Source organism: Reyranella aquatilis (assembly GCF_020880995.1).
Classification (GTDB): domain Bacteria; phylum Pseudomonadota; class Alphaproteobacteria; order Reyranellales; family Reyranellaceae; genus Reyranella; species Reyranella aquatilis.
This window is the reverse complement of record NZ_JAJISD010000004.1, coordinates 1-110619: the sequence shown is the minus strand read 5'-3', so window position 1 is coordinate 110619 and position 110619 is coordinate 1. Positions and strand designations below refer to the sequence as shown.

Here is a 110619-nt window from a genome sequence, read left to right as displayed (position 1 = left end):
CGAGCGCAGCCAGTCAGCCAACGGAACCAAGGTCGATCTCATGGTGCGCGGCAAGCCCGTGGCGGCCGAGATCGTGCCCATGCCTTTCGTCAAGCACGCCTACTACCGCGGATAGGAGATCAAGATGGCCGAGACCAAGTACACCGAAGAACATGAATGGATCCGCGTAGAGGGCGATGTCGGCACGATCGGCATCACGCAGTACGCGCAGGAGCAGCTGGGCGACGTCGTGTTCGTCGACGTGCCGGCCGCCGGCCGCACCGTCGCCAAGGGCGAGGCCTGCGCCGTCGTCGAATCGGTGAAGGCCGCGTCCGACATCTACGCGCCCGCCAGCGGCGAGGTCGTCGAGAGCAATGCCGCGCTGGCCGAAACGCCGGGCGACGTGAACGCCGAGCCGACGGGCAAGGGCTGGTTCTTCAAGCTGAAGCTCGCCGACAAGGGCGAACTCGACGGCCTGATGGACGAGGCGGCCTACGACGCCTTCGTGAAGAGCCTCGGCTAGCCAGTCAAACCTCATCCTGAGGAGTGCCTGCAGGGCACGTCTCGAAGGATGGGCAAGGGACAAGGTGCTCGTTCCCATCCTGCGAGACGCATCGCGCCACGATGCTCCTCAGGATGGGGACACTACTCAAGGAGCAAGAGCCTGATGCGTTATCTCCCCCTCACCGACGCCGACCGCCGCGAGATGCTGAGCGTGATCGGCGCCAAGTCGGTCGACGAGCTGTTCCGGGACGTGCCGGCCTCGGCGCGGCTGGCGGCCAAGGTCGGCGGCCTGCCCGATCACCAGGGCGAACTCGAAGTCGAGCGTGCCTTCCAGGGCTTCGCCGCCAAGAACCTGTCGCCCGCCTCGACGCCATTCTTCATCGGCGCCGGCGCCTACCGCCATCATGTGCCGGCGACCGTCGACTACATGATCCAGCGCGGCGAATTCCTGACCTCGTACACGCCGTATCAGCCGGAAATCACGCAAGGGACTCTGCAGTACCTGTTCGAGTTCCAGACCCAGGTGACCCTGCTCACCGGCATGGATGTCGCGAACGCCTCGATGTACGACGGCTCGACCGGCACCGCCGAGGCGGTGCTGATGGCCAACCGCATCACCCGCCGGCACAAGGCGCTGATCTCGGGCGGCCTGCATCCGCAGTATCGCAGCGTCATCGAAACGACGGCCAAGTGGGAAGGCTTCACCGCCGCCCTGTCGAAGACCGATGCCGAGGGCCTCGAGGACCTGATCGCCGCGGTCGATCGCGACACGTCCTGCGTGGTCGTGCAGAATCCGAGCTTCTTCGGTCATATCCGCGACTTCACCAAGCTCGCCGCGGCCTGCCACGCCGCCGGTGCGCTGCTGATCGTGGTGGTGACGGAAGTGGTTTCGCTGGGCCTGCTGATGCCGCCGGGCGAGATGGGCGCCGACATCGTGGTCTGCGAGGGCCAGTCGATCGGCAACGGGCTGGGCTTCGGCGGTCCTTACGTCGGCCTGTTCGCGACCCGCGACAAGTACATGCGCCAGATGCCGGGCCGCCTCGTCGGCGAGACCGTCGATGCCGACGGCAAGCGCGGCTTCGTGCTCACCCTCTCCACGCGCGAGCAGCACATCCGCCGCGAGAAGGCGACGTCCAACATCTGCACCAACGCCGGGCTCTGCGCCCTGGCCTTCACCGTGCATCTCACCCTGCTGGGCGAAGCCGGCTTCGCGCGCCTGGCCGAACTGAACCACGCCAAGGCCTCGCAGCTCGCCGACAAGCTCGCCGCCGTGCCGGGCGTGAAGCTGCTGAACGACAGCTTCTTCAACGAGTTCACCGTGAAGCTGCCGAAGCCCGCGGCCGAGGTCGTCGAGGCGCTGGCGGCCAAGCGCATCCTGGGCGGGCTTCCTGTGTCGCGCCTGATTCCCAACGATCCCTCGGTCGAGAACCTGCTGCTGCTGGCGGCGACCGAAACGGCCACCGACGCGGGCATGGACCCGCTGGTCGCCGCCCTGAAGGAGGTGCTGTGATGGTACAGTCGCTCGACCGCAGCCAGGGACGCGCCGGCGGCGTCGCCACCGGCTCCGCCAACAATCACGGCACCTACACCGGCAACCGCGCGCTCCAGATCGAGGAACCGCTGATCTTCGAGATGGGCCAGACCGGACGCTGCGGCGTCGACCTGCCCGAACCGCCCAAGGTCAAGGAGCGGCTGAACGGCCTGCGCCGCAAGGGCACGATCGGTCTGCCGGGGCTCGCGGAGCCGCAGGTGGTGCAGCACTACACGCGGCTCAGCCAGAAGAATTACGCCATCGACATGGGCGTCTACCCGTTGGGCTCGTGCACCATGAAGCACAACCCCCGCATCAACGAGAAGGTCGCGCGCCTGCCCGGCATCGGCGATCTCCATCCGCTGCAGCCGGTCTCGACCGTGCAGGGCGCGCTCGAGCTGATCGACAGCCTGGCGCACTGGCTGAAGACCCTCACCGGCATGCCGGCCGTGGCGATGTCGCCGGCCGCCGGCGCACACGGCGAGATGTGCGGCATGATGGCGATCGCCGCAGCCCTCGAGGCCAAGGGCGAGCGCGCCAAGCGCAAGACGGTACTGGCGCCCGAATCGGCGCACGGCACCAACCCCGCGACGGCGGCGGCACTGGGCTTCGTCGTGAAGCCGATCCCGGCCAACGACCGCGGCCGTGTCGATCTCGCCGCGCTGAAGGCGGCGCTGGGCCCCGACGTGGCGGCCATCATGCTGACCAATCCCAACACCTGCGGCCTGTTCGAGAGCGACATCGTCGAGATCTCGAAGGCCGTGCACGAGGCGGGCGCCTACTTCTACTGCGACGGCGCCAACTTCAACGCCATCGTCGGCCGCGTGCGGCCGGGCGACCTCGGCATCGACTGCATGCACATCAACCTGCACAAGACCTTCTCGACGCCGCATGGCGGTGGCGGTCCGGGCGCCGGTCCGGTGGTGCTGTCGGCGCCGCTGGCGCCCTATGCGCCCTATCCGTGGATCGTGAAGGACGGCGACACGTGGCGCGTCGCCGAGGACGGAGCCAAGGTCGAGGGCGCGCCGCTGGGACGGCTCAAGGCCTTCCACGGCCAGATGGGCATGTTCACGCGCGCGCTGGCCTACATCATGAGTCACGGCGCCGATGGGCTGAAGCAGGTCGCCGAGGACGCGGTGCTGAACGCCAACTACGTGATGGCGGCCCTAAAGGATGTGATGAGCCCGGCCTTCGAGGGGCCGTGCATGCACGAGGCGCTGTTCGACGACAGCTTCCTCAAGGATACGGGCGTCAGCACGCTCGACTTCGCCAAGGCGATGATCGACGAGGGCTACCATCCGATGACCATGTACTTCCCGCTGGTGGTGCATGGCGCGATGCTGATCGAGCCGACCGAAACCGTGGCCAAGGAGGACCTCGACCAGTTCATCGGCGCGCTGCGCTCGCTCACCGCGAAGGCCAAGACCGGCACCGCGGCCGAGGACTTCAAGGCCGCGCCGCTCTACGCCCCGCGCCGCCGCCTCGACGAGACGCTGGCCGCCCGCAAGCCGGTCCTGCGCTGGAAGCCCTCGAACAATCCGCCGGGCATTGATCCGCTGAAGCAGGCGGCGGAGTAGTAGGCGCATAGCGCAATCATGATTTCCTCCCCCGCCAGACGGGGGAGGCGGCCCGAAAGGGCCGGAGGGGGAAGGCCAAAGGTCTGAACTCTTCCCGGCCAGCAATCATCACGTTGCCGGCCTCCCCCGTAAGACGCAGGAGGAGAAGAGCTGGTGAGCGTTGCGCTTGCGCAAGCTCGCTCGACTTTTGGACTTGGCGACCAGCCAAAGAAAAAGCCCCCCGCCTTGCGGCGAGGGGCACCAGGTTGCCCGCTCTTTTGTTTTGCGGGCGATCCCTATTTTCTGAAGATCAGTGCAGACGGCGCGGCAGTTCGGTGATGGCCTCGTCGATCATCGCCTGCGTGCGGCCGCCGCCAACCTGCTCCTTGAGCAGGGTGCGGGTGGCGGCGAGCGCCACGTCGACGGCCATGTTGCGCACTTCGCGCGACGCCTGGGCCTCGGCCTGGGCGATGCGGTCCTTGGCCTGCTGCTCGCGGCGGGCGATGAGCGCTTCGCGCTCCTCGGCGGCGTGCTGCGTGAGGCGCTCGGCCTCCCGCCTGGCCTGTTCGACGATCTCCTGGGCGAGCTTGGCCGAATCGGCCAGGCTCTTCTGGGCATCGTCGCGCGCCTTCTGTGCCTCGTTGCGCAGCTTCTCGGCTTCGCCGAGCGTGCGGGCGATCAGGGCGGTGCGGTCGTCGAGGAGCTTGGTCAGCCCCTTGACGATCTGCTTGCCGGCGATCGCCAGGAACAGAAAGAAGGCAACGGCGACCCAGAACGTCGGGTCGGAGAACAAGCCTCCGCCGCCGCCGTGTGCGTCGGCAGCCCATGCGGTACCGATCATGGCTTGCCTGCCTTTGCTGCTTCATCCACGGCACGGGCGACCTGCGCAGGATCTGCCGATCCCACCAGCTTGCCCATCACCGCGGTGGCGATCTCGCTCGACATGGCGCCGAGGCCCGCCAGAGCCTGCGTACGCTGCTCGCCGATTCGCTTCTCGGCGGCGACAATGTCGGCGCCCAACCGGTCGCTGACTTCGTGCATCTTTGCCGAGGTCGCGGCCGCAGCGGCTTCCGATGCGGCCCGGATCAGGCCGGAAGCCTGTCCGCGCGCCTCGGCAAGCGCCTTGTCCTGCTCGACCGCCGCCGCGCGAGCGGCGTCGTTGGCCTTCTGGGCCGCGTCGAGGTCCGCCTGGATCTTGTGCTCGCGGCTTTCGATCGTCTTGCCGATCTTCGGCAGGACGGCCTTGGCCATGAGGAAGTACAGAACGGCAAAGCACACCACCAACCAGAAGATCTGGGTGGGGAACCTCTTGAGGTCGAACTGCGGCATGCCGGCCGCCTGCGCGGCAAACGGCAGCCCGATCAGGGCTGCCGCGGTGACCAGAGTCCGGAGTGCCTGAACGGGCACGATCGAACTCAGGCGAAGAGGGCGATCAGCGCGACGATCAGCGCGAACAGCGCGATGGCCTCGGTGACGGCGAAGCCGATCCAGATGTTGGCGCCGATTTCGGCCTTCGAGGCCGGGTTGCGCGACAGGGCCGTGATGTAGCTCGCCCAGACGTTGCCCACGCCGATGCCGGCGCCGATCATGCCGATGGCGGCGAGGCCTGCACCGATGAACTTGGCGGCTGAAGCGTCCATTTCTATCTCCTGTTTTCTCTTGGCTTTGACGTGATGGATCGATGGGTACGGGCGCGGCGATCAGTGCAGATGCAGCGCGTCGTTCAGGTAAATGCAGCAGAGGATCGTGAAGATGTAGGCCTGCAGCAGCGCGACCAGCAGCTCCAGCGCCGTGATCGCGATCAGGACCACCAGCGGCACGACACCGAAGATGCCGAGCGCCACGACGAAGCCCGCCAGCACCTTCAGCAGCACGTGGCCGACGGTCATGTTGGCGAACAGGCGGACCGACAGGCTGATCGGGCGGCTGAGATAGGAGACCAGCTCGATCGGGATCAGGATCGGCGCAGTGAACAGCGGCGCGCCGTGCGGGAAGAACAGGGAGAAGAAGTGGAGGCCGTGCTTGAACAGGCCGATCAGCGTCACGCCGAGGAACACCACCATCGCCATGAAGAAGGTGACGGCGATCTGGGACGTGAAGGTGTAGCCGTAGGGGAGCATCCCGAGGATGTTGCCGAACAGCGTGAAGATGAAGAGCGAGAAGATGAACGGGAAGAATTTCTTGCCGCCGCTGCCGACATTGTCGCGGATCATGTTGGCGATGAACTCGTAGAAGAGTTCGGCCATCGCCTGGATACGGCCCGGGATCATCGCTCCCTTGCCCGCGCCCGCCATCAGCAGACCCGAGGAGAGCACCACGGCGCCCATCATGAAGACGGCGGAATTGGTGACGGCGATGTGATGGCCGCCGATGGTGAACAGCGGGGCGGTGTAGTCCTGGATAGCAAACTGCTCGAGCGGGCTGGCCACGTTACTCTATCCCCAAATCAGCTCTTCTTTTCATCCTGGGCCGCCTTGCTGCGCCGCTCTTCAGCCTGCGCAACCCGGTAGACGTTCAAGAACGCCGCACAGCACCCCAGTACGAACCCCACGATCAGCAGCCAGGGCTTGGTTCCCAACCACTGATCAGCCATCAGGCCGAGAAAGGCCCCCGCAACGACGCCCGCCACCAGTTCGACCGCGATCCGCATGCCGACGCCCAGCTTTTCGCCTCCGGCGCCACGCGTTGCGGGTCCCGACGACCGTCCTGTTCCCGCCTGGTAGGCCTGCCGGACACCTTTCAGGCGCCGATCCAGCTCATCAGGGGTCGATTTCCGATCGTCCTCAGCCATAACCGGATGCTCCGCTCCGGGCTTTCCATCGCCATCGCATCGACGCGATGCGGTCACAATGAAAAACGCGCCGGAACCTATTGGCAGGCCCGGAGGGAGTCAAGCGGACGCGACGATGTGACAAGGCCTTCAAATACAAGGCGTTGCGCCCTTCTACCGCTTGAGGACAGTGAACCGGGCATCACCGTCGCGCTCGACCTGCGGGACGAGGTCTACCTCCCAGTCGAGGTACTGTCGCATGGCTGCTTCCACGTCCTCCTTGAAGTCGTAGGGGCGGTACCAGACGTCGGTCGGCGGATCTGCCATTCGGACATGCCCGGTTTCGAGGTCGAAACCACCCTCCCGCCACGCCTTCATTCCGCCTGACAGAATATGGACCGGGGTCACGCCGGCTTGTTCGGCAATTTCGAATGCGGCCAAGGCAGCGATCTCGGCATCAGGGGCCACGAGGACGATCCGGGTGCTGCCGGGCTGTTTTCCCAGCATTTCCGGCAGGGTGCGCGCAAGATTGGCGCGGACCGCGAACCAGGCGCCGGGGATGTGTCCGTCGCGATACTTCAGGCTGGTGTCGAGATCGATCACGAGGCTCGTCGCCAGCGACTTTTCGAGTTCGGCCGCCGTTACCGTCGGGACCTGCGGCACGATGAAACCGGCGGGATATCGTGGCTCGGCCGCGGTCGTGAGTTCGGATGCTGCCGGCTTGTGATCGAGCACGTAGGTCTCGTTCCAGCCCATCTGCAGCAGCCAGTGCGCCGTCATGGTGGCGCGCACGCCGTCATTGTCGTGCAGCACGATGGTGGCGTTGCGGGCGCCGACATACTGGTCGGTCGCCTGCACGAGCTGGCCGCCCGCGGCATGGCGGAAGCCCGCGAGATGGCCCTGCGCATATTCGGCGGGATCGCGCACGTCGAGGCGATAGAGCGGTCCGCCCTTCTTCACCAGGGCGTCGAGGCCGGCCTTGTCGATCTTCCGGATGCCCATCCTGGCCGCGATATTCGCGGCGGCGGCCTGAGCGAACCTCGCGGCTTCGGCACCCTGCGGGCCGAAACTCCTCGTCTCGCCGCGGGCAACCTTGAGGCCGGCCAGGTGCCAGCCCATGGTGCCGTTCTTCAGCGCCATCACCTTGTTGGGCAGGCCGGCATTGATCAGCGACTGGGCGCCGATGATCGAGCGCGTGCGGCCGGCGCAGTTGACGACGACCAGCGTCTCCGGCCGGGTCACGAAGTCCTTCACGCGATAGACCAGCTCGGCGCCGGGGCAGTCGACACCGCCGGGGATCGACATGTTGGTGAATTCCGGCAGCGGCCGCGAATCGAGGATCACCATGTCGGCCTTGCTGTCGATCAGCTTCTGCACGTCGGCGGCGTCGATGCGCGGCGTGTCGTTGCCGTGCTCGACGACCTCGCCGAACGCCTTGCTGGGCACGTTGACGCCGGTGAAGACCTCGTAGCCCGCGTCGCGCCATCCTTTAAGGCCGCCGGCCATCACCGCGAGATTGGTGTAGCCGAGGCGGCTGAGGGCCGCGGCGGCGCGGTTGGCGCGCCCCGTCTGCCCTTCCTCGCCGCCGTCCATCAACACGATGCGGATGTGCGGATCGGGCAGCAGGGCGAGCGCCCGCGGCTCGAGGCGGGAGAGGGGGAGCGGGGTGGCGAACAGCGGATGGCCCTGGGTCGAGAACTCGCCTTCCTCGCGCACGTCGAAGAACGCGAAGACCTCGCCGCCCTTCAGCATCTCCTTGACCTGCTGCACGCTGAGCAGCGGCGTCAGGATCTTCGGCTTCGCCATGAAGCGCTTGGCCGCGCCGGTCTTCATGTCGACGGTCAGCCGGTTGGGCAGGTGCTCGAGGCTGAGGCCATAAAAGTGAAGGTGCAGCGCATTGCCCGAATCGACCGGTGTCTCGATATGATGGAAGTCGTCGGGAAGGAAGGTGATCACGTCGCCGCGCTTCAGCGTCTTCTCCTTGGCCGGCGCCTCGCGCAACTGCACGACGTTTTCCTGCGCGCCGTTGTCGAGCCGGTCGTAGACGACGTTGCGCTCGGCGCCGTGGACGCCGGCGATGATCGCCCAGGTCGTGTGGTTGTGCGGCGGCACCTTCTTGCCGGCGCCACCGGCCGAGGCATAGAGCGCGAAGCGATGGTCGGGATCCTCGCTCAGGCGATAGATGCCGCCGTCGGCGCCCAGCGGAAACTCCTCCTGCGGAAAGAGCTCGGCGCGGCGGGCCAGCGACGAGAGAAGTCCACCGATCTTCTCGAGATTGGCGTATGTCACGCCCGACTTCTCGATGGTGCGGGCTTCGTCGATCAGGCGCCGCACGGCCGCGGCACGCTCTTGATGCAGGTTCATTCAGGTCCTCCGTTGCGCGCAGTATAGGCCCACCGGCCCTTGTCGCCCCACTCTTGTCGTGTGGGCCAGAGTCAAACTACGGTGCGCCATGCGAACCACCCTATCCGCCGTCCTGATCGGGGCGGCCGCCCTGATGGCGGCCCAGGCTTCGGCGCAGACCGCCAAGAAGCCGGTCCAGACGCAGGCGACCAACCCCGCGACCACCAAGGCCGCCGTGACCCGGCCGGCAGCGCGACCCGCGGCCCGTCCCGCGCCGCGCGCCGCGGTCTATGTGCCGCCGCCGCCCGTCGTCGAACTCGACGAGAACGCGGTCGTCGCCGGGCTGCCGACCGTCCTCGACAACGAAACCCGCGACCGTTACCGCCGCATCTTCCAGGCGCAGCAGTCGGGAAACTGGGCGCAGGCGGACGAAGACATCCGTCAGCTCCAGGACAAGACGCTGATGGGCTATGTCGGCGCGCAGCGACTGCTCAGTCCGAACAACCAGGCACGCTACGACCAGCTGGCGGCCTGGCTCCAGGAATACAACGACCATCCCGACGCACCCGCGATCTACCGTCTCGCCCTGGCGCGGCGCACGCCCGGCGGCCCGGAACTCACGCCGGCAACCTTCGTCGGCTCCACGCCGGGCTCGCCCAACTTCGCCGCCGCCCGCACCGTGAACGGCGCCGATGCCGGCCGCGCCGCGGAACTGCGATCGCGGCTGCAGAGCATGGCCGACGACGGCGGCTTCAATGCCGCCTTCGTCCTGCTCGACCGCAAGTCTTCGACCGAAATCCTCGGACCGCAGGAGGTCGAGCTGTGGCGCGGCCGCCTGCGCACGCGCCAGCTCGAAGCCGACCCGCAGCGGGGCGTCCAGATTCCCGTCGAGGCCAGCATGCCGCCCGACGCCAACTGGAACGCCGCCATGACGGCATTCACGCGCGGCAACATGGCCGAGGCGGCCCGCCGCTTCGAGCTGGTGGCCGATGCCTCGCCCGACCGTGCCTCGTCGTGGACCCTGGCGGCGGGCTCGTTCTGGGCGGCACGCGCCAACCTGCTGGCCGGCAACCCGCAGAAATACGCGCCCTACCTCAAGCGCGCGGCGTTGCATGGCCGCACCTTCTACGGGCTCGTCGCGCAGAAGGCGCTGGGCATGCAGATCCAGCCCGACTTCGAGGTGCCGGCGCTCGACCGCAAGCGCACCGACATGCTGCGCGACGACCGTGCCGCCCGTCGCGCGCTGGCGCTGCTGCAGCTCGGCGCCACGACGGCGGCGGAGCGCGAACTCTTCGCCGCCTCGATCGACGCCGATCCGCGCTACGTCGAGGCGGTGATGGCGCTGGCGCAGAAGGCACAACTGCCCGCCTTGTCGGTGCGCGTCGGCAACGCCAACTGGGATCAGCGTCACAACATCAAGGGCTACGACGGCGGCATGTATCCGGTCCCGCCGTGGCAACCCTCGAGCGGCCAGAGTGTCGACCGTGCACTGGTCTATGCCTTCATGCGCCAGGAATCGGCGTTCAATCCCAAGGCGCGCTCGGTCGTGGGTGCGATGGGCCTGATGCAGCTGATGCCGGCCACGGCGCGCGCGGTCTCCGCGCGCTATGCGCCGGAGACCGCGGGGGCCAATCCCTGGGATCCGTCGGTAAACATGTCGCTGGGCCAGGCCTACATCTCGATGCTGCTCAACGAGACCGACGGCAATCTCGTGCGCACGACGGCGGGCTACAATGGCGGGCCGGGCAACGTGATGCGCTGGGACAATTCGCTGAACGCCTCGCAGGATCCGCTCCTCTATATCCAGCTGATCCCGCTCCACGAGACGCGCGACTTCGTGCAGCGCGTGCTCACCAACTACTGGATCTACCAGCTTCGACTCGGCCAGCCGACGCCGTCGCTCGACCAGATCGCCTCGCATGACTGGCCCCGCTACATCGCGCAGGACGGAACCCGCTGATCATGTTGCCGCTGGCTGGTGTACGCGTCGTCGAGTTCTGCCAGGTCCTGGCAGGTCCCTATTGTGGAATGCTGCTGGCTGATCTCGGCGCCGAGGTGATCAAGGTCGAGCCGCCCGAGGGCGACATGATGCGCCAGTGGCCGCCGATCACAGAAGGCTCCGAGGGGGGCTACAGCGAGAACTTCGCCTCGATCAACCGCAACAAGCGCTCGGTCGTGCTCGATCTCAAGGACCCGGCGCAGAAGGCGGCGGCGCGCCAGCTGATCCTCACCGCCGATGTGGTGCTGGAGAATAACCGGCCGGGCGTGATGGATCGGCTCGGCCTCGGCTACGAATCCTTCCGTGCCGAGAAGCCCGGCCTCGTCTATTGCTCCATTTCGGCCTTCGGCCAGAGCGGCCCACGCTCGGGCGAGGGCGGCTTCGACGTCACCGTTCAGGCGATGAGCGGCATCATGAGCGTGACCGGCGAGCCCGACGGCGCGCCGGTCAAGTGCGGCGTGCCGGTCTCCGATGTCGGCACCGGGCTCTATGCGGCCCTGACGATCGTGTCCATCCTGCGCCGCGTGGCGGGTGGCGGACCCGGCGCGCATGTCGATGCGTCGATGCTGGGCTGCAGCCTGGGGATGGCCGCGCTCCAGACCAGCGAGTTCTTCGGCACCGGCAACGATCCCAGGAAGCTCGGCTCTGCCCATCCGCGCAACGCGCCCTACCAGGCCTTCAAGGCGGCCGACGGCCATTTCGTCATCGCCGCCGGCAACAACAAGCTGTGGGAAGCCGTGACCCAGGTGGTCGGGCGTCCCGACCTCTTCGCCGATGCGCGCTTTGCCACGACGCAGTCGCGCGCCGCCAACCAGGTCGCCTTGAAGGACCTGCTCGAGGTCGAGTTCGCGAAGCACGGCGTGGATCACTGGCTGGCCGCCTTCGAGAAGGCCGGCGTGCCGCAGGGCCGCATCAACACCTACAGCCAGATCCTGGCCGACCCGCAGGTCGCGCACATGGGCTGGGTCGAGGAAATGGAGCTTCCTTCCGGCGTGAAGACGAAAACCTTCGGGAGCCCGGTCCGGATTTCGGCCACGGACATCTCCAAGCGGCGGGATCCGCCGGCCCTCGGTGCCGACACCGAGGCGATCTTCGGAAACACCTTCCAGCGAAAGGCTGCGGAATGAGCATCGATCGCCTGCGCCGTTTCATCGGCGACATGACCTCTCTCACCGGTGGTGCCTGGCAGGACAAGGACGAGAACGCCGTCGTCGAGGTCGGCGCCAAGCTTCTCGGCGAGCTGGTGAAGCACGACGACTGGCTGCCCGAGCAGGCGGCGAAGGTGCCGCCGCATGGCTATGCGCAGAACCTGCTGTGGTGCGACCCGTTCGAGCGCTTCTGCGTCGTGAGTTTCGTGTGGGCGCCCAGGGCCAACACGCCGGTGCACGATCACGAGATGTGGGGTCTGGTCGGCATGCTGCGCGGTTCGGAAACCTCGCTCAGCTTCACGCGTCATCCCGAGACCGGCGTGCTGGTGCCGGGCGCGCTCAGCAAGCTCGAGCCCGGCGACGTCGAGGTCCTCGTCCCGGCGCCGCGCAATCCCGTGGGCGACATTCACCAGGTGACCAACGCACTGGACGATCGCGGCTCGATCAGCATCCATGTCTACGGCGGTAACATCGGTGCTGTGCGTCGGCACACCTACGACGTGACGACCGGCCAGCCGAACCTCTTCGTGTCGGGCTACACCAACCGCGAGCAGCCCAACATCTGGGATCGTTCGGCCGAGGTGCGCGCGGCCCCGTAGAGGTTCGCGTACCGGCACGCCTCCCTTGACCGATCGCGGGCACGACAAGCACTGTCACCCGATATGAAATCAAGGGAGGAAAACAGCATGAACCGCAGAAGCGTATTGAAGGGTGGGACCGCGCTCGCCGCCATGACCGTGGCCGCGCCGGCGATCGCCCAGTCCAGCAAGTGGCCGGCGCGCGAGATCTCGCTGATCAATCCGAACGCGCCGGGTGCCTCGACCGACCTCACCGCGCGCATCATCGCTCAGGCGCTCGAAAAGCGGCTGAACGCGACGGTCATCGTCAAGAACGTCGTGGGCGGCGCGGGCGCACTCGGGCCGACGACGCTGGCGCAGTCGGCGCCGGACGGCCACACGATGGGATTGGTGGCGATCTCCAGCCATATCGCCGTGCCGAACATGATGAACGTCGCCTACGAGCCGTGGAAGGCGTTCGACATCATCGGCCAGGTCGCGGCCCTGCGATACGGAATCGGCGCGAAGGCCGACGGCCCGATCAAGTCGATCGAGGACCTTGTCAACCAGGGCAAGCAGAAGCAGCTCACCTACAGCTCCAACAACGTCACCAACGTGGTGGCGATGTTCCAGCTCGCCAAACTCAGCGGCGCCAAGCTGCGCTGGGTCGTGTTCCCGGGCGGCGTCGAATCGGTGACGGCTGCGATCGGCGGCCATGTCGATGCGGTCATCCAGACGGTCACCGAGATGCGGCCGCAGATCGAGGCCGGCAAGCTGCGCTTCCTCGCCTCGGCCGCCGAGGCGCGCTGGCCCGACTATCCGGACGTCAAGACGCTGCGCGAGCTGGGCTACAACGCCGTCAGCAACGGACCCTTCGGTTACGCCTTCCCGACCGGAGTCGATCCGGCGATCAAGGAGCGCATGGACAAGGCACTGGCCGACGTCATGAAGGACGAGTCCGTGACCAGCCAGATCACCAAGCTCGGCATCCAGGCGATCTATCGCGACGGCAAGGAATACGGCGCGCTGCTCAAGAAGATCGAGGAGGAGCTGGTGCCGATCCTCAAGGAAACCGGCATGGCCAAGAAGCCGGCATGATGAAGCTGGGCGGCACGCGGATCGCGACGCTCGGCCTTCTGGGCGCCGCGCTCATCGGCCTGTGGAAGGCATTGGAGCTGGAAAGCTGGGGCTTCGACGGTCCCGGCCCCGGCTTCTTCCCGCAGCTCATGGCCGGCATCTGCGTGACGCTCGCCCTGGTCGTCCTGGTCTTTCCGGGCCAGGCCGGCGAGACCGAGGGTGGCGACACCGACGACGTCGAGGCGACGAAGGAGTCGAACCGGACCTTCGCGATCTACATCGCCACCTTCGCGGTGTTCGCGCTGGGCGCGATGTATGCCGGCTTCGTCGTCACCACCATGGCCGTGACGATCGTGATCATGCGCTTCGCCGAACGTCGGTCCTGGTTCGCCTCGATCGGCTACGGCATCGCCTGTGCCGCCGCCGGCCTGGTCTGCTTCGGCTGGCTGCTGCGCGTCGATCTGCCGGAAGGCCCGATCGAGCGCAAATTCTACACCTACGTTCGCTGAGGTTTGACGCATGGAAGCGCTGCTGGGCGGCTTCGCCACCACGCTGACCCTCGACAACCTGTTCTACTGCTTCGTCGGCGCGTTCCTCGGCACCGTCGTCGGCATCCTGCCGGGGCTGGGGCCGCTCACCACCATCGCCATTCTGCTGCCGATCACGTTCAAGATGGACGTGACCTCGGCCATCATCATGCTGTCGGGCATCTACTACGGCGTGGCCTATGGCGGCACCGTGACCTCGGTGCTGATGCGCATCCCGGGCGAGGCCTCGTCGGTCGTGACCTGCCTCGACGGTTACGAGATGGCGCGCAAGGGCCGTGCCGGCGCCGCGCTGGGCATCGCCGGACTGGGCTCGTTCTTCGCCGGCACGGTGGGCGTCATCGGGATCTCTTTCCTGTCACCGCCGCTCGCCGAGCTGGTCATCAAGTTCGGCCCCGCCGAGTATGCGATGCTGATGCTCGCGGGCCTCACCATGGTCACCTACATGTCGAGCGGCTCGCTGCCGCGCGCGCTGCTGATGGCGGCGTTCGGCCTGCTGCTGGGCACGATCGGCAGCGACCCGCTCAACATGACGCCGCGTCTCACCTTCGGCATCCTGGCGCTGGGCGACGGCGTCAATCTCGTCCCGCTGGCAATCGGCCTGTTCGGCCTGTCCGAAGTGCTGTTCATGGCGCGCCAGAAGCCCGACGACATGAAGGTCCTGCCGCCGCCCTCGCACCTGCTGGGCTTCATGCCCTCGCGCGAAGAGGCCAGGCGATCCGTCGGTCCGGTCGTGCGCGGCACATTCATGGGCTTCCTGGTGGGCCTTCTGCCCGGCGGCGGCGCGGTGCTGGCCTCGTTCCTGTCCTACGGCATGGAGCGCAAGCTCTCGAAGCACCCCGAGGAGTTCGGCAAGGGCGCCGTCGAGGGACTGGCCGGGCCGGAATCGGCCAACAATGCCGGCACCGCCGGCGCCTTCGTCCCGCTGCTCTGCATGGGCATCCCCGCCAACGCGGTGACGGCCTTGCTGCTCGGCGCCTTCATCATCCACGGCGTCACGCCGGGGCCGACCATCCTGGAGCGCCAGCCCGAGATCTTCTGGGGCGTCGTGGCCAGCATGTACATCGGCAACGTCATGCTGCTGATCCTGAACCTGCCGCTGATCGGCCTGTTCGTGCGCATCCTCGACATCCCGCGCGCCTATCTCACGCCGATGATCCTCGCGGTCTGCCTCATCGGTGTCTATTCCTCGAACGGCAATCCCGCCGACGTGGTCATCTCGGTGATCTTCGGCTTCGTGGGATACTTCCTGCGCCGCCACGGCTTCGACCTCGGCATCGTCATCCTGGCCTACGTGCTGGGCCCGATCTTCGAGCGTTCGGTGCGCCAGGCGCTGGCGATCTCCGACGGCGATCCGACGATCTTCCTGCACAGCACGATCTCGACCGGTTTTGCGATCGTGGCGGTGCTGCTGCTTCTGGCTGGGCTGTGGCCGAAAAAGAAGAAGGCGGCCGGGTAGGGCCGCCTTCGAATTCATATCTATTCTGCACCGTGCGGGCTCTCGCGCATATGAATGCGCTGCCGCCCGCGCATCCGCACAAACTCTGACGCGCAGCGTCAGTGTTTGTGCGGATGGGGATGCGTCGGGTCGACCCAGTAGACTTCTTCGACCTTCTCGGCCGGGGTGATGTCGATGTTGATCGCGACCGCCTCGTTGTCGGAACGGACCAGCACGCATTCCAGCGGCTCGGTGTCCGAGGCGTTGATCTCCTGGTGCGGCACGTAGGGGGGCACGTAGATGAAGTCGCCGGGGCCTGCTTCGGCCACGAACTGGAGCTGGTCGCCCCAGCGCATGCGGGCGCGACCCTTAACGACGTAGATCACGCTTTCTAGGTGCCCGTGATGATGGGCGCCGGTCTTGGCGTGGGCGTGGATGGTCACCGTGCCGGCCCACAGCTTCTGGGCGCCGACGCGGGCGAAATTGATGGCCGCGGCCCGGTTCATGCCCGGGGTCTGCGCGGTGTTGGTGTCGAGCGATCCGGCGGGGATGACCCGCACGCCGTCATGCTTCCAATCGGTGGGGCCAGTCATGGTGTCTCCAGGCTGTTAACTGTCTGATTCGTTGGGTTGGGAGATCACTAGAACCCCGCCCGGGGGAGTCAATGGAAAGTCGTGATGCTTTCCCTGCGTTCTCGGGAAAAATCCTTTGGCGGCGCGAACGGATTTCGCGGCAGACATCGAACGAGGCCGGGCCCAGGAGTATAGTGGACGCATGAACCGCATCGACGAAACCAAGCAATTCAAGCCGGTGAACATCGCCGTTCTCACGGTTTCCGACACGCGCACGCTTGAGACCGACAAGTCGGGCGACACGCTGGTCGAGCGCATCGCGCGCGACGGCCATGTCCTGGCCGACCGCGCCATCGTCACCGACGACGTCGCGCTGATTCGCGCGCAGGTGCAGAAGTGGATCGACGATCCGCGCATCGAGGTCGTGATCTCGACCGGCGGCACCGGCGTCACCGGCCGCGACGTCACGCCGGAGGCGCTGGAGGCGCTGTTCGAGAAGAAGATCGAGGGGTTCGGCGAGACCTTCCGCTGGATCAGCTTCCAGAAGATCGGCACCTCTACGATGCAGAGCCGCGCCACCGCGGGCGTCGCCAACGCGACCTACATCTTCGCGCTGCCCGGCTCGACCGGCGCCTGCAAGGACGGCTGGGACGACATCCTGCGCCAGCAGCTCGACATCCGTTTCCGCCCCTGCAACTTCGCCGAGCTGATGCCGCGCCTCAACGAAGGCAAGATGCCACGCAGTGGCTGAGCGAGAGCGGGAATGCCTTTGAGAGACATTGCTTCGATCACTCTTGGGAACGGAGACCGAATCGTGATCCTCGATTGGGCCGACCAAACTTCAGCATTCTGCAATTTGCACAGGGTGAATGCTGAGGGGAAAATTCTTTGGAAGGCGACGCCCAAGCATGCACTCGAAGCCGTATGGACCAACTTGTGTGTTGATGATCACGGACGGCTGCACGCTTACAATTTTGCTGGCTACGACGATGTGATTGATTGGGCGAGCGGCCAGATCATCGAGCGAACGTTTACCAAATAGACGGCGCGGGAACGCAGATATAATCCAATCTCGTGAAACGCTCTCATGCAGTGCTGGCGCGATGAACGATGACGTTTTGGCGGCTATCGACAAAGGCGAGCCGTTGCCGGCGACCGGCACGGCACATGGGCATGTAAGGCTGAAGGACGGACGGCTCGCGCGGATCGCTTACGCCTACGAAGATGATCCGACGGCGGCGGCGCGGCTTCATCTGCAGGCCGAAGCGTTCCGTCACCTCGCACCGGCGGGGCGCACGCCGCGACTTGACGAGGTAATCGAGCCACGGCCCGGCCTGCCCGGCGGTGCGCTGATCGTCGATTTCATCGAGGGCCGGGCGCCACAGCTGCCGGGCGAACTCGACGCGATGGCCGACACGCTGGCGCGCCTCCATGTGCTGCCGCTGCCTGCACCAGGCTCGCCGATCCCGTATCAGGACAATCCGTTCCGTACGACGCTCAATGTCGTGGAGGAGGGCGCCCGTCGCTTTCTCGACAAGGGCGTGGCGGATCCCGGCGCCCGTGCCGAGATCGTCGAAGAACTCGAGCTCATGCGCGTAATGGCGAAGACGTTTGCGGAGCGCCCGCAGGCGCTGTCGATCGCGTTGGCCGACACGCATCCCGGCAACTTCATCGTCGATCACGGCGGCCTCGCCTGGTTCGTCGACCTGGAGAAGGTCCATGTTGGATCGGCGGCGATCGACCTCGCGCACGCGACCCTGCCGACCTCGACGGTGTGGCATCCCGATGTCGGCAAGGTTCTCTCCCTCGCCCAGGTCGCGCACTTCTACGAAACTTATCTGGCGCAGATCGGCGAGACGCGCGCCGCCGAGCTGCGGCCTTGGCTGCAGCCGATGCGACGGCTCACGTGGCTGCGCACGATTATGTTCATGGCGCGCTGGAAAGTGCAGACGGAATCGCCGCGCGATCCGTCCGATCCCTCGCAATGGAGCGACGCGGGTCTGGAACCTGCCATGAAGGTCCATCTGCGGGCACGCATCGGCCAGTGCTTCGACCGCGACTCCATCCGCGCCCTTCGCGCCGAGTGGCTATGACGGCCTCGGAGGGTTGATGGTTCCGGCTTCGATCACAGCGCCACTTTCGTCCTCGGTTAGGACTTCGATGGTCGCCAACCGATGGCGGTGCTTATTCAGCCAAGCGCTCGCCTCCTCGAGGAGAACGCTCGAGACGGAGCGCTCTGCCTGATATGCCATGGCAATTTGAACAACATAATGACGAGGCTCTTCTCCTGAGTCGTCTGTCTCCGGGTATAGATGTGCGTAGCCCCGGCGCCGTCCATCTCCGTTGACGGCTATGAGGATCGCCGAATTTCCGGCCGTCGAGGCCCGTTCAACGGTGAGACGGGCTTGCGAGGCGAGCCGCTCATCGCCCGGCGGCGAGAGCCTGGTGATGAAATCGATGTCATCGTGACTCGCAGTCCTGACCTCAATATCTGCCATCTGCTGTCTCTCAAATGGATAGGCTAAGCCCTCATATTAGAGTGTATTAAATACTAGTGATACAACCGATGGTATAAATTTGCCGAGTGGCTATAGCGGCTTCACCATGCGCAGAGTCTCGGTCTGGAAGCCGCGCCGCTCGTAGAACTCCACGGCGTGGCGGTTGTCGGCGAAGACGTCGAGGCAGAGGAAGCGGTAACCCTGGGCGCGTGCCCAGGCTTCGGCCTCCTGCATCATCAGGCGGGCGATACCACGGCCTTCGGCTTCCTCGACGAGCGCCAGCAGCGAGACGTAGCCGCAGGGCTCGTCGGTCACGCCGTCCTTGAACGGGCGCACGTGAATGTAGCCCAGTCGCTTACCGTCGGCCGACCAGGCGACGAGCGTCCGGGCCGCTGGATCGACGTTGGCGAAGGTCGAGGCCATGTACCGGTCCTGGAACCCTTCCATGGCCGCCAAGTCGTGCCAGGCGGGACCCGGCACGCCGGACAGGCGGGGCGAGAGGCTGATCAGGAAGTCGTGGTCCTCGGGACGGGCGGGGCGTAACTCAATGGCATGCATGGCCTCTCTCTACGGATGGCATAGCGGGGAGACAATGAACCGCTAGCGGCAGTGGCTTGACTCGTTCTCGATTTGTTCTAAGAGTCGCGCCATGAAAGAGCCCAGCCCGCCGCTCTATCCGGACGACCAGATCGCCGAGCCGCAGCACAACGGGCGCGGGGCGCTCAGCAACGCGACCAGCCGCTACGACGACGAGAAGCGCATCCGCACCAACGACGGCTGGGACATCGAGGACGAGCTGCCGCCGCTGCGCACGACACTGACGAAGGATGCGACGCGCACCATCATCGCGCGCAACGCCTCGCCCGACGTTCCGTTCGACCGGTCGATCAATCCCTATCGCGGCTGCGAGCATGGCTGCATCTACTGCTTCGCGCGCCCGACCCATGCCTATCTCGGCCTGTCGCCGGGCCTCGATTTCGAGACCAGGATCCTGTTCAAGCCCGAGGCCGCAGCCCTGCTCACGGCCGAGTTGGCGTCGCCCAAGTATCGCTGCGACGTGGTGGCGATGGGCACCAACACCGATCCCTATCAGCCGGTCGAGCGCGACCTCAAGATCACACGCCAGATCCTGCGCGTGCTCAGCGACTTCAACAATCCCGTCGGTATCGTCACCAAGAACCACCTGATCACCCGCGACATCGACATCCTGGGCGACATGGCCAAGCGCAACCTCGCCGAAGTGTTCCTGTCGGTGACGACGCTCGACCGCGACCTCGCGCGCACGATGGAGCCGCGCGCCTCGGCGCCGCATCGCAGGATTGCCGCCATCCGCGAACTCGCGGCGGCCGGCATTCCCGTCGGGGTGATGACGGCGCCCATGATCCCGGGCCTCAACGATCACGAGATGGAAGCGATCCTGGATGCCGCGGCGGCGGCCGGCGCCACGCGCGCGGGCTACACGGCGCTGCGCCTGCCGCTCGAGATCAAGGACCTGTTCGAGGAATGGCTGCGCGCCAATCGGCCCGACCGCGCCGAGCGTGTGCTTTCGCTGGTGCGCCAGATGCGCGGCGGCGCGCTCTACAAGGCGGAGTTCGGCACGCGCATGAAGGGCGAGGGGCCGATCGCGCAGCTTCTGAGCCAGCGTTTCGCGGCGTCGGTCAAACGCCTCGATCTCAACCGTGTGCGCTATCGCCTCGACACGCAGCGCTTCGCCGTTCCCGCCGCCGCCCGCACCGCCCTGGTCGATGCCAGGCGCGACGGGCGGCAGATGAGATTGTTGTAGAGGAGTGAAGTCATGGCCGACGACCTGATCCTGTTCACCAACCCGCAGTCTCGCGGCGCGATGATCCACTGGATGCTGGAGGAGATCGGCTGTCCCTACCGGATCGAGGTGAAGCAGTTCGGGCCCGACATGCAGTCGCCCGAGTATCTCGCCATCAATCCGATGGGCAAGGTGCCGGCGATCCGCCATGGCGACACGGTCGTCACGGAAACCGGTGCCATCCTGTGCTACCTGGCCGACCTCTTTCCCGAAGCGAAGCTCGCGCCGCCGCCCTCCGGGCGCGGCGCCTACTATCGCTGGCTGTTTTTCGTCGCCGGCTGCTGCGAGCCGGCGCTGGGCAACAAGGCGGCCGGCTGGACGCCCGATACGCCCCGACTGCAGGTGCAACTCGGCTACGGCTCCTTCGAGCGCACAATGGAGACCGTGGCCCAACTGGTTGCGGGCCGGCAGACCATCGCCGCCGACCATTTCACCGCGGCCGATCTCTACATGGCGTCGTTCCTGCACTGGGGCATGATGTTCGGCGGCATCGAGAAGCGGCCAGTGTTCGAGGCCTATGCCCAGCGCCATGTCGGACGCCCGGCGGCCCGGCGCGCACAGGAACAGGCGGCGAAGCTCATGGCCGCGCCGACCCAGCCGGGTTGAGGGCGTGTGGGCCGATCAGGTCGCGAGCAGCAGCGTCCGGACCAGCGGCAGGGTGACGAAGGCGAGGATCGTGTCGACCATGATGACGAAGGCCAGCGTCTCCTCGTCGAGCTTGAATTTGCCGGCGATGATGAAGGACAGGAGCTGGCTGGGCATCGCGGCTTCGAGGATGGCGGCGTTGCTGTAGACGCCGCTCACGCCGAACGGTCCCACGGCGAGGGAGACGACGAACGGTGCGAAGGCGAGCTTGATCGCCGACACCGGGATCGCCAGCGCCATGAGCTTCGTCGCCGAGAAGCGCAGCGCCATGCCGAGCGACAGCATCATGATGCCGCTCACCGCCACGGCGAGGATCGAGGCGGTGTCCATGACCATGGCGGGGCAGGGGATGCCCGAGAGTTTCCACAGGATCGCGACCAGCAGCGCCCACAGCGGCGGCAGTTTCAGCGCCTCGTACGCCGTGCGCCGGAAGGTGATGGGCTCCTGGCTGCCATAGGCGATGGCGATCATCGCGCCCAGCGTGAGGTTGAGCGACGACTTGGTGACCTCGAACAGGACCGAAACCTCGGAGACCTGGTCGGCCTGGCCGGGAAAGATGCCGAGCAGCACCGGCAGTCCGAGATAGGTGACGTTGCCGAAGGCGGCGCCCAGCATCATCGCCCCCTTGGTCGGCCCGGGGATCGGCAGGAAGTGGAAGACCAGGAAGCCCACCGCGAGGCAGGCCAGCGTGCCCGTCGCGGCCAGCGCGGGGATCTCGAGGAACAGCCGGCTGATCGTGCCGTCCATCACCGTCCGGAACACGAGGGCGGGCAGGAAGACGTAGAGCACCAGCTTGTTCATCGACTGGCGCGTCTGCTCCATGCCGGGAATGAAGTGGCGGAGCAGGGCGCCCAGAAGGGCAATGGCGGCGAGGGGCAGGAAAGCGGCGATCATCGTTCGCCAAGTCTAGTCGATGAAATTCACCCGGGGCCACAGTTCGCGCCAGCGCTTGGCTTCGACCCGGGCGTCGTATTCGTGGCGCCGTGTGCGCCCGTACGCGGTCGGGCGGCAGCGGAGGTTCAGGAGATCGTCGGTGCCGAGCGGTGCGACGACGGTGAGCGTGTCGTCGGCCTCCAGGCGCACGCCGATACCGGTCACCGTCTCCAGCCAGTAGGTCATCGAGTCCGCCGTGTCGCGATGCGGCGGCACGTTCTTCCAGACATGCATCCGGGCCTGGTTGCGCACCTGCCAAGGCAAGCCGGGCAGCAGCCCGTCGAGGCGTCGCTCGAACGCAGCCTCGCGTTCCGGCGAAACGTCGCCTGCGTCGAAGTAGAGGACGTCGATATCCACAGGCGCCCGCGGCGGGAAGATGCCGTGCAGATGGTCCCACACGCGGTTGCGCACGAATCCTGCGGCAATGCACCAGTCCGGCAGGCCGAGTTCGCGGACCGCACGTAACTGTTTCACAGCTACGGGGTCTTGCGCGATGATGTCGGCGATTGCTGAACTGGGGGACATGGCCGCAGTCTAGACGCGGCCGCAGGGGATATGCCGAGCTTTCGATACGAATTGCGCTGCGAGGGCCGTGTGGCCGGGGTCGATGAAGTCGGGCGCGGACCGCTGGCCGGACCGGTGGTCGCCGCCGTCGCGGTGATCGATCGCGCGCGGGCGGCGCGCAAGCTGCTGCGCATGATCGACGATTCCAAGAAGCTGACGCTGGAGCAGCGCGAGGAGGCCTACGAGGCCATGATCGCGTCCGGCGTGGTGCAGTATGCCGTGGCCGAGGCGAGCGTCGAGGAAATCGACCGCATCAACATCCTGCAGGCGACCTATCTCGCCATGCGCCGGGCCGTGCAGGCGCTGGCCGAGCAGCCGGAGGTCGTCCTGATCGACGGCAACCGCGTGCCGCCGCAACTGGGCTGCCGTGCCGAGACCATCGTCGGCGGCGACGCCCATTCCTATTCGATCGCCGCCGCGTCGATCTTCGCCAAGGTGACCCGCGACCGCTACATGCACGCGCTCGCCCGCACCTATCCGGGCTATGGCTGGGAAACCAATCGCGGCTACGGCAGTCAGGAGCATCTCGAGGCGCTGTCGCTGCTGGGCCCCACGCCGCATCACCGGCGCAGCTTCGCCCCCGTGACCCGGCTGGTCTGAGGTGATGGGACCGCGACCGATACGCCCCCGCATCGACTTGGAGGCAACCATGGCCGTCCCGGCACGAGTCAATTGCCAATGACCGCTGCGCATTCGCCTGCCGAGAAGGGAATGCCGGTACCGGCACGGGATTTCACCGAGCGCCTCGTTCTGCACTATCCGGGTCTTCACCTCATCGGCGCCGTACTGCTCATCACGACCGCCTTGTGGATCGGCGCCAAGATGGAGATGACCGGCGAAGGTCCGTTGTGGCCGTGGCGCGCGCCGGTCCAGCTCACGGCGCTCTGGTCGGTCACGCTCATGGCGTTCACGATCTTTGCGGGGTCGCGCCATCCGGCGATCGAGGTGATGTTCGGCGGGCTCGACCGGGCCATCAAGCTGCACCGCGTGACCGGGCCGCTGGCGCTCGGCCTGCTCGTCCTGCACCTCGCGTTCCTCGTTCCACTTTTCATCGCCGAACAGCAGCCGGTGGCGGCGATCTTCCAGCCCTTTCGGGAGGGATCGCCGCTTCTGTTCACGGTGGCGATCCTGGCGACCTACGGCTTCTTCGCCCTCGGCCTCGCCGCCTATGCGGCGCGCCTTTCCTATGAATGGTGGCGTGCGTTGCACGTCCTGAACGGCGTGCTGTTCGCCGTTGCGATGGGAGTTTCGCTGATCCAGGGATCGGCCGCGGCCTTCGAGCCGCTGCGCCTCTGGCTGGCGGTGCTGACGTTCGTCGGCGTCGGCAGCTACTTCCATCATGTGGTGATGTTCCGCCGCGTCGGTCCGAAGTTCGTCTATCGCGTCTCGCGTGTCGTGCCGCGCGGACCGCACGGCTTCGATCTCGAGATGCTGCCCGCCAGCGAGCGCATGTCGTATGCGCCCGGCAAGTTCGTCTTCCTCACCATCGCCGAGGGAAACCGCTGGTCGCGCGAGATGCATCCCTTCTCGCTGTCCTCGACGCCGGTCACGCGCGAGGCCCGCCTGTCGATCCGCGAAGTCGGCGGCTTCACCAGCCGGCTGCGTCGGCTCGAGCCCGGCCATCCGGTGCAACTCTACGGTCCCTACGGCGGCTTCACGCTGCTCGCGACCGTCGGTTTCGAGCGAATCGTCTGCATCGGCGCCGGCATAGGGATTGCGCCGTTCCTCGGCATGCTGCAGTTCGAGCGCACCGACAACGACCAGCGTCCGATCGCGGTGACCTACGTCGTGCACGATCGTGCGCACGCGGCCTATCACGGAGAGCTGGAAGACGTTGCGCGCGACGTCGAGCGGATCTCCTACCGGCTTTGGGCCACGGCCGAATCGGGCCGCCTCTCCGCGCGCGACCTCCTGGATGGCATCGGCGACCTGAACAAGACCGCCTTCATGATCTGTGGTTCGGCGAGCTTCGCCGAGGAGCTTTCCAGGCAGCTGCGCGAAAGCGGTGTGCCTTGGTCGAGCATCTTTTCGGAAGGCTTCGCCTTTCGGTAAGGCGGGATCCGGCAACGGGAGACGATGCGATGGGATTGGCGTCGATCCGCAATATCGACTACGTGGTGCTGCTCTGCGAGGACATGGAACGCGCGAAGCGCTTCTATCTCGACATGATGAAGTTTCGCATCGAGCGGGAGACGCCGCGATGGATCAGCTTCCATGTAGGCTCGGGCCTGCTCTGCCTGCGACCGCGCAGTCTCGACGGCATCTTCCAGGACGGGCCCGGCGCTCCGGCGGGATCGGCGTCGGTGCAGCTCGCCTTCCGGGTCGCGCCGCCGGAGATCGACGAGATCCAGGCCGAGCTGGCGGCCGCGGGAATCGACCTGATGGGCCCGCCGCGCGATATCCCGGCCTGGGGCCATCGCGCGCTCTTCTTCCGCGACCCCGAAGGCAACGTGATCGAAATCTACGCCGAAGTCTGACGGCCGGAGGAACGCAATGCTCAAGCTCTACTACGCCGCGGGCTCCTGTGCGCTCGCCACCCACATCGTGCTCGAGGAAGCCGGCGCGGACTACTCGACGGCGCGCATCGACTTTGCAAAGGAACAGCAGAAGTCGCCGGAGTTCCTGAAGATCAATCCGAAGGGGCGCGTGCCGGCGCTGGTGACGGACAAAGGCATTCTCACCGAGACGCCGGCGATGCTGGTCTACGTCGCGCAGAGTTTTCCGGCGTCGCGCCTGGCGCCGACCGACGATCCCTTCGCCTTCGCGCAGGTGCAGTCGTTCAATTCCTATCTTTGTTCGCACGTGCACGTGGCGCACGCCCATCGCATGCGTGGTCATCGCTGGGTCGATGCCGACGACGCCCATTCGATCGCCGCCATGCGGCGCAAGGTGCCGGAGACCGTCGGCGGCGCCTTCGAACTGATCGAGCGCGACATGCTGAAGGGGCCTTGGGTGATGGGCGACCAGTACACGATCTGCGACCCCTATCTCTTCACGCTCGCCCAGTGGCTGGAGAAGGACGGCGTCGACCTCGCGCGGATACCGCGGGTGGTCGATCACCGCCGCCGCATGTATGAGCGTAAGAGCGTGAAGAAGGCGATTGCGGAGGAAACCGCTTGAGCGATCCTGGACGGCGCAATTTGCTTTCGCGGATGGTCGCGGCAAGCGTCGTCGTTCTTCCTCTGGCAACAGGCGTCCAAGGGCCGGCAGCGTCGCAGAGCGCTCTAACCGAGGACGAACTCGAACGGATATCCCGCGAGATTGCGATAGAGGCGGTCAAGTTCGCGAGTCTTCGGTGGCCGCCGGGGCAATTTCCATTGCGGGTGGCATTCGCGGCTGGTGAGAACTTGAAGCAGAACACCGATTGCTCCGAAGAATGGCAGCGACAGTTCGAAGAGTACGTGCGGTTCATCAACGCGAAATCGAAGTTGCTTACCCCAACCTCGATAAACGATGCGCTGGACGCCTATGTGTTCTATGGCGCCTTTTCGGAGCTGGAAGTGTTGCCGGTCTTCAAGTTGGAAGAAGCACAGTTTCAGAGTATCGAAAGGATTCAATCCCGAAATCAGGATCGCTTCAGTCGCTCCTTCCAGTTTGGCTACGGTGCGGATGGCTTCATCGAGTTCGGATCGAACTTCAAGGATCTGGGCGCCAATCTCGTAGCCTGCTATCGTAATCCTGCTGAAGCTCTCGCTGATGCACTGTTGCCGTCCTACGTCGGCATCGTATCCGCCCAGGTGTATCGCCGATTTGGTGATCGCGCCGATCCAACTCTTGCTTGGCGCGCCCATCGCCGTCTGCTCTCGGCGATGAGCTGGCTACCCGACAACCCAATGGACACGGCGCAATACAAGCGTGCCCTGATCAGGTCGCTCTCCGACGAGTGATTGCGCTCGCCCCGTTGCTTGCGCGGCGTCGCCGGACGAGAGTTGCGCCGGCCTGCATTCATGCAGGACTGCTTCGATGGGGCCATGCCATGTCCAGACATCTTTCGATCCTGATTTTGGTTTTCGGCCTCATGGCGGCAGAGAGCGCTTTAGTGGTCGCTCAACAGCAGACGCCGCCCACAGCGCGAGAGACGATCGAGAAGGGCAAGGAGGCCGCTGCGGAGCGGGCCCGCGCGCTGGGGCCGGAGCTGAAGGCGCTGCGCGACGAGATGAAGGCGCAGGTGAGCGAAGTGCGGACGCTCATCGACAAGAGGGTCGATGAAGCCGGCGCCAAGGCGCACACCTACATGATCTGGGCGGCCGTTGGCGTCTTCGCGCTGATGGTGCTGGCCTCGGTGCTGGGCGGGGTGATCGTCGCGCTGCTGTTCCGGCGCAACCGCGCCTAACCTGCCAGGATCAGGTCGCTCGCCTTCTCGGCGACCGCTGTCACCGCGGCATTGCACATCGCCGCCGGCAGGCCGGGCAGGACCGAGGCGTCGATGACGCGCAGTCCGGCGATCCCCTTCACGCGCAAGCGCTCGTCGACGACGGCCCCGATGCGGCAGGTGCCGACGGGATGGTGGAAAGAGTCGGTTGCCCGGCGGATGAAGTCGGTGCGGCCGGCTTCGCTCGTCCACGCCGGTCCGGGATAGACCTCCTTTGCGCGCCAGTCGTCGAAGGCTTTCGCGGCGCCGATCTCACGCGCGATCTCGACGCCCTTCGCCAGCACCGCGAGATCCTCGGGCTCGCCCAGATAGTTCGGATCGATGATTGCGGCGGCTCTTGGATCGCTGGAGACGAGCCTGACGCTGCCGCGGCTGCGGGGCTGCAGGTGGCAGGGCACGAGGACATAGGCCGGCGCGGGCAAGGGACCGACGGTGGGCCGCACGAACGGCACCGACAGGCACATCACGAGAATGTCGGGACTCTCGCCGGGCGTGGCGTGCGGCACGTAGAGCAGCGAGTCGCAGTGATTGTAGTGCGAAGCCGGAACCGGGCGACGCGCCTCGTACGCCACGCCGGCCAGCAGCGGATGATCTTCCAGACGGCGGCCGACATCGGGCAGGTCGACGGCGCTCGCAATGCCCATCGCGTGCAACTCTTCGGCCGGGCCGATGCCCGACAGCATCAGCAGGCGCGGCGAGTCGATCGCCCCGGCGCAGAGCAGCACGTCGCCCTCGGGCCGCACGATGCCGCCGGGCAGACGCACGCCGAGGCATCGGCCGCGCTCGACCTCGAAGCCGAGCACCTGCACGCCGGCCAGTAGATCGACCGCTGCCTCTCCAGGACCGTTCGCGAGACTGTCCAGGTAGGCCGTCGCGGCATCGTCCCGCGTGTGCCCCTTGATGCTGAGCTGGTTCCAGCCGACGCCGGTCGTGTGTTCCCCGCCGATGTCGGGCGTGACCGGGAAGCCCGCTTGCTGCGCCGCCGCCATGAAGGCCTCGGCAACCGGCGTGCGGTCCGTGACGTCGGCCAGCGACAGGATGTGCAGCGGGCCATTGCCGCCACGCCAGTCACTGGCGCCGCCCGAGAAGGTTTCGGCACGCCTGAAGTAGGGCAGCAGATCGGCATGGCGCCAGCCGGCCGGCCAGCGGTCGTAGGCCGCCGCGTGGCCGCGCTGGTAGGCCAGCGCATTGATGATGCTCGACCCGCCCACCGCCTTGCCGCGCGGACAGGTGATCGCGCGGCCGCCCAGTCCAGGCTGCGGCGTCGTCACGTACCGCCAGTCCAATGCACTCTCCTGGAGGCTGGGCCAGGCCGGCGGAGTTGCGACGGCCGGCAGGGTGGCCCGCAGGCCGGCCTCGATCACGAGCACGCGCCGCCCGGCGCGTCCCAGCCGGTGCGCGAGCACGCAGCCCGCCGATCCGGCGCCGACGATCACGTGGTCGTAGGCCGCGCGCAGTTGGCTGCGCGACGTCAGCGTGCGCACGCCGACAGTCGCTCTGGCCGGCGTCGAAAGACCCGAAAGCGCGAGACCGCCGGCCATCGCCGCACCGATCGCTGCGCGGCGCTTCAGCCCGCCCTGGCCGTCATCGTCTCCGATCGAGGGTGTCCCGCTCATGCCACCTCGCATGCCTCCCTCCAGTTATAGTGGTCGACTGTGAATTTTGCGACTCGATCTAGTGTCTAAGCATTTGATTCAATTAGATTCTTGACCGTGCAGGGCTGTGGATTCATCTTCCACTGATGCCTGTGGATAATATTGATCGCGTGCTCGTCGGCGACTGCATCGAACTGATGCAGTCCCTGCCCGAGGCCTCTGTCGACATGGTCTTTGCCGACCCGCCCTATAATCTCCAGCTCGGCGGCGACCTGCTGCGTCCCGACAATAGCAAGGTCGATGCGGTCGACGACGACTGGGACAAGTTCGGAGACCCCTCCGAGTCCGTCGGGGCAAGTTTTGCGCTCTATGATAAGTTCACGCGCGCCTGGCTGGCCGCCGCGCGCCGCGCGCTGAAGCCCGAGGGCACGCTCTGGGTGATCGGCAGCTACCACAACATCTTCCGCATCGGCACGGCGCTACAGGACCAGGGCTTCTGGCTGCTGAACGACATCGTGTGGCGCAAGTCGAACCCGATGCCGAATTTCCGCGGCAAGCGCTTCACCAACGCGCACGAGACGCTGATCTGGGCGGCGCGCGACAAGGCGGCCAAGCGCTACACCTTCAACTACGATTCGATGAAGGAGCTGAACGAGGGCACCCAGATGCGTTCCGACTGGCTGCTGCCGCTCTGTACCGGCGGCGAGCGCCTGAAGGGCGAGGACGGCAAGAAGGCGCATCCGACGCAGAAGCCGGAATCGCTCCTGTTCCGTTGCATCATGGCGGCGTCCAATCCGGGCGACGTCATCCTCGATCCGTTCTTCGGCACGGGTACCACGGGCGCCGTGGCACGTCGCCTCGGCCGCCGCTTCATCGGCCTCGAACGCGATCCCGACTATGCCGCCATCGCGCGCAAGCGCATCGCCCAGATCGAACCGCTGGCGGCGGAAGACGTGACGCCCAAGCCCAGCAAGCGCGCCGAGCCGCGCATCCCGTTCGGGGTACTGATCGAAGCGGGTCTGCTGCAGCCCGGCACGGTCCTCTCCGATCAGAGCGGCCGCCTGCATGCGCGCGTTCGCGCCGACGGCACGCTCTCGGCCTCGAACGCGATGGGCGATCATCGCGGCTCGATCCACCAGGTCGGCGCGGCGCTGCAGGGCGCGCCGGCCTGCAACGGCTGGACCTTCTGGCACATCGATGTCGCCGGCTCCCGTCGCCCGATCGATCATCTCCGCCAGCAGGTCCGCTCCGGACTCTAGAACCTCGACGGGTACCTCAAGCCTTCACGGCGTGCTCGATCACCTTGCGCATGACCGTGGGCAGGGCGCGTTCGTCGAGCTTGTTGAGTTCGCACCAGCTCGTGCCGGGCGCCAGCCCGGCCAGGCGTCCCGTCGTCGCGATTGCCCGGGCGACAGTGAGTTCGAGATGGAAGTGCGTGAAGGTGTGACGCACCAGTCCGGTCATCACCGTCCACCGTGCCGGGACGGGCGCTTCGCTCATCGCTGACGATTCGACGAACGGGCCCTCGCGCCACGGGCTCGAGGGCACCTCGTCCATGCCGCCCAGCAGCCCCTTCGCGGGCCGCTTGCGCAACAGCACGGCGCCGTCCTTGCGCAGCAGCACAAAGGCGAGGCCGCGGCGGGTCGGCTTCTCCGCCTTGGGCGCGCGGCGCGGCAACTCCTCCGCGATGCCGAGCTTGCGGCCCTTGCAGTTCTGCATCAGCGGACAGATGACGCAGCGCGGATTGCGCGGGATGCAGACCGTGGCGCCGAGATCCATCATCGCCTGCGCGTAGTCGCCGGCGCGCTGCTGCGGCACCAGTCGTGCGGCGCGGACCTGGATGTCGGGCTTGGCGTCGGGCAGCGGTGTCTCGATGGCATAGAGCCGGGCGATCACCCGCTCGACGTTGCCGTCGACGGCCGAGGCCGGCCGGTCGAAGGCGATGGCCTGGATGGCCGCGGCCGTGTAACGGCCGATGCCGGGCAGGGCGAGGAGGCTCGCTTCGTCTTCGGGAAAGCGGCCGCCGTGCCTGTCGGATACGGCCTGCGCACAGGCATGGAGGTTGCGCGCCCGCGCGTAGTAGCCCAGGCCCGCCCAGGCCGAGAGCACGTCGTCGAGCGGCGCCGCGGCCAGCGCTTCGACGGTCGGCCAACGCTCGACGAAGCGGCGGAAGTATTCGCCCACCGTGGCGACGGTGGTCTGCTGCAGCATGATCTCCGACAGCCAGACACGGTAAGGCGCCGTGCGTTCCCCCGGGGCTGCGCGCCAGGGGAGGGTGCGACGATGTCGATCATACCAGGCGAGCAGGCGGTCGGCGTGAGTCATGGTCAGGTCGGGGGGCGTGGCCTACCATACGGAGCGGCGTTTGAAAGGGTCCATGCGCGAAAACGGCTTCCGTGCGATCGGCGGTCTGGCCCAGAAGCTCACCTCCGGCATCGCCCGCGAGGGCGGCAAGGCCGGCCGTGGCGCTTCCCTCATGCGACTGAAGGCCGACTGGCCGGCGGTCGTTGGGCCGGAACTCGCCCGCACCACGCGGCCCGACGCGATCCTGGCGGGACGCGGCGCGCGCGCCGGCAAGGCGCTGCGGTTGAAGGTCTCGGGCGCCGCAGCCCTCGAAGTCCAGCACAGGAGCGGTCAGATCGTGGAACGGGTGAATGCCTATTTCGGGCACAGGGTGATCGACGACGTGCGCCTGGTGCAGGGCGTGATTTCCGCGCCGCCCCGGGCACCGAAAGTGCCGCGGCCCGATCCGGCCGTGGAGCAGGCGATGGCCCAGCGGGCCGCCAGCGTGAAGGATCCCGACCTGCGCGCGGCGCTGGCGCGGCTGGGCGCCCGCATCGCGACGGACCGGCGCGGTTTCCTGCTGGGCACCCTGGGCGCCGTTGCCACCCTGGGTCTCGGCGATCGGGCACAGGCGCAGCGGCAGTTCCTCGAACCGCTGCCCGGCGATCACGTGCTGGGCAAGCCCGACGCGCCCAACGTGCTGATCGACTATGCCTCCTTCACCTGCCCGCACTGCGCGACTTTCAACGCCGCGGTGATGCCGGCGCTGAAGCGCGACTGGATCGACACCGGCAAGCTGAAGCTGGTCCACCGCCATTTTCCGTCCGACGCCATCGCCACGCGGGCGAGCCTGCTGGCCGAGTGCGCCGGTCCGGAGAAATTCTTCGCCGCCGTCGACACCATCTTCCGGACCCAGGTCCAGTGGATGACCGCGCCCGACCCGGCAGCCGAACTGATGACGGTGCTGGCCGGGCTGGGGGTGGGGGAGGCCGAAGCGCAGGCTTGCCTCGCCAATGACCGGCTTTTGGACAAAGTCATCGCCGACGTGCAGTCCGGGCAGGCGCTGGGGGTCAATTCGACCCCCACCCTGTTCATCAACGAGCAGCCGTACGGCAATCCCGGCGGCATCGATGCAATCGTCGCGATTTTACGCCAGGTGGGCCGGTAAACGTTTGACTCCCCACAGGCGTAATTCCCAAGATGTAGTGGAGAGGGTAAGGGCAAATGCGGAATATCTTGATCGTCGCCGGCGGAGTCGTGGCGGTGGCTGCGATTGCGGCTGGCGTCTATTTCGGCACCCGTCCGCCTGCGGCCGGCCCCGCGCCTGTGGCTGCGGCGTCCGCCCCCAACAAGGCGGCCCTGGAGAGCGTGCAGCCCGGCGACCATGTGCTGGGCGATCCGAAGGCGCCGATCACCGTGATCGAATACGCCTCGCTGACCTGCTCGCACTGTGCGCATTTCCACACCCAGGTGCTGCCCGAGATCAAGAAGAAGTGGATCGACACCGGGAAGGTGAAGCTCGTCTATCGCGACTTCCCGCTGGACCAGGTCGCCGCCAAGGCCGCGCAGATCGCGGAATGCGCCGGCAACGACAAGTATTTCGGCGTGATCGACCTCATCTTCCGCAGCCAGCCGCAATGGGCGGTGACCAGCGACCCGGTGACCGAACTGGCCAAGCCGTTGCGCATCGCCGGCCTCGGCGAGAACGAAATCAAGGCCTGCCTCGCCAACGAGGCGATGAGCAACGCGGTCATCAACGACTACAAGGGCGGCGAGACGATGGGCGTCAACTCGACGCCGACCCTGTTCATAAACGGTCAGCTCTATCGTGGCGCGCGCTCGGTCGACGAACTCGACGGCGTGTTCGCCAAGCTCGCCAAATAGGCACTCAGGCACGTAACCAGACAGGCGTGGTGTAATGGTCCAGTTCGACAAGCTCCGGCTCTCCGGCTTCAAGTCCTTCGTCGATCCGACCGAGCTCTCGATCGAGCCCGGCATGACGGGGATCGTGGGGCCCAATGGCTGCGGCAAGTCGAACCTGGTCGAGGCCCTGAAGTGGGTGATGGGCGAGACCTCGGCCAAGCAGATGCGCGGCAGCGAGATGGAGGACGTCATCTTCGCGGGTTCCGGCCAGCGGCCGGCGCGCAACATCGCCGAGGTGATGCTGTCGCTGGACAACAAGACCCGCACCGCGCCCGCCATGGTGAACGACGCCGACCAGCTCGATGTCGTGCGCCGCATCGAGCGCGGCCACGGCTCGGCCTACTCGGTGAACGGCCGCGAGATCCGCGCGCGCGACGTGCAGACGCTGTTCGCCGACGCCGCGACCGGCTCCCGCTCAACGGCGCTGGTCAGCCAGGGCCGCATCGGAACCCTCATCAACGCCAAGCCGGCCGATCGTCGGTCGGTGATCGACGAGGCGGCCGGCATCACCGGCCTCTATGCCCGGCGTCACGAGGCCGAACTGCGCCTGCGCGCGGCCGAGCAGAACCTCGCCCGCGTGCAGGACGTGCTGGTCGCGCTCGAAGAGCAGCACAAGGGACTGAAGCGCCAGGCCCGCCAGGCCAGCCGTTATCGCAACCTGTCCGACCACATCCGCCGCGCCGAGGCAGCGGTGCTGGCGCTGAAGCTGGCCAACGCCGAGAGCGAACTGGCCCAGTCCGCCGAGCGCCTGAAGGAGGCCGAAGCGCAGGTCGCCGACCTCACGCGCCTGGTCGGCCTCGCCACCACCGCGCAGGCCGAGGCCGCGACGGCGCTGCCGCCGCTGCGCAACGACGAGGCCGCCGCGGCCGCCGCCCTGCAGCGCCTGCGCGTGGCGCACGATGCGTTGACCGCCGAGGCCGAGCGCGTCGCCGCCGCCCAGCTCGAAGCGGAAACCCGCCTGCAGCAGACCGTGCAGGATCTCACTCGCGAGCAGGGCCGGAAGAACGACGCCGAGACCGCCATCGCCGATCTCGAGACCCAGCGCGGCCGGCTCGAAGAGGAGCGTGTGGGCGAGGAGGAGCGGGCCGAAGCCGCCGAGCAGGCGCGCGACGAGGCGCGCAGCGAGACGAATGCCGCCGAGGCCGAGCACGATCAGCTCACCCGCCAGATCGCCGACGACGAGGCGCTGCGCCAAAGCGTGTCGCGCGAGATCGCCGAACTGCAGGACCGGCTGCGCCGACTGTCGGCGCGGCGCGACGAGGTCATGACGCAGCAACGGCAGCTCGAGACCGAACTGTCGAACCTGCCGGCGCTGCCGGACGTCGAGGCCGAACTCGAAGCCGCCCGCGTCGCTCTGGAAGAGACGCGCCTCAACAGTCAGGAAGCCATCGAAGCCGCGCGCGAAGCCGAGCGCTACGAATCGGAGGCGGCCCGCCAGGCCGTTGCCAAGGCCGAAACCGAGCGCCTTGACATGGAGCGCGCCCGCGCCGCCGAACGCGAGGCGGCCGAAGCGAGCCACGCCGCTGCGGTCGAGAGGCTGCAGAAGACCAATGCGCGCCTGACCAAGCTGCGCGCCGAGGAGGCGGGCGTCGCCGCGGCGCTGAAGTCCGCCGCCGATTCGCTGTGGCCGCCGCTGCTCGACGCCCTGTCCGTCGAGCCGGGCTACGAGAAGGCGCTGGGCGCGGCGTTCGGCGACGAACTCGAGGCCTCGTCCGATCGCGGCGCGCCGGTGCACTGGCTGCCGCTCGATGCGCTTGCCGACACGCCCGCGCTGCCCGAGGGCGCGACGCCGCTCGGCGCGCATGTCGGCGCGCTGCCGGAACTGGCCCGTCGGCTGGCTTTCATCGGCATCGTGGCCAACGATGAGACCGGTGTAGCCCTGCAGTCGAGCCTGAAGCCCGGGCAGCAGCTCGTCACCCGTGAAGGCGCCGTCTGGCGTTGGGACGGCTACACGATGCGCGCCGGTGCGCCGTCGACCGCCGCCGTGCGCCTGAGCCAGCGCAACCGCCTGGCCGAGATCCGCTACCAGATCGACGGCATCGTCGCCGAGCAGACGATCGAGCAGGCCCGCGTCGATGCCGAGAAGATCTGGCTCGCGGCGGCACGCGATGCCGAGAAGACCTGCGTCGACCAGGCCCGCGCCTACGAGCGCAGCGTCGCCGAGGCCGCGCGCCGCAAGACCCAGGATGCGGGCGAAGCGACCCGCGCGGCCGAGCGCGCCGCCCAGGCCGCCATCGGTACCGCCGAGCGTCTGGCCACCCAGGCACGCGACCGTCACGTCGAGGTCGCCCGCCGCACCGACCAGCTGCGCACGCGCCTGGCCGGCATCGAGACCGTTGTCGCCGAAGTCATGGGCGACATCGCCGAAGTCGAGATGCGCCGCACCTTCCGCGAGGCGCGCCTGTCGTCGATCTCCGACACCCAGGCCGATCGCGCCGCCGCCGGGGCGCTGCGCGTGCGCATCGCCGAGTTGCGCGCCGCGCTGGTCGAGGCCGAGGGCCAATGCGACCGTCTCGCGCGCGAATCGAAGATGCGGGTCGAGCGTCTGGCGCAGATCGCGCAGGACCATGAAGGCTGGAGCAAGCGCCTCGCCGAGGCCGATGGCCAGATCGTCGAACTCGATGCGCGCCGCGAGCAGACGGCGGAGACGATCGCCGAGCTCGCCGCCAAGCCAGCCGAGATCGAGGAGAAGCGGTTCGTGCTCGGCGAGGAGATCGAGAAGGCCGAGACCAACCGCCAGGAAGCCGCCGACCGGCTGGCGATCGGCGAGACGCGCCTTGCCGAGGCCGACCGAGCGCTGCGGCAGGCCGAGACCGAGATGGGCAACGCGCGCGAGAGCCGCGTCCGCCGCGAGGGGCAGGTCGAGCAGGCGACAAAGGATCGCGAAGCCGTCGTCGAGCGCATCGTCGAGCGGCTGCGCTGCGAGCCCGACGCGGTGCTGGCGCTGGCCGAGGTGCAGTCGATCGAGGAACTGCCGGAACTCGACAAGGCCGAGCACAAGCTCGAGCGGCTGGTGCACGAGCGCGAGACGATGGGCGCCGTGAACCTGCGGGCCGAGGAAGAGGCCAACGAACTCGAGCAGCAGATCACCGGCATGACGACCGAGCGCGACGACCTGGTCGCCGCCATCGGCCGCCTGCGCCAGGGCATCCAGAGCCTCAACCGCGAGGGCCGCGAGCGTTTCCTTGCCGCCTTCGAGCAGGTGAGCGGCCACTTCCAGCAGCTCTTCACCAAGCTGTTCGGTGGCGGCAAGGCCGAACTGCGGCTCACCGAGTCGGAGGATCCGCTGGAGGCCGGCCTCGAGATCCACGCCAGCCCGCCGGGCAAGAAGCTGCAGGTCATGTCGCTGCTCTCGGGCGGCGAGCAGGCCCTGACCGCCCTGTCGCTGCTGTTCGCGGTGTTCATGACCAACCCCGCGCCGATCTGCGTGCTGGACGAGGTCGACGCGCCGCTGGACGACCTGAACGTGGAACGCTTCTGCGGTCTGGTGAACGACATCGCCGGCCGCACCGACACGCGCTTCCTGATCATTACCCATCATCGCGTCACGATGGCGCGCATGGATCGCCTCTACGGCGTCACCATGGCCGAACGCGGCGTTTCCCAACTCGTGTCGGTCAACCTGCAGGAGGCCGACCGGATGGTGGCCTAGCCACCTCCAGACGGGTTCAGACTAAACAAGCAAGACTATCTTCCTCTCAAAAGACTGGGCGCCGGCGGGCCTGAGCCGGCGCCCTTTTCTTTGCCGCCCTTCCTGCGGCGTCCTTCCCAGGACCGCACTTCTCAGGACAGGGGCGGGGCTGTAGTGTCCGGCGCATGCCCGACACGCTCAGCTCCAACGTCACCGATGTCATCGAACTGACGCGCACGCTCGTCCGCTGCGAGAGCGTCACGCCGCGCGAAGCCGGCGCCCTGCAGTTGCTCCAGGGCACCCTGGAACCGCTCGGTTTCACGTGCGAGCGCATGGATTTCACCGAGGCCGGCACCGACGACGTGGCCAACCTCTATGCCCGCATCGGCACCGGCGGGAAGCACTTCTGCTTTGCCGGCCATTCCGACGTCGTGCCGGTGGGCGACCTGTCCTCGTGGACGATCGGCCCGTTCGCCGCCGAACTGTCGGGCGGCTATCTGTTCGGTCGCGGCGCCGCCGACATGAAGGGCGCGATCGCGGCCTTCACCGATGCGGCCGCGCGTTTCCTCGCGAAGCGAGGCCGCAACTTCGGCGGCTCGATCAGCCTGCTGATCACCGGCGACGAGGAAGGTCCCGCGATCAACGGCACGGTGAAGATGCTGCAGCGTCTCGCCGCGCGCGGCGAGACGATCGACGCCTGCGTCGTCGGCGAGCCGACCAGCTCGAAGCGTTTCGGCGACATGATGAAGATCGGCCGTCGCGGCAGCATGAACGTCGACATGGTCGTTCGCGGCGTCCAGGGGCACGTGGCCTATCCCGAGCGACTCGACAATGCCGTGCATCGCCTCGCGGCGATGATCGAGGCGCTGGTGCGCGAGCCGATCGACAAGGGCAGCACGCACTTCCAGCCGACCTCGCTGCAGTTCACCACCGTCGACGTCGGCAATCCCGCGACCAACATCGCGCCCGGTGTCGCCAAGGCGCGCTTCAATACCCGCTTCAACGATCTCTGGACGTCGAAGACCCTGCTCGCGCACCTGCAGGAACGCATCGAGCGGGTGAACGAAGCGCTCGGCGGCAACGGCACCGTCGATTACAACGTCCAGGTTTCCGGCGAATCCTTCTACACGCCGCCGGGCCCGCTCAGCGATCTGGTCGCGGGGGCGATCCGCGACGTCGCGGGCGTGGAGGTCGAGCTGTCGACGACCGGTGGAACCTCGGATGCACGCTTCATCCGCAGCTACTGCCCGGTGCTGGAATTCGGGCTCGTCGGGGAAAGCATGCACAAGGTCGACGAGAAGAGCGCCGTCGAGGACCTCAAGAAACTGGCACGCGTCTACGAAACGGTGCTCGACCGTTACTTCGCGGCCTGAGGCCCGAGCGTGCTCAACGCCGTTGAAATCGCCCGGGGCATGCAGGGTGCGATCGGGCTCCTGAAGCGCGACCCCGCGGCGCCCGGCTGCTTCGACAATACGCTGGAAGCCTGCGTGCGCTCGTTCCAGGTGATGATCCTGGTGGCGCCGCTGCACATCACCTTGATGCTGATCCGCTACACCAGTGTCTCGGCGACCGCCGACGAGTTCGAAATCGTCCTGGTCGAGGCGCTGCGCTACGTCGTCGACTGGCTGCTGTTCCCCGTCCTCTTCTACGAGATCGCCCGGCGGCGGAATTGGCTTGCTTTGTTTCCCCGCTACGTCTCTGCGCTCAACTGGGTCAACCTGCCGGCGATGATCGTGGCGGTGTTCGGAGTGGTCCTCGCCACCCTGTTGCCCGCGGTGCTGGGAGAACTGATCCGGTTCGGCCTGCAGGGGCTTTTCTTCTACTGGTTCCTGGTGACGACGCGGACGGCATTGGGCGCGAGCTGGCCGATCGCCTTTCTCCTGCTGATCGTCAACTGGGTGCCGTCGCTCTTCCTCTCACTGATCGTCGATCGCTTCCTCGGCGTCAGCCTTGCCGTCGGCGCCTAGCTCGTAGCGCACTTCCATCAGGCAGAGGCCGTGCGGCGGCGCCGTCGGTCCGGCGCGGGCGCGGTCGCGCGCGGCCAGCGCGGCCTCGACGTCGCCGCGCGTCCACTGTTGGCGCCCGACGAGATGCAATGTACCCACGATGATGCGCACCTGGTTGTGCAGGAAGGAGCGCGAGCCGACGTCGACGTGAATCTCCTCGCCGTGACGCGTCACCTGCAGCAGGTCGAGCGTCTTCAGCGCCGAGGGCGACTGGCACGAGGTCGAGCGGAAGCTGTTGAAGTCGTGGCGTCCCACCAGCACGCTCGCGGCGTCCGCCATCAGGTCGACGTCGAGCGATCCCGGCACGTGCCAGAGCTGGCCGCGGTCGAGGGCGGGTGGGGCACGACGGTTGATGATGCGGTAACGGTAGCGCCGCCACGTCGCCGAGAAGCGCGCGTGGAAACCCGGCGGCGCCGGCTCTGCCACGAGAACGGAAACCGGCAGCGGCTTGAGGTGAAAATTGATGGCGGAGCGGATGGTTTCGACCGGCCGCTCGCTGGAGAGGTCGAGATGCACGACCTGGCCGCGCGCGTGAACGCCGGTATCGGTGCGGCCGGCGGCCTGCACTGGCGGGCGTTCACCGGTGAACGCGAAGACCGCTTCTTCGAGCGCGGCTTGGACGGACGGACCGTTGGGCTGGCGCTGCCATCCCACGAAGGGCTCGCCGTCATACTCGATCGTGAGCTTGTAGCGCGGCACGGCGTCAGGTCGGCAGCGACAGGGCGGCAGGAGAGGGAAGCACCGTCCCGCTGGCCAGCGCGAAGCCGCGCAGGAAGGCATCCGCCGATTGCGCCGACTTGCCCGGTCGCTGCAGCCTGAGCAGCTTCAGGCCGCCGACGCCGCAGGCCACGACCGGAAAGCCGTCGCGGGCGATCGTCACGCTTCCGGGCGGGCCGCCTGCCAGGGTGAGCGCCGCTTCCAGCAGCTTGATGCGCTCCACGCCGCCGTCTTTCGGCGCATCGAACGATGTGCCAGGCCAGGGATGGAAGCCACGCACCTTGCGCTCCAGTTCGGCGGCGGGCCGGCGCCAGTCGAGCACGCCTTCCTCCTTGCCGAGCTTGTGGGCGTAGGTGACGCCCTCCGTCGGCTGGTCGACCGGCTCGATGCTCCGTCGCATCAATCCATCGAGCGTCGAGACGATGAGCTGTGCGCCGAGGTCGGCCAGCCGGTCGTGCACCGTCTGCGCGGTATCGGCCGCCGAAATCGGCGTGCTTTCGGCCAGCAGCATCGGGCCGGTATCGAGGCCTTCGTCCATGCGCATCGTGGTGACGCCGGTTTCGGCATCGCCGGCCAGGATCGCGCGATGGATTGGCGCCGCGCCGCGCCAGCGCGGCAGCAGCGAGCCGTGGATGTTGAGGCAGCCCAGGACCGGCGCCTCGAGGAAGCTCCTGGGCAGGATGTGACCGTAGGACACGACCACGGCGGCATCGAGATCGAGCGCCTTGAAGGCCTCCGCCGCCTCGTCCGTCTTCAGGGTGCGGGGCGTGCGAACCGGCAGGCCGAGCTCCTCGGCGAGTTCGTGCACCGGCGTCTTGCGCTCCTGCTGGCCGCGACCCGCCGGTTTCGGGGCTCGCGTATAGACGCAGGCGACGTCGTGACCGGCTTCGACCAGGGCGCGGAGCGCGGGTACGGCGAAGGCGGAAGTGCCGAGGAACGCAATCTTCATCGCCGCACCTTATAGGCAGCCGGGCGCCGGTGAGCTAGGTATGCCGCCGCAATGGAGAGCAGTACCCCCTCGACCGGCAAGGGCCCGATGGCCAACCTTGCCGCGCGCCGTGCCGCCGGCGAAATCCACGCCGATCCCGTGCAGGAAAAGGTCGTCGCCCGGCTGCAGGCGATCCACGATCAGCTTTCCGCGATGGCGGCCGCGCCGCCGGAGAAGAAGGGCTTTCTCGCGCGGCTCGGGCTCGGTCACGTGCCGAAGCCGCCGGAGGGCCCGCATGGCCTCTACATCTGGGGCTCGGTGGGCCGCGGCAAGTCCATGCTCATGGACCTGTTCTTTGCCGACGCTCCGGTCGCGAAGAAGCGCCGCGTGCACTTCCACGAATTCATGCTCGAGGTTCAGGCGCGCCTGCACCGCCGCCGCGAGGAGCTGGCGGCGAAGGGCGCGCCGCCGGAATCCGACACGATCGTGCCTATCGCGAAGGAGATCGCGGCCGAGACGCGGCTGCTCTGCTTCGACGAGTTCCAGGTCACCAACATCGCCGATGCGATGATTCTCGGTCGGTTGTTCGAGACGCTGTTCGAGGAGGGCATCACCGTGATCGCCACCTCCAACCGCGCGCCCGACGATCTCTACCGGAACGGCCTGCAGCGCGACCGCTTCCTGCCCTTCATCGAACTGGTGAAGCAGCGGCTCGAGGTGCTGGAACTCGGCGGTTCGCAGGACTACCGGATGGGCCGGCTGCGCGAACTGGATCTCTATCTCACGCCGCTTGGCGCTTGGGCCACGAAGAAGCTCGACGAGGCGTTTCGCGCGCTCAGCAACGGCTCCAGCGGCGAGCCGCGCGTGCTTCGCACGCAGGGGCGCGACGTCGACGTGCCGCGCGCCGCGCCGGGCGTCGCCATGGCGCATTTCATAGACTGGTGCGCCAAGCCGATGGGCGCCGCTGACTTCCTCTGTATCGCCGACAATTTTCATACGGTCATCGTGGCCGAGATTCCGAAGATGGGGCCCGACAGTCGAGACAAGGCGGTCCGCTTCGTGACGATGATCGATACCTTCTATGAGAAGAAGGTGAAGTTCATCTGCTCGGCGGCCGCGAACCCGGGCAATCTCTATCCCGAGGGCGACGGCTCGTTCGAGTTCCAGCGCACCGTCTCGCGGCTGATGGAAATGCAGAGCCCGGAGTATCTCAACCTGGAGCATATCGCCTAATTGTGATTGTGGGCCGGTCGGCCTGCAGAATAGGCTCTGCGACGTTTTTCAGAAGCAGGAGGCAACACATGGACGGTGATCGCATGATTTCCCTGACCGAAGGCGGTCTGTCGCGGCGCGGTGCGCTCAAGGCGACGGCGACTGGCGCCGCGCTGGGCACCACTTTTGCCCTGTCGGTCCAGCCGGTCCAGGCGCAGACCATGATCACGACTCCCGCCGACGGCCTCACCGCGGGCACGGTCAAGGTGAAGACCGGCGACGGCAAGGAGATGGACGCCTATCGCGCCATGCCGGCGACGGGCCAGGGCTTTGCCACCATCGTTGTCGTGCAGGAGATCTTCGGCGTGCATGCGCACATCGCCGACCTCTGCCGCCGCTTTGCCAAGGTGGGCTACTATGCCATCGCGCCCGAGCTCTACTTCCGCCAGGGCGATCCCAAGACCCTGACCGACGTGCAGGCGCTGCTGCGCGAGATCGTGGCCAAGGTGCCGGACGAGCAGGTCATGGGCGACATCGACGCGACGGTCGCGTTCGCCAAGGGCGAGGGGAAGGCGGACACCGCCAAGCTCGGCATCACCGGCTTCTGCTGGGGCGGCCGCATCGTCTGGCTCTATGCCGCCCATAGCTCGGCCCTCAAGGCAGGCGTGGCCTGGTACGGCCGCGTGGTCGGCGATTCGACCCCGCTCACGCCGAAGCATCCGGTCGATATCGCCAAGGACCTCAAGGCGCCGGTGCTCGGCTTGTACGGCGGCGCCGACACCGGCATCCCGAACGACACCGTGGACCGGATGCGCGCAGCGCTGAAGGCCGGCAGCCCGGCCGCCCAGAAGTCGCAGATCGACACCTATCCCGACACGCCGCATGCCTTCAACGCGGACTATCGCCCGTCCTATCGCAAGGAGCAGGCGGAGGATGCGTGGAAGAAGGCGCTTGCGTGGTTCAAAGCCAACGGTGTCTGATCGGTCGATGACCGAAACCACCGAGATCAAGACCCGATCGGGCCTGACATTCACCGCTGATGTCGAGGGTCCGGTCGGGGGGCCGCTCGTGCTGCTGCTGCACGGGTTTCCCGAATCGAGGCACAGCTGGCGTGCTGCCCTGCCGGCGCTGGCGGCGGCGGGCTATCGCGCCGTCGCTCCCGACCAGCGCGGTTACTCGCCGGGCGCGCGGCCGGACCCAACGGATCTTTCGAACTACGCCTTCGACCGGCTGATCGGCGACGTGATCGAGATCGCGGCGGTGGCCGGCTACGAGGGCAAGCGCTTCCACCAGGTCGGCCACGACTGGGGCGGGCAGGTCTCGTGGGGCGTCGCCGGAGCCCATCCCGAACGGCTCGCTTCGCTCACGATCCTGTCGCGGCCGCACCCGCAATCCTTCCGTGCCGCGCTGCTGAAGGAAGACGGCGACCAGAAGCATCGCTCGCGCCACCATCGCGCGTTCCTCGAACCGGAAACCGGCAAGCTGCTGCTGGCCGACAATGCCAAGCGCCTGCGCGACGGGCTGTTCGGGCAGGGTGTGCCGTCGCAGGCGCTGGAGGACCATCTGTCGGTGCTGGGCAATCCCGAAGCGCTCGAAGCAGCGCTCGCCTGGTATCGCTCCAACAAGGGGCTGGCCGCCGATATCGGGACCATCGCCGTGCCGACGCTCTATATCTGGGGCGACGCCGATGCGACGGTCGGACCCGACGCGGCCTACGGAACGGCGGACTTCGTGAAGCCGTCCTTCGCGATGGAAGTACTGCCGGGCGTCGGCCACTTCGTGATGGACCAGGCGCCGGCCCGGGCGACCGAACTCCTGTTGGCGCACCTGGCGAAACACCCCGTCTGAACCCGTCTGTCTTGCTGCCCCGGGCGAATCGCGCTACCACGCGGCGCCTTTAAGAACGGGAGTTTTTCGCATGGCTCGCAAGAAGATCGCGCTGATCGGCGCCGGACAGATTGGCGGCACGCTCGCGCTGCTCGCCGGCCAGAAGGAACTGGGCGACATCGTCCTCTTCGACATTCCCGCCGCCGAAGGCACCGCCAAGGGCAAGGCGCTCGACATCGCCCAGCTGAGCCCGGTGGAAGGCTTCGACGCCCGCTACAGCGGCTCGTCGGACTACAAGGACATCGAAGGCGCCGACGTCGTCATCGTCACCGCCGGCGTTCCGCGCAAGCCCGGCATGACCCGCGACGACCTGGTCGGCATCAACGCCAAGGTCATCGATTCGGTCGGCAAGGGCATCAAGCAGCATGCCCCCAACGCCTTCGTCATCGTCATCACCAACCCGCTCGATGCGATGGTCGGCCTGATGCAGGAAGTCACCGGCTTCGCGCCGGAAAAGGTCGTCGGCATGGCCGGCGTACTCGACAGCGCCCGCTTCCGCCTGTTCCTGGCCGAGGAGTTCAACGTCTCGGTCGAGGACGTGACGGCCTTCGTGCTGGGCGGCCACGGCGACACGATGGTGCCGCTGCTTCGCTATTCGACGGTCGGCGGCATTTCGCTACACGATCTGGTCGACATGGGCTGGACCACCAAGGAGCGTCTCGAGGCGATCGTCCAGCGCACCCGCGACGGCGGCGCCGAGATCGTGGCCCATCTCAAGACCGGCTCGGCCTTCTACGCCCCCGCCGCGTCGGCCATCGCCATGGCCGAGTCCTACCTCCGGGACAAGAAGCGCGTGATCCCCTGCGCCGCCAAGCTGAACGGCGAATACGGCGTGAAGGGTCTCTACATCGGCGTGCCGGTCGTGATCGGCTCCAAGGGTGTGGAGCGCATCGTCGAAGTCGAGTTCAACGCCGAGGAAAAGGCGATGTTCGACAAGTCGGTCGCCGCGGTGCAGTCGCTGATCGACGCCACCAACAAGATCGTTGGCCGTTGAGAAAGTAGGGGCTTTCGACTTTCGTCGAACGACCCGGAACGTTCATCGATCCATCGTTGCCAAGGGCCTGTGGCGCTCATAAAGTGCCGCATCCCTTGGTCAGTTGCGTTTAAAAACTGAGGGGCCGCGGTTCACACGCCGTCCCAACGATAGGACCCCATGAATATCCACGAGTATCAGGCCAAGGCGCTCCTGGCCAAATTCGCCATCCCCCTGCTGAAGGGCGGTGTCGCCTACACCAAAGACGAGGCGATGGACGTCGCCCGGAAGCTGGGTGGACCGGTCACGGTCGTGAAGGCGCAAATTCATGCCGGCGGACGCGGCAAGGGCCACTTCAAGAACGATCCGCAAGGCAAGGGCGGCGTCCGCATCTCCAAGTCGGCCGAGGACGTCGGCGCGCAGGCCGCGGCGATGCTGGGCCAGGATCTCGTCACCAAGCAGACGGGTCCGGCGGGCCGCACCGTGAAGCGCCTCTACATCGAGGACGGCTGCGACATCAAACGCGAGCTGTACCTGTCGATGCTGGTGGATCGCGCCGTCGGCCGCATCGCGGTCGTCGCCTCGACCGAGGGCGGCATGGACATCGAGACCGTGGCGCACGAGACGCCCGAGAAGATCATCACCCAGGCGATCGATCCGGCGGCCGGCTACCAGGCCTATCAGGGCCGCAAGATCGCGTTCGCGCTCGGCCTCAGCGGCAAGCAGGTCGGCGCCTTCACGACGCTGCTGGGCAATCTCTACCGAGCCTATGTCGATCTCGACGCCTCGCTTATCGAAATCAACCCGCTGGTCGTGACCGGCGCGGGCGACATCGTGGCCCTCGATGCCAAGATGAACTTCGACGACAACGCCCTCTACCGTCACAAGGACGTCGAGGAACTGCGCGACGTCGATGAAGAGGATCCGGCCGAGACCGAGGCCGCCAAGTACGCGCTGAACTACGTCAAGCTCGACGGCCAGATCGGGTGCATGGTGAACGGCGCGGGCCTCGCGATGGCCACCATGGACATCATCAAGCTCTACGGCTCGGAGCCCGCCAACTTCCTCGACGTGGGCGGCGGCGCCACCAAGGAGCGCGTCACGGCCGCGTTCAAGATCATCCTCAAGGATCCCAACGTCGAGGGCATCCTGGTCAACATCTTCGGCGGCATCATGCGCTGCGACGTGATCGCCGAGGGCGTCGTGGCCGCGGCGCGCGAGGTCAACCTGCACGTCCCGCTGGTGGTCCGGCTGGAAGGCACGAACGTAGACCTCGGCAAGAAGATCCTCAAGGAATCGGGCCTCAAGATCACTTCGGCGGAGAACCTCGCGGACGCCGCCGAAAAGATCGTCAAGGCCGTGAAGGAGAGCAACTGATGGCCGTCCTGGTCGACAAGAACACCAAGGTCATCTGCCAGGGCATCACCGGCTCGCAGGGCACCTTCCATTCCGAGCAGGCGATTGCCTACGGCACCAAGATGGTGGGCGGCGTGACTCCGGGCAAAGGCGGCAGCAAGCATCTCGACCTGCCGGTGTTCGACACCGTGGCCGAGGCCGTCGAGAAGACCGGCTGCAACGCGTCGGTGATCTACGTTCCGCCGCCCTTCGCCGCCGACTCGATCCTCGAGGCGATCGACGCGGAAATCCCCCTGATCGTCTGCATCACCGAGGGAATCCCGGTGGTCGACATGGTCAAGGTGAAGCGCGCGCTCACCGCGTCGAAGTCGCGGCTGATCGGCCCGAACTGCCCCGGCGTCATCACGCCTGGCGAGTGCAAGATCGGCATCATGCCGGGCCACATCCACAAGCGCGGCAAGATCGGCATCGTCTCGCGCTCCGGCACGCTCACCTACGAAGCGGTGGCGCAGACCACGGCGGCCGGCCTCGGCCAGACGACCTGCATCGGCATCGGTGGCGACCCGGTGAACGGCACCAACTTCATCGAGTGCCTCGACATGTTCATCCGCGATCCCGAGACCGAGGGCATCGTGATGATCGGCGAAATCGGCGGCGACGCCGAGGTCAAGGGCGCCGAGTTCCTGAAGGCGTCCGGCACGAAGAAGCCGGTGGTCGGCTTCATCGCCGGTCGCACGGCGCCTCCGGGCCGCCGCATGGGGCACGCCGGAGCGGTCATCTCGGGCGGCAACGATACGGCCGAGTTCAAGGTCGCGGCCATGCGCGCGGCCGGCATCAGGGTTGCGGAGTCTCCCGCGGCTTTGGGCGAGGAAATGCTTAAGGCCATGAAGGGCTGACAGGCGATACGGGCCGCCGAGCCTCTGCCAGGCGGCAATTGGATACGGGCCAGGGAGTAAGGGCCATGAGAGCAGAACAGACGTCGTTCCTGTTCGGCGCGAACGCGCCTTTCATCGAGGAACTCTACGCGCGGTTCCTCGCCGACCCGTCGTCGGTCGATGCCGAGTGGCAGACCTTCTTCGGCGCCCTGGCCGAGCAGAAGGGCGATGTGCTCGCCGAGGTGCGCGGTGCCTCCTGGGCGCCCAACGGAACGCGGGTGATCGGCGCGATCGATCCCGACGCCGTCCCGGCCGCCGCCAACCGCAACGTCAAGGGCGGCAAGGAAGCCGCCGCGGCCGCGCCGGCGATCGCGGGCAAGGCCGACGCCGAGATCCGCGCCGCGGCGCAGGATACCGCGCGGGCGCTGATGCTGATCCGCGCCTACCGGATCCGCGGCCATCTCGAGGCCGACCTCGATCCGCTGGGCCTCGTGCGCCAGGCGCCGCACCGCGAGCTCGATCCCGCGACCTACGGCTTCACGGAAGCCGACTGGGACCGCCCCATCCTGATCTTCGGCTCGCTGGCGCTGGGCGAATCCGCGACGCTGCGCCAGATCATGGAGCGCCTGCGCAAGACCTATTGCGGCAAGATCGGCGTCGAATTCATGCACATCTCCGATCCCGACCAGAAGGCGTGGATCCAGGAGCGCATCGAGCATATCGAGAACCACACCGAGTTCACCGTCACCGGCCGCAAGATGATCCTCGAGCGGGTCGGCGAGGCCGAGGGCCTCGAACGCTACCTGCACGTGAAGTTCGTCGGCACCAAGCGCTTCGGCCTCGACGGTGGCGAATCGCTGATCCCCGGCATCGAGCAGATCCTGAAGCGCGGCGGCCAGCTCGGCGTGAAGGAAGTGATGCTGGGCATGCCGCACCGCGGCCGTCTCAACACGCTCGTGCACGTGATGCACAAGAGCTACACGGCGCTGTTCTCGGAGTTCCAGGGCCGCTCCTCGCAGCCCGAGGAAATGCGCGGCTCGGGCGACGTGAAGTATCACCTGGGCGCCTCGGCCGACCGCGAGTTCGACGGCAACGTGATCCATCTCTCGCTGTCGCCCAATCCCTCGCATCTCGAGGCGGTCAACCCGGTGATCCTGGGCAAGGCGCGCGCCAAGGAAGACCAGCGCGGCGACACCGACCGCAGCCAGGTCATGTGCATCCTGATGCACGGCGACGCCGCCTTCGCGGGCCAGGGCCTCGTGGCCGAGAGCCTCGATCTCTCCGACCTCGCGGGCTACCGCATCGGTGGAACGATCCACTTCATCGTGAACAACCAGATCGGCTTCACGACACTGCCGACCGAATCGCGCTCCGGCCCCTACTGCACGGAAGTCGCCAAGATTGTGCAGGCTCCGATCCTGCACGTGAACGGCGACGATCCCGAGGCGGTGGTCCACGTCGCGCGCATTGCGACCGAGTTCCGCCAGCACTTCAAGCGCGACATCGTCATCGACATGTTCTGCTACCGCCGGCACGGTCACAACGAAGGTGACGAGCCGATGTTCACCCAGCCGCTGATGTACAAGGAGATCGGCGCGCATCGGTCGGTGAAGGAGATCTACGCGGCTGCCCTCGAGGCCGAGGGCGTGGTCACGGCCGACGAGGTCGCGGCCATGGACAATGCGCTGCGCGAGAAGCTCGACAAGGCGCTGGAAGCAGCCAGCAACTACAAGCCCAACAAGGCCGACTGGCTCGAGGGCAAGTGGGCGGGCTTCACGGTCGCGCCGGGCGAGGAGGACCGCAAGGGCGTCACCGCCGTCGATCTCGATCTGCTGAAGAATGTCGGTCGGGCAATCAGCGAGCCGCCGAAGGACTTTGAGCTCAACCGCAAGATCGCGCGCCAGCTCCAGGAGAAGCGCAAGACGATCGACACGGGCGAGAACATCGACTGGGCGACCGGCGAGGCGCTGGCCTTCGGCACGCTGCTGGCGGAAGGCACGCCGGTGCGCCTGAGCGGCCAGGATTCCGGCCGCGGCACCTTCTCGCAGCGCCATTCGGTGCTGGTCGACCAGGTGACCGAAGCCAAGTACGTGCCGCTCAATCACGTGGCCGAGGGCCAGGCCCGCTACGAGGTGATCGACAGCCCGCTGAACGAGGCGGGCGTGCTGGGCTTCGAGTACGGCTACTCGCTGGCCGAGCCCAATGCGCTGGTCCTCTGGGAAGCCCAGTTCGGCGACTTCGCCAACGGCGCGCAGGTCATCATCGACCAGTTCATCTGCTCGGGCGAGAGCAAGTGGCTGCGTATGTCGGGCCTCGTGATGCTGCTGCCGCACGGCTACGAGGGGCAGGGCCCCGAGCACAGCTCCGCGCGCCTCGAGCGGTACCTGCAGCTCTCCGCCGAGGACAACTGGCAGGTCATCAATCCGACGACGCCGGCCAACTACTTCCATGCGCTGCGCCGGCAGATGCGCCGGACCTTCCGCAAGCCGCTGGTGGTGATGACGCCGAAGTCGCTGCTGCGCCACAAGGATTGCGTCTCGTCGCTGGCCGACTTCGGACCGGGCAGCTCGTTCCGCCGCATTCTCATCGAGACCGACCAGCTCGTGGATGGCGACAAGGTGCGCCGCGTTATCCTGTGCTCGGGCAAGGTCTACTTCGACCTCGTCGCCGAGCGCCGCAAGCGCAAGATCGACGACATCGCCATCATGCGCATCGAGCAGCTCTATCCGTTCCCGTTCACGCGGCTCGGGGTGCGCCTCGCGCAATACCCCAATGCCGAGGTCGTGTGGTGCCAGGAGGAGCCCGAGAACATGGGCGCCTGGCACTTCGTCGATCGCCGCATCGAGCGCGCGCTGGCCAGCATCGATGCAAAGGCAAGGCGGCCGCTCTACGTCGGCCGTCCCGAGGCTGCGTCGCCCGCCACCGGGTCGGCGCGTAACCATCTCAAGGAACAGGCCGATCTGGTCGACCGCGCTCTCACGATCGGTTGAGCGCGGGTAGAAAAGAGGAAGTGTAGTCATGGCCGTCGAGATCAAGGTTCCGGCTCTGGGCGAATCGGTCACCGAAGCGACTGTCGCCAAGTGGCTGGTGAAGGCGGGCGATGCGGTCGCCGTCGATCAGCCCTTGTGCGAGCTCGAGACCGACAAGGTGACCGTCGAGGTGAACGCGTCGGTCGCCGGTGCCGTTACCGAACTCGCCGTGCAGGAGGGTGCCTCCGTGCAGGTGGGCGGCGTCCTCTGTCACATCGAGGCGGGAGCCGCCGGCGCCGCCGCGCCGAAGGCTGCCGCACCGGCGGCGCCGAAGCCCGCGCCGGCACCCGCTGTCGCTGCGGCGCCGGCTCCTGCCGCCACCCCCGTGGGCGCCAATCTCGCGGCCTCCGGTCCCGCCGTCCGCAAGCTGGCGGACGAGAAGGGCGTGTCCGCCGCCGCCATCCAGCCGACTGGCAAGGACGGGCGCGCGACCAAGGAAGACGTGCTGGCGGCAATCTCGTCGATTCCGGCCGCCGCCGCACCGGCTGCGAAGCCGGCTGTACCGTCTGGGCCGCGCGCCAAGGCCGACCGCGAGGAGCGGGTGAAGATGACGCGGCTGCGCCGCACCATCGCCAACCGCCTCAAGGACGCGCAGAACACCGCCGCCATGCTCACCACCTTCAACGAGGTGGACATGACCAACGTGATGGCGCTGCGCGACCGGCTGAAGGACGATTTCGAGAAGAAGCACGGCGCACGGTTGGGCTTCATGTCCTTCTTCGTGAAGGCTTGCATCGCGGGGCTGAAGGAACTCCCCGCGGTCAATGCCGAGATCGAAGGCGAGGAGATCGTCTACAAGAATTACTACGATATCGGCGTCGCCGTCGGCTCGCCGCAGGGACTGGTCGTGCCGGTGCTGCGTGACGCCGACATGCTGGACTTTGCGGGCATTGAAAAGGGCATCGGGGATCTCGGCCGCAAGGCGCGCGACGGAAAGCTGTCGATCGGCGACCTGACCGGCGGCACCTTCACCATCTCCAACGGCGGTGTCTACGGCTCGCTCATGTCGACGCCGATCCTGAATCCGCCGCAGTCGGGCATCCTCGGCATGCACAAGATCCAGCAGCGCCCGATGGTGGTCGGCGGCGAGATCAAGGCCCGACCGATGATGTATCTCGCTCTGTCGTACGACCACCGGATCATCGACGGCCGCGAGGCGGTCCTCTTCCTGGTCAAGGTCAAGGAGTGCATCGAGGATCCCGAGCGGCTGCTGCTCGGCGTCTAGGACGCAAGTCGATTGCCTCGCTCCCGGTGTCATCCCGAGCAGAGCGAGGGACCCTTAGTCGGGCGCCGCGAAAGGTCCCTCGCTGCGCTCGGGATGACATCGAGAGCGGACCGGCCGGTGCAATGACATGGCAAACGAATCCTTCGATCTGATCGTGATCGGCGCCGGTCCCGGCGGCTATGTCGCCGCGATCCGCGCGTCGCAGCTCGGCCTCAAGGTCGCGGTCGTCGAGAAGCGCGCGACGCTGGGCGGCACCTGCCTCAACGTCGGCTGCATTCCCTCGAAGGCGCTGCTGCAGTCCTCTCACCTGTTCGAGGAAGCGGGCCACGATCTCGCGGTGCACGGCATCGTCGTGGAGCCGCCGAAGCTCGACTTCGCCCAGCTGATGAAGCGCAAGGGCGAGGTCGTCGAGGCCACGACCAAGGGCATCGCCTTCCTGTTCAAGAAGAACAAGATCGCTTCGTACACCGGTGCCGGCCGAATCGAGGCGCCGGGCTCCGTCGCCGTCGTTGGCGACGACGGGGCGGTCAAGGATACGCTGGCCGCGAAGAGCATCCTGATCGCCACCGGCTCGGAAGTGACGCCGCTTCCCGGCGTGACGATCGACGAAAAGAAGATCGTCTCCTCGACCGGAGCGCTGGAACTCTCCCAGGTGCCGAAGCGCCTCGTGGTGGTCGGCGCCGGCATCATCGGCCTCGAGCTGGGCTCGGTGTGGCGCCGCCTCGGCGCCGACGTGACGGTGGTGGAGTTCCTCGACCGCATCACGCCGGGCGTGGACGACGAGGTCACCAAGTTCTTCCAGCGCGCGCTCGCCAAGCAGGGGCTGAAGTTCAAGCTGGGCGCCAAGGTCACCAAGGCCGATGCCTCCGGCGCGGGCGTGACGCTGACGGTCGAGCCCGCGAAGGGCGGTGCAGCCGAGACCCTCGAGGCCGACATCGTGCTGGTTTCGATCGGTCGCCGTCCCTTCGTGCAGGGCCTCGGCCTCGACAAGGTCGGCGTCAAGATGACCGAGCGCGGCCGCATCGCCGTCGACGCGCACTTCCAGACCTCGGTGCCCGGCATCTATGCCATCGGCGACGTGATCGACGGGCCGATGCTCGCACACAAGGCGAGCGAGGACGGCGTCGCCTGCGTCGAGACGATCGCCGGCCAGAAGGGCCACGTGAACTGGGATCTCGTACCCTCGATCATCTACACGCAGCCCGAGGTGGCCTGGGTCGGCAAGACCGAGGAACAACTGAAGGCGGCCGGCGTTGCCTACAAGGTCGGCAAGTACCCGTTCACCGCCGACCCGCGCAGCCGCGCGAACGGCGCCACGGAGGGGTTCGTGAAGGTTCTGGCCGACAAGGCGAGCGACAAGGTGTTGGGCGTCCACATCTTCGGCGCCGAGGCCGGCACGATGATCGCCGAAGCCGCGGTCGCGATGGAATACTCCGCGTCGGCCGAGGACATCGGCCGGATCTGCCACGCCCATCCCACGGTCAACGAGGCGATGAAGGAAGCCGCGCTCGCCGCCTGGGACAAGCCCATCCACCTCTAGGCCCGCCATGCGCCAGCCGCTGATGGCGCTCGCGATCATGGCCTGTCTGGTCATGTCTGTGGTCGGCGGCTTCATTCCGATCCTGCAGGGCTGGATCTTCTTCGTGATCGCCCTCTATCTGCTGGCGACGGAATTCGAGACCGGCCGCAAGTGGGTGACATCTGCGCGGCGACGCTGGCCCACGCTCGACAAGTGGATCGTGAAGGCGCGCGACCACAAATGGGCGCCGCGTCACCTCAAGGAATTCGAGGACATGACGGATCCGTCGAAGTAGCGGTCAGCTCTTGCCCTCGAAGCCGCGATAGACCGCTTCGGCGATCGGCAGAAGTTCCTCTCGGCTGGCCGGCGCCGTCACCGCAAAACCGAATCCCTGGTCGATCCAGGCGAAGGTCGAGGCGTCGCCTTCCTTCTGGAAGCGGAACGCCGTCTCGGATCCTTCCGAGGCCCGCACGTAAATCGTGAGCCGTTTGCCGCTGGCATCGTCGTACATCAGCTGCGCTGCCGCGCCGTCGCCCCCCGGCAGCAAGCGCCCGCCCATCAGCCGATAGCCGAACGGCGAGAGGTCCGGAGCGGCGAGCTTCCGGCCCAGGCGCTTCGACAGCCACTGCAGCAGGTGCGCTTCCTGTTGCGCGCTCACCTCGACGGGATGGGCGACTTCGACCACAAAGGTCCGGTAGGCCGCTTTCGCCCCCTGCGCGACGCTGGCTGCCGGCGCTATCGGCTGCGGGCCGGGCGCAATCCCATTGGCGAACCACCCGGCGGTGGCACCGGCCACGAACAGCACGATCGCTGCCGCGGCGGAGGTCCACCCGCGCCTCCAGGAAGTGCGCCGCGCCGCCCGCAGGTTGGCGATGCGCAGGCGTGCTGGGACCGGTTCGGCGAACTTGGCATCGAGACGACTACGCAGCATGGCGCGTTGACGCCGCTCCGTGCCCATGCGCTCGGCAAGATCGGGATACGCGGCCAGGTGCGCCTCGACGGCCGCGCGGCGGTCGCCGTCGAGGCGATCGTCGACAAAGGCCTGCAGTTCGTTCTCGTCGATGGGAGAACCGCTCCCTGGCGTATCCGGGCCCGTCATTTCACTCTCCGCAGGAGCGTCGTTCGCCCCGTCTCAAGCAGTGCGCGCAGCTTCTGCCGGCCGCGCGCCAGCCGCGACATCACCGTGCCTACCGGCACGCCCATGACCTTCGCGGCATCGTCGTAGGAAAGATCCTCCACGCCAACCAGCAGCAGCAGCGACTTCTGCTCCTCCGGCAGCTGGTCGAGAGTCGTCAGGATGTCCCGCACCTCGAGGCCTGCATCCTGCTGCGCGCCGGTCGCCGGCATCGTCGCGTCGTCGAGTTCGACGAGGACCCCGCGCCGCCGCCCCTGGCGCAGCGCCGAGACGTACAGGTTGCGCTGGATTGCGAAGAGCCAGGCGCGAAGGTCGCCGTCGTGCCGCCGCAGCGACCAGCGCGACAGCGCGCGCTCCAGCGTGTCCTGGACCAGGTCGTCGGCCGCATCGTGGTCGCGCAGCAGCGCGTAGGCGTAGCGGCGCAACGCGGGGATCAGCGGTTCGAGCAGGGATTCCGCATCGGCCATGGGGCTACTCTAGAGGACAGGCGGTGCCGGCCGAACCGCGGCCGGCACCATTCCCTCGATACTTGCCGGTCGCCTTACTTGGCGATGTGCCAGGCGCCGTTCAGGAACCCGTCGCCGGTCGTGTCGCCGACCTTGGTGTCCTTGGCGAAGGCATAGAGCGGCTTGCCCTTGTAGGCCCACTGCTTCAGCCCGTCGTCACGCGTGATGATGGACCAGTCGCCCGATGCCTTCGCGCCGTCGGCGACGAGGGCCGGCGGCCAATTGGTGGCGCACGGGCCGTTGCACACCGACTTACCCGGCGTGGCGTCCTTGTCGAACGTGTAGAGCGTCATGCCGCTCGCGGTGACGAGCATGCCGTTCTTCATGGCCGGCGGGGTGGCAGAGGCGGGTTCGGCGGCGAACGCGCTCCCGGCCGCGAGGAGGACCAGCGCGGCGGCGGTGGCAAGGATCGATTTCAGCATTCTGTGACTCCCATGCAGCAGTTGGTCTGCAGAGGGGAGACGCCGGGAAGAGGCCGTTTATTCCAGGCGGCGGCACTTTTCTTTTGGGGGTCAGCCGTTGCCGGTGAGGCGGATGACGAGATCGACCATCCAGTTGACCGGCTCGCCCAGAATCCAGCCGATGACGTTGAGATCGGCGCCGAACTGCCGGCCGATCAGCGGCAGCAGGAAGATCAGGCCGAGCAGGATCGGCATGCCGTAGGGTTCGAGCCGGGCGAGCGGCAGCGCGAGGGCGTTGGGCAGCAGGCCGACCGCGACCCTGCCGCCATCGAGCGGCGGCAGCGGCACCATGTTGAAGACGGCGAGCAGGACGTTGATCAGGATCGCATTCTCGATGTTGAGGATCGTCCAGTTTGCCGCGGGCAGCGGCAGCAGGACGGCGAGGTGCGCCAGCAGTCCCGCGGCCACGGCCATCGCGATGTTCGTGGCCGGCCCGGCGGCGGCGACCCACACCATGTCGCGCTTGGGATTGTTCAGCGCCCGGAAGTTCACGGGCACCGGCTTGGCATAGCCGAACAGGAAGGGCGCGCGCAGGAAGATCAGCAGGCCCGGGAGGATGATCGTGCCGAACGGATCGATGTGCTTGAAGGGATTGAGGGTCACGCGGCCCTGTTGCCAGGCGGTGCGGTCGCCGAAGCGCAGGGCGACGAAGCCGTGCGCGGCCTCGTGCAGCGTGATCGCGAGGATCGCCGGTATGACCCAGGTGGAGATCGTGTAGATCGTGTCGCTCACGTGCAATCCACCTGTTGTCTCTGTCTTTGCATGGTTTACCGTTCGGCCGATGCATCATCGGTGGACGAACAGGCGCGGGCAAGGCGAAGCCGCCGGAACGAGATCGTGGCCGGTGTGCCTGGCCTTTTTGCTTGCCTTGTCGTGCGCGTTGCCCGCGACAGCCCAGCAGAATGTCCGCGTTCCGGTGGAGCAGGGCGGCCGCACGATCCAGCTTTCCGCGCAGCTTTTTCGTCCCGCCCAGCCGACCGGTCCGGTGCCGGCGGTCGCGCTGTTCCATGGCTGCGGCGGGCCCGGCCAGAACACGGCGCGCATGGCCGGGCTGCTCGCCTTCTGGGGGTATGCCGCGCTGGTGGTCGACAGTTTCTCGGCACGTGGCCTCAAGGATGTCTGCGGCCGCAACTGGCCGACGCAGGCCGCCGCCGAGGCGCGCGCCGGCGACATCGACGCCGCCCTCGCCTGGCTCGCGCAGCAGCCGGGCATCGATGCGCGGCGGCTCGCCTATATGGGCTATTCCTACGGCGGCGGGGTCGCGCTGCTGCGCGCCCTCTCGGGCAATCCCGATAACCGGTCGCCACCCGTCGCGCGCGCTGTCGTGCTGGTCTATCCCGACTGCGCGCTGGCCGATCCGCTGGGCCAGCGCCTCACGGTGCGTCAGCCGACCCTGCTCGCAATGGGCGCGCTCGACGACTGGACGCCGGTCTCGCAGTGCCGTGCCCTCCTGGAGCGGGTGGTGCGCGGGCAGGAGCTGGTCGAAACAAAGGTTTATCCGGGGGCGCATCACAGTTTCGATGCGCTCGGCCTGCCGGTGCGCTATCTCGACGGGGTTGGCAATCGCAGCAAGCCCGGCGGTTGCTGTGGCGCGCACTATGGCGCCCACGAGCCCGCCTGGAAGCAGTTCGTGGTCGATGTACGAGCGTTCCTCGACAAGGCACTGAAGCTGTAACGCGGGCCGGCGGGAGCTCTATGCGTTCGACGGCGTGGATTGGCGGGCTGGCAGCCCTGGTCCTTCCCCTCGCGGAAGCGGACGCGCAGGATTCTGCGGGCACCGACGGCGTGCGCCATGTCGGCAAGGTACACAACCGGATGCGGGCGGCCGAGGCGCGCGAACGGTACTTCCTCGACCAGGAGATCGACGACGCTTCGCGACGCTACGCGCTGGCGAAGAAGGAAATCCAGAAATCGACCGGCATCTTCTATTCGATGACCTCTTCGGTCGTGAGCCAGTGGGGTACGCCGGGCAGCGAGTACGGGGCGGTCCAGGCCCAGTTCTCGCCGGCCCTGAACTGGAAGATGTTCAACGATTCCGGTATCGGTGCGGGGTCCTTCCAGTTCGCCTATCTCGCGACCCAGTACTGGTCGGGCCAGACCGGACAGAGCCTGCAGGACCGGCTCTTCCTCAACAGCCCGGTCAACGACTATCCCGTCAACCAGCTCACCTTCGCGCAGGTGAGCTACACGCACGACTTTCCCGGTCATTTCGTGTCGCTGACCCTGGGGCAGTTTCCTTTCTCCAACTTCGATACCAACGCCTACTCCAACAACGAGCAGGTCAATTTCATCGGCTATTCACTTGCACAGAACGGCAGCCAGAACTACTCGCAGGGCAGTCTCGGCGCCTATGTTCAGGTCAATCCGATGAAGGAGCTGACCTTCATCGCCGGTTTCCAGGACGCCAACAACGTCGCGGCGTCGAACTACATCCAGTTCAACACAGCGTTTCAGGGCCAGTATTCCTGGTTCCTCTACGGCGGCGTGTCGGCTGACCTCGGCAGGCTGGGGCAGGGCATCTATTCGCTTCTCTACTACAATCTGCCGAGTGTCTCGATGCAGCCGCAGGCGAGTTCGGGCCTCTCGTTCAACGCCTCGCAGACATTCGGCAAGCACTGGGGCCTGTTCCTGCGTGCCAACACCGCGTGGAATTCGAGCTGGTACATCCAGTCGTCGATCGCCGGCGGCGCGGTCTACAACGATCCGCTGGGTCGCGCGCCACGCGACCAGATCGGGCTTGGCGTCGCCTGGAACGCCACGAACCAGAACCTGTATTCCGGGACCCCGGTGCGGCCCAGCGAGACGATGGTCGAGCTCTACTGGTCGTGGTCGGTGAGACACCTGTTGATCACGCCCGACCTGCAGCTTTATTTCCAGCCGGCGCTGGCGCCTACGCAGCAGATGGCAGCGGTTTTCTCGCTGCGTCTCACAGTGCTGTTCTGACGTCTTGCCCGCAAGCGTGTTCGAGAGGGAGAGCCTGTCCGTGACCGATACGATCGAGCCTTCCCAGCGCACGCACGGGCGGATGAGCATGTGGAGCGTCTCGGCGCTCGGCATCGGTTCCATGGTCGGTGCCGGCATCTTCGCGCTGCTGGGCCAGGCCGCCCTGATGACCGGCAGCGACGTCTATCTCTCCTTCGCCGTCGGCGGCGTCATCGCGCTGCTGTCGGGCTACTCCTATGCCCGGCTCGCCGCCCGCTTCCCGAGTTCGGGCGGCATCATGGACTATTTCGACCGGGCCTTTCCGTCGAAGACCGTGGCGGGCGGGCTGTCGGTCCTCTATCTGGTGACGCAGATCGTCAACATCGCGATGGTCTCCAAGACCTTCGGCGCCTATGCCGACCGGCTGCTGTTGGGCGACGTGTCGGCGGCCTATGTGGCCAACATTTTCGCGTCGGCGGTCGTGATCGTCCTCTTCATCGTCAACATGGCGGGGTCCGGCGTGGTCGGGCGCGTCGAGGAGCTGCTGGTCGGGATCAAGCTGGTCATCCTGACGGGGCTGTTGGTGGCCGGTGGGGCGAGCATCGATCCCGCGATGCTGGCGAAGGGACCGAACGTCGGGCCCGGCATATTGCTCGCCAGTGTCGGCCTCACCTTCTTCGCCTATGGCGGCTACGGCATGATGACCAATGCGTCGGGCCACGTCGCCGATCCCGCAAAGACCATCCCGCGCGCCATCTTCCTCGCGATCGGCGTCGTGATCGTCCTCTATATCGGCCTGTCGGTGGTCGTGATGGGCAACATCTCGCCCGACGAGCTGGCGCGCTTCGCGACCACGGCCGTGGCGCAGGCCGCCAAGCCCGTCCTCGGTCAGGCCGGCTTCGTCGTCGTGTCGATCGGCGCGCTGTTCGCGACCGCTTCTTCGATCAATGCGAGCTTCTTCTGCGCTCTCGAAGTCTCGCGCGGCCTCGCCGGCAAGGGACAGCTTCCCGCCGTGTTCGAGCGGGCCGCCTGGGGGCAGGGCACACGCGGGCTGGTGTGGTCGGCCGGCGCCGTTCTGGTGATGGTCAACCTTCTCGATCTCGGCGCCATCGCCCAGGTCGCGGGTGCCACGATCCTGATCTGCTATCTCGGCGTCTTCGCCGCGCACTGGCGGCTGCATGGAGAAGCGGGGGGATGGCGTCTCCCGATCGTCGTCGGTGCGGCGCTGATGGCCGTGGTGCTCGTGGCGTTCGCGGTCAGTCTCTGGTCGACGCAGCCCTCGGTCATCTGGCTCACCGGGCTGGCCGTCGCCGGCAGCCTGGGCGTCGAATGGCTCATTCAACGTCGCCGCCGCTCGTCCTGATACCCCGGGCGAAGTAGACATTCCGGCCGGCAGGGAGGCTCTGATGACCAGGACGATCTGGCATTGCCACATCGCGGTGTCGTTCGACGGCAAGATCGCGCGGCCCGACGGTTCGTTCGACTGGCTGATGGACTATCCGCCGCAGGAATTCGGCATCGACGCGTTCCTCGCGGAGGTCGACGCCATCGTGATGGGGCGTGCCACCTATGGCGGTGGGCAAGCTCGATGTCCTCGAAATGGCGCTGCGGCCGCTGGTGCTGGGCGACGGCATCCCGCTGTTCCCCGAGGGCACACCGGGCCTCGGGCTGCGGCTGGTCAAATGCGAGCCCCGGTCGGGCGGGGCGCTGCACCTCGTCTACCAGGCCGCCTGATCAGCAGGCTCTTCTCCTCCCCGGCACACGGGAGCTTCGCGTCAATCCCGCGGGTTGCGGAAGACGACGCAGGCGCCCCCCTTGGCCTTCAGCTTCGCGCATAGGGCGTCGGCCTCCGCCCGGGTGTTTGCCGAGACCCGCACGGCATAGGTGGGCAAATCGGCGCGGCGCGAATTCAGGACCAGCGGCAGCCTGTCGTCGAGCACGGGTTCGTACTTGCGCCGAAGCCGCTCGTAGTGGGCAAGCACGCGGCCTTCGGACCAGTTGCCGGCAAGCTGGACGCCCCACGGTCCCCAGGCCGGGTCCGACGTGAGCAGGGGGCGGCGGCGTGGCGTGTCGATCATGTTCCTGGCGAGTTCGACGCAGCGTTCGCCGGTCTGTGTCGCGGTGGACTGCAACTGCGGCATCGGCTGGGCGGTCCAGGCTTCGACGCTGTAACCGGTGACGATGCGGACATAGGCCTGCGTCTCGCCGGGCAGGATGCCGCGGCCGCTGCGCCAGGCCTCGACCTGGCCGGGACCGGCATTGTAGGCGGCTGCGGCCAGGCCGAGATTGCCGCGGAAGGTCGTGCGCAGCTCGCGCAGGTAGCTCGCCGACTCGCGCAACGCCTGCAGCGGTTCGAAGGCGTTCGTGAGGCCGCGCATCGCGGCGGTCCCCGGCATGAATTGCGCGATTCCCTGCGCGCCTGCCGAGCTGACGGCCGAGGGATTGAAGCGGCTCTCCTGCCAGATCAGGCGCGTGAAGAACTCTTCCGGCAGCCCGTTGTCGGCCGCCGCCTGGGCCAGCGTGCTGCAGATGTCGGCGACGGAAGGGCGCCGGTCATTCGCCGGTTCGGCGCGCACCTGTAGCAGCGGTGCCGAGGCAATGGCGAGCGATACCACGGCCAGCAGCGACAGCAGCAGAGATCGCGGAATGAGCAGCGCGTGATCCATTGGCGGAAATGGTATCATCGCCGACCGAATCCACGCACCGCATCGGACTCCTTTTCATGATCCGCAAGGCAACGCTTGCCGACCGCCCCCGAATCTCCGAAGTGCGCCTCGCCGTGCGGGAAAACCAGCTCAGTGCGTCCTCGGCGGGCAAGGTCGAGACCACCGCCGACTGGATCTTCGCAAACGCTACCTTCTGGGTATGGGAAGAGGCCGGGGTCATCCAGGGCTTCTCGGTCGCCGATCCGCGCGACGGCACGATCTTCGGCCTGTTCATCCATCCCGACTACGAAGGGCGCGGTCTCGCCCGCGCGCTGCTGCCGCTGGCCTGCGAGGATCTGAAAGCCGCAGGCTTCGCGGTGGCGACGCTGACGACGGGTCCCGGCACGCGCGCCGAACGCTTCTATCGCACCAACGGCTGGGAAGAGATCGGCCGCCAGAACGACGGCGAGATCATTTTCCGGAAGGCGCTGTAACGGCGCGCTTCAGGGCGGCCCGTGCGAGGAGCCGCGTCGAATCGAGCGTCGGCAGAGGCGAGTTGCCGTCATTCATGATGAGAGGGATCTCCGTGCAACCCAGGATGACCGCATCGCAGCCTTCTGCCTTCATGCGATTCATCACGCGTTGGTAGGCCGCCACGGCCTCGGCGGTGAACACGCCCTGTACCAGCTCGCCCATGATGATGCGGTTGGTCTCGTCGCGCTCGGCTTCCGTCGGTCGCAACCAGGCAAGACCCTGCGCCTCGATCTTCTCGGGGTAGACCTCGCTGTCGATCAGCCAACGCGTGCCGGTGATGCCGAGCTTCCTGTAGCCGCGCGCCGCGGCTTCGGCGGCCACCACCTCGGCGATGTGCAGCCAGGGCAGCGGCGAGCGTGGCAGCACATGCACCATGGCCTGGTGGATCGTGTTGTCGGGACAGATCAGGAAGTCCGCGCCGGCCTTCGCGAGCTTGTCGGCCGAGGACAGCATCAGTTCGGCCACGCCTGTCCGGTCGCCGCGATCGAGGCAAACGACATAGTCGGCCAGCGAGTGGGTGTGCATCGAGACTTCGGGATGGGCATGCGGGCCCATCAGGCCCGAGCCCTCGACGCAGATGGTCTTGTAGCAGAGCGCCGCGCCCTCGGCGGAGCATGCGACGATTCCGATGTGTTGCGTCATGGTCAGCCCTTGGCGCGCGGATGGGCGGCGCGATAGACGGCGGCGAGACGGGCGGCATCGACGTCGGTGTAGCGCTGAGTCGTCGACAGCGACGCGTGGCCCAGGAGTTCCTGGATGGTGCGCAGGTCGCCGCCCGCGCCCAGCAGATGGGTGGCGAAGGAATGACGCAGCGCGTGCGGCGTCACGCTTTCGGCGAGGCCGAGATCGCGCCGGATCTCGCGCACCCGCTTCTGCACGATGGCGGGATCGAGCGCACCGCCGCGCGCGCCGATGAAGACGCGATCCGAAGGCTTGGCCGCCGCGAGCCACGGGCAGGCGTCGCGATAGGCCTTCAGCGCCTGCAGCGCCTGCGGCAGCAATGGCACCAGCCGGGTCTTGTTGCCCTTGCCGGTGACGGCGAGCGTGTCGCGGCCGCTCTTCAGCAGGTCGTCGACTTCGGCCTTCGTCAGAGACAGCGCCTCACCGATGCGCAGGCCCGCGCCGTAGAGCAGGACCAGCACGGCGGCGTCGCGCAGGTCGATCCAGGGCGCCCGTTCCTGGTCGGACTGCGCTTCAAGCACGTCCTCCATGTCGCGTTCGCTCAGCGCCTTCGGCACGGCGCGCGGCAGCTTGGGCGTCTGGATGGTGGCGATGCTCGCATTGTGCGCGAGGCCGTTCTTGTCGAGGAAGCGGAAGAACGATCGCACCGAGGAGAAGGCACGCGCCGTCGAGGTGCGCGCCATGCCCTGCCGGGAGCGCTCGGCCAGCCAGGCGCGGAACTCGGCGGGCTTCAGGCGGGCCAGTGCCTCGAGCGTGGGCGTTTCGCCGAGATAGCCCGTCATGAAGCCGAGGAAGGTGGCGACGTCGTGCTCGTAGGCGGTGAGCGTGTGGACGGCGAGCCGGCGTTCGGTCTTCAGCCAGTCGCGCCACGCCTCCAGTGCGCCGGCGACGGTCAAGGCGATGTCACTCGGGCAGGTCGAGCCAGGCGCGGATCGTGTTCTCCAGCACCTTCGACAGGAAGAACAGCAGCTCGGTCGCCATCTCCGGCCCGAAGGCCTCGGGATCGCGCGCGCCGAAGCACATGACGCCGTCGGGCGAACCCGACGAGACCTGCAGGCGCATCAGCACGTCGGATTTCACGAAGCGCGCCACGTCACCGAAGAAGGCTTCCTCGCCCACGATGTTGGAGCGCAGGCGGGCATGCTTGTCGGGGCCGATGGCGGCATCGATGGCGCCGGGCGCCAGCACGTAGACGCCGCGCACCGGCACGCGCTTGGGCGCATCGGCATTGGCCTCGATCGCCATGGTGATGAAGTCGACGTCGAGCAGCTCGGGCAGCTCGTGGGTGACGACGTGGATCATCTTCTCGAAGGTCGTCGCCTGGATGATGCTGATGACCGCCGCCTGGATGCGGTTCTGGACGATCTGGTTCTGCTTGGAATTGGCGATGATCTCGGTGCGCTCGACCTTGAGCTTCTCGATCTCGCCGCGCAGGCGCTTCAGGATCGCCTGCTGCATGTCGATCACGCCCGGCCCCTGCACGCGCGGCGTGATGCCCATCTCCGCGGCCAGTTCGCCGTTCTTGTCGAAGAAGTCGGGATGGGCCTTGAGATAGGCCACGACGTCGTCGGCGGTGATCAGCTTCACCTGCCGGCCGGAGCCGTCGGGCGCTGGGATCGTACCGTCATTGGCCATGTGCCCGTCCGCGAGTCAGAGGATCGACTGGCCGGTCTTGGCCCAATCTTCGAGGAAGGCCTTCAGACCGTTGTCGGTCAGGGTGTGCTTGAAGAGCTGGCGCAGCACGTTGGGCGGCAGCGTGCCGACATGGGCGCCGAGCTTGGCGGCGGCGATCACGTGCTGGGTATGGCGGATCGAGGCGACCAACACCTCGGTCTTGAAGTGCGGATACTGGCGATAGATCGTCATGATCTCGCCGATGAGATGCATGCCGTCCTGGCCGATATCGTCGAGGCGGCCGACGAAGGGCGAGACGAAGGTCGCGCCGGCCTTGGCCGCCAGCAGCGCCTGCGCCGCCGAGAAGCAAAGCGTGACGTTGACCATCGTGCCTTCGGACGTCAACACCTTGCAGGTCTTGAGACCGTCCGGCGTCAGCGGCACCTTCACGGTGACGTTCTTGGCGAGCTTGGCGAGTTTGCGGCCTTCCTCGAGCATCGTCTTGTGATCGGTCGCGACCGTTTCGGCGCTGACCGGGCCCGGTACGATGGCGCAGATCTCCTTGATGACGTCGAGCATCTGCCGGCCCGACTTGGCGATCAGCGAGGGGTTGGTCGTCACCCCGTCGAGCAGGCCGGAGGCCGCCAGATCCTTGATATCGGCGACATCGGCGGTATCGACGAAGAACTTCATATAAAATACCCCAATGGCCAGTGGTTCGGACTCGCCTGTTGCCACAATTTCTAGCGATTCCCCCTCGGAGCCACAAGCCAAGGGGGACGCGCCGTCGCGTCTCGAACCGGTGGAAAACACGATCAAGGTCCTGCTGCCGCTGCCGCTTGGCGATGCCTACGACTATCGCGTGCCCGACGGCATGGCCGTCGCGCCGGGGCATTTCGTCGTGGTCCCGCTCGGCAAGCGCGAAACGGTCGGCGTGATCTGGGGCGCCGGCACGGGCGATGTCGCGCCGGAGAAGCTGCGCGACGTGATCGCGGTCTTGCCGGCGCTGCCGATGGCCGACGCGATGCGCCGTTTCATCGACTGGGTCTCCGCCTACACGCTGATGCCTGCAGGCGCCGTGCTGCGTATGGCGATGAGCGTGCCTTCAGCCCTCGAGGCGCCCAAGACCGAACTCGTCTATCGCCCCGCCGAGCCGACCGGCGATACCGCGCTCAAGTTGACCTCGGCACGCCGTCGTGTGCTGGACCAATTGAAGGACGGGCCCGCAATGTCCGCTGCCGAACTGGCCCATCTCGCCGGCGTCGGCGCGTCGGTCGTGAAGGGCATGGTGTCGGCCGGGCTGCTCGCGGCCGAGGAACGCATCGTGCGACGATCGTTTCCGCGGCCCGATGGGCTACATGACGGGCCGACCCTGTCGCCGGCCCAGAAGATCGCCGCCGACGGGCTGGTGGAGAAGGTGAAGGCGCACGCCTTCTCGGCAACGCTCCTCGATGGCGTGCCGGGTGCGGGCAAGACGGAGGTCTATTTCGAGGCGGTCGCCGCCTGTATCGCGGCCGGCCGGCAGGTGCTGGTTCTGCTGCCGGAGATCGCGCTCACGGCGCAGTGGCTCAAGCGCTTCGAGGATCGCTTTGGTGCTCCGCCGTCGCCGTGGCATTCCGGCCTCACCAGCCTGGAGCGTCGCGAGACGTGGCGTGCCATCGCGGAGGGACGGGTCGGCGTCGTGGTCGGCGCGCGCTCCGCGCTGTTCCTGCCCTTCGCCGATCTCGGCCTCATCGTCGTCGACGAGGAGCACGACAGTTCCTTCAAGCAGGACGAGGGCGTCGTCTACAACGCACGCGACATGGCGGTGGTGCGAGCCCGCCTCGCCTCCGCTCCGATCGTGCTGGCGTCCGCGACGCCTTCGCTCGAGAGCGTCGTCAACGTGAAGGCAGGACGCTACGGCGAGGTGCGTCTTCCGGGTCGGCACGGCGGCCATCAACTCGCAACCCTGTCGGCGGTCGATCTGCGACGCGAGGCGCCGCCGCGCGGTCGCTGGCTGTCGCCGCCGGTCGTCGAGGCGATGAAGAAGACGCTGGCGGCAGGCGAGCAGACGCTGCTCTATCTCAATCGCCGCGGCTATGCGCCAATCACGCTCTGTCGCGCCTGCGGCTCGGGGCTGGAATGCCCGCAATGTTCGGCCTGGCTGGTCGAGCATCGCTTTCGCCGCACGCTGGTCTGCCACCATTGCGGCTACTCCGAGCCGCCGGCGCAGAACTGCCGTCACTGCGGCGCCGTCGATCAGTTCGTCGCCTGCGGCCCGGGCGTCGAGCGGCTGGCGGAGGAGGCGCTGGAACTCTTCCCCGAGGCCCGGCTGGAGCTCTTCACATCCGACAGCCTGGTGAACCGCGAGGAAGCGTCGGCTGCCGTCGAACGCATGGAGAGGGGCGAGATCGACATCCTGATCGGCACGCAGATGGCCGCGAAGGGCCACCATTTCCCCAACCTGACCCTGGTGGCGGTGATCGATGCGGATCTCGGCCTGAACGGCGGCGACCTGCGGGCGGCGGAGCGGACATTCCAGCTCCTCTATCAGGTGGCGGGGCGCGCCGGCCGCGACGGCCGGCCGGGCCGGGCGCTGATCCAGACCCATAATCCCGACCATCCGGTGATGCAGGCGCTGGTGTCGGGCGATCGCGACCGCTTCGTCGACGTGGAGCTGCACGGCCGGTCGGAGGCCGGCATGCCGCCCTATGGACGCCTGGCGTCCCTGATCGTTTCCGGTCCTGATCCCGCCGCTGTGGACAATGTCTGCGCTGCTTTGGCGCGCCAGGCTCCCCAGCAGGCAGGTGTGACGATCCTGGGGCCCTCCGTCGCACCGATGGCCCTGCTGCGCGGCCGGCACCGGCGGCGGTTCCTGCTGAAGGCCGGCCGGGAAATCGCCGTGCAGCCCTTGCTTCATGCCTGGCTGGAGAAGATCGGCCTGCCCGGATCGGTCCGCCTGCAGGTGGACGTCGACCCCTATTCGTTCCTCTGAGAGTCCCCCCGCGCCGAAAAACCGCTGTAGAACAGCGCTTTGTCGGCGTTGCGCCGGGAAATGCAGCATGGTAGCAACGCGCGCTTTTCCGGGGTGGGGCGGCAAGCGACGCGGGGCGTTCTGCTAGAGAAAAGCGTGTTATTTCAATGGCTTGCCGGCCGCGTTCCGTGGCAGGGGAGAGGCTCTCGACGTGACCACCGCAACCACCGGCGTTGCCGGACGCTACGCAAGCGCCCTTTTTGAGCTCGCCGACAGCTCGAAGGCTCTCGACCAGGTCGCGCAGGATCTCACCACTTTCCGCAATCTCGTCGCGGAGAGCGCCGACCTCGCCCGCCTGATCGCGAGCCCCGTCATCGGTCGCGCGCTGCAGGGCAAGGCCCTGCTGGCCGTGCTCGACGCCGCCGGTATTTCCGGTTTGACCCGCAATTTCGTCGGGACCGTGGCGGCGAACGGCCGTGCGCGCGACCTGCCGGCGATGGCTTCGGCCTTCCTCGCCGAACTGGCCCGTCGCCGCGGCGAAACCACCGCGACGGTCACCTCCGCCGTTCCCCTGTCCCCCGCCCAGCTCCAGCAGCTCAGCGACGCGCTGCGTTCCGTGCTGGGCAGCAACAAGGTTTCCATCGACGCGCGCGTCGAACCCGACATTCTCGGCGGTCTCGTCGTCAAGGTCGGTTCGCGCCTGTTCGATTCGTCTGTCCGCAGCAAGTTGCAGCGCCTGCAGCTTGCCATGAAGGGAGTTGCCTAAATGGATATCCGTGCCGCCGAAATCTCGGCCATTCTGAAGCAGCAGATCGCCAACTTCGGCACCGAGGCCGAAGTGGCCGAGGTCGGCCAGGTCCTCTCCGTCGGTGACGGTATCGCGCGCGTCTACGGCCTCGACAGCGTCAAGGCCGGCGAGATGGTCGAGTTCCCGGGCGGCATCAAGGGCATGGCGCTCAACCTCGAGAGCGACAATGTCGGCGTCGTGATCTTCGGCGAAGACCGCACCATCCGCGAAGGCGACACGGTCAAGCGTACCGGCGCCATCGTCGACGTCCCGGTTGGCAAGGGGCTGCTCGGACGCGTGGTCGACGGCCTCGGCAACCCGATCGACGGCAAGGGCCCGATCCAGTCGACCGAGCGCCGCCTCGTCGAGGTCAAGGCGCCCGGCATCATTCCGCGCAAGTCGGTGAACGAGCCGATGCAGACGGGCCTCAAGGCGATCGACTCGCTGGTCCCGGTCGGCCGCGGTCAGCGCGAACTGATCATCGGTGACCGCCAGACCGGCAAGACCGCCGTCGCGATCGACACCTTCCTGAACCAGAAGGGCATCAACAAGGGCACCGACGAGAGCCGTAAGCTCTATTGCGTCTACGTCGCCATCGGCCAGAAGCGCTCGACCGTCGCCCAGATCGTGAAGACGCTCGAGGACAACGGCGCGCTGGAATATTCCATCGTCGTCGCCGCCACCGCGTCCGATCCGGCCCCCATGCAGTTCCTCGCGCCGTACACCGGCTGCGCCATGGGCGAGTACTTCCGCGACAACGGCATGCATGCCGTGATCGTGTACGACGACCTTTCCAAGCAGGCCGTCGCCTACCGCCAGATGTCGCTGCTGCTGCGCCGCCCGCCGGGCCGCGAAGCCTATCCCGGCGACGTGTTCTATCTCCACTCGCGCCTGCTCGAGCGCGCCGCCAAGCTGAACGAAAAGAACGGCTCGGGCTCGCTGACGGCGCTGCCGGTCATCGAGACGCAGGCCGGCGACGTGTCCGCCTACATTCCGACCAACGTCATCTCGATCACCGACGGCCAGATCTTCCTCGAGACCGAGCTCTTCTATCAGGGCATCCGTCCGGCGATTAACGTCGGTCTGTCGGTCAGCCGCGTCGGCTCGGCCGCGCAGATCAAGGCGATGAAGCAGGTGGCCGGCACCATCAAGCTGGAGCTCGCGCAGTATCGCGAGATGGCCGCCTTCGCGCAGTTCGCCTCCGACCTCGACGCCTCGACCCAGCGCCTGCTGGCCCGTGGCCAGCGCCTGACCGAGCTGCTGAAGCAGGGCCAGTTCGCGCCGATGCCGGTCGAGGAGCAGGTCGTGTCGCTCTACGCCGGCACCCGCGGCTTCCTCGACTCGCTGCCGGTCAACAAGGTCAACGACTTCGAGCACCAGATGCTCGACGCCGTCCGAGCCGAGGGCTCGATCCTGGCCTCGATCCGCGAGAAGCGCGAGATCGTCAAGGAGACCGACGACAAGCTGAAGGCGTTCCTCGGCGATTTCGTCAAGAAGTTCGCCTAGGTCCGCAGGTCTAGATGCCCAGTCTCAAGACCTACCGGCTGCGAATCCGAAGCGTCCAGTCGACGCAGAAGATCACGAAGGCCATGAAGATGGTGGCCGCCGCCAAGCTGCGGCGCGCCCAGGAACAGGCCACGGCGGCTCGCCCCTACGCGGAAGCCATGGACAAGATCCTGGCCTCGCTGGGCGCGAGCTTCCAGGGCGCGACCGGTGGTCCGCGTCTGCTGGCCGGCACGGGATCCGATCAGGTCCACCTGGTCATCGTCGCGACCGGCGACCGCGGTCTCTGCGGCGGCTTCAACAGCACCATCGTCCGCGAGGCGCGCCGCCAGATTCGCGCCCTGCTGGCCGAGGGCAAAACGGTCAAGATCTTCTGCGTCGGCCGCAAGGGCCGCGACCAGCTGCGTCGCGACTACAGCGCGCTGATCGTCGAGACGATCACCGATCTCGGCCGCCCGCGCCTGTCCTTCGGCGATGCCCAGAAGGTCGCCGCGCGCGTCATGGAAATGTACGACGCCGGTGAGTTCGACGTCGCCAAGGTGATCTTCAACCAGTTCAAGTCGGCGATGACGCAGGTCGTCACCGTGCAGCAGCTGATCCCGCCGCCGATGCCGGAAGCTTCCGCTGCGCCCGCCGCTGCCGGGGGCGCGATCTACGAGTTCGAGCCGGACGAGGGCGAGATCCTCGCAGACCTGCTGCCGCGCAACCTCACCGTCCAGATCTTCCGCGTCCTGCTGGAGAATGCGGCGAGCTTCTACGGCTCGCAGATGACGGCCATGGACAACGCCTCGCGCAACGCGGGCGACGTGATCAAGAAGCTGACGCTGCAGATGAACCGCTCGCGCCAGGCGTCGATCACCAAGGAACTCATCGAGATCATCTCGGGCGCCGAGGCCATCTAGGCCGGCTGCCAGGCAATCGAAGGAAAGGGATCCGTAATGGCTACCAACAACATCGGCACGATCACCCAGATCACGGGCGCGGTCGTCGACGTTCGCTTCGAAGGCGAACTGCCGAACATCCTGAACGCGCTGCACGTGAACGCCGACGGCCGCCTGATCGTGCTGGAAGTCGCGCAGCATCTCGGCGAGTCCGAGGTCCGCACGATCGCGATGGACACGACCGACGGTCTGGTCCGCGGCGAGAAGGCGGTCGACACCGGCGCCCCGATCGCCATGCCGGTAGGCCCCGAGACGCTGGGCCGCATCCTGAACGTCATCGGCGAGCCGGTCGACGAGCGCGGTCCGGTCGGCAACAAGCTGACCCTGCCGATCCATCGCAGCGCTCCGGAATTCGTCGAGCAGTCGACGGAAGCGCAGATCCTGGTCACGGGCATCAAGGTCATCGACCTGCTCGCGCCGTACGCCAAAGGCGGCAAGATCGGCCTGTTCGGCGGCGCCGGCGTCGGCAAGACGGTGACGATCATGGAGCTGATCAACAACGTCGCGAAGGCCCACGGCGGCGTGTCGGTCTTCGCCGGCGTCGGCGAGCGTACCCGCGAAGGCAACGACCTCTATCACGAGATGATCGAGGGCGGCGTCATCAAGCTCGACGGTCCGGGCTCGAAGGTGGCGCTGGTGTACGGCCAGATGAACGAGCCGCCGGGCGCCCGCGCCCGCGTCGCACTGTCGGGCCTCACGGTCGCCGAGTACTTCCGCGACGCCGAGGGCCAGGACGTGCTGTTCTTCGTCGACAACATCTTCCGCTTTACGCAGGCCGGCTCGGAAGTGTCGGCGCTGCTGGGCCGCATCCCGTCGGCGGTGGGTTACCAGCCCACCCTGTCGACCGACATGGGCGCCCTGCAGGAGCGCATCACCTCGACCAAGAAGGGTTCGATCACCTCGGTGCAGGCCATCTACGTGCCCGCCGACGACTTGACCGACCCGGCGCCGGCGACCTCGTTCGCCCACTTGGACGCCACGACCGTGCTGAGCCGCTCGATCGCCGAGCAGGCGATCTTCCCCGCCGTCGACCCGCTCGACTCGACCTCGCGCATGCTCGACCCGCGTGTCGTCGGCGACGAGCACTACACCGTCGCCCGTTCGGTGCAGCGCGTGCTGCAGCAGTACAAGTCGCTGCAGGACATCATCGCCATTCTGGGCATGGACGAGCTGTCGGAAGAGGACAAGCTGGTCGTGAGCCGCGCCCGCAAGATCCAGCGCTTCCTCAGCCAGCCGTTCCACGTCGCCGAGGTGTTCACGGGCACGCCGGGCGTGTTCGTGAAGCTCGAGGATACGATCAAGGCATTCAAGGCGATCGTCGCCGGTGAGTATGACGACCTGCCGGAGCCGGCCTTCTATATGGTCGGCACGATCGAAGAGGCCGTCGCCAAGGCCAAGAAGCTCGCGGCCGAGGCGGCCTAAGCAGATGGCCAAGGTCTCCTTCCGTCTGGTGATGCCCGAGCGCGAGTTGCTCGCGACCGAGGCCGACATGGTCGTCGTCCCGGGCAGCGAAGGCGACTTCGGCGTCCTGCCGGGCCACGCCCCGCTGGTCTCGACCGTCCGTCCGGGCGTGCTCGAGGTCTACCAGGGCAGCAAGGTCCAGCAGCGCTTCCTCGTGGCCGGCGGCTTCGCCGAGGTCACGCCGGAGCGTTGCACGGTACTCGCCGACGAGGCGGTGCCCTTCGAGCAGGTCACGGTCGCCCAGCTCGATGACCGCGAGCGTAACGCCCGCAACGACATCAGCGACGCCGCCACGCCCGCCGAGAAGGCCGCCGCGGAGAAGAACCTGGGCATCGTCCAGGATCTGAAGCGCGCCCAGGCCTTCTACGCCAGCCGCTGATTTCAGCACTACTGCGCATTTTCCGTCGAAAAGTGCACCGGTCTGCCATTGAAAGGCAGGCCGGACGTGGCTTTATTACGCTGGCAAGACAACGCACCGAGGGTGCTCGTTCATGGGTAACTGGACACTCGAGACGATCGCCTGGGATCGCTTCGATGCGTCGAAGGTCGATCCGGAGATCCTCCGCAACATCAAGGCGGCGGCTCTGGTGGAACGGAACGGCGGCGACTACGGCATCTATCTCGGCCGCGTGTTCGCCGGTGATGCGCTGTTCATGGACGCCGTAGACCATTGGGTCGTCGAGGAGGTCCAGCACGGGCTGGCGCTCGGCCGCTGGGCCCAGCTGGCCGACCCGTCCTGGGATTTCGACGCCGCCTTCGAGCGCTTCCGTACCGGCTACAAGCTGCCCCTTCACGTGACCGAATCGGTGCGCGGCAGCCAGGCCGGCGAAATGATCGCGCGCTGCATCGTCGAGACCGGCACGAGTTCCTACTACAGCGCCCTCAAGGACGCGACCGAGGAGCCCGTGCTGAAGCAGATCTGCCAGAAGATCGCCGCCGACGAGTTCCGGCACTACAAGCTGTTCTACGAGCACCTCAACCGTTGCCTGAGGCGCGACCGCCTGAACCGCTGGGCACGCCTGCGAATCGGCTGGGGCCGCCTCGCCGAGAGCGAGGACGATGAGCTCGCCTACGCCTACTTCGCCGCGAATGCGCCGGTCGATGCGGTCTACGACCGCAAGCGCAACATGCAGGCCTATGCCCGCCGGGCCTATCCGCTCTATCGCCAGGCCCACGTCCAGCGGGCCATCGCGATGGTGCTGAAAGCCGTCGGCCTCGAGCCGCAGGGCCGGCTCAACAACCTGATGACGCGCGCCGGCCTCTGGTTCCTGCGCCGCCACGCCGCCAAGCTCGCCGCGCAGGGCGCCTAAGGCACCGTGGCTTCATGGGAGCGCGTAATTCCAGCGGCGCTCCGATCCTGCTGATCGATGACATTTGCCCGCCACCGGAGTGGTGCGCTCCGTTTACCGGCAGCTCGCGCAGGCTCGATCAGGAAATCAGGTCGGCGAATTCCTCGAACACGGCTTCGTAGACGGCGCGCTTGAAGGGCACGATCACGGACGAGAGTTCGCCGGGAGCGATCCAGCGCCAGTCGACGAATTCCTGGTCGTGCGCATGGATGTCGATGTCGGCGTCCGTTCCGGTGAAGGCCAGCGCGAACCACTTCTGGGCCTGCCCGCGCCAGCGGCCCTTCCAGTAGGGCGGCCGCCGATCCTCCGGCACCTCGTAGGCGATCCACTTGGCGCTCTCGCGCAGCAGCAGGGCCTTTGCGGTGCCGACTTCCTCCCGCAGCTCCCGGCAGGCGGCCTCGACCGGAGTCTCGCCCTTGTCGATACCGCCCTGGGGCATCTGCCAGGCATCCGGCTGGTTGGCGCGGCAACCGACGAAGACCCGCCGGTCCGGCGCGATCAGCATCATGCCGACGTTTCGGCGATATTCCTCGGGGCGGCCGGTCATCATCATGGTCTTCATGGGCGGAGCTGGGCGGGCTGGGCGCGCATCCGGTTCAGGCAGGCATCGCGGCATTCGAAATGTCCGATGATGGGCACCATCGACACATCGGTGCGCGCCTCCTGGCCTTTGTACCAGCCGCGCAGCGACACGATGGCTTCCTCGTCCGGCTGGGCGACGCCGAACGCATGGCGCGGCGCGCGGTCGGGAGCCGACTCCGCGACCCAGGCCGCCAGCCGGTCGAGATTGCCGACCACGCCGTCGCCCGCCAGCTTGTAGTCGAGCACGTCGGTGCTGCGCGCGTAGCCCACGCCCAGCTCTTCGGTGAGCCGCTGGATCGAGGCCGGGCCCGCCGTCGGGTTGATCTCGATCAGCGCGAGCCCGCGATCGGCGATCTCCTTCACCAGCGGGCGCAGCACCCCTTCGCCGAGCGCCGGTCGGGCGGGCGCGGCGATGACGAGTCCCACATAGCCCTCGCCGCGCGCCAGGATGGCCCTCAGCCGCTTCAGGTTTTCCGCCGCGTCGGCGGCGGCCTCGATCGGGCGCAGGCCGCGCTCGCCGACGGCCGGGTCGTCCATCGGCAGCATGAGATAGGTCTCGTGTCCGAAGGCGCGAGCCTGCTGCAGCCAGCGCGGCAGATCGGGCGTGCCGGGCAGGAACGCCAGGCTGACTTCCGGCGGAAGCTCCTCGATCGCCTTGCGCATGGCGGGCTCGTTCAGGCCGACATTGATCATCAGCAGGCCAAGCCGGGCCGGTGCGCCGGCTGACGGGTCGAAGCGCCGCGCATGGGCGATCCAGGGCATCCAGCCCGACGGCGAGATACGCGGCAGTCGCAGCCCGTCGGCGGTGATCTCGATCATCGCGGCCACTTCCTCGGACGGCAGCTTGCGGAAGCCGAGGGATGGCGGAGGCCGCGGCGGCAGCGACAGGGCCTGCACGGGCGCCGGTTCGGTCGGTACGGCGGCGGCCGACGCGGAACTCACGGGCGATGTGGTCGCCGCGCCGTTGGTCGCGCGCGGCGCCTGGCCGTCCACCAGGTCTCCCAGGACGACGCCGGCGGAACCGGCGATCAGCGCGAACACGAAAAGGTAAGCGGCGACCAGGCCCCTGGGGGTCGGTCGCCGCTGTGCCGTCACGTCGCCGCTTCGGCCCGTACTGGCCAAGGCGTCAGTCCCGCAAGGCCCTTCAGTTGGCCTTGCCGCTGTAGAGCGAGATGCCGCGGATCAGGTCGGCCGCACGCAACAGCTGGTAGTCGGCGGCCTGCTCCTTCGGCGGCTCGTCCGGATCGCCCGACGGCGTCGCCTGCGGGGCCGTCTGGCCGGCGGCCTTGTCGTCGGTCTTGTCGCCCGGCTTGGCGGCTTCCGGCTTAGCCGGCGGCGTCGGCGCGGCGGGCTTGTCGTTCGGGTTGGTGATCGAGCGGCGCAGGTTCTCCTCGCGGAAACTCGAACGCTGCTGGATGTTCTCGATCTTCGCGGGCTCGACCTCGATGTCCGGCTTGATGCCTTCCTTCTGGATCGAGCGGCCCGAGGGCGTGAAGTAAAGCGCGGTGGTCAGGCGGATGGCTCCGCCGCCGGTCACCTGCATGATGGTCTGGACCGAGCCCTTGCCGAACGAGCGCGTGCCGAGCACGATCGCGCGGCGGTGATCCTGCAGCGCGCCGGCCACGATCTCAGAGGCCGAGGCCGAGCCGCCGTTCATCAGGATGACGATCGGCAGGCCGTTGGCGACGTCGCCCGGCTTGGCGTTCCAGCGCTGGACCTCGTCGTTCTTGCGTGCCTTCACCGAGACGATCTCGCCCTTGTCGAGGAAGGCGTCGGACATCGCGATCGCCTGGTCGAGCAGGCCGCCCGGGTTGTTGCGCAGGTCGATGATGTAGCCCTTGAGCTTGTTGCCGGCCTCCTTCTTGAGCTTCTCGACCGCGTCGAGCACGCCGGGCGTGGTCTGCTCGGTGAAGGAGGTGACGCGGATATAGCCGATGTCGCCGCCCTCGAGGCGGAACTTCACCGGCTTCACCTTGATCGTCTCGCGGGTCAGCGAAACATCGAACGGATCCTTGCTGCCGCGGCGGATCGAGACCTTGATCGGCGTGCCGACCTTGCCTCGCATCTTCTCGACGGCTTCCTGCAGGGTCAGGCCCTGCACCGGCTCGCCGTCCAGCGCGAAGATCAGGTCGCCGGGCTGGATGCCGGCGCGCGAGGCGGGCGTGTCGTCGATCGGCGACACGACCTTGATGACGCCGTTGTCCATCGTGACCTCGATGCCGAGGCCGCCGAACTCACCCTTCGTCTGGACCTGCATGTCCTTGTACGACTTCGGGTTCATGTAGCTCGAATGCGGGTCGAGGGCGCTCAGCATGCCGTTGATGGCATTCTCGATGAGCTGCTTCTCTTCCACCGGCTCGACATAGTCCCGGCGGATGCGCTCCAGCACGTCGCCGAACAGGTTGAGCTGCTGATAGAGCTCGCTCTTGTCGCCGCCGGCGGCCTTCGGGTCCGCTGCTTTGTTCTGCGCAAGGGCGGGAGTGGCCAGGAAAGCCACGGCCGTGGCGAGTGAAGCTAAGCGCAGAAAGGTCATTTGGGTGCCTTCAGGAGGGACGTCGTCGGCGGTTCTGGCAGCCGGCGATCCGGTGATTCAGCGTTGGAGTGAGGATACAGGGGCGTCTTTGGCAGGATCAAGGCGTCGGGCTCCGGCGCCCCTTCACAAATCAGGCAGAGGCTGCGGCAGCCGGGCGCGGGGGTAGCAGCACGGCCGGCCGCGACGCAGTCGAGAGCATCGACCTGCCGGTCATTTCCGCGGGCTGCGGAATGTCCATCAGGGCGAGCAGGGTCGGCGCCACGTCGGCCAGCTTGCCGTCGGTCAGCGAATGCACCGCCGCCGGCGCGTTGAACAGCAATGCCGGGACGCGATTCAACGTGTGCTGGGTGTGCTTCTGGTGCGACTGCTCGTCGAACATCTGCTCCGCATTGCCGTGATCGGCCGTGACGAGCATCGAGCCGCCCGCCGCCTGGATGGCCTGCATCAACCGGCCGAGACAGGCGTCGACCGCCTCGACGGCGCGGGTGGCGGCGCCGAGATCGCCGGTATGGCCGACCATGTCGGTATTCGCATAGTTCACGACGATAAGGTCGAACTTGCCGGAGCCGATCGCCTCGACCAGCCTGTCGGTCACCTCGGGCGCGCTCATCTCCGGCTTGAGATCGTAGGTCTTCACCTTGGGCGAGGGCACGAGGATGCGTTCCTCGCCCTCGAACACACGCTCCTCGCCGCCGTTGAAGAAGAACGTGACGTGCGCGTACTTCTCCGTCTCGGCGATGCGCAGTTGCTTCAGTCCGGCCTTCGACACGGTCTCGCCGAGCCCCATCCTGATGACCTCCGGCGGGAAGAGCGTCTTCAGGAAGGGATTGAGCGCCGCCGAATAGTCGACCATGCCGACCTTCGTCGCGAAGTGGACGACCCGGTTGCGATTGAAACCGTCGAAGCGCGGATCGAGCAGCGCCGTCAGGATCTGTCGCGCGCGGTCGGAGCGGTAGTTGAACATCAGGAGGCCGTCGCCATCCTTCATGCCGGCATAGCCGTCGATCACGGTCGGCAGCACGAACTCGTCGTCGAGGTTTGCGGCATAACCCTTGTCCACGGCTTGCCGGGCCGTCGCCGCATGCTCGCCCTTTGCATCGACCATGGCGTCATAGGCCAGGGTCACCCGCTCCCAGCGCTTGTCGCGGTCCATCGGATAGAAGCGGCCGGACACGGTGGCAAAGCGGATCGGCAGGCCGGGCTTCAGACCCGCCTGGATATGATCGAGGCATTCCAGGGCGCTGCGCGGCGGCATGTCCCGCCCGTCCAGGAAGGCGTGGATCCAGACCGGCACGCCGTGCCCGCCGAAGAGGTTGGCGAGGAAGACCAGATGGTCCTGGTGGGCATGCACGCCGCCCGGCGAGGCCAGCCCCATCAGGTGGAGCGCCGCACCGTTCTTCTTCAGCGTGGCGATCGTCTCGGCGAGGATCGGGTTGGTCGCCAGCGAGCCGTCCTCGATCGCATTGTCGATGCGCGGCAGGTCGGGCACCGCGACGCGACCGGCGCCGAGGTTCATGTGGCCGACCTCGGAGTTGCCCATCTGGCCCTTGGGCAGGCCGACGAAGGTTTCCGAAGCATCGACCAGTCCCTGGGGGCAGGTCGCGACCAACCGGTCGAAGTTCGGCGTGCGGGCGCGCAGGATCGCGTTGTTGGAGCGATCGGGACGATATCCCCAGCCGTCGAGAATGCAGAGCAGGACGGGACGCGACGTCTTGGCGGCCATCACGAGGCCTTCCGCGGCATCGGCTCGGCGCGTTCGACGGCGTTGAACTTGTTGGGGCAGCTCAGTTCACGCGGATCAGTGTTGGGATTCTGGTCCGGCACCTCGATGGCGCAGAACACGAACTCGCCGCGCGGCTCGCCGTCGATGCTCACATCGTAGGTGTAGGTGCCCGGCGGATCGCCCGGGATGATGCACCAGGAGCGCTGCAGCACGCCGTCCTGCACCGTCTCGAGCATGCGGGTGGTGGCCTTGGTCTTGTCGGCGCTGACTTCGGTCTCGGGGCCGGCGATCACCTGCTCGGCCGGTTGCGAGGTGGTGAGGACCTCGCGCAGCGACACGACGCGGTTGGGGCCGCCGAGATACATGCGCCAGCCGAAGCAGGCGCGATGGAACAGCAGCGGGATGGCGTTCGTCTCGTAGTGGCGCTGCTTGCCGTCCTCGCCCGTGATCGACACGTACGGGATGCTGCGCACCGGCTTTGTAAGCGGCCTTTCGACGGGCTTTGCCGGGGCCGGCGACTGGGCCAGGACGGCGCCGGGAACGGCGGCCAGGAGGAGGGCGGAGGAGGTGGCCGCGAGCCACCGGGCAATTGCGTGCATGACCACCAATGTAGCCCCGGTTTTTCGTCAGAACAGAGGCAAAATCGACGATTTCACGCCCGGTGATAGGGATGTCCGGCGAGAAGCTGCTGCGCCCGGTAGATCTGCTCGGCCAGCATGCCTCGGGCCAGCAGGTGGGGCCAGGTCATGGCCCCAAATGACAGGACGAGACTGGCTTTCTTGAGCAGGGAATCGGTGTGTCCGTCGGCGCCGCCGATGAGGAAGGCCACGTCCGACACGGAACTGTCACGCCAGCCGCCGAGCCGGGCGGCGAAGCCCTCGCTGTCCAGCACCTTGCCGCGGCGGTCGAGCATGACCAGCGTCGCGCCGGCCGGCGCCGCCTCCAGCAGCAGTTCACCTTCGCGCTGCATCAGCTGAGGGGCGGGGAGCTTCCGCTTCTCCTCGATCTCGCGCAGCGTGAGCGGCCAGCGGATGCGGCCGGCATAGTGTTCGTACAGGTCGCGCTCGGGGCCGCGCGTGGCGCGGCCGATGGCGGCGATGGTGATCTTCAAGCCACGCTCAGGAGGCGCGCTTGCGCCGCGCCGGGGACTTGCTCGCCGTCTTCGGGGCCGCCCGCTTGGCGGCCGCCTTCTTGACCGGCTTGTCGGCGGCCTCGTTCTCCAGCGCCCACATCTTCTCGAGCGCATAGAAGGCCCGTGGCTCGGGGCGGAAGACGTGCACGACCACGTCGCCGGCATCGACCAGCACCCAGTCGCCGGTCTGCTTGCCCTCGACCGGCGTGTAGCCGTGGCCGGTCTGCTTCAGCTTGTCGGCGAGATGCTCGGCGATGGCGACGACCTGCCGGTTCGAGCGGCCGGAGGCGATCACCATGTAGTCGGCGAAGGCCGACTTGCCCTTCAGGTCGATGACGACGACGTCCTCGGCCTTGTTGTCGTCCAGGGACTCGCGCACCAGTTTCAGGAGCGCGTCGGAGGCTTTGCTTCGGTCGGGAAGCTGGCGGGTCTGGTCGGGGATGGTCTTTCCTTTCGCTCTGGTCCGGGGCGGGCGCACGGCGCGGATCGCCGTGGCCGAATGGGTATCCAGCCTGCTCGGGATAAAGCACCAGGCCGGCGGCTCGCAAGTGGCGAGCTGGCGGGCTCGGGCGGCGTGCAGCCGGAAACGCTCGAAGGTACGGGGCGCCGGGGCAGCCAGGGCGGCATAGCCCCAGCCCGGGCGGGCGAAGGCGGCGATGGGAATGCTGCCGAACAGGTCGCGCCAGCCGGCCCAGTCGACCAGCTGGGGCAGGATGTCGGCGCCCATCAGCCACACGAACCGGGCGTGGCGGTAGACCCGCTTCATCGCCCGCACCGTGTCGAGCGTGTAGCGGGTGCCGAGCACCAGCTCGGGCGCCTCGACGCGGATGCGCGGGTGGCGGGCGACCTGTCGGGCGCGGGCCACGCGGGTGGGCAGCGGCTCCATGCCGTCGCCGCTCTTCAAAGGGTTCTGCGGCGAGACCAGCCACCAGACCTCGTCGAGGCCGAGGCGCTTCATCGCCTCCAGGCTGATGTGACGATGGCCGGCATGGGCGGGGTTGAACGAGCCGCCGAGCAGGCCGATCCGCCGCGTCGTGGCGCGCGACACGCCCGGCATGGGGTGCAAGCTCACGGCGATACGCTCACGGGCGCAGCGTACCCTTGCCGCGCACGATGTTCTTGTAGGTCGTGAGCTCGACCAGCCCGACCGGCCCGCGCGCATGCATGCGGTTGGTCGAAATGCCGATCTCGGCGCCCAGGCCGAACTCGCCGCCGTCGGCGAACTGGGTGCTGGCATTGTGCATCACGATGGCGCTGTCGACCTCGCCCAGGAAGCGCTGCGCCGTGGCCTCGTTGTCGGTGACGATCGATTCGGTGTGCTGGCTGCCGTAGCGCGCGATGTGCGCAATGGCGCCGTCGACTCCGTCGACGGTGGCGACCGAGATGATCGGCTCGAGATATTCCGTTCGCCAGTCCTTCTCGGTGGCGGCCAGCACCTTCGGATCGCGCTTCTGCACCTCGGCGTCGCCGCGCACCTCGCAGCCCAGCTCGTGCAGCTTCTCGAGCACCGGCTTCAGATGCGTGTCGAGTGCGGCGCGATCGATCAGCAAGGTCTCGGCGGCGCCGCAGACGCTGACGCGGCGCATCTTGGCGTTGGCCACGAGGTCGCGCGCCATGGCGACGTTGGCGTCGCGGTCGACATAGACGTGGCAGATGCCGTCGTAGTGGCGCAGCACCGGCACGCGGCTTTCCTGGGTCACGCGGTCGATCAGCGAGCGCCCGCCGCGCGGCACGATCAGGTCGAGCCAGTCCATGGCGCGCAGCATTTCACCTACGGCGGCGCGATCCGTCGTCGGGACGAGGGCCACGCAATCCTCCGGCAAGCCGGCGCCGGCCAGCGCGCGGCGCAGCAGTTCGACGATGGTGCGCGAGGAATGGAAGCTGTCGGAGCCGCCGCGCAGCACCACGACGTTGCCTGACTTGATGCAGAGCGCGCCGGCGTCGGCGGTGACGTTGGGGCGGGCTTCATAGATCACGCCGATGATGCCGATGGGCACACGCACGCGACTGAGGGCGAGGCCGTTGGGCCGATGCCATTCCTCGATGATCGTACCGACCGGATCGGGCAGGGCGGCGATGTCGTCCAGCCCCTTGGCCATCGCCTCGACACGCGCATCGTTCAGCAGCAGCCGGTCCTGCAGCGCCGTCGTCATGCCGGCGGCCTGGGCCGCCGCGATGTCGCGCGCATTGGCGGCGAGGATCGCGGCCTTCTCGGCGCGGATCAGGCGCGCCGCCTCCCAGAGCGCCTTGTTCTTGGCGTCGGTCGGCGCATTGCGCAGCGCGGCGGCGGCCGCCTTGGCGCGGCGGCCGAGTTCGGCCACCAGGGCCGCGGCATCTTCCGCGGCGGGTTTGGTCTGAACGTTCATGGGACGCTCCGTCTCGTCACTCGACCACGAGGTCGTCGCGATGGACGATCTCGTCTCGGCCGCGGAAACCCAGCAGCCGTTCGATCTCGGCGCTCTTGCGGCCGGCGATGCGGCGCGCATCCTCGGCGGCATAGGCGACCAGGCCGCGCGCCAGCACGCGGCCGCCGCGATCCTTCACGTCGACCACGTCGCCGCGGCGGAACTCGCCCGAGACCGCCGTCACACCGGCCGGCAGCAGGCTCTTGCCGGTCGACAGGGCGCGCACGGCGCCGTCGTCGACGACCAGCGTGCCGGACGGCTTGAGCGAGCCCTTGATCCACTTCTTGCGGGCCGACAGAGGCGAGGCCTCGGGCAGGAACCAGCTGCAGCGCGCGGTGCCGTCGATCAGCGCGCCCAGCGCGCCGACCTTGCGTCCGTCGGCGATCGCCATGCGGCAGCCGGCGGCCATCGCGATGCGGCCAGCCATCAGCTTGGTCACCATGCCGCCGTTCGACATCTCCGACGCCGCGACGCCCGCCATCGCCTCGATCTCGGGCGTGATTTCGCGGATCTCGGGGATGAACGTGGCGGAGGCGTCGCTGCGCGGGTCGCCGGTGTAGAGACCGTCGATGTCGGACAGCAGCACCAGCGTGTCGGCCGAGATCATCTCGGCGACGCGCGCGCCCAGGCGATCGTTGTCGCCGAAGCGGATCTCGTCGGTCGCGACCGTGTCGTTCTCGTTGATCACCGGTATGGCGCCGAGGCCCAGCAGCGTCGCCATCGTCTGGCGCGCGTTGAGATAGCGCCGGCGCTCCTCCGAATCGTTCAGGGTCAGCAGGATCTGCGCGACGGTGATGCCGTGCCGCGCCAGCGCTTCCTGGTAGGCCTGCGCGAGCTGGATCTGGCCGGTCGCGGCGGCGGCCTGGCTCTCTTCGAGGCGCAGCGGGCCGGCCGGAAGCCTGAGGTGCGTGCGGCCGAGGCGAATGGCGCCGGACGACACCAGCACGACCTCGCAGCCACCCTTGTGCAGGCGCGCGACGTCGTTGGTCAGGGCCTCCAGCCAGTCCCGCCGGACCTCGCCCTTCGTCTCATCCACGAGGATGGAGGAGCCGATCTTGACGACCAGCCGACGAGCGCCCGCGAGGGGTGTCATGCCGCTTCCCGGGAAGGCGCGCGCTGCTTCTCGACCAGCTTCATCAGCTCGTGCAGCAGGGGCTGCACGCCCTGGCGGGAGACTGCGGAGATGACATGCACGGTCTTGCGGCTGGTCCTGGCGAGCGCGGCGCGCTTGGCCTCGATGTCTTCCGGCGTCATGGCGTCGGTCTTGTTGAGCGCGAGGATTTCCTTCTTGCGCGCAAGATTGCCGCCATAGGCCTTCAGCTCGCGGCGCACCGTGCGATAGGCATCGACCACGTCGTCCTGCGTGCCGTCGACCAGGTGGAGCAGCGCGCGGCAGCGCTCGACATGGCCGAGGAAGCGCGTGCCGAGGCCGGCGCCTTCATGGGCGCCCTCTATGAGGCCGGGGATGTCGGCCATCACGAACTCGCGCGCGTCGGACCCGTCGCCCACCTTCACCACGCCGAGGCCGGGATGCAGGGTCGTGAAGGGATAGTCGGCGATCTTGGGACGCGCGTTGGTGTTGGTCGAGAGGAAGGTCGATTTGCCGGCGTTGGGCAGCCCGACCAGGCCGATGTCGGCGATCAGCTTGAGACGCAGCCAGAGCGCGAGCTCCTCGCCGGGCCAGCCCGGATCGGCGCGACGCGGCGCGCGGTTGGTCGAGGTCTTGTAGTGCAGGTTGCCGTAGCCGCCGTCGCCGCCCTTTGCGATGATCACACGCTGGCCGATCTCGGTCATGTCGAACAGCAGCGTCTCGTTGTCCTCGGCGAAAATCTGTGTGCCGCGCGGCAGGCGCAGCACGATGTCCTTGCCCTTGCCGCCGGTGCGCTGGCTGCCCATGCCGTGATGGCCGGTCTCGGCCTTGAAATGCTGGGCATAGCGATAGTCGATCAGCGTGTTGAGGCCGTCGACGCATTCGGCGATCACGTCGCCGCCCCGTCCGCCGTCGCCGCCGTCCGGTCCGCCGAACTCGATGAACTTCTCGCGGCGAAAGCCCGCGCAGCCCGCGCCGCCGTTGCCGGAGCGGACGTAGATCTTGGCCTGGTCGAGGAACTTCATGGGATGGGGTCCAGAAACGAAAAGGGGGAACGGCGAGCCGCTCCCCCTTCTCAATCCGATGGGATGGGAACGGCTATTCGGCGGCCAGTGCCGGCGCCGGGAGAACGTTCACTTCGACCTTGCCGCCCGAACGTGTGCGGAAGGACACGACACCGTCCGCCATGGCGAACAGCGTGTGGTCGCGGCCGACGCCGACGTTCTCGCCCGGGTTCATCTTGGTGCCGCGCTGGCGGACCAGGATGTTGCCCGACACGACCTTCTGGCCGCCGAAGCGCTTCACGCCGAGGCGCTTGCCGTCGGAATCGCGGCCGTTACGCGAGGAGCCGCCTGCTTTCTTATGTGCCATCGTACTACTCCGGTCGCTCTGCTCAGGCGACGATCTGTTCGATCTTGACCACCGTCAGGTCCTGACGGTGACCGTTCTTGCGCCGCGAATTCTGGCGACGGCGCTTCTTGAAGATGATCACGTGCTCGCCGCGGGCCTGCTTGACGATCGAGCCCACCACCTTGGCGCCGGCCACGGTCGGCGCACCGACCTTGTCGCCGACCATCAGCACGTCGGTGAATTCGACCTTCGCGCCGGCCTCGCCGTCGATCTTCTCGACCGTGAGCTGGTCGTCGGCGGCGACCGTGTATTGCTTTCCACCCGTGCGGATAACGGCGATCATGATGACACCCGGCTTGAGGTTCCCCGGCCTGAAAACGCCGAAAAACACGAAAGAACGCGGCGGAACCGCGGGGCCCGCCGAAGAAGCGCGGAATATACGCATGCCCGCTCGCGAGTCAACGCCGCAGACGGGGTGGGCGGAGGCCGTCTTCCGAACGCAGTTGCGGCCGAAAAGACAGTCTTTTCAAGGCCCTGGCGCCTGGCCGGGCCATTGCGGCCGGTGGCCCATTCCGTTCGAGGGCCCGGTTTGCGCCGCGTCAGCGGCGGAATTGACGCCCTCGCCAACCATTCGGCCGCCCCGATGCCGGAAGCTGTTGCTCCCCCAAGGAGGCCCGCCTATAAACCCGCGCCCGGAGAGGTGCCAGAGTGGTCGATCGGGACGGTCTCGAAAACCGTTGTGCGTGCAAGCGTACCGTGGGTTCGAATCCCACCCTCTCCGCCATTTCCCGCTTCGGCCGAAAATCCCCTGTTTCACTGGACACCGTGAAAGATCGATAGCGGACGAAGAGTCGCCGCCGTAGTCGGCCTGGATGACCCAGCGTCCATGGCAGTGACTTTGGCTGTGATCATGAGCGTCGGTTTTTCGTCTATGCTCCCTAGAGAGCAGATGTGGCGAGGGCGGGGCATGGCGCGAGGGGCAAAGACCAAGCGAAAGGGTGCCGGTCGCAAGGCCAAGATTGCCGGCGTTCTGCCGGACTCGGATTCCGACCTGGCCGCGCTGTTGATGCCGGTCGCGCGGATGATGAATGATGATTCCGGCGACGAAGCTCTCGAACTCGCGCAGGAAAAGGCCTTCGATGCCATGGAGGCGCCGCGGTCTCGAGAGAGGATCGCGCTGGCACGGGAAGCGCTGGCGCTGTCCCCGCTCTGCGGCGACGCCTATCTCGTCCTTGCACGGGAAACCGCCGATGCGAACGAGGCGCTCGAACTCCACCGGCGAGCCGTCGCTGTCGGCGCGGAAGCGTTGGGCGACGCCGTTTTCCGGGACGACGCCGGTTCGTTCTGGGGGTTGCTCGAAACCCGGCCTTATATGCGCGCGCGTCACGAGCTGGCCCTGGCCCTCTGGCGCCTCGGTCATCGCGAAGAAGCTGTCGCGCATTACCGTGAGATGCTGCGCCTCAATCCCAACGACAACCAGGGCATCCGCTACCTGTTGATCGATGCCTTGCTCGAACTTGGCCATGAGGCAGACGCCGACGCGCTCCTGGATCGCTACGAGGAGGATGACTCGGCTCATTGGATCTGGTCGGCAGCCCTTCTCGCGTTTCGACGCACCGGGAACAGCGCAGCCGCGCGGAAAGCGCTGGCCAAGGCCGTTGAGGCCAACCGTCACGTGGCGGCTTATCTCCTGGAGGAAAAGCCAATTCCGGCGACACTACCCGGTTTCATCGGCGTGGGCGACGAGAGCGAGGCCGTCTCTTATGCCCACTATGCTGCGGGTGCCTGGGCCGCGGCGCCGGGTGCGACGCGCTGGATGGCGGACGCACTGGCGATCGCCACCCGGGAGAACGACGATACCCGGCACACCGATGCCGACTACGAACCGGATATCGATCGCGTCGACGAAGCCGTTCTCGCCCTGCTCGTGCATGGACTGCATGACGAGAGGCGCGCCTGGAAGACGTTCGATTGGGAGGCGCTCGACCGGCTGCATGCCAAAGGTCTGATATCCAACCCGGCGAGCCGCGCGAAATCGGTCGTCTTCACCGAAGAGGGCCTCGAGGCGGCACTGCGATCACACCGCATTCTATTCGCAAGGACGCCGCCGAAATCAGGTTAGCGCTACGACCGAAACACCGCGCCGTGCGGGACGCATCTGCTCAACTCTTCGCGTCGTAGGCGCAGCGAAGCCCGATATAGACCGCATTGAAGCCGCCGGGTGCCTTCCTCAATTGAAGAAGAGCGCGATCCCCGGGAAGGCGATGATCAGCAACAGCACGGCGAACATGATCAGCGTAAAGGGCTGCGTCCCGGCGAAGATGTCCCAGAGCGTGATGCGGGCGTCATTGAGCGTACTTTTCACGACATAGACCGAGATGCCGAATGGCGGTGTCAGGAGGCCGATCTCGACGGCGACGACGGTGATGACGCCGAACCACACCAGGTCGATGCCGAGCGTCTTGGCCACCGGCAGCATCAGCGGCAGCACGATCAGCATAATCGATGCCGAGTCGATGATGCAGCCGAGGAACAGCACGATCGCGATGAAGACGGCCAGGAACCCCGCGACGCCGAAGCCCAGTCCCGCCATCCATTCGACGATGAACTGCGGCAGGCCGGACAGGGTCAGCATCCGGCTGTAGAGGTTGGCGGCGATGATCAGGAACAGCACCGAGACGGTGATGCGGCCGGTTTCGACCAGCACCTTCCAGAAGATCGAGGGCGTGAGGCGCCGCTTGGCGAGCGCCAGGGCCAGGGCCCCCAACGCGCCCACCGCTCCGGCGTCGGTCGCGGTGAAGATGCCGCCGTAGATGCCCCCCAGGACGACGAAGATCAGCAGGACGACCGGCGCCACTTTGAAGGCCGCCTCGCTCAAGCCCATGCCCGGCACGTTCACGGCGGCGGTGCCGCCCACGTAGCCCGGAAACAGCCACGCCATGGCGACGATCGCGATGGAGAAGGCGACGGCGAGCAGGAGGCCCGGCATGACGCCAGCGAGAAACATGGCGCCGACCGACTGCTCCGAAAGGAACGCATAGAGAATCATCAGCAGACTGGGCGGGATCAGCATTCCCAGCACCGACGAGCCTGCGACGACGCCGGTGGCAAAGCGCGGCGTGAAGCCGAAGCGCAGCATCTCCGGCACGGCGACCTTGGTGAAGACCGCGGCCGAGGCGATCGAGATGCCGGTGATGGCGGCGAACACGGCGTTCGCCATCACCGTCGCCACGCCCAGCCCGCCGCGGATGCGGCGAAGCATGCTGTTGGCGACCTCGAAAATGTCCTTGCCCAGGTCGGCCGTCGCCACCAGCAGGCCCATCAGGACGAACAGCGGCACCACGCCGAACTCGTGGCTGGCGATCGAATCGCTGGTCGCCTGCGCCATCAGGGCCAGCGCCACGTCGATGCTGTCGCGCATCAGCCAGACGCCGACGAAGGACAGCAGCAGCAGGGAGATGGCGACATGCAACCCGGCGATGATCAGAACGACCATCAGGGCGAGCGAGGCGATGCCGATGCCGAGCGCTGTCATGGCGTACCCCGAAGCGCCCGGCGGAAATCGGCAAGGGCGAGGCAGATGTAGGTCAGGCAGGTGAAGGCCGAGCCGACGACGGTGATCAGGCGGATCGGCCACGTCGGCGCGGTGAAGTCGCCGAGCGAGCCGACATAATCGCCGATCTCCCAGGCCGACCTGAGTTCGGGCGTCACCGCCATGACGACGATTGCCATGATTGCCGCGCCGATGACATGGAACAGGCCCTGGATCGCGTCGGCCAGGCGCGGCGCGCGGGCCACGACGACGTCGATCAGCAACTCGGCCCGTACGAACCGGCCGGCCCACAGCGTATTGGGAAGCTGCATGAAGACGATGCCGACGATCGCCAGCGACACCAGTTCGGTGGTGCCGCGCAGCGGGCTGTTGAACACGGAGCGGCCGACGATGTCGACGTTGATCAGCACCAGCAGCCCGAAGATGCCCACCGTGCCCAGCGCGTTCATGACGCCGGTAATCTGGTCCAGGCGAAACGGCTGGGGCCGGCCGTAGGAATCGGCCTTTCCGGCGCTGTCTACGCCGGCTTCCAGTTCCACGGCCTCAGGCCTTCCAGTCCCGCACCGGTTTGACGCCTGCGGCCTTCAACCCCTCGACATAGGCGTTGACCAGCGGGCGTGCGGATTTCACGCCCTGCTTCTCGAGCTGGCTTGCCCAGGCATCCGGCAGGTTGGGCAGCATTGCCGCCCACTTCGCCCGCTCGGCTTCCGGCAGGGTCGTGACGTTGGCGCCGGCGGCCCGCAGGTTCTTCACCGCTTCCTCCGCAAGAGCCGTCTGTGTCTTCGCGAACTCGGCGTCGTAGGCTTTGCCCGCCTTGCGCACGGCCTCCTGCGCGACCGGCGGAAGCTTCTGGAAGCTGCGAAGGTTGAAGGCGAGCGACCCGGTGTACTGGGCGCCGAGATTGCAGAGGGTGATGTGCGGCGCGACCTCATGGAGCTTGGCCGACCAGACCGGCGACATCGACACGATCGCGCCCTGCGCGACACCGGTCTGGATGCCGTTGTAGTAAGTGTTGAGATTGCCGGCGACGGCGACCGCCCCGGTGCCCTGCAGCCAGTTTGCGATCGGGCCCGGTACGAAGATCTTCTTGCCCGCGAGGTCGGCGGCGGAATTCACCGGAAAGTTCGTGATGAGCTGGTAGCCATCGATGGCGACGATACCCAGCACCATCATGTTGTTCTTCGACCAGGCGTCGTTCATCTCGGTGAACTGCCCGTTCAGCTTCTGGACGATGGCGCTGACGGTGGCGATGTCCGGCGAGCCGAACGGTACCTGCAGCGTCACCTGCTGCAGCGGAAACTTGGCGGCTTCGAAGATCTGCGACACGAGGCCTGCATCGGACACGGAGGTCTTCAGCGCATCGCTCTCGGCGCCGAGCTTCGCGACGGTGCCGCCATAGGCCTTGGTCCATTCGATCTTCACCGGCGAGCCGGCGGCGGCGAGCTCCCGGTCGATCGTGCCGAGGAACGTCTCGTCGAGCACCTTGACCCAATTGAACACCGGCGGATGGCCGCAGGTGATCGTGAACTTCAGAATCTGCTGCGCCCGCGCAGCGTTGGTGCCGCCAAGTGAGATGAGCCCGGCTGCAGCCGATGCGCCGATGAACTGCCTGCGATCCATGGTGTCTCCGCCCCTTCGTCTTTTATTGACCGCAGGCTATGCGACGATGTGAGGCGGGATCAAGCCACGCTGTTGGCATGGCAGACCTGAATTGATTCCGCCAAGGGGCGGGTCGGGGCCCATGCGGCCCCTACGGTTTTGCGGCGTGCGGTCGAGCGCTGCAATCTGGCCTCGGCAGCGCAGTCATCGGGTGAATGTCGGTCATGGAAGGGCGCAAGCAATGCTGAAAGTCGCCCCGCCGCACCAGTTGGCCATCACCGCCGCCTGTGTCGCCCTCAACCTGGCCGTCGGCATGATCGCCAATCTGCTCTCGCTGCCACTGTCTTTGGATACGATTGGCAGTCTGACCGGAGCGGCACTCCTCCCTCCCGGGCTTGCCATCGCGGTCGGCGCCATCACGGCCGCTCTCGGTTGGGCGGTCATCGGTCCGGTGTATCCGATTTACATCGGCACTCAGATTTCAGTTGTGATTACCGCCCTCGTGCTCATGCGACTGATCGGCTTCGATCGACTGTGGAAAGCCGTCATCCTCGGAGCGTCAGTCGCGGTAGTGGCAGCAGTGGTTTCTGCACCGGTGACGGACTGGGTGTCGGGAGGCGTAACCGTGCGGGCAACGACGACCATCACAATCGGTGGATTGCCGATTGGGCTCGCCGACAAGCTGGTCGTCGCGCTCATTGCCTGGGCTCTCGTCCGGAGGCGGTTACGCGGCGGCGCGTAGCGCGGCAGCGTCGCCCCGAATCTCCAGTTGCGAGGCCCTCAGCCGCTAGCAGCGTGATCGTGGAAGGCTGCTGCGGCTGATGCCCCGTCCTCGTCGAGCGCGTTAGCCGCGGTGCAAGGCGCAGATCTTGTTGCCGTATGGATCACGCAGGTAGGCCAGATAGAGTCTGGCCGCTCCACCCTCGCGCCAGCCGGGCGGGTCTTCGATGGACTTGCCACCGTTCGCCACGCCGGCATCGTGGAAGGCCTTCACTTTTTCGGGGCTGTCGCAGGCGAATCCGATCGTGCCGCCGTTGGCATGAGTCGCCGCCTTTCCGTCGATCGGCTTGCTGATCCCGAGGATACCGGCCGGAGTACGATAGAAGACCCTGCCCTTGGGGTCGGCCTTGCCCTCTGGCACACCGATGGCGCCGAGCACGGCATCATAGAACTTTTTCGAAACGGCAACGTCGTCCGCGCCGACGAAGATATGCGAGAACATTCCCAAACCTCTTTCTCATCCGATCGGCAATCACTCCGATCAACCAACACACCGCTCCAGACTAGCTCAAATCCATCGTCGATGAACGAAACTTGCGGCCATTGGGGAAGAATGGAAGCCGATGAAGACGTCTATCGTCCAGCCGTATCCACACGAGTTTTGGCGAGCAAGCACGCAGCAAAACGCAACTGCCGAGGCCCATACCACGGAAATGCCTTGTATCGCCTCCGCCTGCGTTGGCCCGGCACTCGCGCGTCCATCCAGAATCGCTTCCATCGTCGCCGGAGCGAGCTCAGTCAGCCGGAGCCCGCGTGAGAGGTGGGATGGTTGATCCTCTTGGCCTTGGCGATCTCCCCGATATTCGCGTGCCGAGCCGTTTCCAGCATCCGCTGCCAGCAGAATGCACCGGCGATGGCCTTGACCAGCGTGCTGGCTGTGTCGGATGCCCCCGGCGGTACGCGCGCGACTTCAAGAGGGAAAGCCAGCTTGCGCTTGCCGCGCTTGCTGACCGGAAGGCCATGTAGATGGTCACAACGCTGGCGAGACGCTCATAGGCTCGTGCGCGATCAGCCGCCATCGTCGTGACAATCGAGGCAGCCGACATCCGGGGCGGCCGTTTCGACGTAGAAACGGTATTCGCGGAGCCAGACATGTCACGGTTACCCTTCCTCGCCAGCGTTCTCCTTCTGTCGATGGGGGGCGGTCAGGCCCATGGGCAGCCACCGCCCGCGACAGAGTCCGCCACTGCGCGCGCCCGCTGCGCGCAATTGGTCGAATACTGGGATCGCTACAACGCCGGCAAGGGCGAGGGTGGCGGCAGCATGGACATGCCGCGCAAGTCCGCCATCTCCGACTGCGCGGCAGGCCGGACCGAAGCGGGCATCCGCACGATGGAGGAACTCCTGCGCCGCAACGGCTATGCGGTGCCGCCTCCATGAGCGACGCATGATCCGGCGTCGCGCCGCCAACCGCTCTCTCCTTTTTCTGTCGGGTGCGCTCGTGGCGCCCCTCCCTGTGGCCTGGAGCCAGACCCCAGCCTTGCCTTCCCCGATTATCGACGATCTCTCCGATCCTGCCGGCCTGTCGGCGCTGGGCACACGCTGGCAGCTGGTCACCGACCAGGTGATGGGCGGCGTGTCACGGGGCACGCTGACCCGGGAGACGGTGGCGGGACGTCCGGCCCTGGTGATGGGCGGCGACGTGCGGCTGGAGAACAACGGCGGCTTCATCCAGATGGCACTCGATCTCGCCCGTCCGCAGGTATCGGGCAGCGGCACGCTCGATGCTCGGCGCTGGCAGGGGCTCGAGATCGACGCTTGTGGCCCGCGGCAGTCCTACAGCCTGCACCTGCGCACCACCGACCTCGACCGGCCATGGCAGTCCTACCGGCGGGAGTTTTCGGTGCAGCCCGAGTGGCAGAGCCTGCGGCTGGCGTTCGCGGACTTCGTGCCCCATCGCACCGGGGTGTCGCTCAATCTGGAGCACCTGCGCCGGCTGGGAATCGTAGCCATCGGACGTGCCTTCACCGCTAACCTCGCTCTGGGCGGGGTCCGCTTCTACGGCTGAGCGCTACGGCCAGTTCCAGCGTCCAGCCGCGCGCTCAATGACGGCCTATCCTTGGTGTCGTAGGCGATAAGTTGCGCTTCCCAAGATAACGAGGTGTGCGGCCTCGCAACTGCACCGGCGATCCATGGTTTTGCCGGTTCGTGGCAGCACCGTCCGGGTGGGGACGATCCAAAATGGCCACGCCTCCTAGCCCGACACCCCCGCTGACGGCCGTGCCGGTTCGCAAAACAAATTGCCGCGTAGGTGCTGTATAATCTTGCTTCAAACTTTCTACCCTGCTAACTTTTTGCACTCAGATTCTCGTAGGTCGCCGTGACAGCCAAGTTTCCCCGGATCGCTCTGTCACTTCTGCTGGTTTCACAATCATTAAATGTTGAAACCGCCGATGCCCAGAGTCTGCCTCCGGGGGCGCAGCCGACCACTGCGGTTGCTCCGGGGCAGGAGATGCGCGCGGCATACCAGGCCTCTTTCCAGGAAACGCTCCGCAAGCCTGCGGATCCCGCCACGCTCATGGCCTTTGCCGAAATCGCCATCAAGATCGGCGATCTGGAAGGGGCAATCTCGGCGCTCGACCGCCTGCTGCTTATCGACGGCGATCAGCCTGAAATAAAGCTCGAGCTCGGCGTCCTCTATTTCCGGCTTGGTTCTTTCGAAGCGGCACGGACGTATCTGGGCGAAGTGCGTTTCTCAAAGCGCGCCTCACCGGTCCTCAAGGCGCGCGCGGAAGAATTCCTGAAGGCCGCCAAGCGCTCCTGAGGCCAGGCAACGCAATTCGAAAAGGCGGGAGGCCGACGTTGGAGGGCCTTCAACGAAACGAGACAGGCGACGGACCCGGGTCCGCCGATTGAGGGGCTAACATGCGAAGCTTCGGCTTCCGACTCCTTGCGGTCATGGCGATCGGCCTCCAGTGGGCGGCACCGTCATGGGCACGCGTTGGCGTAACCTCGGTCGTCGACGGCCAGCCCAAGGGGCTGCCCCCTCAGGGCGTCGAGCGCATCCTCAGCGTCGGCAACGACATGGAGCCCAACGAGCGGGTCACCACTGGCGCAAACGACAAGGCCTACATCGTCTTCCTGGATGGGACGTCGCTCACCGTCGGGCCGAACAGCGTGCTGACCATCGACAAGTTCGTGTACGATCCGCAACGCAAGACCGGAGAACTCGTCCTGTCTGCGTCTCGGGGCGTATTCCGCGTGGTCGGCGGCGCGATCAGCAAGAATTCAGAAATCAATGTCAAAACGCCGTCGGCGACCATGGGCATTCGCGGCGGCATTGCAACCGTTGCAGTGGCAGCCAGCGGCGCGACGACCGCCAATTTTCTGTTCGGTGGCTCGTTGACGGTGACCAGTCAGGGCGTGACGCAAACGACGACGCAGCCGGGCTCACAGATTCGAGCACCGGTGGGTGCGCCGCCTACGCCGCCGGCACCGATTCCCGCCGGCAGCCTGGGCACCAGCAACAATTCATTCCAGAGTGCCGGCACGCCCGGCGGCGGAGGCGGCCTGCCGTCAGTCACCGCCATCGGCGTCGCCATCGCCAACTCGGCTTTGAGCCGCTTCAATTCGGCGATGGCGCCGGCAGCGGCGCTCGCCGCCGTCCCCGCCACCCAGCAGGCGCAAATGAACGTTGCGAGCGTGACACCGGCCGTCCCCGGCTCGCAGATGGCGAGCGCTGTTCCGCAACAGGGATCCACCCCCCTGATGGCTGTCGGCCCGGCGCAGGGCGCCGGGGTCTTGCAGGAGGCGGGTCCGGCTCAGGGCGCTGGACCCTTGCAGTCCGCCGGCCCGTTGCAGTCGGCCGGACCGTTGCAATCCGCGGGGCCATTGCAGTCCGCCGGACCGTTGCAGTCCGCCGGGCCCTTGCAGTCTACCGGCCCTCTGCAGGCTTCCGGCCTATCGCAGTCTGTCGGTCCCATACAGTCTGTCGATTCATTGCAGGCTATGGCGCCATCGACAGCATTCGAACCACAGACCAACCTAGCGGCCTTGGGCGTCGCGACAGGACCGGCCACTGGATTGCCGCTCGTGGCTGGAATCCCAGCCCCCACCACCGCAGTGCTCGGCAACATTCAGACGCTCAACCAGTTGATCGCACAGCTCCTCGGCGGATCCAACGTGCCGAGCCCGGAAGTCCTCACGTTTCTCATCAATGCCGCGGCAGCTCAGTCTCCGCCCGGTACAACGCCAGCCACTTCTCCGCTCGCGCCTGCCCCCACGGCGGTTCCGACGACACCGCCGATCTCAGTGCCCGCGTTCGTGCCGCCGACCGGCGTGCTGCCGCCGCCGATCTATGAAACGACAAATCAATCACAGACCAGCCCGAACTAGCTGACCACGTGCGGGACCCATCTGCTCAACTCTTCGCGTCGTAGGCGCAGCGGAAGCCGATATAGACCGCGTAGAAGCCGGAGGGCTTCCATTGGGCGCCGTCGGTGCGGGCCTGCTCCGGCCCGTACCACCAGGATCCGCCGGCGGTGAGCGCGTCGTCGCCGCGCCGGTCGGCGATCCACTCCCAGACGTTGGCGCCCATGTCGTAGAGCCCGTTGACGCCGCGCCGGGTGGTTGCGACCGCTACGTGCGCCCGGCGGTTGTTGTTCATGCCGTCGGGGGCGTCGCCCACCGGGTAGGGATAGGTCTTCCCGCGGACGTAGCCATCGGTCGGCTGCTCGCGCTGCTCGGTGTAGGCGGCCTTTCGCCACTCGGCGATCGTCGGCAGGCGGCCGCCGACATGCCGGCAGAAGGCATCGGCCTCGGCCCAGGTGACGTGCACGGCGGGCTCCGAGTCCTGCCCGGGCTGGCCCTGCGGGCGCTCGTAGGTCCAGCCCTGCCGCCGTGTCCACCCGCCGGTGTATTCGAAACCGCCGCCTTCGCGCTCGGCGGCCGTCCGCAACGAGGTGGCGCGCGCGAAGTCGCGGAACTGCCCGATCGTCACCTCGGTCGCGTCGATCCTGAAGTCGCCGATGCGCACCGGCTCCGGCGGTTGGGCGAGAGAGGGGGCGGCGCCGGCGATTATGGCGGCGAGGGCGGCGGTGAGAATCTTGAGTCGCGAAAGGGTCATGGCGTCTGCGTCCTGCATATGGCGTGCCGCATGTCCTTTTGAAGGAGCGTCGGTCTCCCACGAGCGGCGGAAGGCCGGTGCCTCCCGCGCCGGCCGGGCTTTTCTTCTGCCGGCGTCGGGGAAGGGGGTGTAACGCGGGATGCAGCCTCGGGCGACCGTACCCGTTGAAGCTCATGGCCGACCGAACCCCGCCTCGCGACGATACCCCGGAGACCGGGACCGCCCGTCCGGAAGCGCCGCGTGCGGACGGCGCCGCCTCCGACACATCGAAGCCTGTCGAGCGCATACAGAAATTGCGGTTGGGCGTGCGTGCGGTGTGGTGGAGCGCGGTCGTTCTCACTCTGGTATTCGCCGGCCTCGCCCTGTGGATGGGGATCGGCCGCCGCGATCCGGTTGCGTTCCTCTTCGCCGTTCTGGCGGTCTGCTGCGCCGGGGCGGGATACGGGACGCTTCTCGCGGTCCGCCGCCCCTCGGCGCCGTGACCGCCGCCCCCGCCCAAACCCAGGAGGATTCATGAGCGCCAGTCCGAAGAAGCCCGACCCGAACGAAGTTTCGGCCAGCTACAGCGCCACAGGGCAGGCGAAGGACGCCCGCCGCGAGGAGAAGCGGAGGAAGGGCGTTTACGGGGCCGACGCGGAAAACGGGCCGGGCTACGAGCGCGAGGACGAGGGGGGCGGCCGTTACGGATTGGAACGCACCGTCGACAGGTCAGCGGAAGACGAGGGCAGTTCCGAGGTCCGCCCGCCCGCCGCGGAGCGCCCCGGGCGCAAGGCGTGACGGCAGGCCATGCCGGCACCCGGAGTTTTTGCTACAAGCCGGTATGGGCCAGCCAATCTCCGAAAACAGGAAAGCACAGCTGCTGCAGCGCGCGGAAGCGCGGTTGAACTTCGCCCGGAACCTCCCTGTCGAGGATCCGACCCGCGAGGCGAAGGTGAAGATGGCGGAGCGGGCGTTGCAGACCGCGCTCGCCTCGAAGACCGTGCCGGACCGCAAGCCGCCGAAGAAGAAGCGGCCGCGATGAGGCGCTTCGCGGCAGGCGGCCGGGCGCCTTCAAATCGGCACGTTTTCGATATTGAGTCTGCGGTATAGTTCCCGGGCGCCGCTGAGCGACGGATACCCCGCCGCCGCAGCCGGTGCATGAGATTGGTGCCCCCTTCTGGTGAGGGAATGTCGATGCTGAAAAAAGTCGCCGTGGCCGCCCTGGTCGCTCTTCTTCCTGCGCTGCCCGCTTCGGCCGAGCCGGCCGTGTGGACCTGGACGGGCTACGGGCTGAACGTCCCGGGCAGCGGCAAGTGCCCGACCTACAAGATGGTGATCAAGGTCACCGTCGTCGGCACCAGCGTGGATGGCTGGTTCCAGCAGGAAGGCCGCCCCGAGCGCGGCTTCAAGGCGACGCTGGGGCCTGACATGAAGTTCAAGACGACCACCATCGTGGGCGGCGGCAACAAGATGGACGTGGTGGGCTCGGTCAAGCCGGGCGACGCCAAGATCATGCTCGACGGCTACTGCCTGTTCGAGGGCCCGCTCAAGCCGCAGTGACGGGCCGCCCGATCCTTCCTTCCGCCAGGGTTCCGGATCGCTAGCCGGCGATCCAGAACGTGTCGGGCTCGTAGAGCCCGATATATCCGCCCGGATCCCAGGCCCAGTAGCCCTTCTCGGGCACGTTCCGCACCTTCTTGCCGACCGTGACCGGCTGGCGCACCTCGTTGACGGTGCCGATCGAAAAGACCTCGTCGGCATTCACCGTCAGGATTTCTTCCCAGGCCTTGCGGCGCCCGGCGCTGTCGACCGCCTGCTCCCACTGCTGCAGCAGTTCGAGCAGCTTCTTGCCGACCTCCATGTCGCAGGGCTCGCCCTGCTTGCCCTTGGATTCGACGTAAAGGCCCCATTTCGGCCATTGCAGGCCGCCCTGCATAACCGGCGTGAACTCGCGCGGGCTGGTGTCGGGAGTCGGCGCCGCCGTGGTCACACCGGCATAGGCGGTCATGATCGCCTCGCCCGACGTGGTACGCAGGCGGAAATTGTCAGTCGTCTGCGGCTTCAGCAGCGCCTTGATGCCGATCTTCTTCCACTGGTCGATGACCAAGGTCATGTTGTCGACCTCGTCGGCCTTCTCGCTGGAGTGCTCGACCACGAACATTGCCGGCTGGCCGTTGGGCAGCAGGCGGATGCCGTCGCTGCCCTTCTTTGTGAGTCCGATCTCGTCCAGCAGCTTGTTGGCTGCCTTGACGTCCTGAGTCGCCCACTTGGTCGCGTACTCCGGCTTGAACAGCGGCGAGCGCGGCATGATCGTGTTGGCCGACGGCTTGGCGAGGCCGCTGTAGACGACGTCGCTCAGCTCGTCGCGATTGATCGCCAGCGACAGCGCGCGGCGGAAGCGGACGTCCCGGTTGAGCTTGCGCCAGGTCTCGTCGTTGGCGTTCATGTTGGGATAGAAGGCGACTTCGGAGCCCGATCCCTTCTCCCAGAGCAGCGCCTTGATGCCCGAGGTCTTCGCGGCGTCGCGCAGGAAGGTGTAGTCGCGCAGGCCGAGATAGCGCGGCTGCAGGTCCGATTCGCCGAGGCCCGCCTTTGCGGGAATCAGGTTGGCGGCGACCACCGTCATGATCACGTCGTTGATGTAGGGCAGCTGCTTGCCCTTGGCATCGATGCGGTGGAAGTAGGGGTTGCGCACGAAGACGAAGCGCTGCGCCGGCGGGACGGTCGTCAGGACCCACGGGTTCAGCGTCGGCAGGTCGACGTTGCTGTTGCCGTACATCGCGTCCTGGCGCTTGAACACGTTGGACCAGCGGCTGCCCTTGTAGCGCTTGAGGATCTCCTCCTCGTCCGTGTACTTGCCATGCAGCGTCTTCAGGTAGTGGGCCGGGCGGAACAGGAAGAGCGGTGCGGCGCGCGCCTGGCTCTCGATGAAGTCGGGGTTGGGCTTGTCCCAGGTGTAGCGGATCGTCAGCTCGTCGAGGATCTCGACCTTGGGCGGCTTGCCCTCGACCAGCAATTCGACCGACGGCCCGTTCGGCGACAGGTCCTTGTTGTTGGCGATGTCTTCCCAGAAGAAGCGGAAGTCCTCGGTCGTGAACGGATGGCCGTCCGACCATTTGTGGCCGGCGCGCAGCTTCAGGGTGAACTCGCGGCCCTCCTTGACCTCGTAGCTTTCGAGGATGTCGGGATGCAGCTTGAACTTGTCGTCGTACACGATCAGGCGCGTGTAGCTGTAGATCGTCATCAGGCGGGTGTCGCGCGTGGCCGCGACCAGCATGTTGAGCTGGCCGCCATGCCGGCCCGGACCGTCGCTGCCCGAGAAGCTCTCGATGACGCGGGGCTTCTGCGGCAGTCGCTTTTCGATCGGCGGCAGGGCGCCCGACTTCACCTTGTCGAGCAGACCCGGCGTCTCCTGCAAGGCAGGCGGCGGATTTGCGGCAAACACGGGCCTCGCCACCAGTCCCATCAACAGCGCCTGCGTCAGAACACGTCTCTTCATCGCTAGCCTCACTGTTTGTCTTGCCGGGGGTCCCGGGTCGCCCTGATCCTGGCGCCAGTATGATGCAGAACTAAGGCAAAAATCGCGGATTTTCTGCAGCCTCACCGCTGGACGAAAAGGACGCAGCGGCCGCCTCCCGGTCCTGACGCACGGAATTCCGCCGTCAGGCCAGCCTTGAGCGGTAACCCGATCCCGGCCTAGCATCGAACAAACAGGGAGTGGGGAGGAGATGGCGCGCCAGCAACGGACGCAGGTCGGCATTGTTGGCGCGGGGCCGGCCGGTCTCCTGCTCGCCCGGCTGCTGAAGACCTACGGGATCGACAGCGTGATCCTCGAAGCCCGCTCCCGGGCCTATGTCGAAGCCCGCGTGCGCGCGGGCGTGCTCGAACAGGGAACGGTGGGGCTGCTCGAGCAGGCCGGTGTCGCCGAACGATTGCATCGCGAGGGGCTGGTGCATGAAGGCGTCGAACTGGCCGTCGACGGCCGGCGCTTCCGCATCGATCTCGCGGGCCTCTCGGGCAAGGCCGTCACCGTCTATGGCCAGAGCGAGGTCACGCGCGACCTGATCGCCGCGCGTCTCGCCGGCGACGGGCCGATCGTGTGGGAGGCGGCCGACGTCGAACTGCACGATCTCGAAAGCGATCGCCCGCGACTACGCTACAGCCTGGACGGCGTGGAGCATGAGCTCGCCTGCGACTTCATCGCCGGATGCGACGGCTTCCACGGCGCCAGCCGGGCGTCGATCCCTCCGGCTGCCGGCCGCTCTTTCGAACGCGCCTATCCGTTCGGCTGGCTGGGCATCCTGGCCGACGTGCCGCCCTGTTCGGATGAGTTGATCTATGCCAGCCACCCGCGCGGCTTCGCCCTGGCCTCGATGCGCTCGCGCACGCGCAGCCGCTATTACATCCAGTGCAGCCTCGACGAGAAGATCGAGGAATGGCCCGACGACCGCATCTGGGACGAACTGAAGAAGCGGTTCGGCCCCGAGGTTGCCCCCCACATCACGACCGGGCCGGCGCTGGAGAAGAGCATCACCGCGCTGCACAGTTTCGTTTTCCTGCCGATGCAGCACGGCCGGTTGTTCCTCGCGGGCGACGCTGCCCACATCGTGCCGCCGACCGGGGCCAAGGGCCTTAACCTCGCGGCCTCCGACATCCACTACCTGTCGCGGGCGCTGGAAGCGCACTACCGTCGCAACGACCCAACGCTCCTCGCCGCCTATGGCGAGACCGCGGCGGCTCGCGTCTGGAAGGCCGAGCGCTTCTCGTGGTGGCTCACCCTGGCGATGCACAAGCTCCATCCCGAGCACAGTTTCGAGGCCGGGATGCAACGCGCGGAGATCGACTATCTCGCCTCCTCGCGCGCCGCGCAGACGGTGTTCGCCGAAAATTACGTCGGACTGCCGTTCTGAGCCGGGAGTGGTTCCTATGGTCTCTCCGCGCGCTGCCAGCGTCATCGCAGGATACGGTTGAAGTGAATATCCCATGAATTCCGCGGCACGCCGCTTCCTGACACTCGACGGGACGCGCGGCATCGCGGCCATTTGCGTGATGCTCTTTCACTTCACGGCGAGCGGTCTGGCGTCGACGACGCTGTTTCCGAACGCGGTCGTCGCCGTCGACTATTTCTTCTGCCTGAGCGGCTTCATCCTGTCCTTCACGTACGAGCAGCGGCTGCGGGATGGCATGACGGTGGGCGCCTTCATGACACGCCGCCTGGTTCGTCTCTATCCGATGTATCTGCTCGGCCTCGGGCTCGGACTGGCGGCGGAACTCGCGACACCGAGCCTGCCCGGGGAATGGCGCCGCCTCGTCATGGCCACCGCGATGGCGCTGGTCTTCCTGCCGGCGTTCGCGCCGTTCGCCGTGCGCACGGGAACGCTCACGATCCACGACTTCATGTTTCCGCTCAACCCGCCCGCCTGGTCGCTGTTCTTCGAACTGGTTGCGAACTGGATCTACGGCATAGCGCGCCCTTCCACCCGGACCATCCTGGTGGCCATGGTGCTCTCCTTCGCCTGCTTCGCGCAGAGCGTGCAGTTCCACATCGTGCCACCGGGCTTCGGCCTGGGCACGTTCGGCGGTGGACTGGCGCGCGCCCTGTTCTTCTTCCTGGGCGGCGTGCTGGTGTTCCGTCTCTGGCAGCGCTTGCCACCGCGTCTGCCCGCTTTCTCGTCGATCCTGGCCTGCCTGATTTTCGTGGGGCTCTGCATGCTGCCCTACGGCAGGGCAACCTACCTCGGGTCGGCACTCTTGGTCCCGATCCTGGTGTGGGCGTCGACCGTCGAACCGGCAACGCGCCTCGAACAGCGCGCCTATGCCTGGCTCGGCGAAGTCTCATATCCCGTCTATGCGCTCCATGCGCCGCTGGTCATCTTCCTGCAACCGGCGACCGTCACACCGGGCACTCCCGCCTTTTCGCTGCCCTTCGTACTGGCCATGGCCGGCAGCGTCGTCATTGCCGCGTTCATCCTGTCGCGCCTCTGGGACATTCCGGTGCGCCGTGCGCTGGCCCGCCCGGCCGAACGTCTCCAGGCGAGGCTGGCGGGCCTTCCACCGAAGCCCTGAAGCGATCGCCCGGACTTCTCCCGGCAGTTGCGCAAACCTATAGTCGCGGCATGCAATCAGCTCCCGGCAAGCGCCCCCTCTCGCCCGCGGCCGAACGGGTGGGCGCGATCGCGCTGGTCGTCGTTTCCATCCTTATCGCGCTCGTCGGGCTGGAGCTGGTCACGCGCTTCAATCGCGGAAGCGAATGGCTGCTGCGATGGCCTAACTTCGTGCTGGCCTCGCAGGCCCGCTTCGAGGGCGAGCTGGGGCGCCAGTTCGCCTTCGATCCGCGTCTGGGCTTCGTCTCGCGGCCGGACTTCAAGTCACCGGAAGCCAATCACGATGCGCGCGGCTTCCGCGTCACGCCGGACGGCTCCGGTATGGCGGCTGGGGCGCCGGTGCTGGCCACCGGCGATTCCTTCACCTATGGCGCCGAGATCGCCGACGACGGGAGCTGGCCCGCGCTCCTGCAGGCCGATCTCGGGCGGAAGGTGTTGAACGCCGGCGTGGTCGGCTTTGGCCTCGACCAGATCGTCCTCTACACCGAACAGCTCGTGGCGCGGGACAGGCCCGGCCTCCTGGTCGTCGGTTTCATCGCCGACGATCTGCGGCGCAGCGAGTATCGTCGCCTGTGGGGGAAGGAGAAGCCGTACTTCGACCTGGTGGACGGCAAGCCCGTGCTGCGCAACGTGCCGGTCCCGCCCGACGCCACGATACCCTGGCACCTGCGTCTCCTGCGCGATGTGTTCGGCTGGTCCGCGCTGCTCGAGACGATCATGCGGCGGGTGGGCGATCCCTACGAATGGCAGGCGGCGGGCGTTCGCATCCTGCCGCGCGGGACGGGCGAGCAACTCGCCTGCCCGCTGATGGAGCGGCTGGCGGCGCTCGGCGTTCCGACCCTGATCGTCGGCCTATACGCGCCGCCGGTCTGGAACCTCGACCCGCGCCCGCCCTGGATCGTCGACGAGATCCGCCAGACCCGAGCGGTCCTCGCCTGCGCCGCCAAGGCCGGCATGGGCACGCTAGACACCTACGAAACGGTCGACCGGGCCGCGCAGGATCCCGGCAAGAAGGCGATCTTCTTCAACTTCCACATGTCGGCGGAGGGCAACCGTCGGATCGCGGCGGCCATCGCCGATGCGATCAGGGCCGGCGCGGCCAGGCGCGCGGTCCCCTAGTCATTTCCGCCAGCGCGACACCAGGATCTGCGCACCCACGGCGATGGCGACATAGGCGGCCACGCACAGGGCGAGCAGGACGATGTCGAGGAGGGAAGGGGACTGCAGGAACGCCATGAGTCGGTCGCCCATCAGCGAGACCACGATCAGGCCCGGCAGCATGCCGACCAGCGTTCCAATGATGAAATCGGGGAAGCGGATGCCGCTCGCACCGAGGGCGAGGTTGGTGAGGGTCCCCGGGGCGGCCGGCACGATCCGCAACCCCACGACGACCAGTACCCCGTGTTCCTTCGCCGCCCGCAGGACGGGCTGCACCCGGGGACCGAAGTTGCGGGCCACCGCGTCCTTGCCGAGCAATGCGCCGATAAAGTAGGGCGCCCATCCGCTGAAGAACACGCCGACGGCCGAATAGGCGAAGCCGGTCCAGCCGCCGAAGACGGTGGCGGTCGCCAGCACGACCCCATGGATCGGGAAGACAACGAGGCCGGCGACGATGAAGGCGGCAACGACCACGGCCGGCGCCCACGGATGGCCGCGGGTCGCGGCGAGCCACGCTCCGATCTTCTCGGGCGTTACGATGCCCAGCGATCCGACGGTCCACCAGGCTGCGGCGATGCCGACGACGGCAAACAGCAGGGCTGCAACGGCGAGCAGGAAGCGAAGTCGCATCGGCAGGGCTCGGAGCAGGCGGGCTATGGCTGGGAGCCGAAGACGAAGCGCTTGTCGAGCCGGTACTTTGCCCAGTAGCCGATCGCGAGGCCGATCACGCCGCCGACGTACCGCATGGTCGTCGTGTGGAACGTGTACCAGAAGGCCAGTTCGACCGCCCAGAAGATGGCCGTCGTCGCGACCCCCATGGCGGCGTACAGCAGGAACGTCATGAAGTCGTGGGCGGGGGAGGCCGGCCGGTAGGCGAAGATCAGGCGCTTGTCCCAGGTGTACTTGATCAGGAGGCCTACGGCGGTGCCGACGATCATGGAATAGTAGAGGCCGGTGCCCCCCAGCAGACGCCAGACGACTTCCTGGCTCGCAACGTTTCCAAGCGTTGCAACCAGCGCCCCCGCCAAATATATGACAACAATATTCATCGACGTGGCCAATATATCAGGTCACGGGTTCGAGGGGGAATTACGTGGAGCCGTATCCGCAGGGTCCTCTGCGTCAGCCCCGCACGAAGCGGCCGGCGCCCCGCGCCGTCGACAGGATCCTGGTCGCATTCCTTCTTGCGCTGATCGGTGCCTGCCTCCTGTTCAAGGTCGCCGAAAGCGCCAATCGCCTCCTGTCGACGGACCTCGTCGCGGTCGCGTTCGCCGAGGGCGGCGACGATGCCTATTACTATCTGACCATCGCGCGCAACGCCGCCCGCGGCGCCGGCATCACGATCGACGGCGTCGAATGGACGTCGGGCATCCAGCCGCTCTGGGCGCTTCTCTGCGCCATCGCCTATCTCGCCGGTTCCGACCGCGCGGCCTTCGCGATCCTCTATCTCGCCAGCTATGCCTTCTGGATCGGCGGCGCCTTGCTGCTCGTGCTGTTCGTGCAGCGCGCGACGCGGCTGCCGTTCCCCATCCTGGCCATACCGCTGGTCGCGGGCCTCTTCCTCTGGGACCGCCAGCTGAACGAACTCTATGTGAACGGCATGGAGAGCGGGCTCTACCTTTCCGCACTGCTTCTCTTCCTGGTGGTCGCGCAGCGCAGTGCCGGAATGACGGTGCGCACGCCAAGCCTGAGGCGCGCCGCCGCGATGGGCGTGAGCGCAGGCATCCTGATGCTCGCGCGCAACGATGGCGTCTTCGTCTGCGCGTTCGTCATGCTGGCCCTGCTGGTCGCGGACCGCTCGCGGGCCCGTTTCTTCGAACTGGTCGTCGCCGGCCTGATTGCCTGTGTGCTGGTCCTCCCGTGGATCGCCTACTGCTATTGGGTGGCGGGACTGTTCGTGCCCCAGAGCGGCGTGGCGACCTCGTCGGCGCTGCGTCCCTTCAGTCATCCGGCCGATACGATCCGTGCCTTCATCGTGTCCTTCGTGCCGCTGCTGTTCGTGCGCCTGCGGGGAATCCTCACCGAGCCGCCGATCGTCGGCGGCTTGGTGGCGGCGGTCCTGACGGTCGGTCTGGCGATCGCCGTGTTCCGCCCGCGGTCCACGCTGGCGGATGCCCCGACACGCCTCGTGCTGCTGGCGCTCGCGGCATCGAACGTCGTGCTGCTCGCCTACTATCCGCTGGTCAGCTCCGCGGTCCAGTTCTACGAGCGCTACTTCGGCCCGGTGAAGCTGCTGATCGTCATCCTGCTGTCGCTGGTGATCGTCGCCGCGGCGCGGCGCTTCGAGTCGTCGAGGGTGTTCGCCGCCGCGGCATCGGCGGTTCTGCTCGCCGCCATCCTGTCGAACGTCTACTGGATCGCCGAGCCCTGGGGAGTGGCCTACCGGGGCTATTTCGGCTCCTCCGCCTACGCGCTCGCCCGGTCGCCGTTCATGTCGGACGGATCACGGATCGGCATGATGGAGTCGGGACGCTTCGGCTTCATGCTGCCGGACCGCGTCGTCAACCTCGACGGCAAGATGCGGGTTCCCGCCCTGCGCGCGCTGCAACAGGGCAAGCTCGGCGAAGAGATCACACGCGGCAATTTTGACTACATCCTGCTGAACATCTTCGACGAGGCCTTCTTCGACGAGCGTGCTCCGGGCTGGCGCCAGCGCTATGTCCCGGCCGGCAAGCTCGGGACGCTCGCCGTATTCAAGCGCAAGCCGCAATAGGCTATTGCGGCCAGCCGAGTTCGATCTCCACGACGACCGGCTTCACCTGTCGCACGGCGCTGTCGGTCGACAGGAACTCGACGTCGCCGTTCACCTTGTCGAGCGCATCGCCGGGCGCGTCCTTCGCCGGGTCGAAGCGCAGCGAGAGGTTGCAGCCTCCGACCGGCTTGTCGAGGCGCCCGCCGTCCCAGCTGTTGCTGTAGCCGCCCAGGTCCCAGCCGAAGCCCGTCAGCGTGAAGGGCTTGCCGTTCATCGTCTCGATCTCCGCAAGCGTGGCGCCGTTGGCGACCGGCTTGTCGAGGCCCGTGACGGCGACCGGCCAGGTCGAGCCGTTGCGGATGATCACGACATTGGGGCGTGCGTAGGCGTCGTGCCACAGGATGTCGATGCGCTTCTCCGGATCCTTCGCAAAGATGACGGTACCGGGCTCCGTATTGCCCTCCCCGACGGGAATGTTCGCACGTTCGACGTTCTCGGCGCCGAAGAACCGGGCGAGGGTGCGTTCGTCGGCGTTGCGGGCAAAGGGGCCGGTGCAGTCGAGGACCGGCGGGATCTGGCCCTGGGCGACCGTGGGGTTCGCAATGACGATGCAGATCAGGCAGGCAAGGCGTGATGGGAACATTTCGCTTTCGAACCGCTCTGGCGGTGGGTACTGCCGGAGCGCCATATTGGGGGTGCCGCCAGGAGGCAGCCGAATGACCGAGGATATCGTCTTTTATCATAACCCGCGGTCGTGGGCCCAAATGGTCCGCGAAGATCATGCAGCTCGGCTGAACGCCGCCCGTTGACGCGCGCGACGATGCCGGCCGATACCTCCAACCGTCGACTCGCGACCATCCTGTTCGCCGATGTCGTCGGCTACAGCCGCATGATGCGTGCCGACGAGGAACGCACACTCGTCGACCTCCGTGCGCATCTGGCCGAACTGGTGGCGCCCGTGATCGAGCGTTTTCACGGCCGTATCGTGAAAACGGTGGGTGACGGCGTGATGGTCGAATTCGGCAGCGCTGTCGAGGCGGTCCGCTCTGCCGTCGAGCTGCAGCGAGGGATGACGGAGCGTAACGCGGGGGTGCCGGCCGATCGGCGACAGACCTTTCGCATAGGCTTGCATCTGGGGGACGTCATCGCCTCCGACGGGGATGTGTTCGGCGACACGGTCAATGTCGCTGCCCGCCTGCAGGGTGTGGCCGAGCCGGGCGCCATCGTTCTGTCGGTCGCCGTCTACGAGCAGGTGCGCGACAAGCTCGACCTGCCGTTCCGCGACCTCGGCAATCGCTCGGTGAAGAACATCGACCGACCGGTCCGCATTTATGCGCTCGATCCCTCGGCGCTGGCGGAAGGCGTGGCGGTCCCGGCGGTTCAGGGAAGACGACACAGGCGGTTAACGGCCGCCATTGCGGCTGTCGTGGCGGTCGCTCTCGCGGGCGCCGGGGCCTTCGCGGTCTACTCCGATCGTATTGTCCTGCCGGCGCAAGAGGGGCCGCCGGCCGCGCGCGTGCCGGCCGAGGCAGGCCTCTCGGTGGCCGTGCTGGTCTTCGCCAATCAGAGTGGCGATCCCGGCCAGGATTATTTCTCCGATGGGCTGACCGAGGACATCACGCGCGCGCTCGGCCGGTTCAAGCAACTCACCGTGCTGTCCTACGGGGCGGTGCTGCCTTTTCGCGGCCGGAATCTGCCGCTGCAGGATATCGGGCGCGCCCTCAACGCCCGATACATCGTCGGCGGGACGGTCCGCCGCATGGGCCCGCGGGTGCGGGTTACCACCCAGCTCAGCGACGCCATGAGCGGCACGCAGCTATGGTCCGAGCAGTACGACGACGATCTGGGCGACATTTTCGCCGTCCAGGAGCGCATCGCGCGCCGGATCGCCGGCACGCTCGCGACCAACCTCCAGCAGATCGCCCTGCGGCAAAGCCTGCGCAAGCCCCCCGACGATCTCGATGCCTACGACATGCTCTTGCGGGGCCGCGCAATGGCGACGGAGGCGACCCGGTCCGGCAACCGCGCGGCGCGCGAGATGCTGGAGAAGGCGATGCTGATGGCGCCCAACTATGCGGACGCCTATGCCGAACTGGCTGAAAAGTATTTCGAGCGCGCCACCTTCGGCTGGTCCGAGTTCGCGCGGCAGGACATTGACACCGCAATCCGCTACGCGCAGAAGGCGATCACCCTCGACGACGAAAGCGTGCTGGCGCACGGCGTGCTCGCCCGCGCCTATGCCGCCACCCAGAAATACGATCTCGCGCTCGCCGAATCGGAGCGCGCGCTCGACATCAATCCCAGCGATGCCGACGTTCTCATGGCGCGCGCCGCGGTCCTGTTGTGGACGGGCCGCCTCGAGGAGTCGATCGCGACGGCGGAAGCCGCCCTTCGTCTCAATCCCAATGTCGGTCCCGAGGCCGCTCTCAACCTCGGCATCGCCTATCTGCTGAGCCGCCGCTACGCCGATGCGGTGCGGCTGCTCGAGGCCGTCCGTGCCCGCTTTCCCGCCTATCCGTTGCTCGACCTGCCGCTGGCAGGCGCGTACGCCGAAATGGGCCGCAACACGGAGGCCAGCGAGGCCTTGGCGGAAGGGCTGCGCAAGAACCCGCATCTCGACGCCGCGAGCTTCGGTACCCGGTTTCAGGATCCGGTGCTGCAGCGCCGGGTGGAAGACAGCCTGCGCAAGGCTGGACTGAACTGAAGCGCGCCTGTGCTACTGGCTCGGCGCGTCCTTCAGCGTCCGCCAGTTGCTGTCTGCGCGTGAAGCATTCGCCTCGGTGTCCTGGCGGAAGCGCTCCGAGCCGGCGGCACTGGCGAAAACGTAGAGGCGGCCGCTTGAGATCGTCCAGATGGTCGGGTCCGACTCGCGACGATTGCCATTCGCCATGTTCATCGCGCACTGACCGCCGAACTGCGGCGCGTACCTGTCGGGATCCGCCCTGAACATCTCGCGATGCCGGGCACTGGCGAAGCGGTAGCGCACACCGTCCCAGAGCAGTTCATACGTGGCGACGCCCGGCGTCGCCGCGCCCAGGGTAAAGTATGCCACCGGGTCATACCCCTTCAGGCCAAGACGCTCGGCAGGCGCCGGGATCGATTGCGCGAACGCCGGAATAGCCCGGGCCGAGCTGCCGACGATGGCGATCGAGGCCACCCCCCACAGGAACGCGCGACGCGAAGACATGCTCACTCTCCCAAACAGGCCGGCCGTTCGGCGCATTCGCCGGGCCGGGAGATCGCGAAGTGAGCCTCAATTAGGGCCGGATGGGGGCGTCCTGTAAACGGTCGTTCAATGCAGATCAGAGCCGCCTAGACCGGCACGGAAGCCGCCAGGTCGCCACGCCCACGCTCCAGCATGCGGTGCGCGATCTCGGTCTCGCCCAGGACGATGAGATTGGCGCCGAGCTTGTCGAAATGCTCGACCGTCGCGCTCGAATGAGCCCGGGCCAGAATGTCGAGCTTCGGATTCACAGCGCGTGCCTGCTGGATGAGCTGGCCCGCCTCGAAGGCCTCGGGGATGGTGACGTAGAGGCGACGGGCGCCGGCGAGGTTGATGGCGGCGATCAGCGCGGGTTCGGCCGCGTTGCCCGAGAACACTTCCGCCCCGTCCTTGCGCGCCCGCTCGACGCCCGCGTCGCTCGCCTCCACGACGATCAGGTTGCCGCCGTCGGCCTTCAGGCCGGCGCCGACCATCGCGCCGACGCGGCCGTAGCCGATGACGATGTCGTGGCCGGTGAGGGTCGTCGGCGTGAGATCGGTCGTGGGCTCGTCGGGCTTGTCGGCCGGCGCGCTCTCCTTGTGGCCGCCCAGGCGCTCCAGCAGAGCGAAGACGAAAGGGTTCACCATGATCGACACGATGGCGCCGGCCAGGATGAGGTCGCGCGCTTCCTTAGGCACCATGTTCAGGGTGATGCCGATGCCGATCAGGATGAAGGAGAACTCGCCGATCTGGGCCAGGCTCGCCGAGACGGTGAAGGCGGTCGAGCGGCTGTGGCCGAAGGCGCGGACGATCAGGTAGGCAGCCACCGACTTGCCGACGACGATGATCGCGATGGTGGCGATCACCGCCAGCGGCGCGTCCACGAACACGCTCGGATTGAGCAGCATGCCCACCGAGACGAAGAACAGCACCGCGAAGGCGTCGCGCAGCGGGATGGCTTCTTCCGCGGCGCGCTGGCTGAGGTCGCTCTCGCCCAGCACCATGCCGGCGAAGAAGGCGCCGAGCGCGAAGGAGACGTCGAAGAAGTAGTGCGCGCCGTAGGCGACGCCGAGCGCCACGGCATAGACGGCCAGCCGGAACAGTTCGCGCGAGCCGGTATGGGCGGTGTGGTGCATCAGCCAGGGGATGAGGCGCCTCCCGACGATCAGCATGATCGCCACGAAGATCGAGACCTTGGCCAGAACGATGAGCAGCGAGAAGAGGATGCGGGTGGCCGGCACGCCGTTGTCCGCCGTCGCCAGCGCCAGCGCCGGCAACAGGACCAGCGCCAGGACCATGGCAAGATCCTCGACGACCAGCCAGCCGACCGCGATGCGGCCGCGGTGGGTTTCGAGGATGTGCCGGTCCTGCAGGGCGCGGATGAGGACGACGGTGCTTGCGACCGAGAGGGCGAGGCCGAAGACGAAGCCGGCCAGCGGCGGCCAGCCCAGCGCCCAGGACAGGCCCGCCCCCATTGCGGTGGCGACGGCGATCTGCCCGACGGCGCCGGGGATGGCGATTTTCGCGACCGAGAGCAGGTCCTTCAGCGAGAAGTGCAGGCCGACGCCGAACATCAGCAGGATGACGCCGATCTCGGCGAGTTCGGTGGCCAGCGCCGGATCGGCCGTGAAGCCCGGTGTGTAGGGGCCGACCAGGACGCCGGCGAGGAGGTATCCGACCAGCGGCTGAATGCGCAGCCGCTGCGCGATCAGACCGAATATGAAGGCGAGCATCAGACCCGCAGCAATGGTGGCGATGAGCGGGGTGTGCTGCTCCGGCATCCGGCGTTTCTCTCCGCGAGTGATTGGGCCCACTCCGATGTGGCGTTCGGCGGCGGAAATTGCAATCTGTCTGAAGCGGATTGGAGGAAACGAAATGACGGTATCGCGACGTACACTGCTGGGTACGGGCCTGGCGCTGACGGCAACGGCCGCTGCGGGCGCGCCGGGGTGGGCGCAGAATTTTCCGACCAAGCCCATTCGCTGGATCGCGCCCTTCGCGGCCGGCGGCAATTACGACCTGACGTCCCGGCTGGTCGGCGAGGCGATGTCGCGCAACCTCGGCCAGCAGGTGATCGTCGACAACCGGCCGGGCGCCGGCGGCCTGGTGGGTGCCGAGGCCGCGGCGAGTGCGCCGGCCGACGGCTACACCGTGGTCATGGGCAGCTTCAGCGTTCTGTTCGTCTCGCCTTACCTCGCGGGCAAGCCGTCGCTGGTGCCGCAGTTCGCGCCGATCAGTCTGCTGTCGACCGTGCCGATGATCCTCGTCGGCAAGCCCGACGGCCGCTTCGCCGACATCCGCGCGGTGCTGGCCGAGGCGAAGGCCAAGCCGGGTACGGTGAGCATCGGCCATGCCGGAAACGGCACCACCAACCACATCGCCATCCTGCGCCTCGAGGTGAACGAGAGCGTGAAGTTCAACATCATCCCGTACAAGGGCTCGGGCCCCGGCCTCAACGATCTGATGGCCGGCCAGATCGACCTCTACATGGACCAGCTCACGACCTCGCTGCCGCAGATCAGGGCGGGCAAGCTGAAAGGCATGCTGGCGATGAGTCCGGAGCGGGTCGCACAGTTGCCCGACATGCCCTCGCTCACCGACATCGGCAGCAAGCCGTTCGACGGCGGCACCACCGCCGGCCTGCTGGCGCGCGTCGAGACGCCCCGGCCGATCCTGGCCACGCTCAACGGCAGCGTGGTGACGGCGCTGAAGGAGCCCGCGGTCGCGACCAAGCTCGCCGAGTTGGGTGCCGTGCCGCGGCCCTCGACCATGGAAGAGTTCGCAGCCTACATGAAGGACCAGGAGGTCGGCGTTAGCGCACTTGTGAAGTCGGGTTTGTTGAAACCCGAGTGAGCGGGTGTCATGTCGGACGCCATGACAAACATCCTCCGGACGATTGCGCTGGTCGTGGCTCTGGCCATCACCGGTTCCGTGGCGGGTTGCGCGAATTCTGGCATCCCCCAGGATGGGCGATATCAGACACACGGTACCGGCTGGGATAACTGGCGGGGCTGACAAAAACAAAGGGGGGAACATGAAACTCGACAGACGCGGCCTGCTGGGCGTCGGCGTCGCAGGCCTCGCGATGGCAGGCCTCGCACGACACGCTGCGGCGCAGTCGTTCCCCTCCCGACAGATCCGCTGGGTCATCCCCTTTGCGCCCGGCGGAAACTACGACGTCACTGCCCGCATCGTCTCCGATCCGATGGGCCGCCATCTCGGCCAAGGCATCCTGATCGACAACAAGCCGGGCGCCGGCGGCGTGGTAGGGCTCGAAGCCGCGCTCAACACGCCGCCCGACGGCTATACGATCTCGATGGCCAGCTTCACCGTCGCGTACGTCGCGCCGTTGTTCGCCGGCAAGCAGCCGCTGCTGCCGCAGATGGCGCCGGTCAGCATCCTGACGACCGTGCCCACGCTCGTGGTCACGCGAGCCGACAGCCGCTTCCGCGACATGAAGAGTGCGCTGGCGGAGGTCCGCGCCAAGCCCGGCACCGTCACGATCGGTCATGCCGGCAACGGCACCACCAACCATGTCGGCATCCTGCGCCTGCAGCTGAACGAGGACCTGAAGTTCAACATCATCCCCTATCGCGGCGCCGGCCCTGGCATCGCGGACCTGCTGGCGGGCAATCTCGACCTGTTCACCGATCAGCTCACCAGTTCCATGCCGCACATCCAGTCCGGCAAGCTCAGGCCGCTCGCGACCCTCAGCCTCGAACGCGTGCCCGATCTGCCCAACGTGCCGACCATGGGCGACATCGGCCTCAAGCCGTTCGACGGGAACACGACGGCCGGGGTGTTCACCCGTCCCGATACACCCAAGCCCATCATCGCGCGCCTGAACGAGGGCGTGGTCGCTGGCCTCAAGGACGAGGCGGCCAACAGGAAACTGCGCGAGCTGGGCGCCATCGTGCGCCCCTCGACACCCGAGGAATTCACCGCAGCCCTCAAGGCCGACGAGGCCAATGTGTCCGAACTGCTGAAGCTGGGTTTGCTCAAGCCTGAATAGGCTTCAGTGTCTTTCACCTCGTGTTTACCCACCCAACCTCATCCTGAGCGACCGTCGTGAGGGTCAAGCGTTTGCCCATGGCTTTTTGTCCCTGAGGATTGCGTTGAGGATGGTCACGAGCTTGCGCATGCAGGCGACGATGGCGACCTTTGCGGG

112 protein-coding genes, 1 tRNA gene and 1 pseudogene (1 of these 114 only partly in view) are annotated in these 110619 nt (G+C 67.1%); 67 read left to right on the top strand and 47 right to left on the bottom strand.

Annotation, left to right across the window (positions count from 1 at the left end; translation table 11 throughout):
- The 4 genes from gcvT to gcvPB all read left to right on the top strand — a co-directional run.
- A protein-coding gene (gene gcvT, locus LJ725_RS10970) for a glycine cleavage system aminomethyltransferase GcvT (protein WP_230550696.1) crosses the window boundary here: on the top strand, positions 1-115 show its 3' portion. 1007 nt of this gene lie to the left of the window's left edge; 115 of the gene's 1122 nt are visible here — the last part of the coding sequence; its start codon lies off the left edge, out of view; it ends in the stop codon at positions 113-115.
- Between the two features lie 9 nt (positions 116-124).
- On the top strand, positions 125-502 hold the full coding sequence (gene gcvH, locus LJ725_RS10965; RefSeq protein WP_230550695.1) for a glycine cleavage system protein GcvH: 378 nt from the start codon (positions 125-127) through the stop codon (positions 500-502).
- A gap of 144 nt (positions 503-646) precedes the next feature.
- Positions 647-1993: an aminomethyl-transferring glycine dehydrogenase subunit GcvPA gene (gcvPA, locus tag LJ725_RS10960; RefSeq protein WP_230550694.1), complete on the top strand. Its 1347-nt coding sequence runs from the start codon at positions 647-649 to the stop codon at positions 1991-1993.
- Positions 1993-3591, top strand: a complete 1599-nt coding sequence (gene gcvPB / locus LJ725_RS10955) for an aminomethyl-transferring glycine dehydrogenase subunit GcvPB (protein ID WP_230550693.1) — start codon at positions 1993-1995, stop codon at positions 3589-3591. Before gcvPA ends, gcvPB begins: the two co-directional genes overlap by 1 nt.
- A gap of 289 nt (positions 3592-3880) precedes the next feature.
- On the opposite strand, the gene LJ725_RS10950 is transcribed toward gcvPB, so the two are convergent.
- The 6 genes from LJ725_RS10950 to LJ725_RS10925 form a co-directional block, all read right to left on the bottom strand.
- Positions 3881-4411 carry a F0F1 ATP synthase subunit B family protein gene (locus LJ725_RS10950; protein WP_230550692.1) on the bottom strand — a complete coding sequence of 177 codons (531 nt, stop codon included), beginning with the start codon at positions 4409-4411 and terminating at the stop codon, positions 3881-3883.
- Positions 4408-4977 (bottom strand): F0F1 ATP synthase subunit B family protein, encoded by a 570-nt coding sequence (locus LJ725_RS10945; protein WP_230550691.1) that lies wholly within the window; start codon positions 4975-4977, stop codon positions 4408-4410. Before LJ725_RS10945 ends, LJ725_RS10950 begins: the two co-directional genes overlap by 4 nt.
- Before the next feature lie 8 nt (positions 4978-4985).
- Positions 4986-5210 carry a F0F1 ATP synthase subunit C gene (locus LJ725_RS10940; protein WP_020698011.1) on the bottom strand — a complete coding sequence of 75 codons (225 nt, stop codon included), beginning with the start codon at positions 5208-5210 and terminating at the stop codon, positions 4986-4988.
- Between the two features lie 60 nt (positions 5211-5270).
- Positions 5271-5999, bottom strand: coding sequence for a F0F1 ATP synthase subunit A (locus LJ725_RS10935; RefSeq protein WP_230550690.1), 729 nt, complete (start codon positions 5997-5999; stop codon positions 5271-5273).
- A 17-nt stretch (positions 6000-6016) separates the two neighbouring features.
- Positions 6017-6361 (bottom strand): AtpZ/AtpI family protein, encoded by a 345-nt coding sequence (locus LJ725_RS10930; RefSeq protein ID WP_230550689.1) that lies wholly within the window; start codon positions 6359-6361, stop codon positions 6017-6019.
- 153 nt (positions 6362-6514) lie between these two features.
- Positions 6515-8704, bottom strand: coding sequence for a rhodanese-like domain-containing protein (locus LJ725_RS10925; protein WP_230550688.1), 2190 nt, complete (start codon positions 8702-8704; stop codon positions 6515-6517).
- A gap of 88 nt (positions 8705-8792) precedes the next feature.
- Here LJ725_RS10925 and LJ725_RS10920 point away from each other — a divergent pair, with 88 nt between their 5' ends.
- The 6 genes from LJ725_RS10920 to LJ725_RS10895 all read left to right on the top strand — a co-directional run bounded on the left by LJ725_RS10920 (position 8793) and on the right by LJ725_RS10895 (position 15468).
- Positions 8793-10643 (top strand): transglycosylase SLT domain-containing protein, encoded by a 1851-nt coding sequence (locus LJ725_RS10920; RefSeq protein ID WP_230550687.1) that lies wholly within the window; start codon positions 8793-8795, stop codon positions 10641-10643.
- A 2-nt stretch (positions 10644-10645) separates the two neighbouring features.
- A complete protein-coding gene (locus LJ725_RS10915; protein WP_230550686.1) occupies positions 10646-11809 on the top strand; it encodes a CaiB/BaiF CoA transferase family protein in 1164 nt (387 codons plus the stop codon).
- A complete protein-coding gene (locus tag LJ725_RS10910; RefSeq protein ID WP_230550685.1) occupies positions 11806-12429 on the top strand; it encodes a cysteine dioxygenase family protein in 624 nt (207 codons plus the stop codon). The genes LJ725_RS10915 and LJ725_RS10910 overlap by 4 nt, the downstream gene beginning before the upstream one ends.
- Positions 12430-12516: 87 nt before the next feature.
- Positions 12517-13485 (top strand): Bug family tripartite tricarboxylate transporter substrate binding protein, encoded by a 969-nt coding sequence (locus LJ725_RS10905; RefSeq protein WP_230550684.1) that lies wholly within the window; start codon positions 12517-12519, stop codon positions 13483-13485.
- Positions 13482-13973 (top strand): tripartite tricarboxylate transporter TctB family protein, encoded by a 492-nt coding sequence (locus tag LJ725_RS10900; protein ID WP_230550683.1) that lies wholly within the window; start codon positions 13482-13484, stop codon positions 13971-13973. Before LJ725_RS10905 ends, LJ725_RS10900 begins: the two co-directional genes overlap by 4 nt.
- 10 nt (positions 13974-13983) lie before the next feature.
- Complete coding sequence (locus LJ725_RS10895; protein WP_230550682.1) at positions 13984-15468, top strand: tripartite tricarboxylate transporter permease; 1485 nt, start codon at positions 13984-13986, stop codon at positions 15466-15468.
- A 98-nt stretch (positions 15469-15566) separates the two neighbouring features.
- On the opposite strand, the gene LJ725_RS10890 is transcribed toward LJ725_RS10895, so the two are convergent.
- On the bottom strand, positions 15567-16040 hold the full coding sequence (locus LJ725_RS10890; protein WP_230550681.1) for a cupin domain-containing protein: 474 nt from the start codon (positions 16038-16040) through the stop codon (positions 15567-15569).
- Positions 16041-16221: 181 nt separating this feature from the next.
- Here LJ725_RS10890 and moaB point away from each other — a divergent pair, with 181 nt between their 5' ends.
- From moaB to LJ725_RS10875, 3 genes are all read left to right on the top strand, one after another.
- A complete protein-coding gene (moaB, locus tag LJ725_RS10885; protein WP_230550680.1) occupies positions 16222-16770 on the top strand; it encodes a molybdenum cofactor biosynthesis protein B in 549 nt (182 codons plus the stop codon).
- A 63-nt stretch (positions 16771-16833) separates the two neighbouring features.
- A complete protein-coding gene (locus LJ725_RS10880) occupies positions 16834-17061 on the top strand; it encodes a hypothetical protein (RefSeq protein WP_230550679.1) in 228 nt (75 codons plus the stop codon).
- Positions 17062-17122: 61 nt separating this feature from the next.
- Entirely contained in the window at positions 17123-18112 is a 990-nt protein-coding gene (locus LJ725_RS10875) for a phosphotransferase (RefSeq protein WP_230550678.1), read from the top strand.
- Here LJ725_RS10875 and LJ725_RS10870 read toward each other — a convergent pair.
- Together LJ725_RS10870 and LJ725_RS10865 are read right to left on the bottom strand one after the other, a co-directional pair.
- The gene (locus LJ725_RS10870) at positions 18107-18517 is read right to left on the bottom strand and encodes a hypothetical protein (RefSeq protein ID WP_230550677.1); all 411 of its coding nucleotides are present in this window, start codon (positions 18515-18517) and stop codon (positions 18107-18109) included. The genes LJ725_RS10875 and LJ725_RS10870 overlap by 6 nt on opposite strands.
- Before the next feature lie 90 nt (positions 18518-18607).
- On the bottom strand, positions 18608-19075 hold the full coding sequence (locus LJ725_RS10865) for a GNAT family N-acetyltransferase (RefSeq protein WP_230550676.1): 468 nt from the start codon (positions 19073-19075) through the stop codon (positions 18608-18610).
- Positions 19076-19166: 91 nt separating this feature from the next.
- On the opposite strand from LJ725_RS10865, the gene LJ725_RS10860 reads away from it, so the two are divergent.
- Together LJ725_RS10860 and LJ725_RS10855 are read left to right on the top strand one after the other, a co-directional pair.
- Positions 19167-20300, top strand: coding sequence for a PA0069 family radical SAM protein (locus LJ725_RS10860; protein ID WP_230550675.1), 1134 nt, complete (start codon positions 19167-19169; stop codon positions 20298-20300).
- A gap of 12 nt (positions 20301-20312) precedes the next feature.
- Positions 20313-20945, top strand: coding sequence for a glutathione S-transferase family protein (locus tag LJ725_RS10855; protein WP_230550674.1), 633 nt, complete (start codon positions 20313-20315; stop codon positions 20943-20945).
- Between the two features lie 15 nt (positions 20946-20960).
- Here LJ725_RS10855 and LJ725_RS10850 read toward each other — a convergent pair whose 3' ends face one another.
- Positions 20961-21878: an AEC family transporter gene (locus tag LJ725_RS10850; RefSeq protein WP_230550673.1), complete on the bottom strand. Its 918-nt coding sequence runs from the start codon at positions 21876-21878 to the stop codon at positions 20961-20963.
- 12 nt (positions 21879-21890) lie between these two features.
- Entirely contained in the window at positions 21891-22391 is a 501-nt protein-coding gene (locus LJ725_RS10845) for a nucleotidyltransferase family protein (RefSeq protein ID WP_230550672.1), read from the bottom strand.
- A gap of 81 nt (positions 22392-22472) precedes the next feature.
- On the opposite strand from LJ725_RS10845, the gene LJ725_RS10840 reads away from it, so the two are divergent.
- The 6 genes from LJ725_RS10840 (at position 22473) to LJ725_RS10815 (ending at position 26814) form a co-directional block, all read left to right on the top strand.
- Complete coding sequence (locus tag LJ725_RS10840; RefSeq protein WP_230550671.1) at positions 22473-23081, top strand: ribonuclease HII; 609 nt, start codon at positions 22473-22475, stop codon at positions 23079-23081.
- A 78-nt stretch (positions 23082-23159) separates the two neighbouring features.
- Complete coding sequence (locus LJ725_RS10835) at positions 23160-24533, top strand: ferredoxin reductase family protein (RefSeq protein WP_230550670.1); 1374 nt, start codon at positions 23160-23162, stop codon at positions 24531-24533.
- 29 nt (positions 24534-24562) lie between these two features.
- Positions 24563-24958, top strand: a complete 396-nt coding sequence (locus LJ725_RS10830) for a VOC family protein (protein ID WP_230550669.1) — start codon at positions 24563-24565, stop codon at positions 24956-24958.
- A 16-nt stretch (positions 24959-24974) separates the two neighbouring features.
- Positions 24975-25601, top strand: a complete 627-nt coding sequence (locus LJ725_RS10825) for a glutathione S-transferase family protein (protein WP_230550668.1) — start codon at positions 24975-24977, stop codon at positions 25599-25601.
- On the top strand, positions 25598-26368 hold the full coding sequence (locus LJ725_RS10820; RefSeq protein WP_230550667.1) for a hypothetical protein: 771 nt from the start codon (positions 25598-25600) through the stop codon (positions 26366-26368). Before LJ725_RS10825 ends, LJ725_RS10820 begins: the two co-directional genes overlap by 4 nt.
- 89 nt (positions 26369-26457) lie before the next feature.
- Complete coding sequence (locus LJ725_RS10815; protein WP_230550666.1) at positions 26458-26814, top strand: hypothetical protein; 357 nt, start codon at positions 26458-26460, stop codon at positions 26812-26814.
- Here the strand turns inward: LJ725_RS10815 and LJ725_RS10810 are convergent.
- On the bottom strand, positions 26811-28469 hold the full coding sequence (locus tag LJ725_RS10810; protein WP_230550665.1) for a GMC family oxidoreductase: 1659 nt from the start codon (positions 28467-28469) through the stop codon (positions 26811-26813). The genes LJ725_RS10815 and LJ725_RS10810 overlap by 4 nt on opposite strands.
- Positions 28470-28594: 125 nt before the next feature.
- On the opposite strand from LJ725_RS10810, the gene LJ725_RS10805 reads away from it, so the two are divergent.
- Positions 28595-29707, top strand: a complete 1113-nt coding sequence (locus tag LJ725_RS10805) for a site-specific DNA-methyltransferase (RefSeq protein WP_230550664.1) — start codon at positions 28595-28597, stop codon at positions 29705-29707.
- 16 nt (positions 29708-29723) lie between these two features.
- Here the strand turns inward: LJ725_RS10805 and mutY are convergent, their stop codons facing one another.
- The gene (gene mutY, locus LJ725_RS10800; RefSeq protein WP_230550663.1) at positions 29724-30773 is read right to left on the bottom strand and encodes an A/G-specific adenine glycosylase; all 1050 of its coding nucleotides are present in this window, start codon (positions 30771-30773) and stop codon (positions 29724-29726) included.
- Between the two features lie 52 nt (positions 30774-30825).
- On the opposite strand from mutY, the gene LJ725_RS10795 reads away from it, so the two are divergent.
- The 5 genes from LJ725_RS10795 to LJ725_RS10775 all read left to right on the top strand — a co-directional run bounded on the left by LJ725_RS10795 (position 30826) and on the right by LJ725_RS10775 (position 38252).
- On the top strand, positions 30826-31899 hold the full coding sequence (locus LJ725_RS10795; RefSeq protein ID WP_230550662.1) for a DciA family protein: 1074 nt from the start codon (positions 30826-30828) through the stop codon (positions 31897-31899).
- Between the two features lie 56 nt (positions 31900-31955).
- Positions 31956-32615, top strand: coding sequence for a DsbA family protein (locus tag LJ725_RS10790; RefSeq protein ID WP_230550661.1), 660 nt, complete (start codon positions 31956-31958; stop codon positions 32613-32615).
- Positions 32616-32649: 34 nt separating this feature from the next.
- Entirely contained in the window at positions 32650-36306 is a 3657-nt protein-coding gene (locus LJ725_RS10785; protein ID WP_230550660.1) for an AAA family ATPase, read from the top strand.
- A 164-nt stretch (positions 36307-36470) separates the two neighbouring features.
- Positions 36471-37658 carry a succinyl-diaminopimelate desuccinylase gene (gene dapE, locus LJ725_RS10780; protein WP_230550659.1) on the top strand — a complete coding sequence of 396 codons (1188 nt, stop codon included), beginning with the start codon at positions 36471-36473 and terminating at the stop codon, positions 37656-37658.
- 9 nt (positions 37659-37667) lie between these two features.
- Complete coding sequence (locus LJ725_RS10775) at positions 37668-38252, top strand: hypothetical protein (protein WP_230550658.1); 585 nt, start codon at positions 37668-37670, stop codon at positions 38250-38252.
- Here the strand turns inward: LJ725_RS10775 and truA are convergent.
- Both truA and fmt read right to left on the bottom strand, forming a co-directional pair.
- A complete protein-coding gene (truA, locus tag LJ725_RS10770; RefSeq protein ID WP_230550657.1) occupies positions 38202-38990 on the bottom strand; it encodes a tRNA pseudouridine(38-40) synthase TruA in 789 nt (262 codons plus the stop codon). The two genes, LJ725_RS10775 and truA, sit on opposite strands and share 51 nt — an antisense overlap.
- A 4-nt stretch (positions 38991-38994) precedes the next feature.
- A complete protein-coding gene (gene fmt, locus LJ725_RS10765) occupies positions 38995-39957 on the bottom strand; it encodes a methionyl-tRNA formyltransferase (protein ID WP_230550656.1) in 963 nt (320 codons plus the stop codon).
- Positions 39958-40008: 51 nt separating this feature from the next.
- On the opposite strand from fmt, the gene zapE reads away from it, so the two are divergent.
- The 10 genes from zapE to LJ725_RS10715 all read left to right on the top strand — a co-directional run bounded on the left by zapE (position 40009) and on the right by LJ725_RS10715 (position 52307).
- Positions 40009-41169, top strand: coding sequence for a cell division protein ZapE (gene zapE / locus LJ725_RS10760; protein ID WP_230550655.1), 1161 nt, complete (start codon positions 40009-40011; stop codon positions 41167-41169).
- Positions 41170-41237: 68 nt separating this feature from the next.
- The gene (locus tag LJ725_RS10755; protein WP_230550654.1) at positions 41238-42128 is read left to right on the top strand and encodes a dienelactone hydrolase family protein; all 891 of its coding nucleotides are present in this window, start codon (positions 41238-41240) and stop codon (positions 42126-42128) included.
- A gap of 7 nt (positions 42129-42135) precedes the next feature.
- Entirely contained in the window at positions 42136-42996 is an 861-nt protein-coding gene (locus LJ725_RS10750) for an alpha/beta fold hydrolase (RefSeq protein WP_230550653.1), read from the top strand.
- 70 nt (positions 42997-43066) lie between these two features.
- Complete coding sequence (mdh, locus tag LJ725_RS10745; protein ID WP_230550652.1) at positions 43067-44029, top strand: malate dehydrogenase; 963 nt, start codon at positions 43067-43069, stop codon at positions 44027-44029.
- 159 nt (positions 44030-44188) lie between these two features.
- Positions 44189-45385 (top strand): ADP-forming succinate--CoA ligase subunit beta, encoded by a 1197-nt coding sequence (gene sucC, locus LJ725_RS10740; protein ID WP_230550651.1) that lies wholly within the window; start codon positions 44189-44191, stop codon positions 45383-45385.
- Entirely contained in the window at positions 45385-46260 is an 876-nt protein-coding gene (gene sucD / locus LJ725_RS10735; RefSeq protein ID WP_230550650.1) for a succinate--CoA ligase subunit alpha, read from the top strand. The genes sucC and sucD overlap by 1 nt, the downstream gene beginning before the upstream one ends.
- A gap of 65 nt (positions 46261-46325) precedes the next feature.
- Positions 46326-49229: a 2-oxoglutarate dehydrogenase E1 component gene (locus LJ725_RS10730; RefSeq protein WP_230550649.1), complete on the top strand. Its 2904-nt coding sequence runs from the start codon at positions 46326-46328 to the stop codon at positions 49227-49229.
- A gap of 28 nt (positions 49230-49257) precedes the next feature.
- Entirely contained in the window at positions 49258-50493 is a 1236-nt protein-coding gene (odhB, locus tag LJ725_RS10725; protein WP_230550648.1) for a 2-oxoglutarate dehydrogenase complex dihydrolipoyllysine-residue succinyltransferase, read from the top strand.
- Between the two features lie 127 nt (positions 50494-50620).
- Positions 50621-52033: a dihydrolipoyl dehydrogenase gene (gene lpdA, locus LJ725_RS10720; RefSeq protein ID WP_230550647.1), complete on the top strand. Its 1413-nt coding sequence runs from the start codon at positions 50621-50623 to the stop codon at positions 52031-52033.
- A 7-nt stretch (positions 52034-52040) separates the two neighbouring features.
- Complete coding sequence (locus tag LJ725_RS10715; RefSeq protein WP_230550646.1) at positions 52041-52307, top strand: hypothetical protein; 267 nt, start codon at positions 52041-52043, stop codon at positions 52305-52307.
- Positions 52308-52310: 3 nt separating this feature from the next.
- Here the strand turns inward: LJ725_RS10715 and LJ725_RS10710 are convergent, their stop codons facing one another.
- From LJ725_RS10710 to LJ725_RS10695, 4 genes are all read right to left on the bottom strand, one after another.
- Positions 52311-53111: an anti-sigma factor family protein gene (locus LJ725_RS10710; protein ID WP_230550645.1), complete on the bottom strand. Its 801-nt coding sequence runs from the start codon at positions 53109-53111 to the stop codon at positions 52311-52313.
- On the bottom strand, positions 53108-53614 hold the full coding sequence (locus LJ725_RS10705) for an RNA polymerase sigma factor (protein ID WP_230550644.1): 507 nt from the start codon (positions 53612-53614) through the stop codon (positions 53108-53110). Before LJ725_RS10705 ends, LJ725_RS10710 begins: the two co-directional genes overlap by 4 nt.
- Before the next feature lie 74 nt (positions 53615-53688).
- Positions 53689-54075, bottom strand: a complete 387-nt coding sequence (locus tag LJ725_RS10700) for a COG4315 family predicted lipoprotein (protein WP_230550643.1) — start codon at positions 54073-54075, stop codon at positions 53689-53691.
- A gap of 90 nt (positions 54076-54165) precedes the next feature.
- Complete coding sequence (locus tag LJ725_RS10695; RefSeq protein ID WP_230550642.1) at positions 54166-54846, bottom strand: site-2 protease family protein; 681 nt, start codon at positions 54844-54846, stop codon at positions 54166-54168.
- 148 nt (positions 54847-54994) lie between these two features.
- On the opposite strand from LJ725_RS10695, the gene LJ725_RS10690 reads away from it, so the two are divergent.
- The 4 genes from LJ725_RS10690 (at position 54995) to LJ725_RS10675 (ending at position 58770) form a co-directional block, all read left to right on the top strand.
- On the top strand, positions 54995-55789 hold the full coding sequence (locus LJ725_RS10690) for a dienelactone hydrolase family protein (RefSeq protein WP_230550641.1): 795 nt from the start codon (positions 54995-54997) through the stop codon (positions 55787-55789).
- A 20-nt stretch (positions 55790-55809) separates the two neighbouring features.
- A complete protein-coding gene (locus LJ725_RS10685) occupies positions 55810-57057 on the top strand; it encodes a carbohydrate porin (RefSeq protein ID WP_230550640.1) in 1248 nt (415 codons plus the stop codon).
- 40 nt (positions 57058-57097) lie between these two features.
- On the top strand, positions 57098-58399 hold the full coding sequence (locus tag LJ725_RS10680; protein ID WP_230550639.1) for an APC family permease: 1302 nt from the start codon (positions 57098-57100) through the stop codon (positions 58397-58399).
- A gap of 206 nt (positions 58400-58605) precedes the next feature.
- Positions 58606-58770, top strand: coding sequence for a hypothetical protein (locus LJ725_RS10675; protein ID WP_230550638.1), 165 nt, complete (start codon positions 58606-58608; stop codon positions 58768-58770).
- Positions 58771-58811: 41 nt separating this feature from the next.
- Here LJ725_RS10675 and LJ725_RS10670 read toward each other — a convergent pair whose 3' ends face one another.
- Positions 58812-59702 carry a lytic transglycosylase domain-containing protein gene (locus LJ725_RS10670; RefSeq protein WP_230550637.1) on the bottom strand — a complete coding sequence of 297 codons (891 nt, stop codon included), beginning with the start codon at positions 59700-59702 and terminating at the stop codon, positions 58812-58814.
- A gap of 56 nt (positions 59703-59758) precedes the next feature.
- Between LJ725_RS10670 and LJ725_RS10665 the strand changes: the two genes are divergently transcribed.
- Positions 59759-60175, top strand: coding sequence for a GNAT family N-acetyltransferase (locus tag LJ725_RS10665; protein ID WP_230550636.1), 417 nt, complete (start codon positions 59759-59761; stop codon positions 60173-60175).
- Here the strand turns inward: LJ725_RS10665 and LJ725_RS10660 are convergent.
- From LJ725_RS10660 to fsa, 4 genes are read right to left on the bottom strand one after another with little or no spacing between them, the layout of a single operon-like run.
- A complete protein-coding gene (locus LJ725_RS10660) occupies positions 60153-60857 on the bottom strand; it encodes an aspartate/glutamate racemase family protein (protein ID WP_230550635.1) in 705 nt (234 codons plus the stop codon). The genes LJ725_RS10665 and LJ725_RS10660 overlap by 23 nt on opposite strands.
- A gap of 2 nt (positions 60858-60859) precedes the next feature.
- Entirely contained in the window at positions 60860-61792 is a 933-nt protein-coding gene (locus tag LJ725_RS10655) for a tyrosine recombinase XerC (protein ID WP_230550634.1), read from the bottom strand.
- A gap of 7 nt (positions 61793-61799) precedes the next feature.
- Positions 61800-62531, bottom strand: coding sequence for a DUF484 family protein (locus LJ725_RS10650; protein WP_230550633.1), 732 nt, complete (start codon positions 62529-62531; stop codon positions 61800-61802).
- A gap of 15 nt (positions 62532-62546) precedes the next feature.
- Positions 62547-63203 (bottom strand): fructose-6-phosphate aldolase, encoded by a 657-nt coding sequence (fsa, locus tag LJ725_RS10645; protein ID WP_230550632.1) that lies wholly within the window; start codon positions 63201-63203, stop codon positions 62547-62549.
- A gap of 109 nt (positions 63204-63312) precedes the next feature.
- On the opposite strand from fsa, the gene LJ725_RS10640 reads away from it, so the two are divergent.
- The 7 genes from LJ725_RS10640 to LJ725_RS10610 all read left to right on the top strand — a co-directional run bounded on the left by LJ725_RS10640 (position 63313) and on the right by LJ725_RS10610 (position 71465).
- Positions 63313-65484 (top strand): primosomal protein N', encoded by a 2172-nt coding sequence (locus tag LJ725_RS10640; RefSeq protein WP_230550631.1) that lies wholly within the window; start codon positions 63313-63315, stop codon positions 65482-65484.
- Between the two features lie 151 nt (positions 65485-65635).
- Positions 65636-66229 (top strand): F0F1 ATP synthase subunit delta, encoded by a 594-nt coding sequence (locus LJ725_RS10635; protein ID WP_230550630.1) that lies wholly within the window; start codon positions 65636-65638, stop codon positions 66227-66229.
- Positions 66230-67756, top strand: coding sequence for a F0F1 ATP synthase subunit alpha (gene atpA / locus LJ725_RS10630; protein ID WP_230550629.1), 1527 nt, complete (start codon positions 66230-66232; stop codon positions 67754-67756).
- A gap of 14 nt (positions 67757-67770) precedes the next feature.
- Positions 67771-68655, top strand: coding sequence for a F0F1 ATP synthase subunit gamma (locus LJ725_RS10625; RefSeq protein WP_230550628.1), 885 nt, complete (start codon positions 67771-67773; stop codon positions 68653-68655).
- 36 nt (positions 68656-68691) lie between these two features.
- Positions 68692-70116 carry a F0F1 ATP synthase subunit beta gene (gene atpD, locus LJ725_RS10620; RefSeq protein WP_230550627.1) on the top strand — a complete coding sequence of 475 codons (1425 nt, stop codon included), beginning with the start codon at positions 68692-68694 and terminating at the stop codon, positions 70114-70116.
- Positions 70117-70120: 4 nt separating this feature from the next.
- Positions 70121-70534, top strand: coding sequence for an ATP synthase F1 subunit epsilon (atpC, locus tag LJ725_RS10615; RefSeq protein WP_230550626.1), 414 nt, complete (start codon positions 70121-70123; stop codon positions 70532-70534).
- A gap of 112 nt (positions 70535-70646) precedes the next feature.
- The gene (locus LJ725_RS10610; protein ID WP_230550625.1) at positions 70647-71465 is read left to right on the top strand and encodes a ferritin-like domain-containing protein; all 819 of its coding nucleotides are present in this window, start codon (positions 70647-70649) and stop codon (positions 71463-71465) included.
- A 118-nt stretch (positions 71466-71583) separates the two neighbouring features.
- Here the strand turns inward: LJ725_RS10610 and LJ725_RS10605 are convergent, their stop codons facing one another.
- From LJ725_RS10605 to rplU, 12 genes and pseudogenes are all read right to left on the bottom strand, one after another.
- Complete coding sequence (locus LJ725_RS10605; protein ID WP_230550624.1) at positions 71584-72066, bottom strand: RNA pyrophosphohydrolase; 483 nt, start codon at positions 72064-72066, stop codon at positions 71584-71586.
- Positions 72063-73208 carry a divergent polysaccharide deacetylase family protein gene (locus LJ725_RS10600; protein ID WP_230550623.1) on the bottom strand — a complete coding sequence of 382 codons (1146 nt, stop codon included), beginning with the start codon at positions 73206-73208 and terminating at the stop codon, positions 72063-72065. Before LJ725_RS10600 ends, LJ725_RS10605 begins: the two co-directional genes overlap by 4 nt.
- Before the next feature lie 22 nt (positions 73209-73230).
- A complete protein-coding gene (locus LJ725_RS10595) occupies positions 73231-74619 on the bottom strand; it encodes a S41 family peptidase (protein WP_230550622.1) in 1389 nt (462 codons plus the stop codon).
- Positions 74620-74749: 130 nt separating this feature from the next.
- Entirely contained in the window at positions 74750-76342 is a 1593-nt protein-coding gene (gene gpmI / locus LJ725_RS10590; protein ID WP_230550621.1) for a 2,3-bisphosphoglycerate-independent phosphoglycerate mutase, read from the bottom strand.
- Positions 76342-76941 (bottom strand): hypothetical protein, encoded by a 600-nt coding sequence (locus LJ725_RS10585; RefSeq protein WP_230550620.1) that lies wholly within the window; start codon positions 76939-76941, stop codon positions 76342-76344. Before LJ725_RS10585 ends, gpmI begins: the two co-directional genes overlap by 1 nt.
- Before the next feature lie 53 nt (positions 76942-76994).
- Positions 76995-77453, bottom strand: a complete 459-nt coding sequence (gene rlmH / locus LJ725_RS10580; RefSeq protein ID WP_230550619.1) for a 23S rRNA (pseudouridine(1915)-N(3))-methyltransferase RlmH — start codon at positions 77451-77453, stop codon at positions 76995-76997.
- A gap of 7 nt (positions 77454-77460) precedes the next feature.
- The gene (locus LJ725_RS10575) at positions 77461-78546 is read right to left on the bottom strand and encodes a nicotinate-nucleotide adenylyltransferase (protein WP_230550618.1); all 1086 of its coding nucleotides are present in this window, start codon (positions 78544-78546) and stop codon (positions 77461-77463) included.
- A 10-nt stretch (positions 78547-78556) separates the two neighbouring features.
- On the bottom strand, positions 78557-79840 hold the full coding sequence (locus LJ725_RS10570) for a glutamate-5-semialdehyde dehydrogenase (RefSeq protein ID WP_230550617.1): 1284 nt from the start codon (positions 79838-79840) through the stop codon (positions 78557-78559).
- A 16-nt stretch (positions 79841-79856) separates the two neighbouring features.
- A complete protein-coding gene (proB, locus tag LJ725_RS10565; protein WP_230550616.1) occupies positions 79857-80972 on the bottom strand; it encodes a glutamate 5-kinase in 1116 nt (371 codons plus the stop codon).
- Positions 80969-81994: a GTPase ObgE gene (gene obgE, locus LJ725_RS10560; protein ID WP_230550615.1), complete on the bottom strand. Its 1026-nt coding sequence runs from the start codon at positions 81992-81994 to the stop codon at positions 80969-80971. Before obgE ends, proB begins: the two co-directional genes overlap by 4 nt.
- Before the next feature lie 73 nt (positions 81995-82067).
- Complete coding sequence (rpmA, locus tag LJ725_RS10555; RefSeq protein ID WP_230550614.1) at positions 82068-82340, bottom strand: 50S ribosomal protein L27; 273 nt, start codon at positions 82338-82340, stop codon at positions 82068-82070.
- Between the two features lie 28 nt (positions 82341-82368).
- A pseudogene (gene rplU, locus LJ725_RS10550) lies at positions 82369-82662 on the bottom strand (50S ribosomal protein L21); the annotation flags it as partial.
- A gap of 351 nt (positions 82663-83013) precedes the next feature.
- On the opposite strand from rplU, the gene LJ725_RS10545 reads away from it, so the two are divergent.
- Both LJ725_RS10545 and LJ725_RS10540 read left to right on the top strand, forming a co-directional pair.
- Positions 83014-83103 (top strand) — tRNA-Ser (locus LJ725_RS10545).
- A gap of 102 nt (positions 83104-83205) precedes the next feature.
- Positions 83206-84441 (top strand): DUF6429 family protein, encoded by a 1236-nt coding sequence (locus LJ725_RS10540; protein WP_408015733.1) that lies wholly within the window; start codon positions 83206-83208, stop codon positions 84439-84441.
- Between the two features lie 108 nt (positions 84442-84549).
- On the opposite strand, the gene LJ725_RS10530 is transcribed toward LJ725_RS10540, so the two are convergent.
- The 3 genes from LJ725_RS10530 to LJ725_RS10520 are packed head-to-tail and all read right to left on the bottom strand — an operon-like array spanning position 84550 to position 87492.
- Entirely contained in the window at positions 84550-85854 is a 1305-nt protein-coding gene (locus LJ725_RS10530; protein ID WP_230550613.1) for a TRAP transporter large permease, read from the bottom strand.
- On the bottom strand, positions 85851-86411 hold the full coding sequence (locus LJ725_RS10525) for a TRAP transporter small permease subunit (RefSeq protein ID WP_230550612.1): 561 nt from the start codon (positions 86409-86411) through the stop codon (positions 85851-85853). Before LJ725_RS10525 ends, LJ725_RS10530 begins: the two co-directional genes overlap by 4 nt.
- Before the next feature lie 4 nt (positions 86412-86415).
- On the bottom strand, positions 86416-87492 hold the full coding sequence (locus LJ725_RS10520; RefSeq protein WP_230550611.1) for a C4-dicarboxylate TRAP transporter substrate-binding protein: 1077 nt from the start codon (positions 87490-87492) through the stop codon (positions 86416-86418).
- 220 nt (positions 87493-87712) lie between these two features.
- On the opposite strand from LJ725_RS10520, the gene LJ725_RS10515 reads away from it, so the two are divergent.
- On the top strand, positions 87713-88213 hold the full coding sequence (locus tag LJ725_RS10515) for a hypothetical protein (protein WP_230550610.1): 501 nt from the start codon (positions 87713-87715) through the stop codon (positions 88211-88213).
- A 102-nt stretch (positions 88214-88315) separates the two neighbouring features.
- Here LJ725_RS10515 and LJ725_RS10510 read toward each other — a convergent pair whose 3' ends face one another.
- Positions 88316-88693 carry a VOC family protein gene (locus LJ725_RS10510; protein ID WP_230550609.1) on the bottom strand — a complete coding sequence of 126 codons (378 nt, stop codon included), beginning with the start codon at positions 88691-88693 and terminating at the stop codon, positions 88316-88318.
- Between the two features lie 650 nt (positions 88694-89343).
- On the opposite strand from LJ725_RS10510, the gene LJ725_RS10505 reads away from it, so the two are divergent.
- From LJ725_RS10505 to LJ725_RS10490, 4 genes are all read left to right on the top strand, one after another.
- Positions 89344-89631: a hypothetical protein gene (locus LJ725_RS10505; RefSeq protein ID WP_230550608.1), complete on the top strand. Its 288-nt coding sequence runs from the start codon at positions 89344-89346 to the stop codon at positions 89629-89631.
- A 100-nt stretch (positions 89632-89731) separates the two neighbouring features.
- The gene (locus tag LJ725_RS10500) at positions 89732-90259 is read left to right on the top strand and encodes a CIA30 family protein (protein ID WP_230550607.1); all 528 of its coding nucleotides are present in this window, start codon (positions 89732-89734) and stop codon (positions 90257-90259) included.
- A 312-nt stretch (positions 90260-90571) separates the two neighbouring features.
- Positions 90572-91015, top strand: a complete 444-nt coding sequence (locus tag LJ725_RS29155) for a tetratricopeptide repeat protein (RefSeq protein ID WP_230550606.1) — start codon at positions 90572-90574, stop codon at positions 91013-91015.
- A gap of 101 nt (positions 91016-91116) precedes the next feature.
- Entirely contained in the window at positions 91117-92586 is a 1470-nt protein-coding gene (locus LJ725_RS10490; RefSeq protein WP_230550605.1) for a FecR family protein, read from the top strand.
- 25 nt (positions 92587-92611) lie between these two features.
- Here LJ725_RS10490 and LJ725_RS10485 read toward each other — a convergent pair whose 3' ends face one another.
- Positions 92612-93316: a formylglycine-generating enzyme family protein gene (locus LJ725_RS10485; protein ID WP_230550604.1), complete on the bottom strand. Its 705-nt coding sequence runs from the start codon at positions 93314-93316 to the stop codon at positions 92612-92614.
- A 173-nt stretch (positions 93317-93489) separates the two neighbouring features.
- On the opposite strand from LJ725_RS10485, the gene LJ725_RS10480 reads away from it, so the two are divergent.
- The 4 genes from LJ725_RS10480 (at position 93490) to LJ725_RS10465 (ending at position 94855) form a co-directional block, all read left to right on the top strand.
- The gene (locus tag LJ725_RS10480; protein WP_230550603.1) at positions 93490-93798 is read left to right on the top strand and encodes a hypothetical protein; all 309 of its coding nucleotides are present in this window, start codon (positions 93490-93492) and stop codon (positions 93796-93798) included.
- 31 nt (positions 93799-93829) lie between these two features.
- A complete protein-coding gene (locus tag LJ725_RS10475) occupies positions 93830-94093 on the top strand; it encodes a hypothetical protein (protein ID WP_230550602.1) in 264 nt (87 codons plus the stop codon).
- A 103-nt stretch (positions 94094-94196) separates the two neighbouring features.
- Complete coding sequence (locus LJ725_RS10470; protein ID WP_230550601.1) at positions 94197-94337, top strand: hypothetical protein; 141 nt, start codon at positions 94197-94199, stop codon at positions 94335-94337.
- Positions 94338-94489: 152 nt separating this feature from the next.
- The gene (locus tag LJ725_RS10465; RefSeq protein WP_230550600.1) at positions 94490-94855 is read left to right on the top strand and encodes a hypothetical protein; all 366 of its coding nucleotides are present in this window, start codon (positions 94490-94492) and stop codon (positions 94853-94855) included.
- A gap of 40 nt (positions 94856-94895) precedes the next feature.
- Here the strand turns inward: LJ725_RS10465 and LJ725_RS10460 are convergent, their stop codons facing one another.
- The gene (locus LJ725_RS10460) at positions 94896-96794 is read right to left on the bottom strand and encodes an ABC transporter substrate-binding protein (protein WP_230550599.1); all 1899 of its coding nucleotides are present in this window, start codon (positions 96792-96794) and stop codon (positions 94896-94898) included.
- Between the two features lie 229 nt (positions 96795-97023).
- Here LJ725_RS10460 and pobA point away from each other — a divergent pair, with 229 nt between their 5' ends.
- From pobA to LJ725_RS10445, 3 genes are all read left to right on the top strand, one after another.
- Positions 97024-98205, top strand: coding sequence for a 4-hydroxybenzoate 3-monooxygenase (gene pobA, locus LJ725_RS10455; protein ID WP_230550598.1), 1182 nt, complete (start codon positions 97024-97026; stop codon positions 98203-98205).
- A gap of 73 nt (positions 98206-98278) precedes the next feature.
- On the top strand, positions 98279-99361 hold the full coding sequence (locus tag LJ725_RS10450; protein WP_230550597.1) for an acyltransferase family protein: 1083 nt from the start codon (positions 98279-98281) through the stop codon (positions 99359-99361).
- Positions 99362-99411: 50 nt separating this feature from the next.
- Positions 99412-100518, top strand: coding sequence for an SGNH/GDSL hydrolase family protein (locus LJ725_RS10445; protein WP_230550596.1), 1107 nt, complete (start codon positions 99412-99414; stop codon positions 100516-100518).
- On the opposite strand, the gene LJ725_RS10440 is transcribed toward LJ725_RS10445, so the two are convergent.
- Entirely contained in the window at positions 100519-101187 is a 669-nt protein-coding gene (locus tag LJ725_RS10440; RefSeq protein WP_230550595.1) for a TVP38/TMEM64 family protein, read from the bottom strand.
- 23 nt (positions 101188-101210) lie between these two features.
- Complete coding sequence (locus LJ725_RS10435) at positions 101211-101606, bottom strand: GtrA family protein (protein WP_230550594.1); 396 nt, start codon at positions 101604-101606, stop codon at positions 101211-101213.
- A gap of 44 nt (positions 101607-101650) precedes the next feature.
- Between LJ725_RS10435 and LJ725_RS10430 the strand changes: the two genes are divergently transcribed.
- Positions 101651-103270, top strand: coding sequence for a hypothetical protein (locus tag LJ725_RS10430; RefSeq protein ID WP_230550593.1), 1620 nt, complete (start codon positions 101651-101653; stop codon positions 103268-103270).
- Between the two features lies 1 nt (position 103271).
- Here LJ725_RS10430 and LJ725_RS10425 read toward each other — a convergent pair whose 3' ends face one another.
- Complete coding sequence (locus LJ725_RS10425; protein ID WP_230550592.1) at positions 103272-103892, bottom strand: hypothetical protein; 621 nt, start codon at positions 103890-103892, stop codon at positions 103272-103274.
- Between the two features lie 177 nt (positions 103893-104069).
- On the opposite strand from LJ725_RS10425, the gene LJ725_RS10420 reads away from it, so the two are divergent.
- Positions 104070-105953, top strand: coding sequence for a tetratricopeptide repeat protein (locus LJ725_RS10420; protein WP_230550591.1), 1884 nt, complete (start codon positions 104070-104072; stop codon positions 105951-105953).
- A gap of 12 nt (positions 105954-105965) precedes the next feature.
- Here the strand turns inward: LJ725_RS10420 and LJ725_RS10415 are convergent, their stop codons facing one another.
- Together LJ725_RS10415 and ybaL are read right to left on the bottom strand one after the other, a co-directional pair.
- Positions 105966-106436 (bottom strand): YHS domain-containing (seleno)protein, encoded by a 471-nt coding sequence (locus LJ725_RS10415; protein WP_230550590.1) that lies wholly within the window; start codon positions 106434-106436, stop codon positions 105966-105968.
- A 125-nt stretch (positions 106437-106561) separates the two neighbouring features.
- Positions 106562-108232 carry a YbaL family putative K(+) efflux transporter gene (ybaL, locus tag LJ725_RS10410; RefSeq protein ID WP_230550589.1) on the bottom strand — a complete coding sequence of 557 codons (1671 nt, stop codon included), beginning with the start codon at positions 108230-108232 and terminating at the stop codon, positions 106562-106564.
- A gap of 94 nt (positions 108233-108326) precedes the next feature.
- Between ybaL and LJ725_RS10405 the strand changes: the two genes are divergently transcribed.
- Together LJ725_RS10405 and LJ725_RS10400 are read left to right on the top strand one after the other, a co-directional pair.
- Complete coding sequence (locus LJ725_RS10405) at positions 108327-109304, top strand: Bug family tripartite tricarboxylate transporter substrate binding protein (RefSeq protein ID WP_230550588.1); 978 nt, start codon at positions 108327-108329, stop codon at positions 109302-109304.
- Positions 109305-109485: 181 nt separating this feature from the next.
- On the top strand, positions 109486-110463 hold the full coding sequence (locus LJ725_RS10400; RefSeq protein WP_230550587.1) for a Bug family tripartite tricarboxylate transporter substrate binding protein: 978 nt from the start codon (positions 109486-109488) through the stop codon (positions 110461-110463).
- Positions 110464-110619 lie beyond the last annotated feature (156 nt).

What these genes read in the sequence shown, in the direction of transcription:
- pobA (WP_230550598.1), top strand. Translation starts at nt 97,024, where the DNA reads ATGGCGCGCCAGCAACGGACGCAGGTCGGCATTGTTGGCGCGGGGCCG.
- LJ725_RS10730 (WP_230550649.1), top strand. Translation starts at nt 46,326, where the DNA reads ATGAGAGCAGAACAGACGTCGTTCCTGTTCGGCGCGAACGCGCCTTTC.
- LJ725_RS10515 (WP_230550610.1), top strand. Translation starts at nt 87,713, where the DNA reads ATGCTGAAAGTCGCCCCGCCGCACCAGTTGGCCATCACCGCCGCCTGT.
- LJ725_RS10795 (WP_230550662.1), top strand. Translation starts at nt 30,826, where the DNA reads ATGCGCGAAAACGGCTTCCGTGCGATCGGCGGTCTGGCCCAGAAGCTC.
- atpA (WP_230550629.1), top strand. Translation starts at nt 66,230, where the DNA reads ATGGATATCCGTGCCGCCGAAATCTCGGCCATTCTGAAGCAGCAGATC.
- gpmI (WP_230550621.1), bottom strand. Translation starts at nt 76,342, where the DNA reads ATGGCCGCCAAGACGTCGCGTCCCGTCCTGCTCTGCATTCTCGACGGC.
- LJ725_RS10810 (WP_230550665.1), bottom strand. Translation starts at nt 28,469, where the DNA reads ATGAGCGGGACACCCTCGATCGGAGACGATGACGGCCAGGGCGGGCTG.
- LJ725_RS10915 (WP_230550686.1), top strand. Translation starts at nt 10,646, where the DNA reads ATGTTGCCGCTGGCTGGTGTACGCGTCGTCGAGTTCTGCCAGGTCCTG.
- LJ725_RS10540 (WP_408015733.1), top strand. Translation starts at nt 83,206, where the DNA reads ATGGCAGTGACTTTGGCTGTGATCATGAGCGTCGGTTTTTCGTCTATG.
- LJ725_RS10925 (WP_230550688.1), bottom strand. Translation starts at nt 8,704, where the DNA reads ATGAACCTGCATCAAGAGCGTGCCGCGGCCGTGCGGCGCCTGATCGAC.
- sucC (WP_230550651.1), top strand. Translation starts at nt 44,189, where the DNA reads ATGAATATCCACGAGTATCAGGCCAAGGCGCTCCTGGCCAAATTCGCC.
- LJ725_RS10840 (WP_230550671.1), top strand. Translation starts at nt 22,473, where the DNA reads ATGCCGAGCTTTCGATACGAATTGCGCTGCGAGGGCCGTGTGGCCGGG.
- LJ725_RS10700 (WP_230550643.1), bottom strand. Translation starts at nt 54,075, where the DNA reads ATGCTGAAATCGATCCTTGCCACCGCCGCCGCGCTGGTCCTCCTCGCG.
- LJ725_RS10930 (WP_230550689.1), bottom strand. Translation starts at nt 6,361, where the DNA reads ATGGCTGAGGACGATCGGAAATCGACCCCTGATGAGCTGGATCGGCGC.
- LJ725_RS10825 (WP_230550668.1), top strand. Translation starts at nt 24,975, where the DNA reads ATGCTCAAGCTCTACTACGCCGCGGGCTCCTGTGCGCTCGCCACCCAC.
- LJ725_RS10900 (WP_230550683.1), top strand. Translation starts at nt 13,482, where the DNA reads ATGATGAAGCTGGGCGGCACGCGGATCGCGACGCTCGGCCTTCTGGGC.
- LJ725_RS10415 (WP_230550590.1), bottom strand. Translation starts at nt 106,436, where the DNA reads ATGTCTTCGCGTCGCGCGTTCCTGTGGGGGGTGGCCTCGATCGCCATC.
- proB (WP_230550616.1), bottom strand. Translation starts at nt 80,972, where the DNA reads ATGACACCCCTCGCGGGCGCTCGTCGGCTGGTCGTCAAGATCGGCTCC.
- LJ725_RS10855 (WP_230550674.1), top strand. Translation starts at nt 20,313, where the DNA reads ATGGCCGACGACCTGATCCTGTTCACCAACCCGCAGTCTCGCGGCGCG.
- LJ725_RS10520 (WP_230550611.1), bottom strand. Translation starts at nt 87,492, where the DNA reads ATGGATCGCAGGCAGTTCATCGGCGCATCGGCTGCAGCCGGGCTCATC.
- LJ725_RS10510 (WP_230550609.1), bottom strand. Translation starts at nt 88,693, where the DNA reads ATGTTCTCGCATATCTTCGTCGGCGCGGACGACGTTGCCGTTTCGAAA.
- LJ725_RS10860 (WP_230550675.1), top strand. Translation starts at nt 19,167, where the DNA reads ATGAAAGAGCCCAGCCCGCCGCTCTATCCGGACGACCAGATCGCCGAG.
- LJ725_RS10910 (WP_230550685.1), top strand. Translation starts at nt 11,806, where the DNA reads ATGAGCATCGATCGCCTGCGCCGTTTCATCGGCGACATGACCTCTCTC.
- LJ725_RS10610 (WP_230550625.1), top strand. Translation starts at nt 70,647, where the DNA reads ATGGGTAACTGGACACTCGAGACGATCGCCTGGGATCGCTTCGATGCG.
- LJ725_RS10950 (WP_230550692.1), bottom strand. Translation starts at nt 4,411, where the DNA reads ATGATCGGTACCGCATGGGCTGCCGACGCACACGGCGGCGGCGGAGGC.
- LJ725_RS10875 (WP_230550678.1), top strand. Translation starts at nt 17,123, where the DNA reads ATGAACGATGACGTTTTGGCGGCTATCGACAAAGGCGAGCCGTTGCCG.
- LJ725_RS10660 (WP_230550635.1), bottom strand. Translation starts at nt 60,857, where the DNA reads ATGACGCAACACATCGGAATCGTCGCATGCTCCGCCGAGGGCGCGGCG.
- atpD (WP_230550627.1), top strand. Translation starts at nt 68,692, where the DNA reads ATGGCTACCAACAACATCGGCACGATCACCCAGATCACGGGCGCGGTC.
- LJ725_RS10750 (WP_230550653.1), top strand. Translation starts at nt 42,136, where the DNA reads ATGACCGAAACCACCGAGATCAAGACCCGATCGGGCCTGACATTCACC.
- LJ725_RS10830 (WP_230550669.1), top strand. Translation starts at nt 24,563, where the DNA reads ATGGGATTGGCGTCGATCCGCAATATCGACTACGTGGTGCTGCTCTGC.
- LJ725_RS10650 (WP_230550633.1), bottom strand. Translation starts at nt 62,531, where the DNA reads ATGGCCAATGACGGTACGATCCCAGCGCCCGACGGCTCCGGCCGGCAG.
- moaB (WP_230550680.1), top strand. Translation starts at nt 16,222, where the DNA reads ATGAACCGCATCGACGAAACCAAGCAATTCAAGCCGGTGAACATCGCC.
- LJ725_RS10480 (WP_230550603.1), top strand. Translation starts at nt 93,490, where the DNA reads ATGGCCGACCGAACCCCGCCTCGCGACGATACCCCGGAGACCGGGACC.
- LJ725_RS10755 (WP_230550654.1), top strand. Translation starts at nt 41,238, where the DNA reads ATGGACGGTGATCGCATGATTTCCCTGACCGAAGGCGGTCTGTCGCGG.
- LJ725_RS10475 (WP_230550602.1), top strand. Translation starts at nt 93,830, where the DNA reads ATGAGCGCCAGTCCGAAGAAGCCCGACCCGAACGAAGTTTCGGCCAGC.
- lpdA (WP_230550647.1), top strand. Translation starts at nt 50,621, where the DNA reads ATGGCAAACGAATCCTTCGATCTGATCGTGATCGGCGCCGGTCCCGGC.
- LJ725_RS10790 (WP_230550661.1), top strand. Translation starts at nt 31,956, where the DNA reads ATGCGGAATATCTTGATCGTCGCCGGCGGAGTCGTGGCGGTGGCTGCG.
- LJ725_RS10815 (WP_230550666.1), top strand. Translation starts at nt 26,458, where the DNA reads ATGTCCAGACATCTTTCGATCCTGATTTTGGTTTTCGGCCTCATGGCG.
- sucD (WP_230550650.1), top strand. Translation starts at nt 45,385, where the DNA reads ATGGCCGTCCTGGTCGACAAGAACACCAAGGTCATCTGCCAGGGCATC.
- mutY (WP_230550663.1), bottom strand. Translation starts at nt 30,773, where the DNA reads ATGACTCACGCCGACCGCCTGCTCGCCTGGTATGATCGACATCGTCGC.
- LJ725_RS10595 (WP_230550622.1), bottom strand. Translation starts at nt 74,619, where the DNA reads ATGACCTTTCTGCGCTTAGCTTCACTCGCCACGGCCGTGGCTTTCCTG.
- fsa (WP_230550632.1), bottom strand. Translation starts at nt 63,203, where the DNA reads ATGAAGTTCTTCGTCGATACCGCCGATGTCGCCGATATCAAGGATCTG.
- LJ725_RS10490 (WP_230550605.1), top strand. Translation starts at nt 91,117, where the DNA reads ATGCGAAGCTTCGGCTTCCGACTCCTTGCGGTCATGGCGATCGGCCTC.
- LJ725_RS10785 (WP_230550660.1), top strand. Translation starts at nt 32,650, where the DNA reads ATGGTCCAGTTCGACAAGCTCCGGCTCTCCGGCTTCAAGTCCTTCGTC.
- LJ725_RS10605 (WP_230550624.1), bottom strand. Translation starts at nt 72,066, where the DNA reads ATGAAGACCATGATGATGACCGGCCGCCCCGAGGAATATCGCCGAAAC.
- LJ725_RS10405 (WP_230550588.1), top strand. Translation starts at nt 108,327, where the DNA reads ATGACGGTATCGCGACGTACACTGCTGGGTACGGGCCTGGCGCTGACG.
- LJ725_RS10920 (WP_230550687.1), top strand. Translation starts at nt 8,793, where the DNA reads ATGCGAACCACCCTATCCGCCGTCCTGATCGGGGCGGCCGCCCTGATG.
- atpC (WP_230550626.1), top strand. Translation starts at nt 70,121, where the DNA reads ATGGCCAAGGTCTCCTTCCGTCTGGTGATGCCCGAGCGCGAGTTGCTC.
- ybaL (WP_230550589.1), bottom strand. Translation starts at nt 108,232, where the DNA reads ATGCCGGAGCAGCACACCCCGCTCATCGCCACCATTGCTGCGGGTCTG.
- LJ725_RS10870 (WP_230550677.1), bottom strand. Translation starts at nt 18,517, where the DNA reads ATGGCAGATATTGAGGTCAGGACTGCGAGTCACGATGACATCGATTTC.
- LJ725_RS10400 (WP_230550587.1), top strand. Translation starts at nt 109,486, where the DNA reads ATGAAACTCGACAGACGCGGCCTGCTGGGCGTCGGCGTCGCAGGCCTC.
- LJ725_RS10685 (WP_230550640.1), top strand. Translation starts at nt 55,810, where the DNA reads ATGCGTTCGACGGCGTGGATTGGCGGGCTGGCAGCCCTGGTCCTTCCC.
- LJ725_RS10420 (WP_230550591.1), top strand. Translation starts at nt 104,070, where the DNA reads ATGCCGGCCGATACCTCCAACCGTCGACTCGCGACCATCCTGTTCGCC.
- LJ725_RS10465 (WP_230550600.1), top strand. Translation starts at nt 94,490, where the DNA reads ATGCTGAAAAAAGTCGCCGTGGCCGCCCTGGTCGCTCTTCTTCCTGCG.
- mdh (WP_230550652.1), top strand. Translation starts at nt 43,067, where the DNA reads ATGGCTCGCAAGAAGATCGCGCTGATCGGCGCCGGACAGATTGGCGGC.
- LJ725_RS10505 (WP_230550608.1), top strand. Translation starts at nt 89,344, where the DNA reads ATGTCACGGTTACCCTTCCTCGCCAGCGTTCTCCTTCTGTCGATGGGG.
- LJ725_RS10850 (WP_230550673.1), bottom strand. Translation starts at nt 21,878, where the DNA reads ATGATCGCCGCTTTCCTGCCCCTCGCCGCCATTGCCCTTCTGGGCGCC.
- gcvH (WP_230550695.1), top strand. Translation starts at nt 125, where the DNA reads ATGGCCGAGACCAAGTACACCGAAGAACATGAATGGATCCGCGTAGAG.
- LJ725_RS10895 (WP_230550682.1), top strand. Translation starts at nt 13,984, where the DNA reads ATGGAAGCGCTGCTGGGCGGCTTCGCCACCACGCTGACCCTCGACAAC.
- zapE (WP_230550655.1), top strand. Translation starts at nt 40,009, where the DNA reads ATGGAGAGCAGTACCCCCTCGACCGGCAAGGGCCCGATGGCCAACCTT.
- LJ725_RS10425 (WP_230550592.1), bottom strand. Translation starts at nt 103,892, where the DNA reads ATGTTCCCATCACGCCTTGCCTGCCTGATCTGCATCGTCATTGCGAAC.
- LJ725_RS10570 (WP_230550617.1), bottom strand. Translation starts at nt 79,840, where the DNA reads ATGAACGTTCAGACCAAACCCGCCGCGGAAGATGCCGCGGCCCTGGTG.
- LJ725_RS10585 (WP_230550620.1), bottom strand. Translation starts at nt 76,941, where the DNA reads ATGCACGCAATTGCCCGGTGGCTCGCGGCCACCTCCTCCGCCCTCCTC.
- LJ725_RS10835 (WP_230550670.1), top strand. Translation starts at nt 23,160, where the DNA reads ATGACCGCTGCGCATTCGCCTGCCGAGAAGGGAATGCCGGTACCGGCA.
- LJ725_RS10865 (WP_230550676.1), bottom strand. Translation starts at nt 19,075, where the DNA reads ATGCATGCCATTGAGTTACGCCCCGCCCGTCCCGAGGACCACGACTTC.
- LJ725_RS10450 (WP_230550597.1), top strand. Translation starts at nt 98,279, where the DNA reads ATGAATTCCGCGGCACGCCGCTTCCTGACACTCGACGGGACGCGCGGC.
- LJ725_RS10670 (WP_230550637.1), bottom strand. Translation starts at nt 59,702, where the DNA reads ATGGATCACGCGCTGCTCATTCCGCGATCTCTGCTGCTGTCGCTGCTG.
- LJ725_RS10485 (WP_230550604.1), bottom strand. Translation starts at nt 93,316, where the DNA reads ATGACCCTTTCGCGACTCAAGATTCTCACCGCCGCCCTCGCCGCCATA.
- LJ725_RS10940 (WP_020698011.1), bottom strand. Translation starts at nt 5,210, where the DNA reads ATGGACGCTTCAGCCGCCAAGTTCATCGGTGCAGGCCTCGCCGCCATC.
- dapE (WP_230550659.1), top strand. Translation starts at nt 36,471, where the DNA reads ATGCCCGACACGCTCAGCTCCAACGTCACCGATGTCATCGAACTGACG.
- obgE (WP_230550615.1), bottom strand. Translation starts at nt 81,994, where the DNA reads ATGAAGTTCCTCGACCAGGCCAAGATCTACGTCCGCTCCGGCAACGGC.
- LJ725_RS10625 (WP_230550628.1), top strand. Translation starts at nt 67,771, where the DNA reads ATGCCCAGTCTCAAGACCTACCGGCTGCGAATCCGAAGCGTCCAGTCG.
- gcvPB (WP_230550693.1), top strand. Translation starts at nt 1,993, where the DNA reads ATGGTACAGTCGCTCGACCGCAGCCAGGGACGCGCCGGCGGCGTCGCC.
- LJ725_RS10440 (WP_230550595.1), bottom strand. Translation starts at nt 101,187, where the DNA reads ATGCGACTTCGCTTCCTGCTCGCCGTTGCAGCCCTGCTGTTTGCCGTC.
- LJ725_RS10905 (WP_230550684.1), top strand. Translation starts at nt 12,517, where the DNA reads ATGAACCGCAGAAGCGTATTGAAGGGTGGGACCGCGCTCGCCGCCATG.
- LJ725_RS10710 (WP_230550645.1), bottom strand. Translation starts at nt 53,111, where the DNA reads ATGACGGGCCCGGATACGCCAGGGAGCGGTTCTCCCATCGACGAGAAC.
- fmt (WP_230550656.1), bottom strand. Translation starts at nt 39,957, where the DNA reads ATGAAGATTGCGTTCCTCGGCACTTCCGCCTTCGCCGTACCCGCGCTC.
- LJ725_RS10715 (WP_230550646.1), top strand. Translation starts at nt 52,041, where the DNA reads ATGCGCCAGCCGCTGATGGCGCTCGCGATCATGGCCTGTCTGGTCATG.
- LJ725_RS10435 (WP_230550594.1), bottom strand. Translation starts at nt 101,606, where the DNA reads ATGAATATTGTTGTCATATATTTGGCGGGGGCGCTGGTTGCAACGCTT.
- gcvPA (WP_230550694.1), top strand. Translation starts at nt 647, where the DNA reads ATGCGTTATCTCCCCCTCACCGACGCCGACCGCCGCGAGATGCTGAGC.
- LJ725_RS10445 (WP_230550596.1), top strand. Translation starts at nt 99,412, where the DNA reads ATGCAATCAGCTCCCGGCAAGCGCCCCCTCTCGCCCGCGGCCGAACGG.
- LJ725_RS10805 (WP_230550664.1), top strand. Translation starts at nt 28,595, where the DNA reads ATGCCTGTGGATAATATTGATCGCGTGCTCGTCGGCGACTGCATCGAA.
- LJ725_RS10890 (WP_230550681.1), bottom strand. Translation starts at nt 16,040, where the DNA reads ATGACTGGCCCCACCGATTGGAAGCATGACGGCGTGCGGGTCATCCCC.
- rpmA (WP_230550614.1), bottom strand. Translation starts at nt 82,340, where the DNA reads ATGGCACATAAGAAAGCAGGCGGCTCCTCGCGTAACGGCCGCGATTCC.
- odhB (WP_230550648.1), top strand. Translation starts at nt 49,258, where the DNA reads ATGGCCGTCGAGATCAAGGTTCCGGCTCTGGGCGAATCGGTCACCGAA.
- LJ725_RS10705 (WP_230550644.1), bottom strand. Translation starts at nt 53,614, where the DNA reads ATGGCCGATGCGGAATCCCTGCTCGAACCGCTGATCCCCGCGTTGCGC.
- LJ725_RS10675 (WP_230550638.1), top strand. Translation starts at nt 58,606, where the DNA reads ATGGCGGTGGGCAAGCTCGATGTCCTCGAAATGGCGCTGCGGCCGCTG.
- LJ725_RS10530 (WP_230550613.1), bottom strand. Translation starts at nt 85,854, where the DNA reads ATGACAGCGCTCGGCATCGGCATCGCCTCGCTCGCCCTGATGGTCGTT.
- LJ725_RS10460 (WP_230550599.1), bottom strand. Translation starts at nt 96,794, where the DNA reads ATGAAGAGACGTGTTCTGACGCAGGCGCTGTTGATGGGACTGGTGGCG.
- LJ725_RS10665 (WP_230550636.1), top strand. Translation starts at nt 59,759, where the DNA reads ATGATCCGCAAGGCAACGCTTGCCGACCGCCCCCGAATCTCCGAAGTG.